Below are 112,849 nucleotides of genomic sequence, written 5' to 3' on the forward strand. Positions count from 1 at the left end.
AACGTATAAGCCCGCAATCGTAAGATTGCGGGCTTTTTACATTGTGCTGTGAGGTGCCAATATCCATGAGCAAAGCCTTTACACGCGAAAGCGATGCGGAAGACGAAGACGTTGACGTCTCTCCTACGGCAGCCTTGCCCTCCGGCAGCAAGAACTACATGACGCCCGAGGGTTGCGCCCGTTTGCGCGCCGAATTCAATACCTTGATGGAGGTTGAGCGCCCGAAGATCGTGGATGTGGTCTATTGGGCTGCCAGCAACGGCGACCGCTCGGAAAACGGTGACTACCTGTACGGCAAAAAGCGCCTGCGGGAAATTGACCGACGCATTCGTTTCTTGACCAAGCGCCTGGAAATTGCGGAAGTGGTGGACCCATCGGTTCATTTCGGTAGTGACCAGGTATTTTTTGGTGCCACGGTGGCGTACGAAGACGCCTCGGGCCAGCAACGCACGGTGACCATACGTGGCATAGATGAGGCCGATACCTCCCTGGGCCAAGTCAGCTGGGTGTCGCCGATCGCGCGGGCGCTGTTGAAAGCCCGGGTGGGCGATGTTGTGCGTTTGCAGTCGCCCGTAGGTATGCAGGACATCGAGGTACTGCGTGTGGACTACCCTGCGCCAGGAGCGGCGGCCTAGCAGCAGGTTAGCCTTAGGATGCCGGTGTAATGCGCTGAGCCCGGATCACCGAGGGTGTGCGCTGTACGTGGCGCAGCGCTACCTCCAGATGGGCCTGGTCGCGCACAGAGATCACGAAGCGCAGGTCGTTTGCGCCATGCGCTTCTTCCTGGCCCATGTCGACCTGGGTGATGTCCACCTCGGCAACGGCCAGCGCGGCCGCGACCTTGGCCAGCACGCCTTTTCCGCTGGTGACGGTGACAACGATGCCGGTTTCGAACTGCCGCATCGGCTCATCCGCCCAGTCCACGGCAATAAACCGTTCACTATCTTTGTACTGCAGGCGTTTGGCAACAGCGCAATTGGCGGTATGCACCGCCAAACCTTCTCCGCGCCCCAGGTAGCCGACGATGGCGTCTCCTGGAATGGGGCGGCAGCAGCGTGCAAACTGCACCGAGGTGTTCTCGCTACCGTCCAGTATGACCGCGCCCTGTGAGACAGTCTCATGCGCCATATAGCGCTCACGTGACAGCAGCAACGCGTCAGGTTTCTCTCCCTTTTCCGCCAGCAAGTGCACCAGTCGTTTGGCGACGATGCTGGCAACCCGTTTGCCCAGGCTGATGTCGGTCAGCAGTTCAATCCGGCTACGGTTGCCGGTGAAGCGCAGCAGCTTGTCCCAGATGGGTTGCTGTTCTGGGGTGGACTCGGGTAATCGTTCCAGACCTTCGGCGCGCAGGGCCTGTGTGAGCAGTTTTTCGCCCATGCTTTCAGACTCGGTCTGCGCCATGCTTTTCAGGTGGTGGCGGATCTTGGAGCGGGCCCTGCCAGTCCGCACAAAGCCTAGCCATGCCGGATTCGGGGCGGAGACCGAGGCGGTGATGATTTCGATGATGTCGCCGTTGCGCAGCTCGGTGCGCAACGGTACCTGCTCCCCATTGATTTTGGCGGCAACCGTGCGGTCACCCACATTACTGTGGATGGCGTAGGCAAAGTCCACCACGGTCGCGCCGCGCGGCATGGCCATGATCTGGCTTTTAGGCGTGAAGACATACACGGCGTCGGGGAACAGGTCCACCTTGACGTGGTCCCAGAACTCCGCCGCATCGCGGGTTTCATCCTGGATGTCGAGCAGGGATTGCAGCCATTTGGTGCCAAGGCGCTCGGCTGTGGCGCTGTCGGCATCGTTGGTTTTGTAGAGCCAGTGGGCGGCCACGCCGGATTCCGCAACCAGGTGCATGGCCTCTGTGCGCATTTGGAATTCCACGTTTACACCCGACGGCCCTACTAGCGTGGTATGCAGGGATTGATAGCCGTTGAGCTTGGCAATCGCGATATGGTCCTTGAATTTGCCTGGCACCGGCTTATACAGTTGGTGTAGCACGCCCAGTGCGGTGTAGCAGTCGGTGACGCTGGAGACGATGACCCGGAATCCGTAAATGTCCGTTACCTGGGCAAAGGTGAGGTGCTTGTCGGCCATCTTTTGGTAGATGGAATACAGGGTTTTTTCGCGTCCAGCGATGCGCACCTGCATGCCTGTTTGCGCAAAGGTGTTTTCGACCTCTTGCTGTACTTTTTGCACCAAGTCGCGTCGGCGGTTGCGTGCCTTGGTCACGGCCTTGGCCAAAATGGCATAGCGCCAGGGGCGCAGGTGGCGAAACGACAGGTCTTGCAGTTCGCGGTAGGTCTGGTTGAGCCCCAGGCGGTGGGCGATAGGGGCGTAGATTTCCAGGGTTTCGGAGGCGATGCGTCCCCATTTCGACCGGGGCATGTCGCCCATGGTGCGCATATTGTGGGTTCGATCGGCTAGCTTGATCAGTATCACCCGGACGTCGCGGGCCATGGCCAGCAGCATCTTTCGGAATGATTCGGCCTGGTTTTCTTCGCGTGTGTTGAATTGCAGTTTGTCCAGCTTGGTCAAGCCATCGACCAGCTCGGCAACCGGTGCGCCAAAACGTTCGATCAGTTCCGATTTGGTCGTGCCGCAGTCTTCCATGGCGTCATGCAGCAATGCCGCCATCAGCGCCTGCGCGTCGAGCTTCCAGGCCGCGCACTGGGCCGCAACTGCAATCGGGTGCGTGATATAGGGCTCACCGCTGTTACGCAATTGGCCCAGATGGGCTTCGTCGGCAAAGCGGTAGGCTTGCCGTACCTGCTCCACACTGGCGCTATCCAGGTAGTCTAGACTGGCCGTCAGGGCTGCGAAGCTGGCCGCCGCTGCGTTGGCTGCAGCTGGGCTGGCGCCGCGTCCGCCTTTATGGGGGGGCTGGGGCGGGGCTGTGCTGCTGGCAGGTAAAGGCGTGTCACTCATGTTGCAAATATAGCGTGGCTGTCACATGTCGCAGCCGGGCAATAAAAAAGGCACCGAATTTCGGTGCCTTTTAAAGTGTGCAGGCCTGCAAAGATCAGCTTGGGACCTTTTTCAGCATTTCCAGGCCGATTTTGCCGTCGGCAATCTCGCGCAATGCGGTGACCAGGGGCTTGTTCTTGCTCTCGATTTTCGGAGCATGGCCCTGGCTCAGCATGCGTGCGCGGTAGGTAGCTGCCAAAACCAGTTGAAAACGGTTAGGGATTTGCACCAGGCAATCTTCGACGGTGATACGGGCCATGAATTTCTCCAGAAAACTATGCGATGTTCAGGGATTTGAAGGTGTCGGCTCGGGCGCGGCGTTGGGCCGCAAACTTGAGCCGCTGGGCATGAACAATGGTTTTCATGTCGAAAACTGCCCGGTCAAATAGCTCGTTGATTATAACGAAGTCGAATTTATGCGCTTGCGCCATCTCTACGGCGGCATTGGCTAGGCGCAATTCGATAACGTCCGGAGCATCTTCGCCACGCCGCTCCAGGCGTGAGCGCAGCTCTTCCCAGCTGGGAGGCAGGATGAAGATCAGCACGGCATTGGCAAAAATCTGCTTGATCTGGATGGCGCCCTGGAAGTCGATTTCCAGAATCACATCTGCGCCCTGGGCCATGCGTTCTTCAATGGCTTTTTTGGACGTGCCGTAGCGGTTTCCGTGGACCTCGGCCCACTCCACAAAGGCGTCTGCCTGCACCATGGCATCGAATTCGGATTGCGATGTGAAAAAATATTCGCGACCGTGCTTTTCCTGGCCGCGCGGGGCTCGGGTGGTGTGCGATACCGAGGGTTGCACCTTGGAGTCGAGCTCCATCAGGGCCTTGACCAGGCTGGATTTCCCTGCGCCGCTGGGAGCGGCAACCACAATTAAATTTCCAGGATAGTCCATGGTGCTGGGGCGTCGGTGACGGCTGAAAAATGGCACATTCTATATTTGCCCTTGCCGTCGATGGACCAAAGCGGCTGTGCGTGTCCGTGGCGCCACGTACCGGCAATCGCTGACAATACAGCCTATGAATTGGTTAAACGAAGTGAAATGGGACGCCCAAGGGCTGGTTCCCGTGATTGCACAAGAAGCCTCCAGTGGAGATGTGTTGATGTTCGCCTGGATGAACCGCGAGGCGCTAGAAAAGACCGCCGCCCTGGGCAGGGCCGTGTACTTCAGCCGCTCGCGCAACCGCCTGTGGTTCAAGGGCGAAGAGTCGGGTCATGTCCAGACGGTGCATGAAATCCGCCTGGACTGTGACAATGATGTGATCCTGCTTAAGGTGACGCAGCAGGGCCATACCCCCGGTATTGCCTGCCACACTGGGCGTCACAGCTGCTTTTTCAGCGTGCTGGACATTGGAGCCGAGGGTGGAGCCACCTGGACAGCCATTGACCCGGTCTTGAAAGACCCGGCATCCATCTATAAATAACTGCTATGCAACTCCAAGACCCATTGGCCCGACTGGCCGCCGTGATTGATAGCCGCAAGCCAGCCCTTGGCGGTGACCCCAGCGCCAGCTATGTGGCGCGCTTGCTGCACAAGGGGCCGGATGCCTTTTTGAAGAAGATCGGGGAGGAAGCTACCGAGGCCGTGATGGCCGCAAAAGACGCCGAGCATGGCGGTGCGACCCCCGCTCTGAAGGCCAAATTTGTCAACGAAGTGGCAGACCTGTGGTTCCATTCCATGGTGGCTTTGGCCCATTTCGACCTGAGCCCGGCCGACGTGATTGCCGAACTGGAGCGCCGTGAAGGCACCAGCGGCATCGAGGAGAAAGCCCTGCGCAAGGTGTTGGCACGTGAGGCCCAGGCTCCAGGAGCGGCCCATGAGTGACGTGATCGATGTACATGCCGTGGACAGCGAGAAAGCGCAGGAGCTGAAAACCGTGGGCTGGGTCAGCTACATACTGCACCTGATCGTGGCTATTGGTGCCGTCATTCCTGGTGCACAGCCCGGTGCTGCTTTGCTGATCGTGGCCCTGGTGATCGATCTTGTGAAGAAGGGCGAGGCCGAAGGAACCTGGCAGGCCAGCCATTTTTCCTGGCGTATCCGCACCGTGTTGTGGGCCGGTGTGCTGTATGTGGTGACGGCACCGCTGTGGTTTCTCTTCATCTTGCCTGGCTGGATCGCCTGGGGCTTGATTTCATTGTGGTTTTTGTACCGTATCGTGCGCGGCATGGTGGCTATGAATGCCAGCCAAGCAGTAGGAGATAGCCTGTGACAACCCACCAGCACGATGCAAATTGCCTGTTTTGCAAGATTATTGCGGGGCAGATTCCGTCCAAGAAAGTCTATGAAGACGAAGAACTTTTCGTGTTCCACGACATCCATCCGTGGGCGCCAGTACATTTCCTGATGGTGCCGAAGCCGCATATTCCGTCCATGGCGCAGTTGCAGCCGGAACATGCGGCGCTGGTTGGGCGCATGATGGTATTGGCCCCGCAACTGGCTGCGCAGGAGGGCTGCAGGCCCTACCCGCAAGGCGGGTTTAGGGTGATTGCAAATACCGGCGATGATGGCGGGCAGGAGGTGCACCATTTGCATTTGCACGTGATCGGCGGTCCGCGACCCTGGCTGAAGGGCTAGGCTTTTACCTGGCGGTTGGCCTCTGCTGTCATGCCTGCCGACTAGAATCAAACATACATTGTTAGGAGCATTCCATGGGTTCTTTTTCTATCTGGCATTGGTTGATCGTCCTGTTGATCGTGGTCATGGTGTTCGGCACCAAGAAGCTGAAGAACATGGGCAGCGACCTGGGTGGCGCGGTGAAGGGCTTCAAGGACGGCATGCGCGACGGCGCGGCGACCGAAGAAGACAAGCCTGCAGCCCAAGTGGGCAGCACCACGGGCGCACAAAAAACCACGATCGACGTGGAAGCCAAGACCAAGTCTTGAGCACTGAGCAGATTTCACAGCTGTGATCGATCTCGGCATCTCGAAAATGGCGCTGATCGGCGCGGTGGCGTTGATCGTCATCGGGCCGGAAAAGCTGCCGCGCGTCGCGCGCACCGTGGGGACCTTGCTGGGCAAGGCGCAGCGTTATGTGGCCGACGTCAAGGCCGAAGTCAACCGGTCCATGGACCTGGATGAGCTGAAGAAAATGAAGGAAACGATGGAAGGTGCAGCGCGCGATGTGCACCAGTCCATCCAGACCAACGTCAGCGACTTTGAAAAGCAGGTGACAGACGACGGCTCCAGCGCCCTGGCAGCGCCTGACTACGACTATGCGCAGTACCCTGAATACAAGCGCCCCCAAAAGCGCTGGCGGCTCAAGCAGGGCGCAACGCCGCAGTGGTTCAAGGCGCGTACCGGCGTGCGTACCAAGGCGCTCTCGGGTGCGGCCCGCGTGGCGCGCTACCGTCCCCAGAAAATCAATTAACAGAGGCCAGCCGGCCTCTGTGTCTGTTTGGGCATGCCCCAATGAATGTCCACGATGTCTGATCCACACAACAAGCAAGACGACGAACTAGCCGGAACCGAGCAGCCCTTTGTGCAGCACCTGATGGAGCTGCGTGACCGCCTGGTGAAGGCTTTGCTGGCCGTGCTGGTGGCTGCCGGTGGTTTGGCGCTGTACCCCGGCCCGGCGCGTCTATACGACATGCTGGCCTCGCCCTTGGTGGCGGCCATGCCAGAAGGCAGTTCGCTGATCGCCACTTCGGTGATCTCGCCGTTCATGGTGCCCATCCAGGTGATGTTCATGGCGGCGTTGATGATTGCGCTGCCGGTGGTGCTGTGGCAGGTCTGGGCATTTGTAGCGCCAGGCCTGTATTCGCACGAGAAAAAACTGGTGCTACCCCTGGTGGTATCGAGCACGCTGCTGTTCTTCGTGGGCGTGGCGTTCTGTTACTTCTTCGTGTTTGGGCAGGTGTTCAAGTTCATCCAGAACTTCGCGCCGCACAGCATCAAGGCGACGCCGGATGTTGAAGCCTATCTGAGCTTTGTGCTCACCATGTTCCTGGCCTTCGGCCTGGCCTTTGAGGTGCCTATCGTGGTGGTGGTGTTGGCCCGTATGGGTCTGGTCAGCATCGACAAGCTGAAGAGCTTTCGCGGCTACTTCGTGGTGTTGGCCTTCATCGTGGCTGCTGTGGTGACCCCGCCCGATGTGGTGTCGCAGCTGGCGCTGGCCATTCCCATGTGCCTGCTGTACGAGATGGGCATCTGGGCCGCGCAGGTTTTCATCAAGCACACCCAGTCGCCAGACGACGCCAAACCCGCAGAATCTTGATCAAATATGCCTCTGGCGCATGATTTATCTACGCCAGTAGCTATTGAAACTGTAGCGGATTAGCGCTCTTGCCGCGCGGGCTTGGGGCGGAGGCCCGGGGTCACGTCCAAGCTCAGTTCCTTGTCCTGGCGCAGCACGCTGAATTTGCTGGCGGTGCCAGGCTTGAGCATGGCCACGCTGGTCAGCAGCTCCGACACGGTGCTCACCGGCTTATCCCCCACCATCTTGATCACATCGCCCGGCCGGATGCCAGCATGGGCTGCCGGGCCGTTTTGCAGCACTCCGGTGATGATTACGCCCTGCAGCGTCTTCACGCCGAAGGTCTCGGCCAGTTCGGGGGATAGGTCGTTGGGCTCCACGCCTATCCAGCCGCGGCGCACCTGGCCTTCGGTGACGATGCCTTCCAGCACCAGCTTGGCGGTCGATACGGGTATGGCGAAGCCAATGCCCATGCTGCCGCCGGAGCGCGAGTAGATGGCGGTGTTGATGCCCATCAGATTGCCATTCACGTCTACCAGCGCACCGCCGGAGTTGCCCGGGTTGATGGCTGCGTCGGTCTGGATGAAGTTCTCAAAGGTGTTGATGCCCAACTGGTTGCGGCCCAGCGCGCTGACGATGCCGCTGGTGACTGTCTGGCCCACGCCAAACGGGTTGCCGATCGCCAGCACCTGGTCGCCCACCTGCAGTGCGTCCGAGCTGCCCAGCACCATCACCGGCAGCTTGTCCAGCGTGATCTTCAGGATGGCCAGGTCGGTGTCCGGGTCGGTGCCTATCACCTGGGCCTGCACGTGGCGGCTGTCGGTGAGCGTGACTTCGATGGAGTCCGCGCCTTCCACCACGTGGTTATTGGTCAGGATATAGCCGCTGTCGCTGACGATTACGCCGCTGCCCAGGCCGACCTGGGCCTGGCTGCCGCGATCGCCAAAGAAGAATTTGAACCAGGGATCGTCGCTGCGCGGGTCGCGCTCAGCCATTTTGCTGGTGTTGATGCTGACCACCGCCGGCGAGGCTTTTTTTGCGGCGGCACTGAAGCTACCCGAAGCCGGGGCGCTGGACGCGCTGGCGGGGGCTTCGATCAAGGAGATGGTGCTGCCGGAAAACGGCCGCTTGCCCAGCCACTCGGGCTTGAGCGTGGTGACGACGAAATAGGCGGCCAGCAGAATGGTGGCGGTTTGGGCAAACAGGAGCCAGAGGCGCTTCATGGTGGGAAATATGGTGGAGTGGCGTGGCGGGTAGAGCGGCCGCAAACACAGACAAATAAGCCATTGTCTCCCAAGCCGCAGGGACGCCACAACCCAAGCGGGTTTGCGCCGTTCCGTCGTGACCAGAGCTAGCCCGATGCAGCGCGGGGTGTGCCGTAGCTGCGAAAATGCTGCCATGAGTACCTCTCGCACCGCACTGCTGCAGGCTTTTGATGCCTTGCTACAACCCGTACGCTTCAAGGACTACGGGCCGAACGGCCTGCAGGTCGAAGGCAAGCCCCAGATCACACGTATTGTCTCGGGCGTCACCGCCAGTCTGGCATTGATTGAAGCAGCCGTGGCCCAGCAGGCCGACGCCATCTTTGTACACCATGGCTTGTTCTGGCGGGGGCAGAGCGGCACGGTGACCGGTTGGATGAAGCAGCGCCTGGCCTTGCTGCTGGCCCATGACATCAACCTCTATGCCTACCATCTGCCACTTGATGCCCACCCCACGCTGGGCAACAACGCCCAGCTGGGCGCGCGCTTGGGTTTGCTGGGGGCAGGGCAGTTTGGCGACAATGAGCTGGGCTTTCTGGGCGAGCGCGCCGATGGCGGTGTTTTCGACTCCGTGCAAGCCTTGGCTCAGCATGTAGAAAAAGTACTGGATAGGCCGGTAGTGCAGATTCCTGGTGCGCAGGGAGCTATTAAAAAGATAGCTTGGTGCACGGGCGGTGCGCAAGGCTATTTCGAGGCTGCCATCGCCGCCGGGGCCGATGCTTTCATCACCGGCGAGATTTCCGAACCCCAGGCCCACTACGCGCGTGAATGCGGCGTGGCTTTCATCGCTTGCGGCCACCATGCCAGCGAACGCTACGGAGCGCCTGCGGTGGCGGCCCATGTGGCGGAGCAACTGGGTGTGGCCCACACCTTCATCGACATACCCAATCCCGCATGATGCCAGCCCTGCAAGCTCCTATTGCCATTACCTTGGGCGACCCGGCCGGTATCGGTCCGGAAACCATTGCCAAGGCCTTCCGTGACGCGCCCGATGCCACCCAGGGCTGTTTTGTGGCCGGTGATCTGGCCACTGTGCGCCGCGCCTCTCAACTGGTCAGCGGTCCCGGCCAGCCCGGCCTGCCAGTGGCGCTGATTGCGGCACCGCAGGAGGTCTGGTCCGTACCGCCCCGCTGCATCCCGGTGCTACAAATAACGGAGCATTTCCCGCAGATACCATATGCGCAAGTGAGCGCTTTGGCGGGTAAGGTTGCGGCCGATTGCGTGGTTTGGGCCAGCCGTGCGGCTCTGCGCGGTGAGCTGGCGGCGGTGGTGACCGCCCCCTTGCACAAAGAGGCGCTGGCGGCTGCCGGCGTGCCGTTTCCAGGCCACACCGAGCTGCTGCAGGCCGAGGCTGCGGCCTTTCTCGGTAAGCCGGTGCAGGACGTGCCGGTGCGCATGATGCTGGCCAACGACGAGCTGCGCACGGTGCTGGTCAGCATCCATCTGTCATTGCGCCATGCGATTGACGCGGTGACCTTGGGCGGCGTGCTGCAAACCCTGCGCATCACCCACCAGTCTGTGGGTACGGCATTGGGCCGCGCGCCACGCATCGGCGTGGCCGGGTTGAATCCGCACGCGGGTGAAGGGGGCTTGTTTGGCCGGGAAGAGATGGACACCATCATTCCCGCTATCCAGACTGCGCGGGCGGAGGGTATGGATGTCCATGGGCCTTATGCGCCCGACACCGTCTTCATGCGTGCCCGCGCCAAGAATGGCCAGCCGGGCGAGTTCGATGTAGTGGTCGCCATGTACCACGACCAGGGCCTGATCCCCGTGAAATACCTGGGTGTGGAGCAGGGCGTGAACGTGACGTTGGGCCTGCCGCTGGTGCGCACCAGCCCGGACCACGGTACGGCGTTTGATATTGCAGGCACGGGCGTTGCCGATGCGTCCAGCCTGGTGGCCGCCATCCGCATGGCGCGCCGGCTGTGCCGCTTTCCGTGACATTGGGCTGATAAAAAACCCCGCCAGCACAAGATTGGCGGGTGTTTTTTGCTATGGAAAATAGAGTGCTGTTATGGGGCGGGTCTATTTGTTCAGGCTATCGCGGATTTGGCGCAGCAGCAAGATGTCTTCGGGTGTTACCGGTTCTGCGGCAACGGGCGCCGGTGCATCTTTCTTGAAGCGGTTGATCTGCTTCACCATCATGAAAATGATGAAAGCCAGAATTGCGAAGTTCACCGCTACGGTGATGAAGTTGCCATAGGCAAACACCGGCACGCCAGCTTTCTTGAGCTCAGCCACAGTCATCGCCGTGCCTGCTGGTGGTGTGCCGAGTACGACGAACATGCTGGAAAAATCGAGCTTGCCGAAAATCGTGCCCACCACCGGCATGATCAGGTCGCCCACTACAGAATCCACAATCTTGCCAAAAGCGCCACCGATGATGACACCGACGGCGAGGTCGATCACGTTGCCTTTTACGGCGAATTCCTTGAATTCCTGCAGCATGCCCATGTCTTTTCCTGGTAGTTTGACGAGGGTCATTATTCTCCACAATATCGGCCACATGGACCAGTTGTAGCGGGTTTGCCGGGATGGGGTGAACGATATCGCTCGGATACAATCAGTAGTTGATCCCAAACGGCAATGAATTTGAGGACCCCCATGAGTGATGCTTCAGTGGACAACAGTAAGCGAACGTGGTTGATTGCATCCGGTTGTGCCGGTGCTGTGGGTGGCGTAGCAACCGCCATCCCTTTCGTAAGTACCTTTCAGCCTTCAGAGCGCGCCAAAGCCGCCGGTGCTGCGGTAGAAGCCGATATCTCGGGCCTCAAGCCGGGTGAAAAAATGACGGTGGAATGGCGCGGCAAGCCCGTATGGATTTTGCGCCGTACGCCGGAGCAGGTCGCCGAGCTGCCCAAGCTGGATGCTGAGTTGGCTGACCCCAAATCGTTGCGCAATCCTTCCGAATTCACACCGGAATACGCCCGCAACGAAGGGCGTTCCATCAAGCCGGAATTTCTGGTGGTCGTAGGTATATGTACCCACTTAGGGTGCTCACCTTCGGATAAGTTCACACCGGGGCCCCAACCATCTTTGCCCAGTGACTGGGCAGGTGGCTTTCTCTGCCCATGCCATGGCTCGACTTTCGACATGGCAGGTCGCGTCTACAAGAATAAACCCGCCCCAGACAACTTGCCAGTTCCGCCGCACATGTATCTCTCGGATACGCGGCTGCTGATTGGTGAAGATAAGAAGGCTTGAGGGAACCCCACATGGCTGTATATAAAGAAATCTCCCCCAATGCCAGCGGCCCAGAAAAGCTGTTGAATTGGGTAGACAATCGCTTCCCGGCAAGCAAGCTCTTCAAAGAGCATATGTCGGAGTACTACGCACCCAAGAACTTCAACTTCTGGTACATCTTTGGTTCCTTGTCCCTGTTGGTGCTGGTGCTGCAAATCGTCACCGGCATCTTTCTGGTGATGCACTACAAGCCAGATTCCAACCTGGCGTTTGCCTCGGTGGAATACATCATGCGCGATGTGCCCTGGGGCTGGTTGATACGCTATATGCATTCCACTGGCGCATCGGCGTTCTTCGTGGTCGTGTACCTGCATATGTTTCGTGGCTTGCTGTACGGTTCGTATCGCAAGCCGCGTGAATTGGTGTGGATATTCGGTTGCGCGATCTTTCTATGTCTGATGGCCGAAGCTTTTATGGGCTATTTGCTGCCCTGGGGGCAAATGAGCTATTGGGGTGCGCAGGTGATCGTGAATCTGTTCTCTGCCATTCCTTTCGTAGGCCCGGATCTGGCCCTGCTGATCCGTGGCGATTACGTGGTGGGTGATGCGACTCTGAACCGCTTCTTCAGCTTTCATGTGATTGCTGTGCCCTTGGTCTTGCTGGGCCTGGTGGCGGCACACATCATTGCGCTGCATGAAGTCGGCTCCAACAACCCTGACGGTGTAGAAATCAAGGGTCCGAATGCTCCCAAGGATGCGAATGGCCATCCTCTGGACGGAATTCCGTTTCACCCCTATTACTCGGTGCACGACATCTTCGGTGTCAGCGTGTTCTTGATGGTATTTACGGCCATCATCTTTTTTGCGCCAGAGTTTGGTGGCTACTTTCTGGAATACAACAACTTCATTCCGGCTGATTCGCTAAAGACGCCTTTGCACATTGCTCCGGTGTGGTACTTCACCCCGTTCTATTCCATGCTGCGAGCGATTACCAGTGAGATGATGTACGCACTGATCGCTTGTGTGGTGGGTGGTGCGGCCCTTGGCGTGTTCAAGTTCAAGTTGCCGAGCTTTGTCAAGGCGGCCATCGTGGTGGTGGCTGCGGGCGTGGTGGCCATGATGATGTCGATTGACGCCAAGTTCTGGGGTGTGGTTGCCATGGGAGGCGCGGTCATCATATTGTTCTTCCTGCCTTGGCTGGATCACAGCCCCGTGAAGTCCATCCGTTATCGTCCCAGCTGGCACAAATATGTGTATGCGGTGTTTGTCGTGAATTTCCTGGTTCTTGGTTATTTGGGTGTGCAGCCACCATCGGATATCGGTGGCCGCGTTTCGCAGATTGGCACGCTGTTCTATTTCGGTTTCTTTCTGCTGATGCCGTGGTGGAGTCGCTTGGGAACGCCCAAGCCCGTGCCCAGTCGCATAACCTTTACTGCGCACTAAGCCGGAGATTCTGAATATGAAAAAACTGATTCTCGGCATGCTCGCAGCGCTGACACTGTCTTTCGGTGCACAGGCTTCTGAAGGCAATGAGGTTCATTGGGACAAGGCGCCCAATAAGACCAATGACCTGGCCGCCTTGCAAAACGGCGCCAAGTTATTCGTCAATTACTGCCTGAGCTGCCACTCCGCGGCGTTCATGCGTTTCAACCGTTTACGGGATATCGGGCTGACCGATCAGCAGATCAAGGATAATCTGCTGTTCACTACCGAAAAGGTTGGCGAAACCATGAAGGCGGCCATCGACCCTCGACAGGCCAAAGACTGGTTCGGTGCCAACCCGCCCGATCTGACGTTGATTACCCGTTCGCGCTCCGGTCACGGTGGTACTGGTGCAGATTACTTGTATACCTATTTGCGTAGTTACTATCCAGACGATACCAAGCCGACGGGCTGGAATAATCTGGTGTTCCCGAATGTGGGCATGCCCCATGTTTTGTGGGAACTGCAAGGAAGCCGCAAGCCTGTTTATGCGGAAGTCGAAGAGCATGGGCATGAGGTGAAGGTGTTCAAGGGATGGGAGCAAGTGACTCCCGGTACCATGACTCCTTTGCAGTACGAACAGGCTGTGGGTGATTTGGTGAGCTATCTCCAGTGGATGGGCGAGCCGGCGCAGAACAGCCGCGTGCGGGTGGGTGTCTGGGTGCTATTGTTTTTGGGGGTGTTGACTCTCTTCACGTGGCGGCTCAATGCGGCGTTCTGGAAAGACGTCAAGTAGACCTGTTGCAGTATTTGGTGTCCCGGGCCTTATACCCGGGATTTGTAGAGTGGGCATGCATTGCGCACCCCACTCTTTTTGATTTTTAGGAGCCCTTTGCCATGATGGTCTTGTATTCAGGAACGACCTGCCCGTTTTCCCACCGCTGCCGTTTCGTATTGTTTGAAAAGGGCATGGACTTCGAAATCCGCGATGTGGACCTCTACAACAAACCCGAAGACATCAGCGTCATGAATCCTTACGGGCAAGTGCCGATTCTGGTGGAGCGGGATCTGATCTTGTATGAGTCGAACATCATCAATGAATACATTGATGAGCGTTTCCCCCATCCCCAGCTGATGCCCGGTGATCCGGTGGATCGTGCACGCGTACGTCTGTTCTTGCTCAATTTCGAAAAGGAATTGTTCGTGCACGTTGCGCTGCTGGAGTCGCGCGCTTCCAAAGGTAATGAAAAAGCACTGGAAAAGGCCCGTGCCCACATCCGTGATCGCCTGACCCAATTGGCCCCCGTGTTCTTGAAGAACAAGTACATGTTGGGTGACAACTTCTCCATGCTGGATGTGGCGATTGCTCCTTTGCTGTGGCGCCTGGATTTCTATGGCATCGACCTGAGCAAGAATGCGGCTCCGTTGCTGAAGTATGCTGAACGGATTTTCTCCCGTCCTGCCTATATCGAGGCATTGACGCCGTCTGAAAAAGTGATGCGCAAGTAAGCAGGAGTATCGGTTGTCCATCATGCAAGCCTTGGATTCGACTTCCACGCGCCCCTACTTGATCAGGGCGCTGTACGAGTGGTGTACCGACAATGGATTTACGCCTTACGTAGCTGTGCTGGTCGATGATTCGGTGCAGGTTCCGCGGGAGTATGTGAAGGATGGTGAGATTGTTCTCAACATCAGCTTTGATGCGACCAGCTCGCTCAAGCTGGGGAATGATTTCATCGAGTTCAAAGCCCGCTTCGCGGGGACTCCACGTGAGATCTTGGTGCCGATTGGCCGCGTGATTGCTATTTATGCGCGTGAAAACGGCCAGGGTATGGCATTCCCTTCACCGGTGGCGGGGCCAGCGCCCACTGCCGATGCCGTGGTGAAGAGCTCTCCAAGTGCGGTGGTTACGGATGCTTCTCTCAAGGGAGTGGCGTTGGATGCTGATGAGGGCGGTGAGCCTCCTGAGCCCCCGCGGCCATCGAGCGGAGCGCGACCGGCATTGAAGCGCGTGAAGTAAAAAGATGGGTGACTGAAAAAGTCCTCATCGATTGGTTAAAATAGAAAAGTTGCCGATTTAGCTCAGTTGGTAGAGCAACCGCCTTGTAAGCGGTAGGTCGTCAGTTCGATTCCGACAATCGGCACCATATCTCAAACATCCGTCTTCATTTTTACCTTGAGGCGGATGGTAGTCACATCCCACCCCTTGGTTCGTAAATGCGCCAGCAGAGCGGGGGATAGCTGCCTCAGCTTTGCCGAAACGGCATTGTTGTTCACTAGCAGGCACCAACTACTGCCATCAATCGGCCCGGCTTGGATGGTTGACCACAGGGCCTCTGGCATGAGCCCCTTGATGGCTTTTAAACGCTCGTTCGAATCTTTTGCCAGCGCGGTCAAACGGGCCAGTGTGGGAGAAGCTGAGGCTGCCTGCTGCAGCGTGACGTAGTGGTTACTTTTACGCATGGAAGCTCCGATTATCTGCGGCGATGCAAATGCCGGGCTGCAATAGCCGGCTTTTATCTGGCTACCGGCAGATGGTTAAAATCCGTCGGTTGTGGATCGCAAGTTCTGCAAACCATGGGTTGACTTCTTTCTCCAAAGCCTCAACTGACTCCAAGATACTTTAGGGATTTCGATCGCCACACCGCGGCTACCGTGGTTGTGTCGGTCTCGCATTCATGACCACCAATTTCCTGACAAAAATTTTCGGCAGCCGTAATCAACGCCTGCTGAAACAGTACCGCAAGACGCTTGAGGGCATCAATGCGTTGGAGTCCCAGTTTGAAAAACTGTCAGATGATGCATTGCGGGAGAAAACGCTAGCGTTCAAGCAGCGGGTCGCGGGCGGTGAGTCGCTGGATGCCATTCTGCCGGAGGCGTTTGCGGTGGTCCGGGAAGGCTCCAAGCGGGTCATGAAGATGCGCCATTTTGATGTGCAGATGCTGGGCGGAATGTCGTTGCACAACGGCAAGATCTCAGAAATGCGTACCGGTGAAGGCAAGACCTTGACCGCCACGTTGCCGGTGTATCTGAATGCGCTTTCGGGTAAGGGTGTGCACGTGGTCACGGTCAATGACTACCTGGCGAACCGTGATGCGCGCTGGATGGAGCGCCTGTACAACTTTCTGGGCCTTACAGTCGGCGTCAATCTGCCGAACATGCCGCGCGAAGAAAAGCAGGCTGCCTACGCCGCTGACATTACTTACGGTACCAATAACGAGTACGGCTTCGATTACCTGCGTGACAACATGGTGTACGAAGTGCGCGACCGTGTGCAGCGCGGCTTGAACTACGCCATCGTCGATGAGGTGGACTCGATCCTGATCGATGAAGCACGTACCCCGCTGATCATTAGTGGCCAAGCAGAAGACCACACGGCAACCTACATTGCCATCAATAAGGTGATTCCCTTCCTTACGCGCCAAGAGGGTGAGGCGGATCCGCGTACCGGTGAAGGTGTTACCAAGCCGGGCGATTTCACGATCGACGAAAAATCCCACCAGGTATTTCTGACCGAAGACGGCCATGAAAATGCCGAACGCATCCTGGCGGAGCAAGGTCTGTTGGCGCCGGGTGCCTCCTTGTATGACCCAGCCAATATCACCCTGATGCACCATGTCTATGCGGCGTTGCGGGCCAACCACCTGTACCACCGTGATCAGCACTATGTGGTGCAAGATGGCGAAATCGTCATCGTGGACGAGTTCACCGGGCGTTTGATGTCGGGTCGCCGCTGGAGTGAAGGCCTGCACCAGGCTGTGGAAGCCAAAGAGGGCGTATCCATCCAGGCAGAAAACCAAACCCTGGCGTCCATCACCTTCCAGAACTATTTCCGCCTGTACGGCAAGCTGTCCGGCATGACTGGCACGGCGGATACCGAGGCGTACGAGTTCCAGGAAATCTACGGTCTGGAAACCGTGGTGATTCCGCCCAATCGAGTGAGTCGCCGCGAAGACCAACTGGACCGTGTCTACAAGACGACGCGCGAAAAATACGAAGCTGCCATCAAGGATATCCGCGAGTGCCATGAGCGTGGCCAGCCCGTGCTGGTCGGTACGACCTCGATCGAAAACTCGGAAATCATCGACCGCTTGTTGAACGAGGCCGGTTTGCCGCACCAGGTGCTAAACGCCAAGCAGCATGCCCGCGAGGCCGATATCGTGGCCCAGGCTGGACGTGCCAAGATGATCACCATCGCCACCAATATGGCAGGACGCGGTACGGACATTGTGCTGGGCGGCAACCTGGAGAAGGCGTTGGAACCTATCCATGCCAACCCGGACCTGGACGAAGCTACCAGGCAGGCGGAAATTGAACGCGTGCGTGCCCAGTGGGTGCAGGACCACGAAGCCGTCAAGGCTCTCGGTGGTCTGCGCATCATTGCCACAGAACGCCATGAATCGCGCCGAATCGATAACCAGTTGCGTGGTCGCTCGGGTCGCCAGGGTGACCCAGGTTCGTCTCGTTTTTACCTGAGCCTGGACGATCCGCTGATGCGGATCTTCGCGGGCGACCGAGTCAAGTCCATCATGGACCGGCTCAAGATGCCTGATGGCGAAGCCATTGAAGCCGGCATTGTGACCCGCAGCATTGAAAGCGCCCAGCGCAAGGTGGAAGCGCGCAACTTTGATGTGCGTAAGCAACTGCTGGAGTACGACGACGTTTCCAACGACCAACGCAAGGTCATCTACCAACAGCGCAACGAGATTCTGGACGCTGCGGATTTGACGGCGCAGATCGAATCTTTGCGCGAGGGCAGCGTAATGGATTTGGTGCGCCAATTCGTTCCTGCCGAATCGGTGGAAGAGCAATGGGATATCCCTGGCCTGGAAAAAGCCTTGCTGGATGAATGGCAGCTGGACTTGCCTTTGGCCGCTTATGTGCAGGCTGCCAGTGCCATCACAGACGAAGATATTGTGCAGAAGGTGCTGGACGTAGCGAACGCCTCCTTCCAGGCCAAGGTGGAGCAGGTGGGCGGTGATAACTTCACCCAGTTTGAACGCATGGTGCTGCTGCAAAGCATAGATACTCATTGGCGTGAGCACCTGAGCTCGCTGGATTACCTGCGCCAAGGCATCCATTTGCGCGGCTACGCGCAAAAGCAGCCCAAGCAGGAATACAAGCGCGAAGCCTTCGAGCTGTTTGGCCAGTTGCTGGACACCGTGAAAAACGATGTGACCAAGGTTCTGATGACGGTCAAGGTCCAGTCCAGCGAGCAACTTGGCGAAGCGGCCGAGGCCATGGAAAACCGGGCCGAAAGCATTGCCAACGTGACTTACACCGCACCGACCGAGACCGGCGAGGTGGAAACCCGCGTGGATGCCAATACCCAAGCTGCTGCCGAGGTGCCCCGTGTGGGGCGCAACGACCCCTGCCCCTGCGGTAGCGGCAAGCGCTACAAGCTGTGCCACGGCAAGTTGGTATAACTGCCAACCAGTTGGATGACGGGCTGCGGCCCGTTTTTTCATGACCTGTCCCCGCGTGCAACTCTATTTTTTGAAAGACTGTTATGCCCGTGAATCTGTCTGCTCCCAATCCCGCTGATCTACATCCTGTGCCGGGCGTGTTGCTGGGCATTGCCGAGGCTGGTGTGCGTAAACCCAACCGGAAAGACGTTCTGGTGGTGCAGTTGGGCGAAGGCGCTTCAGTGTCTGGTGTGTTCACGCAAAACCGCTTCTGTGCAGCACCGGTTCAGATTTGCCGCGAGCATCTGGCTGCTGGCCTGGGTATCCGTGCGATTCTGGTGAATACCGGCAATGCCAATGCAGGCACTGGCGAGGATGGTTTGATGCGTGCCAAGTCCACTTGCATTGCGCTTGCCCAGTATTTGGACCTGGCGCCTGAGCAGATCCTTCCGTTCTCCACCGGCGTGATCATGGAGTCGCTGCCACATGACCGTATCAAGGCCGGTTTGCCAACTGCTTTGGCCGATGCCCGTGCGGACAACTGGGGCCGCGCTGCAGAGGCCATCATGACCACCGACACGCTACCCAAGGCCTTCAGCGCCCAGATACAGCTGGGTGGCGCCACCGTGACGGTGACGGGTATCAGCAAGGGTGCGGGCATGATCCGTCCAAACATGGCCACCATGCTCGGCTTCATGGCCACGGATGCGAATGTGCACCCGTCGTTGCTGGCGCAACTTGCCAAAGACTTGGCGGATGCCTCGTTCAACCGCATCACCATCGATGGCGATACCTCTACTAACGACTCGTTTGTCGTCATCGCCACCCACAAGGCGGCCCATGCGCAAATCACTGCGCTGGACAGTGCGGACGGCCAGGCTTTGAAAGCCGCGATGCTGTCGGTGGCCCAGAAGCTGGCCCAGGCCATTGTCCGTGACGGCGAGGGTGCGACCAAGTTCATCACGGTGCGTGTTGAAGGCGGCAAGACGTCCGAAGAATGCCGCCTGGCAGCGTATTCGATCGCCCATTCGCCCTTGGTCAAGACCGCATTTTTTGCCAGCGATCCCAATCTGGGCCGTATCTTGGCGGCAGTAGGCTACGCAGGCATCACCGATCTGGACCAGACCGGTATCGACCTGTTTTTGGACGATGTACACGTGGTGGTTAATGGTGGGCGCAACCCCACGTACCGCGAAGAAGACGGCCAGCGCGTGATGAAGCAGAGCGAAATTACTGTGCGCGTAGGGCTGGGCCGCGGTACGGCCGCCGACACCGTGTGGACCTGCGATTTCAGCCACGAATATGTGTCCATCAACGCCGACTACCGTTCATGAACGAGAAATTTGAGCGCCTGATCGAGCGTGCCGAGCAGCTGCTGCAGCGCGTAGAGTCCATCCTGCCCCAGCCGGTGCAGGCACCGGATTGGAATGCGGCTATTGCCTTCCGCTACCGCCGCCGGGGCTCGGGCCACGGCGTGCTGGAGCCGGTGCGTCATATCGGCAGCATGGCGCTGGCCGACCTGAAGGAAATCGACGTCCAGAAGGAAAAAATCCAGCGCAACACCCTGCAGTTTGTAGACGGCAAGCCCGCCAACAATGTGCTGTTGACAGGTGCGCGCGGAACAGGCAAGTCTTCGTTGATCAAGGCCTGCCTGAATACTTACGCGCCACGCGGTCTGCGCTTGATTGAGGTCGACAAGGCTGATCTGGTGGATTTGCCGGACATCGTCGATGTGGTGGCCGACAGGCCTGAGAAATTCATTGTGTTCTGCGACGACTTGAGCTTTGAAGAGGGTGAAGCCGGTTACAAGGCCTTGAAGTCGATTCTGGATGGCTCGGTGGCCGCGGCCAGTCCCAATGTGCTGATCTATGCCACCAGCAACCGTCGCCATCTGCTGCCGGAGTACATGAAGGAAAACCTTAGCTACACGCACACCGAAGATGGCGAGGTGCATCCGGGTGAAGTGGTGGAGGAAAAGATTTCCTTGTCCGAGCGCTTTGGACTGTGGGTTAGCTTTTATCCGTTCTCGCAAGACGAGTATCTGGCCATTGTGGCCCAGTGGCTGCAGTCTTTCGGCGTGGATGCCGAGGCGATTGCCGCAGCACGCCCAGCCTCCTTGGTGTGGGCGTTGGAGCGTGGCTCCCGCAGCGGGCGTGTGGCCTACCAGTTCGCGCGTGACTACGCGGGCCAGCACATGCGTGCGGCATGAGCGGGCAGCCGTTGGTAGCCGATGCAGACCGCCCGCGTGAAGGCGGTCCTGAGCGTGCCATCGTAGAGGTGGCCGTGGGTGTGTTGTTGCAGCCGGACGGCCACTTTCTGGTGACATCCCGGCCGGTGGGCAAGGTGTACGCCGGTTACTGGGAGTTTCCGGGTGGCAAGCTGGAGCAGGGCGAGACCGTGGAGCAGGCACTGCGTCGGGAGCTGCAGGAAGAGCTGGGCATCACCATAGGCGCTGCGCAGCCCTGGAAGGTGGAGCTGGTGGACTACCCGCACGCCTTGGTGCGTTTGCACTTTTGCAAGGTGTTTGACTGGACGGGGGGGCTGGAAATGCGCGAAGGCCAAAGTCATGCCTGGCAGCTGCTGCCTTTGCAGGTGATGCCGGTATTACCAGGTACCGTGCCGGTGCTGGCTTGGTTGGCGCAGGAGCGGGATTTCCTTGGTGCTACACATTCTGTAGCTTAGTGCGCAGGCAACATTTGCGCTAGAGCCGTATTTTTTATAAATTTATTGCAGGCGGGCGTCACCAAAGACGAGGTCGTCCGGTGGTGCTTCGGCAGGCAGGCTGAAGCTGGCACTGGCCCAGGCACCAAAGTCAACGTTTTTGCAGCGCTCGCTACAAAACGGACGGTAGGCATTGCTGGCGGCGTACAGGCTTTTACCCTTGCAGGTAGGGCAGACAACCCATTTTTTCGACAGTGGAGGAGCGGTATCAGTCATGCTCAGGCGCAGAGGGTGAGTTCAAACGAGGCATCATCGCTGCAGGGGTGCAGATGGTCGTCAGCCTCGTGGCGCATCAAGCGTACCGAAACCATCAGTCGGTTGCCGCTGATTTCGGGAATCAAGCCCAGCGCGGGGTCTATGCGCAGACGTAGCAGCTGGTAGGTGCGGCCCTGGGGCAGGTTTTGCTGAAATTGTCCGCCGATTGCGATGACTTTTTGCGGCGCACCGGAGTCACGCAGCATTTTTAGCAAATGGTGGATGGACTCGGCTAGTGGTGCCAGGGTTTGTGCCCATTTCTCAATCGCTTGACGGCGCACATCGGCAGGCTGGTGCTGCCACGCGTAATACGCCGGCAGATCGAAGCCACAGGTACCGCCTGGGATGCTGACCCGGCTGCGCAAGCCCATCAGCCAGTCGTTTTCCGTTAGGCTGTGGCCGGCTTTACCGGGTTGCTCATGCAGTGCGGTGTAGCAGGTGTCGAGCTGGCCTATGACTTCGTCCAATACATCTTCTGCGATGGATGGGTTGCCCCGGTAGCCATTCAGTATGTTTTTTTGTTTTTCCAGATCCCGCATCACATCCGATTTGAGGTCGGCGCGTGCGGCTACGTCCATGATCTCGAAAATCGTGGTCAGCGCGTAATGGTGGTCTAGCGCGTGGGCGCGGGGCACCAGTTCCCCCAGCCGCCGGAAAAGATGTTCCAGCCGCAGATAGGTGCGTATACGTTCGTTAAAGGGATATTCGTAAAGAATCACGCAGATTTTCCTGTGGCGGCATCATAGCCCGAAGTATGGGGCGATTTGTTCAACCTGCTGGCGTAACTGGTCTAACGATAGACCTTCGTTGTAGATCACGGTGTCGGCCAACGCCAGGCGCTGTTCACGGCTGGCCTGGGTTCGGATGATCTGCCGCACGGCTTCTTCGGACAATTGACTGCGGGCTACGGTGCGGGCGATTTGGGTGCTGACCAGGCAGTCGATGACGAGAATGTGGTCCAGCTTGCCTCGCCAGTGGCCAGATTCCACCAGCAAGGGGATATCGAATACCACGCAGCTTATACCAGCAGCCTGTGCGGCTTGGAATTGACTTTCAATTTCCTTGGCTACGAGGGGATGGATGATGGCTTCCAGTGCGTGTTTGGCGCTCGCATCGGAGAAGGCCAGGGTGCGCATCTTGTTGCGGTCCAGTGCGCCGGTGGGGGTCAGAAATTCCGCGCCAAAACGCGTGCGTATGGCTGGGATGGCTGCGCCTTCAGGTGCTGTGCTGGTGCGGGCGATGGCATCGGCATCGATCAGCGCGGCTCCACGTGCTTGCAGCATGTGCGCCACCGTACTTTTACCGCTGCCTATGCCTCCTGTGAGGCCTAGTCGAAGGCCACTTCGCACAGTTCTACAAGCCGACAAAATGCAAAATGGCTTCGGGCCCGAAGACCATGGCGGTCAAGCCGGCGCCGGCCAGAAATGGTCCGAAAGGTATGTAGCCACCTTCGCGCAGACCGGTACTGAATTTCATGGCAATGCCAATCACTGCACCGATTACCGAGGCCATCAGAACCATGGGCACCAGTGCCTCCCAGCCAAACCAGGCGCCTAGCGCAGCGAACAGCTTGAAGTCCCCATAGCCCATACCTTCCTTGCCTGTCAGTAGCTTGAAGATCCAGTAGATGCTCCAGAGGGACAGGTAGCCGGCGACGGCTCCCCATAGCGAAGCGAACATGGGCACGGACGTCCAATGCAGAGACGACGCAATCAAGCCGGCCCAGACCAGGGGCAGGGTGATGCTGTCGGGCAAAAGCGTGGTGTCCCAGTCGATCAGTGCCAGCGTCAACAAAGCTGCGGCAAAACCGCTCCATGCTAGCCCCGTGACGGAGGCCCCCCAATGCCAGAAGCAGAAAAAGAAAAGACCGCTGCTAGCCATTTCCACCAGGGGGTAGCGAGGGCTGATCGGCGCTTTGCAGGCGGAGCAGCGGCCGCGCAGGCATGCATAGCTGAGTACCGGCACATTTTCAAACCAGCGGATCTGGTGCGCGCAGTGCGGGCAGCGCGAACGGGGAACCAGTAAGTTCAGAGGTTCTGCCGCGGGCGGCTCCTGTCCCTGCATGTCGGCGTATTCTTGCGCCCAGCTCTGCTCCATCATCTTGGGCAGGCGGTGCACCACCACATTCAGAAAACTACCCAGTAACAAGCCCAGAATGCCACCGATCAAGGCGACCATAGTTTGAAATTCCGGCATCAAACGACTTGGCCCAGCTTGAAGATAGGCAGGTACATGGACACCACAATGCCGCCAATCAAGGTACCCAGGAACACGATGATGATGGGCTCCATCAGGCTGGAAAGACCGGCGACCATGTCGTCCACCTCGGCTTCATAAAAGTCTGCAGCCTTGCCCAGCATATGGTCGATGGAGCCGGACTCTTCGCCAATTGAGCACATTTGCAGCACCATGGACGGGAAGATGTGTGCATTCGTCATGGCTACCGTCAGACTGGTGCCAGTAGAGACTTCCTGCTGGATTTTGCCGGTGGCGATTTCAAATACCGAGTTGCCGGATGCGCCACCCACAGAGTCCAGCGCCTCCACCAAAGGTACGCCTGCTGCGAACATGGTGGATAGGGTGCGTGTCCAGCGCGCAATGCAGGACTTCTCAATCAGAGCGCCGAACACTGGAACCCGTAACAAAACGCGGTCCATGAAATGTTGCATTTTTTCGTTGCGACGCCACGCCTGCATGAAAAAGTAACCGCCGCCGCCAATGCCACCGAATATCAGCCACCAATACTTGACGAAAAATTCGCTCATGGCGATCACGAACAAGGTCGGCGCAGGCAGATTGGCGCCAAAGCTGCTGAAGACCTCCTTGAATGCGGGGATCACAAATATCATGATCACCGCCACCACCACAAATGCCACCACCACCACCGATGCCGGATACATCAGGGCGGATTTGATCTTGGACTTGATGGCCTCGGTCTTTTCCATGTAGACCGCCAGCCGGTCCAGCAAGGATTCCAAAATACCAGCGGCTTCACCTGCTTCCACCAGGTTGCAGTACAGGCTGTCAAAGTACATGGGAAACTTGCGAAACGCGGCGCTCAGAGAGCTACCGGTTTCCACGTCCATGCGCACATCGTTCAGCAGCTTGGTGACGCTGGCGTTCGCGTTGCCACGGCCTACGATGTCGAAGGCCTGTAGCAGCGGCACGCCGGCCTTCATCATGGTCGCCAGCTGCCGCGTGAAGATTGCAATATCTTTGGGCTTGATGGACTTGCCCGAGCGCATCTTGCGCTTTTTGATCTTGGTCGGGAAAACACCTTGGCGCCGTAAGGATGCCTGCACCTGGTTTTCACCCGAGGCGCGTGTTTCGCCACGGACTTGTTTTCCGTTGCGGTCTTTGCCTTCCCATTCGAAGACAAACTCCTTTACGTCTCTGGGCGATGCAGTTGCCATGGAATGTCTTGGGCCTCTAGGTGGGTCTTATGGGTCTACTCATTGCTCACGGCGAGCACTTCTTCCAAGGAAGTCAGTCCGAGCTTAACTTTATACAGTCCTGCCTGGCGCAGCGAGCGTACGCCTTCTGCCTTGGCTTGCTCGGCAATATCCATGGCACTGCCGTCACGAAGAATAATGCGCTGAATTTCGTCTGAAATCGGCATGACCTGGTAGATGCCAACGCGGCCCTTGTAGCCGTTGTTACAGGCATTGCAGCCTACAGGTCCGTAAGGTTTCCAGGAACCATCGAGTTCATGTTCCTCAAAACCCGATTCCAGCATAGTCTTGCGTGGAATGTCGATCACTGCCTTGCAGTTTACACACAGGCGGCGGGCCAGGCGTTGCGCTGTGATCAGAATCACGCTGGACGCAATATTGAACGGCGCAATGCCCATGTTACGCATACGCGTCAGGGTGGTGGGGGCGTCGTTGGTGTGCAAGGTGGACAGCACCAAGTGGCCGGTTTGTGCGGCCTTGATGGAGATGTCGGCCGTTTCCAAGTCCCGGATTTCGCCGACCATGATGATGTCTGGATCCTGGCGCAGAAAGGACTTCAGTGCCACTGCGAAGGTGAGGCCTGCCTTGTCATTCACGTTGACCTGGTTCACTCCGGGCAGGTTGATTTCCGAAGGGTCTTCCGCGGTGGCGATATTTACGCCCGGCTTGTTGAGCAGATTCAAAAATGTATAGAGCGACACGGTCTTGCCCGAGCCTGTAGGCCCGGTCACCAGCACCATGCCATAAGGGCGGCCGATTGCAGTCAGCACACGCTCTTTTTCTTCCGGCTCATAGCCCAAGGCATCAATGCCCAGTTTGGCGCTGCTTGGGTCCAGAATCCGGATCACGATCTTTTCGCCGAACAGCGTAGGCAGTGTGCTGACCCGGAAGTCAATCACGCGGTCGGGGCCGACCTTGAGTTTCATCTTGCCGTCTTGTGGCACCCGTTTTTCAGAGATGTCCAACCGGGAGATCACCTTGATGCGGGAGGCCAGCTTGTCCTTGATGGCGACTGGCGGCGACGCAATTTCACGCAGTTCACCGTCGATGCGGAAGCGGACGCGGTAGTTGTGCTCATAGGGCTCGAAGTGCAGGTCGGATGCGCGCATGCCAAATGCATCCAGCAGCATCTTGTGCAAAAATTTCACCACCGGCGCATCTTCCACATCCGACGTGTTGATTTCGGCTGCTTCGACTGCCGGTCCCATGGCAGTATCGTCAAAGTCGAAATCGTTGCCGATGATGGAGTCCATCGCCTCGCCGGCGGTCATGGAGTTGGCTTCTACCAGGCGCGACAGCTTGTCGTACTCGGCAATGATCCAGTCCACCCCGAGCTGGGTGGAGAATTTGATTTTTTCTGCGGCCTCCTGGTCGGATGGGTCGGCCGTGGCCACGATCAGGCGGTTGTTGCGCTTGCTCAGTACCACCACACGGTAGGCTTGGCAGATCTTGGCGTCTAGCAGGTCCTTGGGCAGTCTGTCACGGTCTACTGCATCCATGTCCAGCAAGGGTGCAGCAAACGCGGTGGACATGGTGTGGGCCAGGTCCGAGGGTGATACTGCGCCTGCCGCCATTAACTCGGCGATAAAGCTGTTGCGGTTGGCTTGGGCTTTGCGGAATATGTCTTCTGCCGCCTTTTGTGCCAACTTTCCGGCGGAGATCAAAACCCTCCCCAAGCCAGGGAGTGCTACGGTAGATGCTTCTTTATTGAACGGTTCGACAGCGGCCATAAGACCAAAATGTAGCAGGTAGCGGAAGATGGATGCATCATCGGTGAATTGCCGACCGATGTAAACGCCGTAGCCGACGGGTTCAGCTACCGCTGTGCGCGGCTGGTGAGGGCAAGAATTGCAGCAATTCTTCAGGCAGTGCCGCCGTCAGGGCCAGGTTTTCCGTCTTGGCAGGATGCTTTAGTTGCAGACGCCATGCATGCAGGAACATGCGCTTGAGACCTTTCTTGGCCAAATTCTTATTGGCGTCGAAATCACCGTATTTGTCGTCTCCAGCAATCGGGAACCCCTCGCTGGCCAGGTGTACACGGATCTGGTGGGTGCGGCCGGTTTTGATGGTGACCTCCAGCAGGCTGAATCCGTCGAAGTGTTGGGCCACTCTGACCAAGGTCAGTGAGCGCATGCCGTCCGGGGCATCTTTGGCCACCACCTTGACTCGCCGTTCACCGTTGGGCAGTAGATACTTGTGTAAAGATTTGTCCAGTACCTTTTTGTTGCTCGGCCAGTGTCCGATCACCAGGGCCAAATAGGTTTTGCCTGTTTCTCGCTCCCGGAACTGGTCCTGCACGTTTTTCAGGGCGCTGCGCTTTTTTGCCAGCAGCAGAATGCCGGACGTTTCTCGGTCTAGCCTGTGCACTAGCTCCAGAAAGGCGGCTTGGGGTCGGGCTTTGCGCAGTTGTTCGATGACTCCGAAACTGACGCCGCTGCCACCGTGCACGGCCACGCCGGCAGGTTTATCTATAGCTAGCAGATGTTCGTCTTCCCACAGGATGGGAAATTCGCGAGCTGGAGCATGGGTTTCCATGGCCAGGGCTTTTTCGGCGGCACGTTCGGATACGCGGGTTGGGGGCAGTCGCACAACGTCGCCGTCGGCAATCCGCGTATCTGCTGCGGCCCGGCCCTTGTTGATCCGCACTTCACCGCTGCGGATGATGCGATAAATATGGGTTTTGGGTACGCCTTTGAGATGGCGTACAAGGAAATTGTCGAGTCTTTGGCCCGCGTCTTCTGCGTCCACTGTAATGAATTTGACTTCGAGCATGGGGGGGGCTGTGTTAGCACCTATAATATTTTTCACCAGCGTTGTGTCGTAAGTGCTTGATTCACCACAGTTTAGAGCACAACACCGACAGCGCTGCGAGGTCGATGCCACCCGAGGCGATCTGCCGCCAGCCCGTGCGAGTCTTGCGCCGGTGGCGGCAAGCGGTCTTGGGAGGGGCTGACGCAATGGAAATACGGATACGGAATACCCCAACTTGTCGACCTGTGCCCATGCTTTATGCCTGGGGCGCAGGTTGCTCAACGGATCGAAACGAGAATTCTTGTGTTGATGGTGATGGTTCAAACCCTCTGGCGGTGGCTCATAGCCCCGGCCTTTGGCGTGGAATCGCCTGTAGCGCACGCACAATATGCGCAACCAGCTATAAATTTAATAGCTTCTCAGCCCATCTTCCCCCTCGCTTTCGTTCACCAGCCCCCTCTGTCACCCTGTAAGTCAACGCTTACCTAGTGCAGTCATGTCGGTAATTCCGCTTGTTTCCATGCGTCTGTTCAGGCATCAAAGGCTCGGTTTGAGCCATATTGAATTGAACAACAGTTCTGGACCCTCTGTGGTCCAGTCAAAGGAAACGCACCATGAAACGGATGCTGATTAATGCAACGCAGTCGGAAGAACGTCGGCTAGCGATTGTGGACGGGCAGAAACTGCTCGACTACGAAATTGAAATCGAAGGGCGCGAGCAGCGCAAGGGCAATATCTACAAGGCAGTCGTCACCCGCGTCGAGCCTTCGCTGGAAGCCTGCTTTGTGGACTACGGTGAAGACCGCCACGGTTTTCTGCCTTTCAAGGAAATCTCCAAGCAATATTTCACGCAAGGCGTGCCGGTCAACCAAGCGCGCATCAGTGATGTGATCCGCGAAGGCCAGGAGCTGCTGGTCCAGGTCGAAAAAGAAGAGCGCGGCAACAAGGGCGCGGCCCTGACCACCTTTGTGTCGTTGGCCGGCCGCTATGTGGTGCTGATGCCCAACAACCCGCGTGGCGGTGGCGTTAGCCGCCGTATCGAGGGCGAAGACCGCGCAGAGCTCAAAGAAAACATGGACCAGTTGGAATACCCCAACGGCATGTCCATCATCGCGCGTACCGCCGGTATCGGCCGCAGCGCCCCAGAGTTGCAATGGGACTTGAACTACCTGCTCAAGCTGTGGACCGCGATCGACGGCGCAGGCAAGGGTGGCAAGGGCGCTTTCCTGATTTACCAGGAATCCAGCCTGGTGATTCGCGCCATCCGCGACTATTTCAACCACGACATCGGCGACATTCTGATCGATACCGACGACGTGTACGAGCAGGCCCAGCAGTTCATGGCCCACGTCATGCCCGAGCACGCAGCGCGTGTGAAGCGCTACCGTGACGACGCGCCGCTGTTCAGCCGCTTCCAGATCGAACACCAGATCGAATCGGCCTACGCCCGCACCGTGCAACTGCCAAGCGGTGGCGCCATCGTGATCGACCACACCGAGGCTTTGGTATCGGTGGACGTGAACTCGGCCCGCTCCATCCGTGGCGGCGACATCGAGGAAACCGCAACCCGCACCAACCTGGAAGCTGCCGAAGAAGTGGCGCGCCAGATGCGTTTGCGCGATTTGGGCGGTCTGATCGTGATCGACTTTATCGACATGGAAGAAAGCCGCAATCGCCGCGACGTGGAAAATCGCCTGCGTGATGCGCTGCGCCAGGACCGCGCGCGTGTGCAGTTCGGCACCATCAGCAAATTCGGCCTGATGGAAATGAGCCGCCAGCGCCTGCGCCCGGCGCTGAGCGAAGGTGCTTCGATTCCTTGCCCGCGCTGTGGCGGTTCCGGCCATATCCGCGACACCGAAAGCTCGGCGTTGCAGATTTTGCGCATCATCCAGGAAGAGTCGCTGAAGGACAACACCGCTTCGGTGATGTGCCAGGTGCCCGTCGACGTGGCCTCGTTCCTACTGAATGAAAAGCGTACCGAAATCGCCAAGATTGAGCTCAAGCAGCGCATCAACGTGCTGATGGTGCCCAACAAGACGTTGGAAACACCGAACTACAGGCTGGAACGCCTGAAGCACGACGACCCACGTCTGGACCACATCGAAGCCAGCTACAAGATGGCCGACGAAATCGACGACGCCACCTCGGTGACGCGCCGCTCGCAGGAACCCACCAACAAGCAAACGCCGGTAATCAAAGGCGTGTTGCCAGATGCACCCGCGCCAGTGGCCGTGCCCAAGGCGGTTACGCCCCAGCCGGCCCCTGTGGTTCCAGTAGCTGCACCCGTGGCAGCGCCTGTGGAAAAGGGTTTCTTTGGTTGGCTGAAGGGCTTGTTTGGTGCCGCTCCCGCGCCGGTGGTAGCACCTGTGGTCGTCGCTCCAGCCCCTGCACCAGTGGTGGCCAAGACGGAAGAGCGCCGTGAAGGCCGTGGCCCACGTGGCGAAGGCGCAAATCGCGGTGGCCGTGGCGGCCGCCGTGATGAGTCTCCTGAAGGTCGTAGCGAAGGCCAGGGCCGTAATGGCCGTGGCCCGCGCAATAGCGAAGGCCGTGATGGCCAGGAAGCCCGCCCTGAGCGCGCTCCGCGCAACGGCACCGAGCGTGCTGAACGCAGCGATGCAGCCCCGCGTACCGAAGGTGCTGCGGACGACGCAGCCCGCGGTGGTCGTGGCGGCCGTGGTCGTGGTGAGCGCCAAGGCCCGCGTGAGCGCGTCGAGGCGGATGTGCAGGCACTCCAGGCACCGGCGGCAGAAGGCGTGAGCCTGGACGCAGCCGCAGTTACCGAGCAGCCCGGCCAGGAGCCCCGTGCTCCCCGCCAGTCGGGCGAGCGTGGTGAGCGTGGCCCACGTGGCCGTGGTGGTCGCGGCAACCGGGAAGAGACTGGCCGTGAACGCCAGGAACCGCGTGCTGAAGCGGGTGAAGCACCTGTGGCAGAAGCTGCAGCCGATGCAGGCCGTCCTGGCCGGGCGCCGCGTGAGTCGTCGCGTATGGACCGTGAGCCGGTCGAGCGCCCAGAGCGTCCGTCCTACTTCGCTGCCGCCAAGCCGGCGGCAGAAGAAGGCGATGCCACGGTTGCACCCGTATCTGCATCCGCGCAGGCGGAAGAGCCCCGTCCAGAGGGCGAGGAGCCACAGCGCCGCGAGAAGCGTTCCCGCGACCGTTACGGCCGTGACCGCAAGGACCGCGCGCCGCGTGATCCGTCCGCAGAGCCCACCGCTTTTGTGCCCAACCCGGTAGAGCCACAGGCCCAATCCCTGGTCGAGCGTGCAGTGGCCCCGGCTGCCAGCCTAGTGGCTGCACCTGTCGTAGCAGAAGCTGCTTCCGTTGAAGTTGCGGCGGTGGTATCTGTGGCTGTGGAGCAGCAGCAAGCGGTTGTTGCGCCAGTGGCTGCGGCCCCGGCTACGGTGGGCAAAAAGGCCCTGCCCGCAATGCCAGTGTTCTCCTTGCCGACCGCTGATTTGGTGGCGCTGGCGCAGAACTCTGGCCTGGAATGGGTTGGTAGCAACCCAGACCGTGTGGCTGCCGTGCAGGCGGCGATTGCCGCTGAGCCTGTACAGGTTCATGTGCCACGTGAACGTCCGCCTGTGGTCGAGCTCTCTAACGAGCCCTTGGTGTTGGTGGAAACCAAGCGCGATCTGCGCAATATGGATCTGCCTTTCTAAGCGTAGGCTTTATGCCCTCTAAAAATGGACCTTCGGGTCCATTTTTTTGCCTCTGTTTCGGCGGTGCATGGTGCCACGGCCGGGGAAGGTTGGCGCGCGGCCGTGCCAGTACAAGGTGGCTAGTTGTCGGTCGGATATGTGTGAAAGGGGTGAGAGGCCGGGTCTGCCCTCACCAGGCGGCTGTTACAGCGTAGCCGCCTGCCGGTAGGCGTCTTGTGCGGCGCTGCTGTCGCCGCGTTGTTCGGCGAGTACGGCCATGGCGCGCCAGGCACTGCGGCGCAGGCCGGCATCGTCCAGCTTGTGGATGGACTGGTTCAACAGTTGCTGGGCCTTGCCCCAAAGCTGGTGGCGCAGGCAGGCCATGCCTGCCAGGTACTGTAGATTCGGGTCGCGTGGGTTGTGCTGCTGCGCGGCTTCCACGCGATTCAGCCAGCCTAGATCCAGCGCGCTGTCCACTTGCGAGAATCCGCTTTCGATGGCGCGTATCAATTTGATCGCGTGGCTGTGCGTCTGCTCGGGCTGGGCGATGAACTGCTCCCAGATGGGCAGCAACCACTGTCGGGCCAGGCCTACGTCGCCTTGCAGTTGCACCAGGCGCTGGGCGGCATGCACGGCAACGTCGGGTATCAGCTGCTCTGTGGTTTCCAACTGGGCCCAGGCGCGCTGCAACTGGGCTGGGTCGTGGGCGGCATTCACCAGCTCCAGTGCCAGGCCACGCAGAATGCTTTGCGCCGCTGATGCCGAGAAGGCGCGGTGCTTGGCCAGCAAGCGGGCGGTTTCCAGCGCCGGCAGGGTTTGGCGGGCCAGGCGCGCGGCCTTGAGCCGGATGCGCAGGGCCAGGGTGCGACGCGCGGCGCCCAGTGACAGGGCATCCAGCCATTGCAGCGCGGCATCGGCGTCACGGTCTTCCAGTGCCCAGCGGGCTGCGCGCAGTTGCACGCCTTCGCGGGTTTCTTGGGCGTCGCGGTGGGCTGTGTTCTCCAGTGCCAGTTGCAGATGCTTGTCGCGGGTGGAAGCGTCTTGCAGCGCCTGAGCGCTTTCGGCGGTGACCAGGTGGGACAGGGCGCGCAGTTTTTCGGCATGGGCCAGGGCGTGGCCACTGTCCAGCAGGGCTTTTTCCTGGCGCAGCGCGGCTTCGGCGGCTTTGCGGGCGCGCAGAAAGCGGCCGGCGAGCATGTGCGAGAAGGCGTCCAGCAGGGCGGTATGGGTGGCACGTTCGCGTTGTTGCAAACGCCAGCGTTGGGCCTGTTGGGGCATGGCGAACAGCGCGGACAGTGCCTTCAGGGCCAGATGCAGTACGGTAAAGCTGGCCGCGATCAACAGCAACAGTAGGTTCAGTGAGATGTCTACCCGGTACGGCGGCCAGTACACGGTCACCGTGCCCAGGTTATTGCCCGCCAGTAGGGCGATGGCCACGGCCACCGCAAACAGGGTCAGCAGCCAGATGATTGCGCGCATGCTCAGTGCCCTGCCGCTGCGGTGGCCAGGGCCGCCAAGGTTTCATTGACCTGGGGCAGTTCGGCGGTTTTCATCTGAGCTTGCACCTGTTGCAGCAGGCCGGCCATGGACTGGGTCTTGCGCGACGCCGGGTCGAAATATTTGTTCAGTGCCATATTGGCGGCGGCCAGATCGGCGCGGGCCGACTCCATCTGCCGGGCCAGCAGGCCCAAGCGGGCATTCAGCAGCTTGAGCTTGAGGTTCTCGCGCAGGAAAAAGGTTTGCTCGGGCGATAGCAGGGCGGCTTCTGGCTGCTCGATTCGGCTGACGCGCACCAGCTTGCGGGCTTCCTGGTAGACCACATTCAGCCAGCGCTGCCACCACTGCGTAGCGGCAGGATCTGCGGCTTGGGCGGTACTGCTGACCGGACTGCTGGTGGCGACGGCGTTGATGGCGGGCAGCTCATCTACCTGGCGTACCAGTTCGTCCAGCTTCACCAGCAGGCCGGGTGTGTCGGTGGTGTTGGCGGATTTGATGCGTTCCGTGTCATGGGCGATGGCGCGCTGCAAGGGGGCCAGGCGTGGATGGGCGGCACGCGAGACGCGGTCGTCGGCGGTTTTCAGGGCGGCTAGCAAGGGTTCGGTGCTGCCGGTCAGTTGGGCTTGCTGCTGGGCCAAGCGCACGGCGGATTCAATGTCCACTACCAGGTTTTCGTCGCGTGAACGCGACAGGCTCTGCATCAGGTCTTCCAGCTGGCTGCGCTGCAGACTGGTTTCGCTGACGCGGGCGTCGGTGACAGCCTGGTGGGCGGCGGTTTCACGGGCCAGATCCTGGGCCTGGCGGGCAATGGTACGGGCCTCTAGGGACTGGGTGCCAGCATCCGCGCTTTGGCGGGCCAGGTGTTCCTGGATGTTGACCAGCTTCTGCCATAGCAGGCCGCTGCTCAGCAAGGCCCCGAGGGCTACGCCACCCACGATCAGTACGAGGGCGCGCGAACCTTTGGCGGGGGCCGGCGCGGTGGGAGCGGCGGTTACAGGGATGGGTTCTGAGGGCAGCTCGGCATTCATGCCTGCGATTCTATCGAGGCCACTATGGCATTCAATGTTGGACTAGTTTCCTCTACCGTGGCAAAGCCCGCCTGGCGCGCTGCCTGGGCGATACGGGGGTGGGTGGCCAGTGCGCGCGCCGTACCAAAACAGGCGGGCGGCAGCAGGGCTTGCAGATGGGTTACGGCCTCGGAGCTGCTGAACAGCCATACCGAGCCATCGCCGCAGGCCTGCTGTGCCAGTGCGATCTGTGCGGGGCTGAAGTTTGGTGCCCGCCGCTCATAGGCCACCACGGTATCGACCTGCGCGCCAGCGGCTGCCAATTGCTCGCTGAGCCAGCTGCGGCCCGCACTTTCCCCGGTATGGTCGCTGCCGCGCACGACCAGCACCCGGCTGCCCGCATGCACACTGGGCGCCACGACCTGCCACAGGGCTTCGGAGTCGAACTGGCTGGCCGACGCGTCCGGTGCATCGATCTGTTGGGAGGCCAGGCCCGCCTGGCGCAAGGCGTTGACGGTTCCCGGGCCCGTGGCCCATGCTCTTGTTTTAATAGCTTGTTGCGCAGGTTCTATCTGCGCTAGAGTCTTGTTGGATGCATAAAAATGGCGCACTGCATTGGCGCTCACAAACATGGCGGCCTGGTAGCTGGCCAACTCTTTCCAGGCCGTGTGTACCGGCTGCAGCTGGGTGGCGGCGGCGATCTCGATCAGTGGCAGTGCGTCGGCCTGCAGGCCGTGGGCTTGTAGATCGCGCACCCAGCGCTGCGCGTCCTGCGCGGGCCGGGTGACGATGACGCGGGGCAGTGGTGCCGTAGGCCGCCTCAATGTGCGCCGCCGGCGCGTAGCTGGGCCGCGACCTGTTCACCCAGGGCGGTGGCACTGGCCAGATCGCTCACGGGGGCTTGTAACTCGCTGGTAACCAGCGGTGCAGGCCGTTCGGCGTCGCCCCAGGCGGCGGCAATGTGCAGCTCAGTGCCCTGCCAGGTGGCAAATGCTGCCAGCGGCATGGAGCAGCTGCCACCCAGGCTGCGGCTGACGGCGCGCTCTGCCGCTACGGCCTGCCAGGTGGGCATATGGGCCAGCGGCGCCAAGGCGGCCAGTAGGTCGTTGCGGTCGGCCCGAATCTCGATGCCCAGGGCGCCTTGGCCGGCGGCGGGAAGCATGGTGCCGGGCGCAAAGCGTTGGCGTATGCGTTCGGCCAGGCCCAGGCGTACCAGGCCGGCACTGGCCAGCACAATGGCGTCGAACTGGCCTTCGTCGAGCTTGCGCAGTCGGGTGTCCAGGTTGCCACGCAGGGGCTCGATCCGCAGATCGGGGCGCAGCGCGCGCAGCAGTACGGTGCGGCGCAGGCTGGAAGTGCCCACCACGCCGCCCTGCGGTACTTCGTCCAGGCTGGTGTAGCGGGGGGATACCAGGGCGTCGCTGGGGTCTTCGCGTTCCAGCACGCAAGCCAGGCAGAAGCCGGTGGGCAGCTCCATGGGCACGTCTTTGAGTGAATGCACGGCGATGTCGGCGCGGCCTTCTTCCAGGGCGATCTCCAGCTCCTTGACGAACAGGCCTTTGCCGCCGACCTTGCTCAGCGAACGGTCCAGGATCTGGTCGCCCCGGGTGGTCATACCCAGCAGGCTGACCTGGTGGCCGCGTTGTTCCAGCAGGGCTTTGACGTGTTCCGCCTGCCACAAAGCCAGGCGGCTTTCACGTGTAGCGATGACGATGTGCAGGGGGGAAGTAGGGGAGTGGCTCAAACCGGTAACCTGTTGGTAATTTTTGAAGGCGATTGACGTCGTTTCCGGGGGAGGTCGATGCTAGCATGGGGCCTGCCCGCGTATCCCCCTCGTTCTTTTACTGCACCACTCGAAAGTCCACGCATGACCTCGGCAGATTCCTCCCCCGCCAGCGCCGCCAAGCGCACCCCGCCCAGCCCCACGCCAGTGACGCGTTCGGCCAGCCGGGACAAAGACAATGAACGCCCCTTGGTGGAGGATATTCGGCTGTTGGGCCGCATTCTGGGCGATGTGATCCGCGAGCAGGAAGGCGTTGCCGCCTACGAATTGATCGAGCAGGTGCGTAAGCTGTCGGTGGCTTTTCGCCGCGATGCCGATACCGAGGCCGACAAGGCCCTGAAGAAGCTGCTCAAAGGCCTGACTGGCGACCAGACGGTCAGCGTGATCCGCGCCTTCACCTATTTCAGCCACCTGGCGAATCTGGCCGAAGACCGCCACCATATCCGCCGCCGTGCCGTGCACGAGCGTGCGGGCGACACCCAGGAAGGCAGCATAGAAGTGGCTCTGGCGCGCTTGCGCTGGGCAGGTATAGCTCCTAAAACAATAGCGCAAACCCTGGCCAACAGCTATGTGGCCCCGGTGCTGACCGCCCACCCCACCGAAGTCCAGCGCAAAAGCATTCTGGATGCCGAGCGCGACATTGCCAAGTTGCTGACGGTGCGCGATGAAACCCGCGAACGCATGGTCGCCAATGCCAAGGATGCCCTGGCGCCACGCGAGCTGGCCCTGAATGAAGTCCAGCTGCGTGCCCGTGTCACGCAGCTGTGGCAGACCCGCTTGCTGCGCATGTCCAAGCTGACCGTGGCCGACGAGGTGGAAAACGCCCTCAGCTACTACGAGTCCACCTTTTTGCGCGAAATTCCCAAGCTGTATGCCGAGCTGGAAGCGGCCCTGGGTAGCCACCCGGTGCACAGCTTTCTGCGCATGGGCCAATGGATTGGTGGCGACCGCGATGGCAACCCCAATGTCAGCGCACAAACCCTGGACTACGCGCTGCGCCGCCAGTCCGAGGTCGCACTGCGCCATTACCTGACCGAGGTGCATTACCTGGGCGGCGAGCTGTCCCAGTCCGGCAGCCTGGTCACCATGTCGCCCGAGCTGCGGGCCCTGGCCAAAAGTTCGCCCGACACCAATGTGCATCGCCAGGACGAGCCCTACCGCCTGGCCCTGACCGGCATGTATGCCCGTTTAGCGGCCACCTTGAAGGACTTGACTGGCGGCGAGGCGGCCCGCCACGCCGTGGCACCGCAAAACGCTTATCTGTTGGCCGAAGACTTTTTGGCCGACCTGCGCACCATCGAAGCCTCTTTGCTGGCCAACCATGGCGCACCCTTGGCGGCGCAGCGCCTGCACCCGCTGATCCGTGCGGTGGAGGTGTTTGGCTTCCATCTGGCTACCGTGGACTTGCGCCAGAGCTCCGACAAGCACGAGGAAGTGGTGGCCGAGCTGCTGTCGGTGGCGCGTATCGAGTCGGGTTATTCGGCCCTGGACGAGTCGGCCAAGCGCACGCTGTTGCTGGGTCTGTTGAACGACGCGCGGCCACTGCGTGTGGTCGGAGCCCAGTACTCCGAGCATGCCTGCAAGGAAATCGCGATTTTCGAAATGGCCCGCGCCAGCCGCGCCCGCTTTGGCGTGCAGGCCATACGCCACTACATCATCAGCCACACCGAAACGGTCAGCGACCTGCTGGAAGTGCTGTTGCTGCAAAAGGAAGTTGGCTTGATGCACGGCACGCTGGATGCCAAGGCCACGGTGGACCTGATCGTCGTGCCGCTGTTCGAGACCATTGAAGACCTGCGCAATGCCGCGCCCATCATGCGCGAGTTCTATGCCTTGCCCGGTGTGGCCGAGTTGGTGCAGCGCAGCGGTGCCGAGCAGGACATCATGCTGGGCTACTCGGACAGTAACAAGGACGGAGGCATCTTCACCAGCAATTGGGAGCTGTACCGCGCCGAGATCGCCCTGGTGGAGCTGTTCGACCAATTGGCCAATAGCCACAACATTACTCTGCGCATGTTCCACGGCCGTGGTGGCACGGTGGGGCGTGGCGGTGGTCCGAGCTACCAGGCCATCTTGGCCCAGCCACCCGGTACGGTGCGCGGCCAGATCCGCCTGACCGAGCAGGGCGAAGTCATAGGCTCCAAATACGCAAACCCCGAAATCGGTCGGCGTAATCTGGAAACCCTGGTGGCCGCCACTTTGGAAGCGACCCTGCTGCAGCCTACCAAGTCGGCCACTCCGGCCTTTCTGAAGGCAGCCGCCAAGTTGTCTGAAACCAGCATGGCGGCCTACCGCAATCTGGTCTATGAAACCCCTGGTTTCACCTCTTACTTTTTTGATTCAACTCCGATCCGCGAGATCGCCGAGCTCAATATTGGCTCTCGCCCGGCCTCGCGCAAGGCCAGCCAGAAGATCGAGGATTTGCGGGCGATTCCCTGGGGCTTCAGCTGGGGCCAATGCCGCCTGACGCTGCCGGGCTGGTACGGTTTTGGTTCTGCCGTGGAAGCGTTTTTGAATGAAAACGGCGCGGCAGGCAAGAAGGATGCGCTGGGCGTGCTACAAAAAATGTACCGCCAATGGCCTTTCTTCCGTACGCTGCTGAGCAATATGGACATGGTTCTGGCCAAGAGCGACCTGGCCCTGGCTTCGCGCTATGCAGAGATGGTCAGCGATGCGCGCATGCGCAAGCGCATCTTCGCCAGCATCGAGTCCGAATGGCACCGCACGGCCGGTGCGCTGGCACAGATCACCGGTGAAAAGCAACGCCTGTCGGGCAATGCAGCCCTGCAGCGCTCGATACGCCACCGCTTCCCCTACATCGATCCGCTGCACCATTTGCAGGTCGAGCTGGTGCGCCGTTATCGCGCGGGCCAGGGTGACGAGCGGGTGCAAACCGGTATCCATATTTCCATCAACGGGATTGCCGCCGCCTTACGCAATACGGGCTAAACGGCCTCGGTGGCATGCAGGTTGCTCTGCAATAATCAAATCAAGGCGCCATTGCGGCGCCATGGTTTGTTTATTTCCAGGGAGTTTTTAAATGTTGATCCAACCCGTCGTTCTGTCCGGTGGCTCAGGTACGCGTCTGTGGCCGCTGTCCCGTGAAAAATATCCCAAGCAGTTGCTGTCGCTGGTAGGGGAGGATTCGCTGCTGCAGGCCACGGTCCGCCGTGTTGAAGGCCTGGGCACCGGCACGCTTGCTGCGCCCATGGTGGTGTGTAACGAGGAATACCGTTTCGTGATCGCCGAGCAGCTGCGCCTGATGGGCCAGCCCGGCAGCATCGTGCTCGAACCCACCGGGCGCAACACTGCACCCGCGCTGACACTGGCGGCCCTGGCTGCCCAGCGCGACGGTGCCGATCCAGTGCTGTTGGTCATGCCGGCCGACCATGTGATTGTGAACAAGCCCGCTTTTCAGGCTGTGGTGCGCCAAGGTGCGGCGCTGGCGGCCGATGGCGCCATCGTCACCTTCGGCATCACGCCGGACAGCCCTGAAACCGGCTATGGCTATATCCAGGCCGGTGCGCCTTTTGGTGCTGGCGGCGCTGCGGTGATTTCGCGCTTCGTAGAGAAGCCCGATCTGGCCACTGCGCAGAGTTATCTGGATGCCGGTACCTATTCCTGGAACAGCGGTTTGTTCATGGTCAAGGCATCCGTCTGGCTGGCGGCCATGGCGGTTTGCCGCGTTGACATTCTGGCCGCCTGCCAGAGTGCCTGGGATGCGGGCAAGACCGACGGCGAATTTGTGCGCGTGGGCAAGGACTTGTTCAGTGCCTGCCCCAGCGACTCCATCGACTACGCGGTGATGGAGCGCATTGCTTCGGGCCAGGCCGGCTTGCCCCCAGGTGTGGTGATCCCGCTGGCTGCCGGCTGGTCGGATGTGGGCGCATGGGATGCCTTGTGGCAGGTTCTGCCCAAGGACGACCAGGGCAATGTGGCCCAGGGCGATGTGCTGCTGCAGGATTGCCGCAATACCCTGGCCCTGTCCGAAGGCCGGCTGATTGCCTGCGTGGGCATTGAGAACGTAGTGGTGGTGGAAACCGCCGACGCCATTTTGGTGGCCCACAAGGACAAAACCCAGGACGTGAAGAAGATTGTTGAGAGCCTGAAGAAAACAGGCCGCTCCGAAGGCCAGCTGCACCGCAAGGTCTACCGCCCCTGGGGTTGGTACGACAGCGTGGACATGGGCAAGCGTTTCCAGGTCAAGCGTATCGTGGTCAAGCCGGGCGGCATCTTGTCGTTGCAGATGCACCACCACCGCGCCGAGCATTGGATCGTGGTGTCCGGGACCGCCAAAGTCACGCGCGGCGAAGACAGCTTCCTGGTGACCGAAAACGAATCCACCTACATCCCGTTGGGCACCACCCACCGCCTGGAAAACCCGGGCCGGGTCGAGCTGGAAATGATCGAAGTGCAGTCCGGCAGCTATCTGGGCGAGGACGACATCGTGCGCTTCGAAGACATGTATGGCCGTTAGACGCTTTGATTTGATAGCGTTTGACTGGGATGGAACACTGTTCGATTCCACCGCCATCATCACGCGCAGCATCCAGGAAGCGGTGAGGGATGTGGGCGGCACCGTGCCCAGTGATACCGCTGCCGCCTATGTGATCGGCATGGCCTTGATGCCCGCCCTGGCCCATGCTGCGCCCGATGTACCGGCTTCCAAGCACGCCGAGCTGGGTGCGCGCTACCGCCACCACTACCTGCAGCACCAGCACGACATCACGCTGTTTGCCGGTGTGTTGCCTATGCTGACCGAGCTCAAGGCGCGCCAGCACACCCTGGCCGTGGCCACCGGCAAATCGCGCCGGGGGCTGGACGAGGCTTTGCAATCGGTGGAGCTGGTGGGTATGTTCGATGGTTCACGTACCGCCGATGAAACCCAGGGCAAGCCGCATCCCCGCATGCTGCATGAGCTGATGCGCGAGTTTGGTGTGGCGCCGGAGCGCACGCTGATGATCGGTGACACCACGCACGATTTGCAGCTGGCGCTGAATGCTGGCTGCGCCAGTGTGGCCGTCAGCTATGGCGCCCATGCGGTGGACGGGTTTTCAGCCCTCAGCCCCTTGGTCATTGCCCATTCCGTGGCCGAGCTGCACGACTGGTTGCGCGCCAACGGCTGATTTCCACGGGCGGATTTCCATGCAAGCCATTCTCTTGTGCGATAGCACCGACTTGGTCGGGGGCGGCGATGCCGTACCTTTTGATGTTGTTTACCTGGGGCAAGCTTGCCGTGCTTTTGCCGTGCGTTTTGAGGGCGAAGTCCATGCCTATCTGAACCGCTGTACCCACGTGCCCATGGAGCTGGATTATCAGCCCAACCGGATCTTCGACGACTCCGGCCGGTGGTTGCTGTGTGCCACCCATGGCGCGGCTTACCAGCCTGCCACAGGTGACTGCATGGGCGGTCCGTGTCGAGGTGGTCTGGTGAAGATTGCCCTTTCGGAAGCCGATGGCAAGGTGCACTGGCATACTGCCCCCCAATTACAAACTGTTGAATTTTGAATATGACCGACCCGAATCTCCCTGGTGGACCCGATACACCGCCCACGCCGCGTGAACGCTCTGCGGACGCGTCTGGATGGGAGCGCGCCACCCTGGAGAAGCTGGCATTTGCTTCCCTGGCCGAGCAAAAAACCGCCCGCCGTTGGCGCAATTTCGTGCGTCTGGCCTGGCTGGTGTTTCTGATTGCTATGGTGTGGATTGGCTTGGACCGTGCTGCGCCTACCCCGGATAAGACCACCGCTCACACCGCGGTGGTAGAGATCAAGGGTGAGATTGCCGCCGGGGCCGATGCCAGTGCCGAGTTCGTGGTGGCCGCCATGCGCAGCGCCTTTGAAGACGAAGGCGCGCAGGCCGTGGTGCTATTGATCAATTCGCCCGGCGGTAGCCCAGTGCAGGCAGGCATCATCAACGATGAAATCCGCCGCCTGAAAGAAAAGTACAAGAAGCCGGTGTACGCCGTGGTGGAAGAAACCTGTGCCTCGGCCGCTTATTACATCGCCGTGGCTGCCGATGATATTTATGTGGACAAGGCCAGCATCGTCGGCAGCATTGGCGTGCTGATGGATGGTTTCGGCTTCACCGGCCTGATGGACAAGCTGGGTGTGGAGCGCCGCTTGATGACCGCCGGTGAAAACAAGGGCTTCATGGACCCGTTCAGCCCGCAAACCGAAAAGCAGCGCGCATTTGCCCAGGGCATGCTGGACCAGATCCACGCCCAGTTCATTGGCGCGGTGAAAGCCGGCCGTGGCAACCGCCTGAAAGAAACTCCCGAAACCTTCAGTGGCCTGTTCTGGACCGGCCAGCAGGCGGTGGAAATGGGGCTGGCCGACCACCTCGGCAACCTGGACTATGTGGCGCGCGAAGTGGTCAAGGCCGAAGAGCTGGTGGACTACACCCGCCGCGACAACGTGGCCGAGCGCTTGGCCAAGCGTTTTGGCGCCGCCGTGGGCGAGGGCTCAGTGAGAGCCTTAAAGGGCCTGCCAGCTCTGCGCTGAACGGCTTCAGCGTCCGATGGCAAATACGGCGGGCTGGTCTGGTACCAAGCCCGCCGTGTTTTTTTGGCGCCAGCCTTTGACCGTATCGCTCAGCGTGCGGCCCTGTTCCAGGGTCAGGCCGCTGCTGACCGCTAGTCGCGTGTTGTGCTGCAAAGTTTGTAGCAACCCTTGCAGCAATTGCGTGTTGCGATACGGTGTTTCTATGAAAATCTGGGTTTGCCCGGTTTTCAGCGCCAAAGCCTCCAACTCACGTATCCGCTGGCTACGCTCCGGCTCTGCCTGGGGCACATAGCCGACAAATGCAAAGTTCTGTCCGTTCAAGCCGCTGGCAGCCAGGGCCAGCAGCAGCGATACCGGCCCTACCAGCGGTACTACCTCCATGCCGAGCTCGTGGGCGGCGCGGACCACAGACGAACCCGGGTCGGCCACCGCGGGCATGCCTGCTTCGCTGACCAGTCCGATGTCAAATCCTTGCGATGCCGCAGCCAGCAAGGGCTTGGCATCAAAACCGGCCTGGTGGTCGCCTTTCTTATGGACTTCGCGCGGCAATTCTTGGATCTGCAGCGCCTGGATGGGCTGGGCCAGAGGGTAGATTGCATCCACTCGTTTCAAATAGGCACGGGTGGTCTTGGCGTTTTCGCAGACCCAGTGCTGCAGGCCTGCGGCCACACGCAACGTGCCGGCGGGCATGACCTCGTCCAGCGGCGTTTGCGTTTTGCAGCCAAAGTCCAGCGGCGCTGGCACCAGATAGAGCTTGCCTGGCGTCATAGCAGGCGAACTCCGGCTGCGCGCAGCAAGCGGCAGGTGCGGATCAGCGGCAAGCCAATCAGCGCGGTCGGATCGTCGCTGTCGATGGCGTCCAGCAAACTGATGCCCAGGCCCTCGCTTTTGGCGCTGCCGGCGCAGTCGTAGGGCTGTTCGGCCAGAAGGTAGGCTTCGATTTCTGCATCGTCCAGCAGGCGGAACTGCACTCGCACCGGAGCGAGGGCGGTTTGCTCAAAGCCGGTTTCCAGGCAAACCACCGACACGGCGGTCTGGAACACCACGGTCTGGCCGCGCATTTGTCGCAATTGCGCCACGGCCCGCATATGGTTGCCCGGTTTGCCCAGGGGCTGGCCGTCAAGGTCGGCGACCTGGTCGGAGCCTATGACCACTGCCTGCGGAAAGCGCGCGGCCACGGCCCGCGCCTTGTCCAGTGACAGGCGCAGCGCCAAGTCGCGCGGGGCTTCGCCCGGGCGGGGGGTTTCATCGACATCGGGTGCCGATACCTCAAAGGGAATGCGCAGGCGCTGCAGCAGCTCCTGCCGATAGCGCGAGGTCGAGCCCAGCACCAAGCTGCGCGAGGAGGAGGAGGGTGAAGAAGAATGCATGGCGGGATTCTCTTACACTGCACACCATGAAAACCGAGAACCCCGCCACTCCCTTTGATGTACGCGCGTTTGCGCAAGCTGCGGGATCGCGCACAGCCCAGGATTCGCTACAAAAATACGAGCGTCTTGCGCAGGAAGTATCTGCGCTAGAGTCTGATTTAATGGTGAACTGGAGCATACAGGGCGAAGCCCGCCCGGTACCCGGTGAGGCGCCTGAAATCTGGCTGCATGTGCAAGCCGACACCTGTCTGCCCCTGACCTGCCAGCGCTGCCTGACGCCGGTGGAAGTGCCATTGGCGGTGGACCGCTCGTTTCGTTTCGTGGCCGACGAGGAAACCGCCGCAGCTCTGGATGACGAGTCCGAAGAAGACGTGCTGGCGCTGGACCAGGAGTTCGATCTGGCCAATCTGATCGAGGACGAGCTGCTGATGGAGATCCCCCTGGTGCCGCGCCACGAGGTGTGTCCGGTGGCGGTGAAGCTGGAGGTGGTGGACCCAGAATTTGAGGCCGCGCTGGCTGAAAAGCCCAAGCCGTTTGCCGCCTTGGCCCAGTTGCGCAAGGGCGGCTCCGATTGATCGCTGGTGTCTATATGCTGGCTTGGGCTATAATCTAAGGCTTCGCGCGAAAAAGCCTATGTGCTTTGGTGGTTCGGATGGGTCTCGTATGGGCCATTTTGATCCATCTTTATGGACGGCCGAGGGTGTCTCGGTTTTGACTGTTTCGCGCCTCCTTCCGTTTTCGTGTTTGTAATCTTATTTAAGCGTTTAGATTTAAACGCATTTACCAGGAGCCGACCATGGCCGTCCAACAAAACAAAAAGTCCCCTTCCAAGCGCGGTATGCACCGTTCGCACAATGCACTGAACGTGCCTGGTATCGCTGTGGAACCCACCACTGGTGAAACCCATCTGCGTCACCACATCAGCCCCAATGGTTTCTACCGTGGTCGCCAGGTGCTGAAGAACAAATCCGAAGCCTGATCTGCGCTTTAAATACAAGGCCCGGCGCTACGTAACCCGTAGCTTCGGGCCTTTGTCTTGATGTTTGTCTCTTTTGATTTCACCGCTGCAGGCGGCACGGGTTCGGCATGATCACTCTGGCTGTTGATTGCATGGGTGGCGACCACGGACCAGGCGTGACATTGCCTGCGTGTCGCCAATTTCTGGATAAACATCCCGAAGCCAAGCTGTTGTTGGTCGGTCTACCCGACCGGCTGGCGGGTTTCAGCCATCCGCGGGCAAGCCTGGTGGCGGCCAGTGAGGTGGTGGGCATGGACGATCCCATCGAAATCGCGCTGCGTAAGAAAAAAGACTCGTCCATGCGGGTGGCGATTGCCCAGGTTAAGCAGGGTGATGCCCAGGCTGCCGTGTCTGCGGGCAATACCGGCGCGCTGATGGCGATTGCACGCTACCTGTTGAAGACTCTGGACGGCATTGACCGTCCGGCGATTGCCGGGCAAATCCCCAATGCCAAGGGCGGCGCCACCACGGTGCTGGACCTGGGCGCCAACGTGGACTGCCAGGCCGAGCATCTGCTGCAGTTTGCTGTCATGGGCTCGGCCCTGGTCTCGGTCCTCAGTGACAATCCCAACCCGTCGGTAGGTCTGCTGAACATTGGTGAAGAAGCCATCAAGGGCAATGAAACCATTAAGCGGACCGGTGAACTGCTGCGCGCGGCTGCCAGTTCGGGTGATCTGAACTTCTACGGCAACGTGGAAGGTAACGATATCTTTGTGGGTACCACCGATATCGTGGTCTGCGACGGCTTTGTCGGCAATGTGGCGCTGAAAACCAGCGAGGGTCTGGCTGCAATGATTGTCGGTTTTTTGCGTGCCGAGTTCTCCCGCGGTATCTTTACTAAATTCACGGCAATTTTGGCGAATCCGGTTCTATCGGCGCTTAAAAAACGTATGGATCACCGGCGCTACAACGGTGCGGCCTTGCTGGGCTTGCGTGGATTGGTGTTCAAGAGCCATGGTTCGGCGGATGCGTTTGCTTTCGAACAGGCCTTGAACCGGGCGTATGATGCAGCCCGAAACAACCTGTTGGACCGGGTCCAGGCACGTATCGCGCACGCAGCACCGCTTTTGGTGGTGGCTGTAGCGCCTGTGCTGGAAGCCGCCGCACCCATGAGCGCATGACGAGAACCTATTCCCGTATTACCGGCACCGGTAGCTACCTGCCCCCCCGCCGTTTGACCAATGCCGACCTCGTCACCGAGTTGGCAAGCCAAGGCGTAGAAACTTCAGACGATTGGATTGTGGAACGCACCGGCATCCGGGCGCGCCACTTTGCGGATGCCGATGTCTCTACCAGTGATCTCGCCCTGCATGCAGCCCGTCGGGCACTCGAAGCCGCTGGCCTGGAGGCTAAGGATATCGATCTGATCGTTGTGGCTACCTCCACGCCCGACATGGTCTTCCCATCGGCTGCCTGCATTCTGCAAAACAAATTGGGTATTGCCGGCTGCCCGGCATTTGACGTGCAGGCGGTGTGCAGCGGATTTGTTTATGCGCTGACCGTGGCCGACGCCATGATCCGAACCGGCACAGCCCGCAAGGCCCTGGTAGTGGGCGCCGAGGTGTTCTCCCGTATTCTGGATTTCTCGGACCGCACGACCTGCGTGCTGTTTGGCGACGGCGCGGGGGCCGTGGTGCTGGAGGCCTCTGAAACGCCGGGCATCCTGGCTAGTGATCTGCACGCCGATGGCAAGCATGTGGGTATTTTGTGCGTGCCCGGCCAGGTGTCTGGTGGCGTAGTGGCCGGCCATGCCATGCTCAAGATGGATGGCCCTGCTGTGTTCAAGCTGGCCGTGGGTGTTCTGGAGGAAGCCGCACGTGCCACCCTGGCCAAGGCCGGCAAGACCGAAGCTGATATCGATTGGCTGATTCCGCACCAGGCGAATATCCGCATCATGCAAGGCACCGCCAAGCGCCTGAAGCTGTCCATGGACAAGGTGATCGTCACCGTGGACCAGCATGGCAATACCTCGGCTGCGTCGATTCCGTTGGCTTTGGATGACGGCGTGCGCGGCGGCAAGATCAAAAAGGGTGACACCCTCATGCTGGAAGGCGTGGGTGGCGGTTTCACCTGGGGTGCGGTGCTCTTAAATCTATAGCTGCTTGCGCTGGTGCTATTTGCACTACAGGCAGTTTTGATAGGTAACTCTATGAACAATTTTGCATTTGTATTTCCGGGCCAGGGCTCCCAGTCCGTGGGCATGCTGGACGCCTGGGGTGTCCACCCCGTAGTGGTGCAAACCCTGCAAGAAGCATCCGATGCTTTGGGTGAAGACATCGCCCAGCTGATCCAGCAAGGCCCGAAAGAAGCGCTGGCCCTGACCACCAATACCCAACCCGTCATGCTGGTGGCTGGCGTGGCCGCCTACCGGGTATGGATGGCCGAGACCGGTGCTGCACCATCCGTGGTGGCCGGCCATTCCCTGGGTGAATATTCCGCCTTGGTTGCCTCTGGTGTGCTGACCTTGGCCCAGGCTGCACCTCTGGTGCGTTTTCGTGCCCAGGCCATGCAGGATGCCGTGCCCGTGGGCATGGGGGCCATGGCGGCAATTTTGGGTATGGATGCTGCGAAAGTAATAGCTGGCTGCGCAGAAGCTACAAGCGCTACACGTGCTTTGGGCTCGGAATTTGCTGCCGAAGTGGTGGAGGCTGTGAACTTCAATGATCCCGGTCAGACCGTGATCGCGGGTAGCAAGGCTGCGGTTGAAAAAGCCTGTGAAATGCTCAAGGCCAATGGTGCCAAGCGCGCTCTGCCTTTGCCGGTGTCGGCGCCGTTCCATTCCAGCCTGATGCGGCCTGCCGCCGACAGGCTGCGTGAGAAGCTGGCGACCACGGCGTTTGCTGCGCCCCAGATTCCGGTGGTCAACAATATTGATGTGTCGGTTGAAACCGATGCAGACCGTATTCGCGACGCCCTGGTGCGCCAGGCCTTTGGTCCGGTGCGCTGGGTCGAGTGCGTCGCCGCCATCAAGGCGCGCGGCGTCTCCACCCTGGTGGAGTGCGGGCCGGGCAAGGTGCTGGCCGGCATGGTCAAACGTATCGATGGCAGCCTGACGGGTCTGCCCCTGTTCGACCCGGCCAGCCTGGCCGAGGTCCAATCCACTGTTTTGGGAGCTGCTGCATGAGCGCTGTGGAATTTGCGGGCCAGGTGGCCCTGGTGACCGGCGCTACGCGCGGTATTGGCGCGTCCATCGCCCTGGAGTTGGCCCAACGCGGCCTGAAGGTCATTGGTACAGCCACCAGCGAAGCCGGTGCTGCTGCCATCGGCCAGGCGTTGGCAGCCTTTCCCGGCAGCGCCGGCAAGAAGCTGGACGTCAACGACGCGGATGAAGTGGCTGCCGTGGTGGATGCCATTGCCAAGGAGCATGGCGGTTTGCAGGTATTGGTGAACAATGCTGGTATCACCCGCGACACCCTGGCGATGCGCATGAAAGATGACGACTGGGATGCGGTGCTGGACACCAATCTCAAGGCTGTATTTCGCTTGAGCCGCGCCGTGATGCGGACCATGATGAAACAGCGCTACGGACGCATCATCAGTATCACCTCGGTGGTGGGTGCTTCGGGCAACCCTGGCCAGGCCAACTACGCGGCCGCCAAGGCAGGTGTGGCCGGCATGACCCGTGCCCTGGCCCGTGAGCTGGGCTCGCGTGGCATCACCGTGAATTGCGTGGCGCCCGGTTTCATCCAGACCGATATGACCGCCAGCCTGCCGCCCGAACAACAAGCCGCCCTGCTGGGCCAGATTCCGCTGGGCCATCTGGGTGCGCCTGCGGACGTAGCGCACGCTGTGGCCTATCTGGCATCGCCGCAGGCCAGCTATGTGACGGGGCAGGAGCTGCACGTCAACGGCGGCATGTACATGTAAGCGGCCTCTGCCGCATACGACCAAATCCAACCGTTCTATCCGTACGGTAGCCCGGGCAGGGGATCTTCAGCAGCCCGGCTAAAATCACGGATTCTTTTACAACACTCAGAGGGAACTATGAGCGATATCGAAGCACGCGTTAAAAAAATTATTGCCGAACAACTTGGCGTTGAAGAAGCACAAGTGACCAGCGAAAAGTCTTTTGTGGCTGACCTGGGCGCGGACTCCCTGGACACCGTGGAACTGGTGATGGCACTGGAAGACGAGTTCGGCATCGAGATCCCGGACGAAGACGCGGAAAAAATCACCACGGTGCAAAACGCGATCGACTACGCAACCAGCCACCAAAAAGCCTAAATCAGGCTGCACATGGCCCGTGTGTTGCACACAGACCGGGAATGCGCGGTGTACACCCCCGTTTCTCGCTGTCTGCCCAGTTCGCGATAGCGCACTGTGCAACTCTTTTGCTGTTAACCAGACCTCTTTAATTTATGTCCCGTCGTCGCGTCGTTGTCACAGGTTTAGGGTGCATAAGTCCCGTGGGTAACACGGTGGCTGATTCGTGGTCAGCCTTGCTGGCCGGCCAGTCAGGCATCGACATGATCCGCGCATTTGATGCCAGCCCCTTCTCCTGCAAATTTGCCGGAGAGGTCAAGGGTTTTGATATTACTAGCCTGATTCCCGAGAAGGAAGCGCGCCATATGGACCGCTTTATCCATCTCGGCATTGCTGCGGCTATGGAAGCCGTGGCCGACGCGGGGTTGAGCACGGGTGACGCGTTGACGGAAGAGCAGGCGGCCCGCATAGGCTGCAATATCGGCTCAGGCATTGGCGGTCTGCCCATGATTGAGCAGACGCATACCGAATTGACCAACCGAGGTGCTCGCCGCATCTCGCCGTTTTTCATTCCGGCTTCTATCGTCAACATGATTTCGGGCCATGTTTCTATCAAATTTGGTTTCAAAGGCCCCAATATCGCTGTTGCAACGGCCTGTACCACCGGTCTGCATGCCATAGGGCAGTCAGCGCGGATGATTGAGTACGGTGATTGCGACGTGATGGTTGCAGGCGGCTCTGAAGCAGCTATATCGCCTTTGGGCCTGGGTGGCTTTGCCGCAGCGCGTGCCCTGAGTACGCGCAACGATGACCCCGCCACCGCTTCCCGTCCCTGGGACAAAGACCGTGATGGCTTTGTGCTGGGTGAGGGTGCCGGCGTGATGGTGCTCGAAGAGTACGAGTACGCCAAGGCCCGCGGCGCCAAGATCTACGCCGAAATCGTCGGCTTCGGCATGAGTGGCGATGGGTTCCATATGACCGCTCCGAACGTGGACGGTCCACGCCGCTCCATGCAGATGGCTTTGAAGAACGCGGGTGTGAATGTGGACCAGGTGCACTATTTGAATGCCCATGGCACCTCTACGCCCTTGGGCGATGCGAACGAAACCAATGCCATCAAGCTGGCCTTTGGTGAGCATGCCAAGAAGTTGGTGGTGAATTCCACCAAGTCCATGACCGGACACTTGCTCGGTGGCGCTGGCGGTATTGAAAGCGTGTTTACCGTGCTGGCCTTGCACAACCAGAAGAGCCCGCCGACCATCAATATTTTCAACCAGGATCCAGAGTGTGATCTGGACTACTGCGCCAACACTGCACGCGATATGCAGATTGACGTGGCGGTGAAGAATAATTTCGGGTTTGGCGGCACCAACGGCAGCTTGGTTTTCAAGCGCGTCTAAGCCCGTCAATCCTGACGCGATAGCCGATCTGACTTCCGCTGCTTCATGCACAACGCCCCATCGGTGAGCTATCCGGTGGGGCGTTCTGCTATCCAGGGCTGGTTAACACTCAGTTTGTGGCTGTTGGGCTTGGCCACGGTATTGGGCTGGTGCTGGCAGGCAGATGCTGTGGGCTGGCGGCAGTATCTTGCTTTGGCGGCTGTTCTCGGCGTCGGGGCGGCGGCTGTGCGGGGCTGGCGCCAGATGCCGCTAGGAGTCCTTCGCTGGGATGGGCAGCAGTGGTTCTGGGCCGCTACCGGTGAGCCAATGGCTGTCGCGGTGGCTTGTAGATTGGACTTGCAGCGGCATTTGCTGTTGCAGCTGCGCCCCCAGTCGGGTCGATCTTTGTGGTGTTGGGTGGCACATGCCCAGCATCCAGAACGCTGGCATGGCCTGCGCCGTGCTGTATATTCGCCCGCCAGACCAAAAGCCGATGTGTCGGCTGTGTTCGGGTCTGAACCATGACTTCACTTCCACCGCCTATTTTGACGACACCCCCCACGGCTACCGATAGCGACCTGATGCTGGTGGAGCGCACTGTAGCGGGCGACCAGAAGGCTTATGGCCTGTTGGTCATGAAATACCAGCGTCGCATCCAGCGCCTGATAGGCCGGATGGTGCGGGATGTGGACTTGGTGGAAGACATTGCCCAGGAAACATTCATCCGCGCCTACCGTGCGCTGCCCAAATTCCGCGGCGATGCGCAGTTCTATACCTGGCTGTACCGCATTGCTATCAATACCGCCAAGAAGACCTTGATGGACTTCAAGCGCGATCCCACGGTGTCCGAAGCGGCCATGCGTCCTTCTGACAACGACGATGAAACTTACTACCGGGAAAACGAACCAACCAGTCCAGACACCCCGGATACGGTGCTGGCCGCCAAGCAGATTTCCTCGGCGGTGAACGAGGCCATGGATGCCTTGCCGGCGGATTTGCGGCAAGCCGTGACTTTGCGCGAGATTGAAGGCATGAGCTATGAGGACATTGCCGAAATGATGCAGTGCCCGATAGGCACGGTGCGTTCGCGCATATTCCGGGCCCGTGAGGCGATTTCGGCACGGGTCAAACCCTTGCTGGAAAACCAGTCCGGCAAGCGTTGGTAAGTGAAGCACGATTTTGAAGATGCGCTAACAGGAAACAAGGTGATGCAAATGGGCACGGAACACGCGAACAATCCCCAGGACGCACTGTCGGCACTGGCCGATGGTCAGCTGCGCGGCGCGGCTTTTGCGCAGGCTGTCGAACGGGTGGAGCAAGACGCAAATGCGCAAGCAACCTGGCATGCCTACCATGTGGTGGGCGATGTGCTGCGCTCGGGCGACTTGGCGTTCTGTTCCGATGACCAGGCGTTTCTGGCCCGGTTCCAAAGTCGTCTGGCCCTGGAGCCTGCACTGACGTCCACTGTGAGTGCTGCGAATTTGATAGCTATCGACGCATATAAAGCGGGCGCAGAGGCCCATTTATATGCTGAGGCTACAACTCCCAAAGAGGCCAGCAACGAGCGTTTCTTTGGCTGGAAGCTGGTGGCCGGCCTGGCATCCGTGGTGGCGGTTGTGGCGGTCAGTTGGGGTGTGCTCAGTGGTTCTGGTGCTGCGCCCGCGGGACCCCAGTTGGCGCAGGCGGATGCCCAGAGCCAGACCTCTACCCAGGTGCAGCAAGCTGTGACCTTGGCGGATGGCGCTCCCCAGGTCATGCTGCGCGATGCCCGTCTGGACGAGTTGATGGCTGAACACAAGCAATTTGGCGGAACCTCGGCGTTGCAGATGCCGGCCGGTTTTTTACGCAATGCGACCTTTGAAAGTCCGGCCCGTTAAGGGCTGTTGACGGGAAACCAGGGACATGCAAGTGAGGATCTGCAGGAAAGTAGTGTTGGCGGCGGCCTGTGCCTTGGGCGGCCTGTCGTGGGCGGGCGGCGGGCAGACTCCCAACGTAGCGGCGGCGCCGGCAGAGACGGCCGGCAGTGAGCGCACGGTCAACGAATGGCTGATGCGTATGCACGAGGCGTCACGCAAGCGCGCCTATGCGGGGACATTCGTGGTGTCCTCTGGCACGGGCAGCCTGTCCAGTGCACGCATCTGGCATGTGTGCGATGGCGAGCAGCAAATGGAACGCGTGGAATCCTTGACCGGGCCTCCGCGCACCACCTTTCGCCGCAATGACCAGGTGTTGACGCTGTTACCCGAGAGCAAACTTGCTTACGCGGAAAAGCGCGAGTCCTTGGGACTATTTCCGCATCTGCTGCAAACCGGCGATTCTGCGATAGCGGAGTTTTACGGCGCCAAGCAGGATGGCAGCGAGCGTGTGGCCGGTTTTGATGCCGATATGGTGTTGCTGAGTCCTAAAGACACGCTGCGCTATGGTTACCGGATCTGGAGCGAGAAGAAGACAGGCCTGGTCGTCAAGCTGCAGACACTGGACGCGGACGGCAAGGTGCTGGAGCAGGCTGCGTTCTCCGAGTTGCAGCTGGATGCACCAGTAAAGATGGAAAAGCTGGGCCAGATGATGGCCAATACAGCAGGCTACCGTGTGGAGACCAGTTCCATGCTCAAAACCACAGCCTTGTCAGAGGGTTGGGTCTTGAAAAATACGGTGCCGGGCTTTAAATCCATGAGCTGCTTCCGCCGCTCCGTGGCGGGCGCACCGGCCAGTGCTGCTGAAAGTACTTTGCAATGGGTCTTTTCGGACGGATTGGCATCGGTGTCCCTGTTCGTGGAGCCATTTGATGCACAACGCCACGTCAAGGAGGGTGTGTTGGCCATGGGGGCCACCCAGTCTCTGACGCGTCGCATAGGCGCGTGGTGGTTGACCGTTGTGGGCGAGGTGCCTTTGCAAACCTTGAAGGCTTTTGCCCAAGGGCTGGAACGCAAGAAGTAGCAGTAGTGCCGGTCCTATCGGCTGGCCCTTTGAATTTTGAAAGAAAGCATGACGATGTTGCCGCTCAGTTTGAAAAAAGTACGTTTGCTTGCCCTGACGTGGACCGTGGCAGTGGCATCCACCGTTGCTCTGCTGCCCACCACCCCGGTGTTGGCCCAGACCCGTACCTTGCCCGATTTCACCGATCTGGTGGAGCAGGTTGGGCCCTCTGTAGTGAATATTCGTACCTTGGAAAAGGTGTCCTCCCGTGCCACGGCAAACAACAGTATGGACGAGGAGATGCAGGAGTTTTTCCGGCGCTTTGGTGTGCCGATTCCGAACACGCCACGTCAGACTCCGCGCCAGCAAAAGCCGCAGCAAGATCCGGATGAAGAAACGCCGCGCGGAGTGGGCTCCGGCTTCATTCTCAGTTCGGATGGTTTCATCATGACCAATGCCCATGTGGTTGAGGGCGCCGATGAGGTGATGGTTACTCTGACCGACAAACGGGAGTTCAAGGCCAAGATCATCGGTTATGACAAGCGCAGCGATGTGGCTTTGGTCAAGATCGATGCATCGGGCTTGCCTGCGGTGAAGGTCGGAGATGTGAACCGCCTCAAGGTTGGCGAATGGGTCATGGCGATCGGCTCGCCATTCGGTCTGGAAAACACCGTGACCGCCGGCATTGTCAGTGCCAAGCAACGCGATACCGGCGATTACCTGTCTTTCATCCAGACCGACGTGGCTATCAACCCTGGCAATTCGGGTGGGCCGTTGATCAATATGCGTGGTGAGGTGGTAGGTATCAACAGCCAGATCTACTCGCGCTCTGGCGGTTTTATGGGCATTTCGTTCGCAATACCGATCGATGAAGCGGCCCGCGTGGGCGATCAGCTGCGGGCTTCCGGGCGAGTCTCGCGTGGCCGTATCGGTGTGCAGATTGAACAGGTTTCCAAGGATGTCGCTGAGTCGGTTGGACTGGGTAAAGCGCAAGGTGCGTTTGTGCGGGGTGTGGAGGCGGGCGCTCCGGCGGAAAAGGCCGGCGTGGAGGCGGGCGACATCATTACCAAGTTCGACGGTAAGGCGATTGACAAGTCTTCTGACCTGCCGCGTCTGGTGGGTAATACCAAGCCCGGCACAAAGAGCAGCCTGACAGTATTTCGGCGGGGCGCGTACAAGGACTTGTCCGTGGTGATTGCTGAGATCGAAGACGATAAACCCGCTAAAAAACCCACCGCCAAGGAGGAAAAGCCCAAGGCATCTTCGGCTGGCCAATTGCTCGGCCTGGCCGTGAGTGAATTGAGTGACGCACAGAAGAAGGAGCTGAAGCTCAAAGGCGGCGTCAAAGTAGATAGCGCCACTGATGGTGCAGCCAGGGCCGGGGTGCGTGAGGGAGATGTGATTGTGGCAATCGCAAATGTCGAGGTTAATACGGTCAAGGACTTTGAGGCTGCAGTGACCAAAATGGACAAATCCAAGCCCGTAAATCTGTTGTTCCGGCGTGGTGAGTGGGCGCAGTACGCACTGATACGTCCTGGTAAATAAGCTTGTAAACCCCTAAAAGGCCCCCTTCCCAACTAGGGATTGGGGCTTTTTTTGTCGCTGAAAACCTGTAAATGGGCTGTCACAAAAAATTCTTGTGTGCCTTTCGGGTTCTTTGGATGTTTGTAATTACTAACTTCAAAAAGTGCTAACAACGATTTTGGATAGAATCAGCGACTCGCTCTATGGGTTTTGGACATATCAAAAATGGTGAAAACCACGATGCGGGACGAAGCCTTGTGGAACGCAGGCGATCCACAGATCGCCCACAAGTTGTCCAGAAAACTATCCACCGACCCTGTTGATAAGCTGTGAATAAGTTGTCTGTTGTGACCTTGCAACGCTTGCATGGTGCTGGTGTGTGGGCTGTGCTGATTCGCCTTTTTACCTACAATGAAGCTCCAGCTATCGCAGTTGCCAAAGATTGTTGGTTCAGGGCGCGTTCGTCATCGACGCGCCCTTTTTTCATTTCTGCGCCTTTTAATTCAATCACTTAAAGCTTCCCGTTGATGAACCACATCAGAAATTTTTCCATCATCGCGCATATTGACCACGGTAAATCAACGTTGGCAGACCGTCTGATTCAACGCTGCGGCGGACTGGCTGAACGCGAAATGGAGGCCCAGGTGCTCGATTCGATGGACATCGAAAAAGAGCGTGGGATAACTATCAAGGCACAGACGGCAGCGCTGCACTACAAGGCCAAGGATGGTCAGATTTACAACCTGAATCTGATCGACACGCCCGGCCATGTGGACTTCTCGTACGAAGTGAGTCGCTCGCTGTCTGCGTGTGAAGGCGCGTTGCTGGTGGTCGATGCCAGCCAGGGCGTGGAAGCACAAACCGTGGCCAATTGCTACACCGCGCTCGACCTCGGCGTGGAGGTCATGCCGGTGCTGAACAAGATCGATTTGCCGAATGCAGACCCCGACAATGCACGGGCTGAAATTGAAGACGTGATCGGTATCGATGCGACCGACGCCATCCCTTGCTCGGCGAAAACGGGTTTGGGTATTGATGAGATTCTGGAGGCTATCGTGGCCCGGGTGCCAGCACCCAAGGGCAACCCGGACGCACCCTTGCGCGCCATGATCATCGACAGCTGGTTCGATTCCTATGTGGGCGTGGTGATGCTGGTGCGCGTGGTTGATGGCCGTTTGGGCAAGGGCGAGCGCATCCGCATGATGGCTTCGGGCGCGGTCTATAACGCCGATAACCTGGGCGTGTTCACGCCGGCCACCGAAGTGCGTCAGTCCCTTGAGGCGGGCGAGGTGGGATTCATCATTGCCGGCATCAAGGAGCTGCAAGCTGCGAAGGTGGGCGACACGGTAACCTTGGAGAAGAAGCTGCCGAACAACGCCGGCCCAGCGGCCGAGGCCTTGCCGGGTTTCAAGGAAATCCAGCCCCAGGTGTTTGCCGGTCTGTATCCGACCGAGGCCAGTGAGTACGACTCACTGCGCGACGCGCTGGAAAAGCTCAAGCTCAACGATGCATCACTGCACTACGAGCCCGAGGTGTCGCAGGCCTTGGGCTTTGGTTTCCGCTGCGGTTTCCTCGGCCTGCTGCACATGGAAATTGTGCAAGAGCGCCTGGAGCGCGAGTTCGACCAAGATCTGATCACTACCGCACCTAGCGTGGTGTACCAGGTGGCGCGTTCTGACGGCACCGTCACCATGGTGGAGAACCCATCTAAGATGCCCGACTCCAGCCGCATGGAGGAAATCCGCGAACCCATCGTGACCGTGCACCTGTACATGCCGCAAGAGTACGTGGGTGTGGTGATGACGCTGGCGAACCAGAAGCGCGGCGTGCAAATGAACATGGCCTACAAGGGCCGCCAGGTCGTGTTAACTTATGAGATGCCGCTGGCCGAGATCGTGCTCGATTTCTTTGACAAGCTCAAATCAGTGAGCCGCGGCTACGCCTCTATGGACTACGAGTTCAAGGAGTACCGCGCTGCGGATGTGGTGAAGGTGGACATTTTGCTGAACAGCGAAAAGGTCGATGCCTTGTCGATCATCGTGCACCGCAGCCAGTCGCAGTACCGTGGCCGCGCGGTGGTGGCCAAAATGCGCGAGATCATTTCCCGCCAGCAGTTCGACGTGGCGATCCAGGCTGCTATTGGTTCCGGCATTATTGCGCGTGAGACAATCAAAGCGCTGCGCAAGAACGTGATCGCCAAGTGTTACGGCGGCGATATTTCGCGCAAGAAGAAACTCCTCGAAAAACAAAAGGCCGGTAAAAAACGTATGAAGCAAATCGGCTCGGTAGAAGTCCCGCAAGAGGCTTTTCTGGCAATTCTGCAGGTGGAAGATTGATGCAAGCTCTGACTTCGGTAATTTTGGCGGCCTTTGTGGGCTACTGCGGCGCCTGGTATATGGGCGTGGTGGAAGGCAACTTTGCGTTGCTCTTGTTTTTGGCGACCTTGGTCACCGGTTTGTACTGGTTGGCCGAACGGTTTTATTTTCTACCGCAACGCAAGTTGGCCGTGGTGCGCCTGGAAGAGGCTTCCACCCAGCGATTGGCTGAATTGAACAAGATGGGCATCACCCAGGTAGACCAGGTGGTGCCTGATGCCAAGGCCCGTCTGTTGATGCAACCCTGGTGGCTGGACTGGACCGCCGGCTTGTTCCCGGTGATCATTGCTGTCTTTTTGCTGCGTTCCTTCTTGTTCGAACCCTTCAAGATCCCGTCTGGCTCCATGATTCCGACGCTGTTGGTGGGCGACCTGATTCTGGTGAACAAATTCCACTACGGCATTCGCTTGCCGGTACTGAACACCAAGATCACAGCCGGCACGCCACCCCAGCGTGGCGATGTCATGGTGTTCCGTTACCCACCCAAGCCCAGCATGGATTACATCAAGCGTGTGGTGGGCGTGCCCGGTGATGAGGTGGCCTATATCAATAAGCGCCTGACTATCAACGGCAAGGAAATTGCGACCAAACCCACCGCAGACTTCTTTGACGAAGACCAGATGCGCTACTTCAAGCAATTCGAAGAAAACCTGGGTGATCGGCCCCACCGTTTGCTGAATGACGACAGCCGACCTGCTTTTGTACAGGGTACGGATGATTTCCCCTTCAAGGAAAACTGCAAATACAGTGTCGAAGGCGTGGTGTGCAAAGTCCCCGAAGGCCAGTATTTCATGATGGGCGACAACCGCGACAACTCGGCAGATTCCCGCTATTGGGGCTTTGTGCCGGACAAGAATATCGTCGGCAAGGCCTTCTTCGTATGGATGAATTTCAGTAGTCCCAAGCGCATTGGCTCGTTCCACTAACCGTAATCGATGCAAAGTTACCGTATGAACACATCTGCATTCAAATCCAAGCAACGTGGCCTGTCCTTCATCGGGCTAGTTCTCATGATGGCACTGGTGATTTCGGTATTCATCGTAGGCGCCAAGGTGGTGCCGACCGTGATCGAATACCAGACCATCCTGAAGGCCCTGAACAAGGCCAAAGAGGGCAATACCGTGTCGGAAGTGCGCGTTATTTTTGACAAGGCCGCCAGCATTGATTTGATCTCCTCGGTTACGGCCAAGGACTTGGAAATCAGCAAAAACGGCGACAAGGTTGTCGTCTCGGTGGCCTACAACAAAGAGATCGAACTCTTTGGTCCGGCATATCTATTGATCAAGTACTCTGGCTCCAGCAAATAGCGTGAACGATGGTCTTCTTGCGTTGCAGCAACGTCTGCAACATGTGTTTTCTGATGAAAAACTGCTGGTCCGTGCCACCACGCACCGCAGCTTTTCGGCAGACCACAACGAACGCCTGGAATTCCTGGGCGACTCGGTATTGAATCTGGCCGTTGCCGGCCTGCTCTACACCCGTTTGAGTTCCTTGCCCGAAGGCGATTTGTCCCGCGTGCGCGCCAATATGGTCAAGCAGGACACGCTGTACCAGCTGGCGGTGGTGCTGGACCTGCCAGGCGTGCTGCGCCTGGGCGAGGGCGAGGCCCGCTCGGGTGGGCAAAAACGCCCGTCCATTCTGGCCGATGCGCTGGAAGCGGTGATTGGCGCGGTGTTCCTCGATGCCGGCTACGGCGCTGCCGAGGCCTTGGTGCACCGCCTGTTCAAGACGGTGGAAATCAACCCGCAGATGCAGGCGATCGGCAAGGACCCCAAGACCGAGTTGCAGGAGTGGCTGCAAGGCCGCAAAATGAAGTTACCCGCTTACCGCGTGGTCAGCACCTTGGGGGCGGCCCACCGGCAGACCTTTGATGTGGAATGTGAAATTGTTGAGCTTGGCCTGGCCGAGCGCGGCATCGGCGGCTCGCGCCGTGCTGGCGAACAGGCGGCGGCCGCTGCCATGCTGGTCAAACTTGAATCCAAAGCCGTCGCCGTGAAAGCCTCCAAATGACAGCAAGCTCTACCCCCCCCAATACCCCAGATTCCTCCACCGAGCCCACAAATGCACCAGACGATGCCATGGCGTCCCTGGAAGGCATGCTGGCCGATTTGAAAAAAGCGTCTCCTGATGCGCCTGTAACCGGCCAGCGCTGCGGCTTGGTGGCAATCGTCGGCAAGCCCAATGTGGGCAAGTCCACTTTGCTCAACGCGGTGGTGGGCCAGAAGATCAGCATCACCTCGCGCAAGGCCCAGACCACGCGGCACCGCATTACCGGTATCCGTACCCGCGACAACACGCAGTTCGTGTTTGTCGATACGCCCGGTTTCCAGACGCTGCACAACAACGCGCTGAACCGCTCTTTGAACAAGACGGTGCAGGGCGCGGTGAGCGACGTGGACCTGGTGCTGTTCGTGGTCGAAGCCGGCAGCTTTACCCTGGCCGATGCCAAGGTGCTGTCCCTGCTCAAGCCGAATATTCCGGTGCTGCTGATTGCCAACAAGCTGGACAACGTACACCGCCGAGCCGAGATCGCGCCCTGGCTGCAGAGTATGCAGGAGCGCCATCCGTTTGCCGAGTTCGTGCCCATGTCGGCCAAGAACGCCAAGGATATCGAGCGCCTGTTCGGCATCTGCGCCAAATACCTGCCCGAGCAGGCCTGGTGGTATGACGAAGACGAGTTGACCGACCGCAGCGAGAAATTCCAGGCCGCTGAAACCGTGCGCGAGAAGCTGTTCCGCTTGACCGGCGACGAGTTGCCCTATACCTCCACCGTCATCATCGACAAGTTCGAGGAAGAGCCGCCTGCGCGCAAGGGCCAGAAGCGCCTGCTGAAGATAGCCGCCACCATCGTGGTCGAACGCGATGGCCACAAGGCCATGGTGATCGGCGACAAGGGCGAGCGCATCAAGCGCATCGGCATGGAAACCCGTGTCGAACTCGAAAAATTGATGGATGCCAAGGTGTTCATCGAGGTCTGGGTGAAAGTGCGCTCCGGCTGGGCCGACGACGAGGCAAGAGTCCGCTCCTTTGGCTACGAGTGATTCGTGGCTCCAAAACGGTTCCATGACGAGCCTGCATATGTTTTGCACCGCTACGACTGGAGCGAGTCCAGCCTGATCCTGGAGGTCTTCACCCGCCACCACGGCCGCATGGCGATTGTGGCCAAGGGGGTGAAGAAGCCGACTTCCAACTTCCGTCCCATCCTGCTGCCGTTGCAGCCTTTGCGCCTGTCGTTTGGCGGTGATGCGGAAATCCGCAACCTCAAGGCGGCCGAATGGGTGGGCGGCCACGTGATGCCGACCGGCGATGCGCTGCTGTCCGGCTACTACCTGAACGAGTTACTGATGCGCCTGCTGGCGCGCGACGACCCGCACACGGCTTTATTCGACGCCTACGGCGTTGCGGTGCAGGTGCTGGCCTCTGAACATGGCGAAGCGTTGCAACCGGCGCTGCGGGCGTTTGAGCTGCTGTTGCTGCGCGAGATTGGCCTGCTGCCCTTGCTGGACGTGCAGACCATGACCTTCGAGCCCCTGGAGCCCGAGGGCCGCTACAGTCTGGTCGCCGAAGGTGGCCTGCGCCAGAGCCAGGCGGACGACCGGGCCAGCCTGAGCGGCGCGCAGTGGCTGTCGCTGCAGCAATCGCTGCAGCCTGGCGCACCGTTCACAGCCACTTTGCGTGCCTGCGCCGAGGTATTGAACGGACTGAAGCCCCAGTTGCGCGCCGTGCTGCACTACCATTGCGGCATGGCAACGCTGCATACGCGGCAATTGATGATGGATCTGCAAGCCCTATGACTTCTCCCCACGCTGCGGTGCGAACCGCCCTCTCGGTCAACGTCAACAAGGTGGCGCTGGTGCGCAACACCCGGCATCTGGGCATCCCCAGCGTAGCCCGTGCCGCCACCCTGTGCCTGGAGGCCGGTGCCCAGGGCATTACCGTACACCCGCGGCCCGACGCGCGGCATATCCGCACCGAAGACGTGTACGAGCTGTCTGACCTGCTGACCGCTTGGCCCGACCGTGAGTTCAACATTGAAGGCAACCCGTTCCAGAACCTGATGGACTTTGTGCGCCGCTGCCGCCCCCACCAGTGCACTTTTGTGCCCGACGGCGAAGACCAGTTCACCAGCGACCATGGCTGGAATCTGGCCCAGGACGGCGACCGCTTGCGGCCACTGATCGCCGAGGCGCAGAGCCTGGGCGTGCGGGTCAGCCTGTTCATGGACCCGGTGCCCGAGGCTATGGCCCTGGCCAAGGCCGTGGGGGCGGACCGCGTCGAGCTCTATACCGAGAGCTATGCCAGCGCCTACGGCAAGCCCCAGTTTCAAGAGGTTTTAAGCCAGTTCGCGCAGGCAACACAAGCGGCAACAGCTATCGATTTAGGAGTGAATGCCGGCCACGACCTGAGCCGCGACAACCTCACCGCTTTTCTGCGTGCCTGCCCGCAGGTGCAAGAAGTGTCCATAGGCCACGCGCTGGTGGCCGACGCGCTGGAGCTGGGCTATGCCGCCACGGTGCGTGACTACCTGCGCTGTATCGCCGATGCCGCCCGGCCATGATTTACGGCATAGGTACCGATATTTGCGACGTGCGCCGCATCCGCGCCAGCCTGGAGCGCCATGGTGACCGCTTTGCCGAGAAGGTGCTGAGCGATGCCGAGCTGGAGACCTGGCGTAAGCGCGGCGCGCGCTGGCCCGAGCGGGGCGTGCGCTACCTGGCCACACGCTTCAGCGCCAAGGAGGCGTTCAGCAAAGCCATAGGCATGGGCATGCGCATGCCCATGACCTGGCGCTCCTGCGAGATCGTTAACCTGCCCAGCGGCCAGCCCAGCATTGTTTTGCATGCGGCACTGAAAACCTGGTTTGAAGCGCAGGGGCTGAGCGCCCACGTCACCGTGACCGACGAAACCGACTACGCCGCCAGTTTTGTCGTCGTGGAGCGTTTGCCAGCGTGATTCTTGATTGCTATAGTATTCATAGCTTCTTGCGCAGGTATTGCCTGCGCTAGAAGCATTTATTTGATAAATCCTTCCTATGTCCCAACACGCCCCCCTGATCATTGACATTGCCGGCACCACGCTGACCCGCACCGACCGCCAGCGCCTCAAGCATCCGCTGACCGGCGGCATCATCCTGTTTGCGCGCAATTGGCAAGACCGGGCCCAGCTCACCGCCCTGTGCCGGGACATCAAAAAGGTCCGCAAAGACCTGCTGATCTGCGTGGACCATGAAGGCGGCCGGGTCCAGCGTTTCAAGACCGATGGCTTCACCCACCTGCCGCCCATGCGCGTGTTGGGAGAGATGTGGATGCGCGACGCGCTGCAGGCCACCAATGTCGCCACCGCCTGCGGCTATGTACTGGCCAGCGAGCTGCGCGCTTGCGGCGTGGATTTCAGCTTCACCCCGGTGCTGGATCTGGATTTCGGCGAAAGCAGCGTCATCGGCGACCGCGCCTTCCACAGCGATGCGCGGGTCGCCAGCCTGCTGGCCAAGAGCCTGATGCACGGCCTGCTGCAAGCCGGCATGGCGAACTGCGGCAAGCACTTCCCCGGCCATGGCTTCGTGAAGGCCGATTCGCATACCGAGATCCCGGTGGACAAGCGCAGCCTGAAAGCCATCCTGGCCGAAGACGCCTTGCCCTACGCCAGCCTGAACACCAGCTTGTCCAGCGTCATGCCGGCCCATGTGATCTACCCCAAGGTGGACAGCCGGCCCGCGGGCTTCTCCAGCAAGTGGCTGCAATATGTGTTGCGTGGCCAGCTGGACTTCCATGGCGCGATCTTCAGCGACGATTTGAGCATGGCCGGCGCGCGTCGCATCGACGGTAAGGACGTGAGCTATACCGCAGCCGCCGTGGCTGCGCTGGAGGCTGGTTGCGATATGGTGCTGCTGTGCAATCAAAGCCCGGTCGACAAGGGCCTGGCCGTGGATGCCCTGCTGCAAGGCCTGACCGAGGCCCAGCTCAAGGGTCAGTGGGAACCCAACGAAGCCAGCGAAGACCGCCGCCAAAGCCTGCTACCCACCACGCCAGCGCTGGACTGGGACAAGCTGATGACCCATCCGGCCTATATGCAGGCGCTCTGGCTGGTGCCTTGAGGTGCTATTTATTTGGTAGCTACTAGCGCAGCTAGTACATGCGCTAGGGGGCTATTGGATATTGGAATTTGCAGATGGGCAGCTAACGCAGGGAAAAGTGAAGCTCTAGTTTTGGAGTTGGGGTAAGACTGAATGCTGGAATTTTTCGACGGCTGCCACGATCGCCTGCACGATGGCATCTTGCTTGGCGTTGTCGGCCACATACTTTTCATCCCCCGCGTCCACGATCACACCCACCTCCAGCAGCACTGCGGGAACCGTGGTTTTTCGCAAAACCAGTAGCTCGTCAAATTTGTAAATGCCCAATTTGGCATCGAGCAGTTCGCGGTTTTCGCCTGCAATGGGTTCGGCGTGGTGCAGCGCGGGATGGCGACCCAGTGCGAGCAATTCCTGCCCCAGTAGTTTGGCAAACTGCTGACTTTGCGCAAACTTGGGATTGCGTTGGGAGACAAAGATCGAGTAACCGGCAATAGGCTGAACGGTTTGGTAGGCGGGGGTGCCGTTGACCTCAGTTTTGGCCAGGTATTTCAGCTGCGCCGAATCGTGGTGCAACGCTAAAAATAAATCTGCCTGTCGGGCGTTTGCCAGCTCGACACGTCCGTCCAGGCTGATTTCTTCTGAGGGTGTGCGTGTGAGCACCACCTGCACGCCCGTGGCTTCCAAGGCTTTGGCCAGTTTTGCACTCAGTGCATCGTTGTAGCTGACTTCGTAGATGCCCTTGACGCCCAAAGCACCGGGTTGCTTGGGCGTGTGGCCGGGGTCTAGCACGATGACGAATGGTTGGCCCGCGGTGCGCGGTGCGTCAGCCGCATTCGAAGCGGCGGCGCACGTAAAAAAAGCGCACAAACACAAAAGTGCCTGTGCGCTGCGCGTTTTCAAATAGCGCGGCAACATGTGCTTGCGCCTATCCGTTCAAGCTGCTTATTCCCAAGATTTTTTGGCGATGGCGGCGTCGTTGCAAGTGCCGGTTTTGCACTCGCGGGCACGGTCGCGCAGGTACTCGGCGCGCTCACGGTTGAGTTTGTAGTTGCAGCTCACGTCGATGGAGCCAGAGCGCTCGCAAGACGCATCCCGGTATTTAATCCAGTCGCGCTGTGTTTCGGTCAGCTGCTGCTTGACGTTATCTTTGAGCGGTTTGCGCAGCTCTGTGTACACAGAATTCAGCTCTTTGTCGGATTCTAAAAACAACTTGGCGACGCAATAAGTTTTGTCGTAGCTGGTCTTGAACTTGTCGCAGCTGTCAGTGTTATCTGCGTGGGCAAATTGCGCCGAAAAAAACAAACCTGCAGCCAACGAAGCCAAAGTCAAAAATTTCATAAATTCTCCGAATATGGGATTGGAAATTATGGGCGATTTGCACACTGTAGAAACCAGTCGCTATTGCCCATCCGCCGTATTTTCATGCGGTGGCTAGCACCCACATTTTTACTTCTTTTTTGATAGCTGCTAGCGCAGGTGCTATCTGCGCTGGCGCTCTATCGGATGATGAAAATTAAGCCTCGCGACGCAGCGCCGGGAACAGGATCACGTCACGGATGCTGGCGCTGTCTGTCAGCAGCATCATCAGGCGGTCAATGCCGATGCCGCAGCCGCCGGTGGGGGGCATGCCGTATTCCAGGGCGCGCACGAAGTCTGCGTCGTAGTACATGGCTTCGTCGTCGCCGCTGTCCTTGGCGGTGACCTGGGCGTTGAAGCGGGCGGCCTGGTCTTCGGCGTCGTTCAGCTCGCTGAAGCCATTGCCGAACTCGCGGCCGGTGATGTACAGCTCGAAGCGCTCGGTGACTTCCGGGCGGTCGTCGTTTGCGCGGGCCAGTGGCGAGATCTCGGTGGGGTGTTCCATGATGAAGGTCGGCTGCCAGAGCTTTTCTTCCACGGTTTCCTCGAAGTACAGCACCTGAAGGCTGGCCAGACTGCGGCCGGCGAGCTTGTTCTTGGCCTCGGTCAGGCCCAGCTTCTTCACTGCATTCGTCAGCCAGGTGGCGTCGAACACGTTGTCGCCGGCTTCGGTGTACTTCTGGATGGCTTCGACGATGGTCAGACGCTCAAACGGCTGGCTCAGATCGACAGGCTTGCCCGCGTACGTCAGCTGCAGTGAGCCGGTGGCGCGCTGGGCCGCATCGCGGATCAGCTTCTCGGTGTAGTCCATCAGGTCCTGGTAGTTCCAGTAGGCCGCGTAGAACTCCATCATGGTGAACTCGGGGTTGTGGCGCACCGAGATGCCTTCGTTGCGGTAGCTGCGGTTGATTTCGAACACGCGCTCGAAGCCGCCGACGATCAGGCGCTTGAGGTAGAGCTCGGGCGCGATGCGCAAAAACATTTCCTGGTCCAGCGCGTTGTGGTGGGTCTTGAACGGCTTGGCATTGGCGCCACCGGGAATGGGGTGCAGCATGGGTGTTTCGACTTCCAGGAAGTCATTGGCCACCATGAATTCGCGCAGTGCGCTGACGGCCTTGCTGCGCGCCATGAAGCGCTGGCGGGCTTCCACATCGGTCATCAGATCGACGTAGCGCTGGCGGTACTTGGTTTCCTGGTCGGCCATGCCGTGGAACTTGTCGGGCATGGGGCGCAGGCTCTTGGTCAGCAGGCGCACGCTGGTGGCGTGGATAGACAGTTCACCGGTCTTGGTCTTGAACACCGTGCCCTCGGCGGCGACGATGTCGCCCAGATCCCAATGCTTGAAGCTGGCGTACAGCTCAGCGCCCACGTCTTCGCCTTTGACGTAGATCTGGATACGGCCGCCGGTGCCGCCCAGCGACGCATCTTGCAGCGTGCAGAAGCTGGCCTTGCCCATCACGCGCTTGAGCATCATGCGGCCGGCAACCTTGGCGGTGGCACCCAGGGGCAGCAACTCTTCTGCGGTCTTGTCGCCGTAACTGGCAAACAGGTCGGCCGCGCGGTGGCTGGGCTTGTAGTCGTTGGGGAACGCCACGCCCTTGCCTTCGGCTTGCTGTTGGCGGATGGCTTTGAGCTTTTCGCGCCGCTCCAGGATCAGCTGGTTTTCGTCTTGGGCCGGAACGGGAGGCAGGGCGGAGGTGTTTTCAGACATGCTGTTATAGAAAGAGGAGGGCGAAGTTCGCCAAACCTTTGATTTTAAGTCCGGCTCGGCAGGTTCAGTGCGTGATGCCGTCGCGGCGCAAGACTTTGAGGAACGTCAGGACTAGTATCTTGCAGTCCAGCCCCAGCGAGTGGTGCTGCAGGTAATGTGTGTCCAGCGCCACCTTGGCAGGAATAGGCAGCTCGTCGCGCCCGTTAATCTGCGCCCAGCCGGTCAAGCCGGGCAGCAGCTCGTGCACGCCTTCCGCGGTGCGCAGCGCAATCAGGTCTTGCTGGTTGAACAGCGCGGGCCGCGGGCCGACAAAGCTCATGTCGCCACACAAAATGCTCCATAGCTGGGGTAACTCGTCCAGGCTGCTTTTGCGCAGAAAGCTGCCAATCGGCGTGAGGTGGGCGCTGGGGTTGCCCAGCAGGTGTGTGGCAACGGCCGGGGTATTGATTTTCATGCTGCGGAATTTGGGCATCTTGAAGATGTGGTTGCCTCGGCCCACGCGGTCCGACCAGTACAGCACCGGGCCGGGCGAGGTGAGTCGTATGGCAACCGCTACCAGCAGCATGGCGGGCGCGAGTATGGTCGTGGCAACCAAGGCCAGCAGCAGATCAAATAGCCGCTTCACGACCGGTACTCCTCCAACGCGCGACGCAATCCTTCGTCCAAGCTGACCGGCGGCACCCAGCCAAGCAGGGTCCGCGCCTTGCTGCTGTCTATTTGCAAGTTGCTGCATAAGCGCTGAACTGCAGCGCGCTGGCCCAACAGGGTGGCAGCTGCAGATAGCATCCATGGAGGGATGGCTAGCAAACGGGGAGGACGGCCGATAGCCAGAGCCATGCGCTGCACCAGTGCGGTGGTGGATACGTCCTCTCCATCGCTGACCATAAAGGTCTGGTTGGCTGCTGCGGGGTGGGTCAAACAGAGGGTGATCAAATCGGTCAAATTGTCCAAAGCAACGAGGCTGCGTTGGTTATGGATATCGCCCAGGGGTAAAAGTTTTCCCCTGGCTATGGCACGGGCCAGACTTGCGAAATTGGCTTTCACGCCAGGGCCGTAGATCAATGGTGGCCGCAGGATGGTGATCTCCATTCCGCTGGTCTGCCCCAGTTGCCGCAAAGCATTTTCGGCTTCGAATTTACTGATGGCATAGGGCTCGTGAGGCGAGGGAGGGCTGGTTTCGTTGAAGGGGTGCCCGGTGGGCGTAGTTTCACCGTTGACCTTGACCGAGCTGATGAAAATCAAACGCTTGACGCCGGCTTGGGCCGCCATTTGCGCCAAGTGCAAGGTCGTATGTACATTGCTGTCCCGAAATGCCTGCAAGGGGTTGGGGTCTTGTTCCTGCATGACGTGCACTCGGGCCGCCAAGTGGACTACGGTATCTATGTCCGATAGCGCGGCCCGCCAGTCCGTATTGGCATGCATATTGCCCACCAAAATCGAGTTGACGGGGTCGCTTTCGCGTGCTGGTGTAGCCTGACGGAGCGAGGTGCGGAGATGGAAATCCGGGCGCGCTTGCAACTGGGTCAGCAGAGCGCGACCGACAAAGCCCGTGCTTCCTGTGATAAGGACTTTCACAGGCGTACATACTCCAATAGTTTGCGGGGATATTTGGACAGGATCTTGAACCAATTGGTGGAAATGCCATTGTCCCTGCAAGCGCGCAGCACCTCTTGGTTAAGTAGCAAAGTATTGCGCCATCCACGGGTGCTGACGCCGCCCATTTGCATGCGTACCAGAATTTCATTTTTGTGCTGGTATCGCACCTGTCCATTTTTGAACGCTCTGGCGATCCAGTCATAGTCTCCCGCAATCTTGAAATCCGTGCGAAAGGGCCCGACCCGCTCATAAATTTCTCTGCGTACGAAGAGCGCAGGGTGAGATGGCATCCAACCCCAGGCCAAACGGTCTGGCTTGAAGTGAGATGAGCTATACCGCCGCACTAGTTGTTCAGGCGCTTCTGCGCGAAAGAAGGCCACATCACCCATGAGTGCATCCAGATTTTCGTTCTGCATTTGCGCAGCGATACCTGCTAAAACATGGGTGTTCGCATAGCGGTCATCGGCATTGAGGAATGCAACCACATCCCCGGTTACCCTTTCCAAGCCCTTGTTCATAGCGTCGTATATGCCGCTGTCCGGCTCCGATACCAGAGTGCTGACGTGCTGGCCATGCTTCCGTATCTGTTGCAGCGTGGCGTCTGCAGAACCACCGTCGATCACGATATGTTCGATGCTGGGATGCGTTTGGGTGGCAACGGAGGCTAGTGTTGCTGCAATGGTGTCGGCGCTGTTATAGCAAACGGTGATGATGCTCAGTTTCACGGATGTCAGATTGGTTGCGTTGGGTCCAGCTCGTGCATCACCATGGCACGTGCAACTTCGCGCATCGACATGCTAGCCTTCCAACCCAGGTGCTGGAAGGCCTTGGACGCATCGCCGCAGCTATGGCGAATTTCTGTGGGGCGGAACAATTTTCGGTCTTGAATGACGTGGTCTTGCCAGTCCAGGCCCACCTGCTCGAAAGCGGTTTGCACGAATTCCTGCAGTGAGCTGGATATGCCGGTTGCGATCACAAAGTCCTGGGGGCTGTTTTGCTGCAGCATCCGCCACATGGCGTCCACATATTCAGGGCTCCACCCCCAGTCGCGGCGTATGCCCAAATCACCTAAAACCAGTTTGTCGGTAGCGCCACGTGCAATTGCAGCCACTCCTTGCGTGATCTTCCGGGTCACAAAGCGCGGGGGCCGTAGCGCCGACTCATGGTTAAACAAGATGCCATTGCAGGCAAACAGGCCATACGCATCCCTGTAGTTGGTTACCAGCCAATGGGCTGTGGATTTGGCCACCGCGTAGGGGCTGCGGGGTTCAAATCGGGTTTGCTCGGTCGCAGGCATTTCGCCCACATCGCCGAAGCATTCGCTGGAGCCCGCCTGGTAAAACCGAATGGGCAGATTCGTAAACCGGATGACTTCCAGTAAATTGATGGTGGCCGTCGCAATACTTTCTAGCGCCTCTGCGGGTTGCTCAAAAGACAGTCCTACCGACGTTTGGCCCGCCAGGTTGTAGATTTCTGTGGGCTGGCTCCGCACGATAGCTTGCAATACGCTGCGAAAGTCATTGGTGGCCATGGAGATGGTGGTGACCTTGTCCCTTATGCCCAGGCGTTGCAGGTTGGAAAAAGTCGATAGTTGAGCATCGCGGGAGGTACCCCAGACCTCATAACCTTTGGAGAGCAGCAGACGGGCTAAATAAGCCCCGTCTTGGCCGCCTATGCCACATATCAGCGCTCGCATTGGATTCGCGTTCCCTTATGGATTGCAATAACCTCTTTAACATATTTTTCCTGAAGATGCATTATTTTGAAATCCTTATAATCTGATGGGGATGCAAATGCTGCGCTGCAGGTTTTTTGAGTGTGAGAGTTTTTAAGAAAGAATAAATTTCATTATATGGTTTGTTGGGTTGTGGTGTGTAGCCAATTGAAAAATATTTTTTGATTATCAAAGCAAGCCCAAGCCGCATCGTGAAAGGCCTGAGGGGGGAGCCAGTATTCATTGGGAACTGGCGTGAATACAAAAGTTTTCTTTTTGTAAAATTCGCCTAGGTGGGCTGCTAGGCTATCTGCACTCACAATCAAGTCTGTTTCTGATATTTCATTTGTTAGATATTTAAAATTTCGAGGAACTCTTTTTGTCTTGAGGGGTTGAGGGACGTCGATGGACTCGCCTTCTAGTAGTAAAATATTGGTTGAAATTCCTTGCTTTATCAGGTTGTGATATGCACTCTCAATGACGTTTGTTGGTATCGTTTTTTGTGATATGCGACTGGACGGTATTATTAATGCTTTTTTGATTATTTTATTTTCTTTTTGAGTGGGTGGGTGTTTGAAGCTTTGATTTAATTCCTTGAAGATATTTTCGTATCCGGTGTATATGTTGCTTGATTTGGGCAGATCAATGTGCGGTATTCGCCCTGCAATTATTTTTTCCCTCCATTGTATTTTATCAAATATTAAATTGTTATTTTTGCATTTCTCGGCTAGAAGTTTGCGTAACTCGATTATGCTTTTTATTGCGGCTAATTTTCCTTTTTTTTTTATATCAAACGCTGCAGGTGTATCTGTATAGGAGCTGTTGCCTATGTAGTCAATATTTTTGAGAGGGTAAGTGGATTGTGCTAGTGCGCGCAGATGTTCTCCGGCAATTATTTTTATTTCATTGTCGGGCAATAGTTTTTCGCGTGCATGTACGGCGATAATAAAATCTCCGTAAGATTTGAGGGAAATCAAGGTGTTTAGCATGACTAATATCGTAACTCTTACCTAATGCTGCTAAGCGCTTGAAATGCGGCTTTGTATGATAATGATGTATAGCCTCGTGCCAGCCCAACGGAAATGGTTTGAGCGTGGGTGAGAGATGCATCGTCGAAAGAAGATACCCGATGCAATGCATTGGCTAAATTTTCGGCGGTCAAATGATGGATAATCCACCCATTGATTCCAGTTCTTACTAAATCATCTGTGGCACCTACCCAGCGGGAAGTGATTAAAAGGCATCCACTGGCAGCTGCTTCACAAACTACAGTGCCCCAGTGATCTTCTCGACTAGGTAATACTAGGCAGCGTGCTTCCTGCATTTTTTGCGCTGTTACCGTAGCTTGAGAGAAGCCTTCGAAAATAATACCGTCACCTTTGCATTTTTGATGCAATGGCCCATTACCCAGAATTCTTAAATTCCAGGATCCCCCATTTTTTCGATAAATCTGATAGGCTTCAAGTAAAACATCTATGCCTTTTCGTGGTATTAGCTGTCCTACAAAAAGAAATTCTTTTTGCCTATGGGTAATGGTCGTTCCTGCAGAATAAATTCCTTCATATGCTCCATAGTATCCTGTGAAAATCTTATCCGCAGGCATGCCTAAAAAACGCATTAATTTATTGGCAGAATGCCCAGGAACGAACGCTGCGTCGAAGTGCTGTTTCAGCCATATGCGAAACCAAACTGCGCCTAGCAGTTGCCGCATATTGCCTTTAAAACAATTGTCTACTGCGACCACAATTTTAGCACCCCGTTTTTTCATCCATCGATCAAAACGAAGCCATCCTTTGTGCGCCCAGCCTGTGTGGATAATGAAATTGCGGTCGGCAAATTCATGTCGTCGCTCCCAAATGTCGTCTGGTTTTTCAAGCCATTGAATTGGATGACCAAGTAGTTCCTCTAGTCCTTCAAAAGGAACTGCCGCCCTGGTTCCCAATAAAACCAGTTGATCCCCAAAAGTATCGGCTACTTTTTTTGTAAGTAAACCGCAGGGTGGAAAGCCTTCCCAGAAAATAAGCGGACGAAGGTCAGATGGCATTGTCAAATTATCACAAATTGTCACTTTGGTTTATTTAAAATTTATTTTGCTTTAAAATGATAAATTACGTAATCGCATGGGCCAAAAGGCCAGTAATTGCATTTTTAAAATTCGGGGTGCAAAAAATACATTTGATGCTACGACTGCAACGAATTGAGCTAATACAGAAACTATCGCTGAACCCTGTGCGCCCATGCGAGGTATCAGGAAAATATTTCCAAAAATACTTATTATTACTCCTAATGTCGTTCTGTACAGGTTTAGCTTTCCTAATCCCTCGTTGATCAACCACAGACTTTGCCCAACTCCCAAGAAGATAAAGATGTTGGAATAAATGTGAATGGAAAGAATGGACGTCGATTCGGAGTAATTTTGCCCATATAGAAGTTGAATGATTTGCTTTGAAAAAAATGTCATAAAAATAACAATCGTTACGGACATTGTAGCAAATATGCGAAATATTAAAAAAATGGCTTGCATATATGCCTGTTGATTTTCAAGTTTTTTTCGAGCAACATATGGGGCCAGTGCGGTGGCTAATGTGACAGGGATTACGTTCCATAGTTGTGATAGCGTGAGTGCAGCTGAATATAAGCCAAGTTGAGCTTCGCCTAGCATTTCACGAATCATGATTTGGTCAATTCGCATGTATATAAGGGCAGCCAATCCACTTAGCATAAATGGCCAAGACTGGCTCAATAATTCTTTTCTGCGCTGTTTGCTGATCGACCAAGCTAGAGTAGTCGGGAATTGTCGATAGGTGTTTGTTAGAGCCACTGCTAAAAATGCAGCATCAAGCAAAGCTGCCAATGCATATGTCCATAACGGGGCGTTCAGCGCAACAAATGCAATACGCATCGAGTTTGCAAGCGTGTAGGAAATTAGCTTGGAGATAACTGTTTTATGGTTTTTACCTTGGCACTGAAACCATAGATCAATGGTGTCTGTACTTTGAAATACGAGACTAGCGCCAATGATGGTAATCAGCATGAGTGCTTGACCATCTCCGGGGCGGAGAATCCAGATCAGGGCGATAGCAACGAGCCAGCACAGCAAGCCGGCTAACAGTCGTAAACAAAAAGTCGTGCCCAGAATTTCCGCTGCTTCGCTGGGATTACGCGCCAAGTCCCTTACAACAATACCGTCTAAGCCCAAATTGGCTATTCCTTGGAATAGCGCAATGAATGTAATTGCGTAAGCCAATTCGCCAAAAGCATGCGGACCTAAATGACGGGCAACCCATGCTCCGACTGTTAGAGCGAGTACAAATCGGATAAGCTTATCTAAGAGTAACCAGAGCGAGTTGCTTGCAAACTTGGATGCGGCAGGACGTTCTTTTAGATATTTTTTCAGAAAAGTTGGAAGTCGATCAAACCACTCCACTGGAGGCTTCAAGTAAGACATTGGGGCTTATGGTTTACAGCTGATTTCTTCAGTACCGCCACAAGGTTAGATGAAAACGACACGTTCACCCCACCCATGAAAAGGTGTTTAATGGCTGTGCCGATAACCCAACGGAAAGGAAGGCCTATCAGGATGGATATGCGTCGTTTGAGGCTGGCACTTTGTAGTGCTTGCACAGGGGATCTCAGTGAAATCACTTCGAAGCCAGCAAGTTGAGCGATTTGGCGCAGCATCATTTGGCCGATAGCGGTTCTGTGGGTAATGTCTCCATTTTGCAATGGTAAGGAAAAAGGATTGTCACCGTTAGGGAATCTAAATAAGAATAAGGTGTGACTGGTCGATATATTTGCCAATATCGTCAAAAAAGAAACCAGTGAGTCTCGGTCTATATGTTCTAGAACATCAAAAGCAGTAATGAGGTCATATGTTTTTTGCGAATCACCGGTAGGCAGGTTATGTATGCTTTCTGCTGCAGCATAGCCATGGGCATTCGCTCGCGCAACTAGCCGTGAGTTGACTTCAATGCCGTCGCATTGCCAACCGCGGCTACGACACCATCCTAAAAAGGATCCATTGCCAAAACCAATATCTAGAACGCGCAATTGCTGCTGCGATATTAGTCCCAATTGCTGGAGCTCAACTGTGTAATAGTTGCTTTGCTCTTGCGTGAAGGATGCAAAATTTGACGCCTCCCACCCTTGTGCAATTTCGTAATTCTCGTAATTCATGGATGCTCACAGAGGGCGGCGTTAATTGAGGTTGAATGGACACTGTGCGTTGCGTGCATCAACATGTTTGAGCTACGTTATGCTCAAAAATATCAGTTGACACAGGTTGGTAGTCGTTGACCAAAGATTGAAGAAGCATCTTGATTTGATTTGCTTGGTTGTTTTGTGATGCGAGCTTCAATTCATGGAGTTGGGGCTCCAATGCCTGCCAAGGAATGAATTCCTCCTGAGCCTTCATGATGCGTAGATGTTCCGTCGGCCTTGGGTTGTTTCCAATCAACAGTTCCTCATAAAGCTTCTCTCCGGGGCGCATTCCAGTGATGGTGATTTCTATATCACCATCAGGGTGGTCTTTATCTCGGACTTTTAATCCCGAGAGCGCGACCATGCGATGAGCCAAGTCCAAAATTTTTACAGGCTCTCCCATTTCCAGTACAAATACATCGCCGCCGTGGGCCATGGCGCTGGCTTGAAGTACCAATTGTGCGGCTTCGGGGATGGTCATGAAGTAGCGGGTAACCTCGGCGTGTGTGACCGTCAGTGGGCCTCCGAGCGCAAGTTGCTGTCTAAACAGCGGTACTACGCTACCACTAGATCCCAGTACATTGCCAAATCGCACCATCGCAAAGATAGTTTTGTTGATGGCAGAGACCGGGGAATTCGTGCATTGGGTGAAATGAACGGTAGGACATGCTGCGATGGCCTGCAAAACAAGCTCCGCAATGCGTTTGGTTGCCCCCATGACATTGGTCGGGCGTACGGCCTTGTCGGTTGAAACTAGTACGAAATGGCCTACCTCCAGTTCAACGGCTACACGGGCCATATTCAGCGTTCCAAACACATTGTTTAAAACGCCTTCTGTGGGGTTGCTCTCTACCAGCGGCACATGTTTGTACGCAGCCGCATGGTAGATGGTTGATGGACGATACTGAGCGCATATGTCCAACATGCGAGGGTAGCTGGTTACGCTACCGAGCGTCGGAATGATGTCAATGGTCTGGCCCAGAGTGGCAGAAAGAGCCTGTAGTTCTGAATGTATGGAATAAAGCCCGAATTCATTGTGGTCTACCAACACCAAGCGCGTGGGGCGTTGTACCAAAATCTGTCTACATAGTTCGCTGCCAATGCTACCCCCAGCCCCCGTTACCAACACCGTTTTATTTGTCAAGTTGCGGGCCAGAAGCGCGGGGTTGGGCGGTATGGGCTCTCTGCCCAAAAGATCTTCAATATCCAATTCACGAATATCTTGCACGGTGACGCGGCCGCTTGCCAGATCCGACATACCAGGCAGTGTGCGCACGTGCACAGGCAACTTTTGTAATGTTTGAAGAATTGCGTTGCGGCGCTCGCGTGTGGTGCTAGGAAGCGCTAGCAAGATGTCGGTGACGTCTTTTTGTTCTACCAGCTTCGGTATCTGTTCAGGCCTGTAGACGTGCACCCCGTTGATGCTGCGTTCTGTTTTGCCAGGATCATCGTCTACAAATCCCAGCAGGGTATACGTGCGTGTGCTTGCAAGAGCTGCGGCTGTTTGAACCCCGGCTTCTCCGGCTCCATAAATCAAAAGGCGTGCATTGCCACGGGCATCTGCGGGGCCTAATCCAGATAACCAGAACCGCGCCATGGCGCGACTGGTGCCTACTAACAACAAAAATATCAATGGTTGCAAGATGCCGATGCTGCGTGGAATTACTTCCCAGTGCATCCATTGCATCCATTGCAATGTGGTGAACAAGAAGAGTGCATATATCACCACTGCCGTTGCTGTCGCAGTTAATGCCGCCATGCCGGTATAACGAAAGATGGCGCGGTATAGCCCGAATCGTACAAAAATGGGTACCGCAAGAATAGGCGCCACCAAGTAGACAGCCCATTGAGCGCCCATGGGCCTGTGCAGGCTATCCAGTCTGAGCGTGAAGGCGATCCACATCGCCAGCAGACTCAAGACAATGTCCAGCGAGACGACGACTAGGCGCTTGGTTGAGCGTGGCCAGTTCAGGATGGACGGATGGTTTAGGAAGCGTGCAGGCATCAATGTGGTGGGGTATCTGAAAAACGCGTTTGTGCCAATACGTCAGTGACCAGCTCCAGGCGAAGCAAAGGACTATCGAGGGACATCAGATTGTGCTTGTCCAAGATTGGCAAAGGTAGTAGTTCACACCAGCGGTTGGCTACCCAACCGCAATCGTCCAACTGGTATGTGCCAGGTTGTGGTAACCAGCCACTGCCGGCGTTTCGGGTGTGCAACGTCTGTATCAATTGGTCCAGGCTCTTGGCGCTGTGCTGCAGATCGGGTGGAATGGGACTGGCGGTATCTTCAGCTATCAAGGTCACATCGGCCATCCAGAGGCCAAGATGCGATTGGTGCTGTGAGTCTATGCGAAAGCGTTGGCCTCCCTTGCAATCCAGCATGAGCAGTCCTGGCTGCAGCATTTGCAGTTGGGTGATGTGCGCCAGTACACCTACTGGATGGAAACGTTCAGCCGGTGCGGTGGGAGTACGCACTTCCGCGCCTTGCGCCAGCGAAACAACGCCAAAAGGCGTCCCCGTGCGATAGCACTCTCCAACCATATGAAGATAGCGGACCTCGAAAATGCGCAGCGGTAGTACACCTCCGGGAAAGAGCACGGTCTGTAGAGGGAAGAGCGGAATGTTTAACAAGACAGGCTATGCCAGCGTATGGTGACAGGCGCTATCATCCCACGAGCTCATATAGGCCCATCGCATGCTGTACCAAATCATCTCGTTTCTGCTGGAGGTCATTACTGGACTTTTTGGAGGAGCTTGCCTGTTGCGTTTGTATATGCAATACCAGCGCATCCCTTTTCGTAATCCTGTGGGCAGCATGGTTTTTTCTTTGTCCGATTGGATTGTGCTGCCGTTGCGGCGTGTTATCCCTGCATTGGGTCGGTGGGATTTGGCCAGTCTGGTCGCAGCGTTTTTGTTGAAGTTGCTGCAATTCGCGCTGTTGTGGCTGGTGTCAGGCAGTTTCGCGGGTTGGGCGGTTTTACCCTTGCTCGCCTTATTTGGCTTGGTGTCACTGTCGATCTCGGGACTGACGGGATTGCTGTTGGTGTACACCGTCATGTCATGGATGCAGACCCGAACACCCTTGTCTGAAGTGATTGAGCGCTTGTGCGTGCCGCTGCTTGCGCCTATACGGCGTGTTCTTCCGACCATGGGGGGCCTGGATTTGTCTGCACTGGTGCTGTTGGTGCTGCTGCAGGTGGCATCGATTGTCGTGGGCTACGCTTTGCCCGTGGTACTGGCCTATTTCTAGGCCAGTCTTGGATCAGACCACGGCGTCTGCAGGCTGCTTGAGCAGCATCGCCAAGGTGTGGGCGACGGTCTTGCGTAGGTCTTTGCGGTTGCAGATCAGGTCAATAGCACCTTTTTGTTGCAGAAATTCAGCCCGTTGAAAGCCCTCTGGCAGGGTCACTCGCACCGTGGATTCAATCACGCGGGGGCCGGCAAAACCGATCAAAGCCTTCGGTTCTGCTATCACCACGTCACCAACAAAGGCAAATCCGGCGCTGACACCGCCCATGGTCGGGTCGGTCAGCACACTGATATACGGCAGTCCTTTTTTGGCTAGACGTGTTAATGCTGCATTGGTCTTTGCCATTTGCATCAGGCTGAGCAGGCCTTCTTGCATGCGCGCACCGCCGGTTGCGGTGAAGCAAATGAATGGTACTTTTTGTTCAATGGCCGCGTGTACGGCACGCACAAAGCGCTCACCTACAACGCTGCCCATACTGCCGCCCATGAACTCGAATTCAAAACAAGCGACGACGGCGTTGATGCCGTGGATGGAGCCACCCATGACCACCAGTGCATCGGTTTCGCCGGTGTTTTCCATGGCCTCTTTGATGCGTTCCGTGTATTTGCGGCTGTCCTTGAACTTGAGTGGGTCGACGGGAACAACTTCTTGACCCAGTTCATAGCGGCCTTCGGCATCCAGAAATACGTTGAGCCGGGCGCGGGCGCCGATACGGTGGTGGTGACCGCAGCTGGGACAAACGTTTTGGTTCTGTTCCAGATCATTCTTGTACAGCACCGTTTCGCAGCTCGGGCATTTGATCCACAGCCCTTCGGGCACGCTGCGGCGGTCGGCCGGGTCAGAGCGCTGGATTTTGGTGGGAAGAAGTTTTTCGAGCCAAGACATAGGTGCAATCCTCAGGGAGGGGCGCCTCGCAACGCCCCTGGTTCACGGGGGGTGAATTATGCGTCCAACGCAGTGCGGATGTCCCGCAGGAAGTTTTCGGCCACGGGTACGACTTGATCGTGCGGCTGGTTTTCGATCAACTGGATGATCTTGCTGCCAATCACCACTGCATCGGCCACCTGGCCAATGGCGCGGGCGGTATTCGCATCGCGGATACCAAAGCCCACGCCGACCGGGATATGCACATGCTCGCGGATCCGCGGCAGCATGGCTTCAACAGCCGCCGTGTCCAGCGTGCCGGCACCGGTGACGCCTTTGAGCGACACGTAATACACATAGCCGCTGGCGACATGGGCTACCTGCTGCATGCGTTTCTCGGTGGAGGTGGGCGCCAGCAAGAAGATCAGGTCCATGTCGTGGGCTTTTAGCTTGGCCGCGAAGTCCACGCACTCCTCGGGTGGATAGTCCACCACCAGCACGCCATCCACACCGGCTTGTGATGCATGCGCAATGAATGCATCGTGGCCGTGTGCCTGGTCATAGCGCTCAACCGGGTTGGCGTAGCCCATCAGCACCACCGGCGTGTGGGCGTTTTGCTTGCGGAATTTCCGCACCATGTCCAGCACCTGTGCCATGCCAATGCCGAAGGACAAAGCGACATCGCCGGCCTTTTGGATCACCGGCCCATCGGCCATCGGGTCGCTGAAGGGCACCCCCAGCTCGATAACGTCGGCCCCAGCAGCGACCATGCCATGCATCAGCGCGGGTGTGATGTCAGCAAACGGGAAGCCCGCGGTAACGTAAGGGATCAGTGCTTTGCGCCCGTCTTTCTTGAGCTGGGCAAAGGTCGTGGTGATACGGCTCATACGGCCTCCTTCAGCGTGGTGCCTGCACCTTTGACGGTGAGGCCGCGCATCGATGGTCGGTCGTAAAAATCAGAACCCGACAGATCGGCTACCGTGCCAATATCCTTGTCGCCCCGGCCGGACAGATTCACCAGAATCGACTGGTCGGGTCGCATGGACTTGGCCAATTTCATCGCATAGGCAAAGGCATGGCTGGACTCCAGTGCCGGGATGATGCCTTCGGTGCGGCACAGGTAGTGAAAGGCTTCCAGCGCTTCCGCATCGGTGATACCGACGTATTCGGCACGGCCAATGTCTTTCAGGAAAGCATGCTCCGGGCCGACGCCGGGGTAGTCCAGGCCGGCACTGATGCTATGGGTTTCGGTCACCTGGCCGTTCGCGTCCTGCAGCAAATAGGTACGGTTGCCGTGCAGCACGCCAGGGCTGCCTTTTTGTAGCGATGCCGAATGCTTGCCCGACTCCAGACCTTCGCCAGCGGCTTCCACGCCTATCAAACGGGTTGCCGCATGGTCGATGTAAGGGTAGAAAATTCCCATGGCATTGCTGCCGCCACCCACGCAGGCGATGACTGCATCGGGCTGCTTGCCCGTGCAACCGGCCGCCGCCAGCATCTCAGGCATCTGCACTAGGCATTCGTTGCCAATGACGCTCTGGAAGTCGCGCACCATCATCGGATAGGGGTGTGGACCGGCCACGGTACCGATGATGTAGAAAGTGTTGTCCACATTCGCGACCCAGTCGCGCATGGCTTCGTTCAGTGCATCTTTCAGGGTTTTGCTGCCGCTTTCCACCGGGACGACGGTGGCGCCCAGCAGCTTCATGCGGTAGACGTTGGGGCTCTGGCGCTTCACGTCTTCGCTGCCCATATAGACCACGCATTCCAGGCCGTAGCGGGCGCAGATGGTGGCCGTGGCCACGCCGTGCTGGCCGGCGCCGGTTTCGGCGATGATGCGCGGCTTGCCCATGCGCTTGGCCAGCATGGCCTGGCCGATGGTGTTGTTGACTTTGTGGGCGCCAGTGTGGTTCAGGTCTTCACGTTTCAGGAAGATCTGCGCGCCGCCCATTTCCCGGCTGGTGCGGGCTGCGTGGTAGACCGGCGAGGGGCGACCGACGAAGTGCGCCAGTTCCGAGGCGAACTCGGCCAGGAAGGCCGGGTCGTGCTGGTATTGGGCGTAGGCGTCTTTCAGTTCTTCGATGGCATGGGTCAGCGTTTCAGAGACGAAACTGCCGCCGTAAATGCCGAAATGGCCTGAAGCATCAGGCTGCTGGTAAGTGGACATGGTGTGACTTTGCAAGTTGGGCGTCTGCCGCGCGCACAGCGGCGACAAACTGGTGGATTTTTTCAGCGTCCTTGATTCCCTTGGAAATCTCGACGCCGGAACTCACATCAACGGACAGCGACAGAGCGCGTGGCCGGACCTGCAAAATACCATCGGTCACGTTTGCAGGCGTGAGTCCACCACTTAAGACGAGGTGAGAGTTGACGCTTGGAGGAAGACGTGACCAATTGAATGTTTTTCCGCCGCCGCCGTATCCATCGACATGGGCGTCGAGCAGGATGGCTTGGGCTTTTGCGTAATCGGACGCGAATTTTACCAAGTCGAAGCTGCCACTGTCACCTAGGGGGATACGCGCTGCGCGCAGGAACGGGCGTCGGCCTTGTGCGCTGGCTTCCCAGCACTGCTCTGGTGTTTCTTCACCATGAAATTGGACTGTGGCGCAGGGTATATCTGCGCAGGCAGCTATCACATCTGTAGCAAGTGCATTCACGAATAACAACACAGGGGTGACGAAGGGCGGCATGCGTTTGGCCAGTTCCGCTGCGCGCTGGGGTGTTACATAGCGGGGGCTGGGTGGATACAGCACAAAACCGACAGCGTCGGCACCGGCGGCCACGACGGCATCCACGTCTTGTTCACGGGTCAGGCCGCAGATTTTGATGCGCGTGCGCGTTTGGAGGTTTGTCATGGCAGCCAATCAAAGGCAGGGGTACGGTCTGGCAAACCCCAGTGGGCAGGATACACCGGACCCATGAAGTACAGGCCATCAGGGGAAAACGTGGGTGCGGCGGCATTGCGGTTGCGTGCCGCCAGCACCTCTTGTATCCATTCCGGTGGCTGCTCCCCTTTGCCGATGACCAGCAGGCAACCCATCAGGTTGCGGATCATATGGTGCAGAAAAGCATTGGCTTCGAATTCGAATCGCCAGTACGCTCCGCGCCGAGAAATATCCAGGCGCATGAGTGTCTTGACCGGCGATAAGGCCTGGCAGCGTGCGGCACGGAAGGATGAAAAATCGTGTTCGCCCAGCAAGTATTGGGCAGCTTGCTGCATGGCGGTCAAATCCAGAGGCCGGAATACCCAGCCCACACGACCACCTTCCACACTGGGGCGCACCGGCGACTCCAGCAGGGCATAGACATATCTGCGGGCAATGGCACTGGCGCGGCAGTGGAAGCTATCGGGAACCTCTTGCGCCCATTGCACAGCGATGTCTCGGGGCAGCAAGGCGTTCACGCCACGCACCCAGGAGGCCGTGGGCCGTTGCAAGCGGGTGTCGAAGTGCACTACCTGCATCATGCCGTGCACGCCCGCATCGGTGCGACCCGCGCACAGAGTGGATACACGTTGCTGGGTGAAGCAGGCCAACGCCGCTTCCAGCTTGTCCTGTACCGTGTTGCCTGAGGGCTGGCTCTGCCAGCCGTTGTAAGGTTGACCGTTGTAACTGACGGCTAATGCCAGGCGCATGACCGGATCAACCCTGCATCACCGACCATGGCATCAAGACAGGCTGGCTAGGAATTGTTGTGCCTTGGCGCGCAGCGCGCCAGTAGCTTCTGCCAGCACTTCTTCGGCCAAGGCCCGGGCGCCATCTTCATCGCCGATGGAGTTGAACTCTTCGGCCAGCGACAGCTTGGTTGCTAATGGATCCCCGGCATCGGGCTCTTCTTCCGGCTCGGCAGGACTGGCAGGGGCAGGGGTTTCTTCCAGGTCCAGCGACAGCGATCCCATGTCGAATGGGATTTCGTTGCCATGGCTGGCCGGAGGGGCTGCTTCTAGTTCTGCCGTGGGCACCAGTTCGATGTCGAAGTCCAGGGCGTCCATGTCGGCCGGTGCATCAGGTAGGTCGAGCGCGGCAGGGACTGTCAGTGACGACACGGGGTCAAAGTGGTCCGCACTGCTATTGATTTCCGGGAAGGATGCAGCCGGAGGCTGTACCGTATCGGGCGGCAGCGTGCTGGGCGCATCCGTAGCCGCAGGACCGTTCTGCAGAAAGTCCAGATCGAGATCCAGGTTAGAGAACGCGTCCGGCGTGGATGGGGTCTGTGGGGTCTCCATGCGCGGCTCTACCAGACCAGCGGTGGCTGCGAGTGCGGCTACTGCAGCGGCCCCGTGGTACAGGGCGTTGTTCGGATCCAGATTGCGCCCCAGTTCGGCGATATGGTCCCATTCAGGACCCACTCCGCCGGTCAAGCCGTGCGCCTGGGTAGCCAGGGCAGTGAAGCTGCTCAAGTCCCGACGCTTGGCGTAGATGTCTTGCAGCTTGGCGTGGATGGCGACACGGCCCGGGTTGCTGCGCAAAGCTTCTTTGAGGATTTCTTCAGCTTGCAGGTCCCGGCCATAGGCCAGATAGACATCTGCTTCGGCGACCGGGTCCACGTCGCCCGCGGCGTCCAACTGGCTGGGCGAATAGGACATGGACGACGCAGGCGCATCCGCCGCGTTGGTGTCAATCCGTTGGCCGCCGCTGGCACCGAAGAAGGAGTCGGGCTGCAGCCGGCTTTCCAGAAAGGAGCTGTCAGCACTGGAGGCATTTTTACGTTTGCGTGAAAAGTACAGGCCAGCACCAGCAAGCAAGACGACTATGCCGGCCCCTAGGGGGGCTAGCGGGTTGTCCAGAAGGGCATTGAACCAGCCGTCCTCTTCTACAACGGCTGGGGCGGGCGGCGCACTAGCGGTTACGGCAGGCGCGGGTGCAGAGGCGGCAGGTGCAGTCGGAGCGGGTGCTGGTGCTGGCGTAGACACCGGCGTGCCTGGCTCAGAGGCTGCTGGTGCGGCCGACGCGGCGGGTGGAGCCGCTACCGGCACGGGCACGGTTACCGCGGGCATTTCTGCTGCTGCCTTGGCGGCACTGGCTGGCGGGGCTGCCGGTGTGGCTGGCGCAGGTGCGCTGGCGGAAGAAGCGCCCAGCTTGTTCAGGTCGGTGATGTTTTTGGACAGTTCGGCAACCCGTGCTGCGGCTTCTTTGGCAGCCTTTTCCTGGGCGATGGCGTCTTCCGTGCCTTTGCTATTTTTCAGTGCGCCTTTGGATAGCGTCAGCTTGTCGGGGACGGCGACGGAGGGTTTTTTCTCGCTGACTTCCGCCTGTACACGGCCACTGGCTTTGCGGTCGGCTTCTGCCGTCTGCACGGCGGGCACACCGCCGGCCAGCTTGCTGCGGAACTCGTTGAAGTCCCGGCTTTGTGCGTTGATGATTTGAGTGGCTTCCGGCGCGGGAGTCGCGGCGGCCTGGTCGCTGTCTGGCAGCTTGATGACTGCACCGGCCTTGACGCGGTTGACGTTGCCGTTGATGAATGCGCTCGGGTTGGCGCGCAACATGGCCACCAGCATCTGGTCCAGCGACACATTGGCGGGTTTGGTACTACCTGCAATCTTGCTGGCGGTGTCGCCCGCCTTGACCACTACCTGCTTTGCCTCGCTGGGGGCCGGCGCGGGCTTGGGGGCTGCGGCTACGGGTGGACGCGGCGTGACCGGGCGTACAGCTTCTGAATTGGCTGAAGGCGCCACTGCGGGTGCGCTGGGTGCAGCAACAGGCGCTGGTGTGGTGACTTGTGGAGCGGTCGCGGCAGTCGCGGGTGCTTGGCGCTGCGAAGGCGGGTCCAACAAAATGGTGTAGTCGCGCACGATCCGGCCCGAGGCCCAGTTCACCTGCAGGATCAGGTCCACAAACGGGTCGTTAACAGCGCGGTTGCTGTTCAGGCGTAACACCGAGCGGCCATCGGGGCGGCGCTGCAGTTGTATTTTCAGGTCGGTTAGCGCCGGGCTGTATTCCAGACCTGCCGCACGAAAGGCTTCTGGGGGGGCGATTTCGGGCCGCAGGCTGCTGGCTTCGTCGGTGGAGATATCCGGTAGCTCGATTTCCGCGCGTAGCGGCTCACCCAGGCCTGACAAGACGGTCATGCGTCCCAGTGACAAGGCGGCGGCATGATTGGCAAAACCCAGCAAAGTGGCTGCAACTGCAGCTGCAATTGCAGAGGTTCTCCAGCCACGCAAAGGCAGATTTTGGCCAGAGGGGCTAGAAGCGCGTTCAACCGACATATTCTTGTTCATCATTCGGGCATGTACTACGATACAAAAAAAGAAAAAGTACCATAGCATCAATGTCTTACGCAGACAAGTTGATGTGGGCTTTTACGGTTGAAGCATCGCGCGGCAGCGATGTTGCAATACCTTACATGTTACCAAACACGCGTGGCCTGCCCTAGACGAGCAGGCTATGTGTTGTGTTTACGCTTCCAGCAGGATACGCAGCATGCGGCGCAGGGGCTCGGCAGCACCCCATAACAGCTGGTCGCCGATGGTGAAGGCGCCCAGGTATTCGGGGCCCATGGCCAGCTTGCGCAGGCGGCCGACCGGGATACCCATGGTGCCGGTGACAGACACCGGCGTCAGGTCTTTCACCGTGGCCTCGCGGGTATTTGGCACCACGCGCACCCACTCGTTGTCCTGGGCGATCATGGCTTCGATGTCGGCCAGCGGCACGTCTTTTTTCAGCTTGAAGGTCAGTGCCTGGCTGTGGCAGCGCATCGCGCCCACGCGCACGCAGAAGCCGTCGACTGGCGTGATGGCGGTGCCGAAGCCCGGGCCTTGGCCCAGGATCTTGTTGGTTTCGGCGCCGCCCTTCCATTCTTCCTTGCTGGAGCCGTCGCCCAGGTCCTTGTCGATCCAGGGGATCAGCGAGCCGCCCAGCGGTGCGCCGAAGTTGGCGATCTCGGCAGCGCTCAGGTTCTGCTGCTTGGCCAGTACCTTGCGGTCGATTTCCAGGATGGCCGACTTGGGGTCGTCCAGCAGGGTACGGACTTCGGCGTTCAGCGTGCCGAACTGCGTCAACAGCTCGCGCATGTGCTGGGCGCCACCGCCGGATGCGGCCTGGTAGGTCATGCTGGTCATCCATTCGACCAGGCCGGCCTTGTACAGCGCGCCCACACCCATCAGCATGCAGCTGACGGTGCAGTTGCCGCCGATCCAGTTCTTGCCACCCTTGGCCAAGGCGTTCTTGATCACCGGCAGGTTCACCGGGTCCAGCACGATGATGGCGTCGTCGTTCATGCGCAGGGTGGAGGCCGCGTCGATCCAGTGGCCGTTCCAGCCGGCAGCGCGCAGCTTGGGGTAGACCTCGGAGGTGTAGTCGCCGCCCTGGGCGGTCAGAATGATGTCGCAGCGTTTGAGCGCGTCGAGGTTGTACGCGTCTTGCAGCGTGGTTTCGTTCTTGGCCTGCGCGGGGGCTTTGCCACCGGCGTTGGATGTCGAGAAGAACATCGGCTCGATCAGACCGAAATCGCCCTCGGCCTGCATGCGGTCCATCAGCACCGAGCCGACCATGCCGCGCCAGCCCACCAAACCTACGAGATTACCTACCTTCATCACATTGCCCTTTCAGAAAAATTGATTTTTCTTTTCCCGGCTCGTCGGGCCGGGAGGGGCGTGACGAACCGGGCTAAGTCTTAGCCTTTAATGGTCGTCTTGGTAATGGCAGCCACGACGGCATCGCCCATTTGCTGGGTGCCGACCTTGGTCGTGCCTGCCGAGTAGATGTCCGGTGTTCTCAGGCCTGCAGCCAGCACGGATTGCACTGCGGACTCGATACGGTCGGCAGCGTCGGCTTGTTGGAGGGAGAAACGTAACATCATGGCGGCGGACAGTATTGTAGCCAATGGATTGGCCACGCCCTTGCCGGCGATATCCGGCGCGCTGCCGTGGCTGGGTTCGTACAGGCCCCGGTTCTGCGCATTCAGGCTGGCGGAAGGCAGCATGCCGATGGAGCCGGTGAGCATGGACGCCTCGTCGGACAGGATGTCGCCGAACATATTGCCGGTGACGATCACGTCGAAGCTCTTAGGCGCCTTGACCAGCTGCATGGCGGCGTTGTCGACCAGCATGTGGTCCAGCGCCACGTCCGGGTACTGGGTGCCGATCTCGACCATCACGTCTTTCCACAGCTGCGAGGTTTCCAGCACATTGTTTTTGTCCACGCTGGTCACGCGCTTGTTGCGCTTGCGGGCGGCCTGGAAGGCGACGTGGGCGATGCGCTCGATCTCCGGGCGGCTATAGCGCATGGTGTCGAAGGCTTCTTCCGCACCGGGGAAATGTCCGTCCACGGCGATGCGGCGGCCGCGTGGCTGGCCGAAGTAGATGTCGCCGGTGAGTTCGCGGATGATCAGAATGTCCAGGCCGGACACCAGCTCGGGCTTCAGGCTGGAGGCGCTGACCAGCTGCTCGTAGCAGATGGCGGGACGGAAGTTGGCGAACAGGCCTAGGTTCTTGCGCAGGCCCAGGATGGCTTGCTCGGGGCGGAATTGGCGCTCCAGCTTGTCGTACTTCCAGTCGCCGACGGCGCCGAACAGCACGGCATCGGCTTCTTTGGCCAGTTTCAGCGTGGCCTCGGGCAGCGGGTGCCCGTGGGCATCAAAAGCGGTACCGCCGACCAGGGCGGATTCCATCTCGAAGGGCAGGTCGAGTACGTTCAGTACCTTGATGGCCTCGGCGACGATTTCGGTGCCGATGCCATCACCGGGGAGTACTGCGATTTTCATAGAGCTCATTGGAATTTATAAAAAATAGGCTGCCAGCGCAGATATCTCCTGCGCTGGCAGCTATGGATTTGATAGTGGACGGGCTTAGGCGCCAGCTACCGTGGTGTGGGCCAACCAGGGTTTGGTGGCTAGGCGTTCAGCCTCAAATGCCTTGATCTTGTCGGATTGCCGCAGGGTCAGGCCGATGTCGTCAAAGCCGTTCAGCAGGCAGTATTTGCGGAAGGCCTGTACCTCGAAAGGCAACTCTTCGCCCTGCGGCTTGACGATGACTTGGCGCTCCAGGTCCACCGTCAGCTGGTAGCCGGGGAAGGCCTGGCAGGCGTCGAACAGTTCGGCCACTTGCGCTTCGGGCAGCACGATGGGCAGCAGGCCGTTCTTGAAGCAGTTGTTGAAGAAGATGTCGGCATAGCTGGGCGCGATGATGGCGCGGAAGCCGTATTGGTCGATGGCCCAGGGCGCATGTTCGCGCGACGAGCCACAGCCGAAGTTCTTGCGCGCCAGCAGGATGGAAGCGCCTGCATAGCGTGGCTGGTTCAGCACAAAGTCGGGATTCGGCTTGCGGCTGGCCGGGTCTTGGCCGGGGAAGCCCGGGTCCAGGTAGCGCCATTCGTCGAACAGGTTCTGGCCGAAGCCGGTCTTGCGGATGGACTTCAAAAACTGCTTGGGGATGATTGCGTCGGTATCGACGTTCTCGCGGTCCATGGGGGCCACCAGGCCCTTGAGTACGGTAAATTTCTGCATGGTGAGGTGCGCCTTATTTGGAGATGTCTCGAATTTTTTCGCCAGCTTTCTCGACACCTTTGCCAGCGGCCGTACCGACCTCCTTAGCGTCTTGCTTGACGCCGGACCAAGTGTTGCAGCCAGACAGGAGCAGCAGGGCAGAAGTAGCAATCAGGGCGATGAATGTTTTCATGATGAAAAGCTCCAGAGAAGGGGTCAGCTGAATTTGCGGATATCGACGAAATGGCCGTGCACGGCGGCGGCGGCGGCCATGGCCGGGCTGACCAGATGCGTGCGGCCACCAGCGCCCTGGCGGCCTTCGAAGTTGCGGTTGCTGGTGGAGGCGCAGCGTTCGCCGGGCTCCAGCTTGTCTGCATTCATGGCCAGGCACATGGAGCAGCCGGGTTCGCGCCATTCGAAGCCGGCGGCCTTGAAGATCAGGTCCAGGCCTTCATGCTCGGCCTGCTCTTTCACCAGGCCGGAGCCGGGTACGACCATGGCCAGCTTGATGTTCTTGGCGACCTTCTGACCCAGCTTCTTCACCACGGCGGCGGCTTCGCGCATGTCTTCGATGCGGCTATTGGTGCAGGAGCCGATGAACACCTTGTCGACGAAGATGTCGTTCAGGGCCTTGCCGGGTTGCAGGTTCATGTAGGTCAGCGCGCGCTCGATGGCGCCGCGCTTGTTGCTGTCTTTTTCCTTTTCAGGATCGGGCACGCGGCCGTCGATGCCCAGCACCATCTCGGGCGAGGTGCCCCAGGTGACCTGCGGAATGATCTGGCTGGCGTCCAGCTCGACCACGGCGTCGAAATGCGCGCCGGGGTCGCTGTGCAGGGTGCGCCAGTAGGCGGCAGCGGCATCGAATTCGACGCCCGTGGGGGCCAGCAAACGGCCTTTGACGTAATTGACCGTCTTCTCGTCCACCGCCACCAGGCCGGCGCGGGCGCCGGCTTCGATGGCCATATTGCAGACGGTCATGCGACCTTCCATGCTGAGTGCGCGGATGGCCGAGCCGGCGAATTCGATGGTGTAGCCGGTGCCGCCTGCCGTGCCGATCTTGCCGATGATGGCCAGCACGATGTCCTTGCCACCGCAGCCCTTGGGCAGCGTGCCTTCTACCTTGACCAGCATGTTCTTGGCCTTCTTGGCCAACAGAGTTTGCGTGGCCATCACGTGCTCGACTTCGCTGGTGCCGATGCCGTGGGCCAGTGCGCCAAAGGCGCCGTGGGTGGAGGTGTGCGAGTCGCCGCAGACCACGGTCATGCCGGGCAGGGTAGCGCCGTTTTCAGGGCCGATGACGTGCACGATGCCCTGGCGTTTGGACATGAACGGGAAGTAGGCCGCCGAGCCGGATTCGGCGATATTGGCGTCTAGCGTGGTGATCTGCTCTTTGCTGATCGGGTCGGTGATGCCGTCGTAGCCCAGCTCCCAGCCGGTGGTTGGGGTGTTGTGGTCGGCGGTGGCGACGATGGAGCTGATGCGCCAGACCTTGCGGCCGGCCTGGCGCAGGCCTTCGAAGGCCTGCGGGCTGGTCACTTCATGGACCAGATGGCGGTCGATGTAGAGGATGGTCGTGCCATCGTCTTCGGTGTGGACGACGTGTTCGTCCCAGATCTTGTCGTACAGAGTGCGTGCCATTTGTGCTTCTTTCGTGGAACTTAATTTTATGCTTCTGGCCGGGGGCTGAGGTGGTCCAGCAGCAGGCGGGCGGTGACGGGCAGGGTGGAGAAATCGCGCGCCACCAGCTCGATCTGGCGCGTAGCCCAGCTGTCGTTCAGGGGCACTGCGACCAGCTGGCCGGTGCCGCGCATCAGCTCGAACGCGCGCTGCGGCATCACGCCAATGCCGAGACCATTGGCGATCATGCGGCACATGGCGTCTAGTCCGGCGACGTGGATGCGCAGCTTGATGCTGCGGCCCTGGGCGGCGGCGGCGCGGTGCATGGCCAGGTAGATCGAGCTGGTGGCATGCAGGCCGACGTGGTCGAAATCCAGGGTGTCTTCAAAATTGATAGCGGCCTGTGCAGATAAAACGTGCGCTGCAGGCACTATCAAGGCCAAATTGTCTTGCCGGTAGGCGCGGGTTTGCAATGTACCCACGCCGTCGGCGGTGTTGCAGATGCCCAGGTCGGCCGCGCCTTCCTGCACCGCGCGAATCACTTCGGAGCTGAGGTGTTCCTCCAGGTCGATTTTTACCTGGGCATGCTCGCGCACAAAAGTGCCCAAATCTTCGGGCAGGAACTGCACCACGGCGGAGATGCTGGCGTGGATACGCACATGGCCGCGCACGCCGAACGCGTACTCGCTGAGCTCACCCTGCATCTTCTCTAGGCTGTAGAGCATGGAGCGCGCGTGGTGCAGCAGGCTTTCGCCGGCCGGGGTCAGGTCCACGCCGCGCGCGTGGCGTACCAGCAAAGGTGTGCCCAGCGTGGCTTCCAGGTCGCTCAGGCGCTTGCTGACGGCGGAGGCGGCAATGAATTCCCGTTCCGCCGCGCGGCCTATGCTGCCGAGCTCACACACCGCTACAAACAGCTGTAGCGAGGTGAGGTCCATGCGGCGGGCAAAGTTGCGTTCGGTGGGTTGCATCGGGGTTGGGCATCGCTGTAGGCGATGGCTAGCTATTTTCCTGCTTTTGAATTGGCTTTGCCTTCTGTATTGGCGATGGCTGCCATCGCGTGCATGCGACACGGAATTTATATGTTTTATGGCTCTAGCGCACGTATTACATGCGCTGGCAGCTATCTAAAGTGTAGCAATCTCGGCAGGCATGAAAAAACCCGCCGGCATTGCTGCAAGGCGGGTTTCTGAGGGGCTGCGTGGATTAACGCGAAGCGATGGGCTTGACGTTGCGAGCTACCGAGCCGGTGAACAGCTGGCGTGGGCGGCCGATCTTGTACTCGGGGTCGCCGATCATTTCATTCAGCTGGGCGATCCAGCCGGAGGTGCGGGCCAGGGCGAACACGGCGGTGAACAGCGGCGTGGGGATGCCGATGGCGCGTTGCACGATGCCGGAGTAGAAGTCGACATTCGGGTAGAGCTTGCGCTGCACGAAATAGTCGTCTTCCAGGGCGATCTTTTCCAGGGCCATGGCCAGCTTGAACAGCGGGTCGTTTTCCAGGCCCAGCTCGGCCAGCACTTCCTTGCAGGTCTCTTGCATCAGCTTGGCGCGCGGGTCGTAGTTTTTGTACACGCGGTGGCCAAAGCCCATCAGCTTGACGCCGGAGCTCTTGTCCTTGACCTTTTCCATGAACTCGCCGACCTTGGCCACGCCGCCCATTTTCTGGATGTCTTCCAGCATGTTCAGGCATGCTTCGTTGGCGCCGCCGTGGGCGGGGCCCCACAGGCAGGCCACACCGGCCGCAATGGCTGCGAACGGGTTGGTGCCGGAGGAGCCGCACAGGCGTACGGTGGAGGTGGAGGCGTTTTGTTCGTGGTCGGCGTGCAGCGTGAAGATACGGTCCAGGGCGCGTTCCAGCACGGGGCTGACCTTGTATTCTTCGCAGGGCGTAGCGAACATCATGTGCAGGAAGTTGCCGGCGTAGCTCAGCTCGTTCTTGGGGTACATGTAAGGTTGGCCAATGGTGTACTTATAGGCCATGGCGACCAGCGTTGGCATCTTGGCGATCAGGCGGATCGCGGCGATTTCGCGGTGCTGCGGATTCGTGATGTCGGTGCTGTCGTGGTAGAAGGCCGACAGGGCGCCGACCAAGCCGGTCATGATGGCCATGGGGTGGGCATCACGGCGGAAGCCGCGCAGGAAGAACTGCATCTGCTCGTTGACCATGGTGTGGTTGGTCACGAGCTTGGTGAAGTCGGCTTTTTGGGTGGGGTTGGGCAGCTCACCGTACAGCAGCAGGTGGCAGGTTTCCAGGAAGTCGCAGTTGGTGGCGAGTTGCTCGATGGGGTAGCCGCGGTATAGCAGCTCGCCCTTGTCGCCGTCGATGTAGGTGATGGCCGACTGACAGGATGCGGTAGACAGGAAGCCCGGGTCGTAAGTGAACATGCCGGTTTGGGCATACAGCTTACGGATATCGATCACGTCGGGACCCACGTTGCCGTGGTACACCGGGAGGTCCACACTCGGGCTGCCGTTACTGAACGACAGGGTGGCTTTATTGTCAGCTAGTTTCATTTTTACCCTTTCAGCGGTTTCTCAACATACTCAAAACTTCGTGCACGTCGCTGCGGTCCAGCGCGGGCTCTACCTGGTCAAGTGGCTTACGCGCCAAATGCAGATCCAGCAGATCGTTGTCACTCAGCTCCATTAGATCGCTCAAGGCTTTCCCTTGACTGACGGTCAGGCTATCGGCGTATTTCTGGAAAAACTGGTCGATATAGAGATCGTTCTCCAGCAGACCACGCCGGCAGCGCCAGCGTAGTTTGCTCAAGGCACGCTCGTCGAGCAACTCCGAGCCGGCGGCCAGGGCCGCAGGCGGGGTGGAGTGGGAAAGTGGTTGCACCAATAAGCCTTAGACGGCGCGGCGGACCATCAGTTCCTTGATCTTGCCAATCGCTTTGGTAGGGTTCAAGCCTTTGGGGCAGACGTCCACGCAGTTCATGATGGTGTGGCAGCGGAACAGGCGGTATGGGTCTTCCAGGTTGTCCAGGCGGGCAGCGGTGCTGTCGTCGCGGCTGTCGGCGATGAAGCGGTAGGCTTGCAGTAGGCCGGCGGGGCCGACGAACTTGTCTGGATTCCACCAGAAGCTGGGGCAGCTGGTTGAGCAGCTGGCGCATAAGATGCACTCGTACAGGCCGTTCAACTCTTCGCGTTCTTCCGGGCTTTGTAGGCGCTCGCGCTCGGGCGCCAGGCTTTCGTTCACCAGGTAAGGCTTGATCGAGTTGTACTGCTTGAAGAAGTCAGTCATGTCCACGATCAGGTCGCGGATGACAGGCAAGCCGGGCAGCGGCTTGAGCACGATAGTGCCCGGCAGCGTCAGCATATTGGTCAGGCAGGCCAGACCGTTCTTGCCGTTGATGTTCATGGCGTCGGAGCCACACACGCCTTCACGGCAGGAGCGGCGGAACGACAGCGTGGGGTCTTGTTGCTTCAGCTTGACCAGTGCGTCCAGCAGCATGCGTTCATGGCCGTCGAGTTCGATCTCGATGGTCTGCATGTAGGGCTTGGCATCGGTGTCCGGGTCGTAGCGGTAGATTTGGAATGTACGTTTTGTCATTTTTCTATCCTTAGAAGGTACGGACCTTGGGTGGCACGCTGTCCACGGTCAAAGGCTTGAGGTTCACCGGCTTGTAGTCCAGGCGACTGCCTTCGCTGTACCACAGGGTGTGTTTCATCCATTCCTTGTCGTTGCGGCCGAGTGGGAATTCGGCGTGGTCGGCCGGGTGTTCGTAGTCGTACACCGTATGGGCGCCACGGCATTCACGACGGGCGGCGGCGGAGACGATGGTGGCTTGCGCGACTTCGATCAGGTTGTCCACTTCCAGCGCTTCGATGCGCGCCGTGTTGAAGATCTTGGACTTGTCTTTCAGCGTGATGCTGGCGACTTGCTTACGGATTTCGGCAATCTTTGCCACGCCTTCGTCCATGCTGGCCTGGGTGCGGAACACGCCGGCGTGCAGCTGCATCGCTGCGCGGATGTTGCCTGCCACGTCTTGCGAGTAGGTGCCGTCGGTCGAGGCTTCGAGCTGGTTCAGGCGCTCCAGAGTGCGGTCGGCCGCGTTTTCCGGCAGGGGCTTGTGCTCCTTGCTGTTCTTGGCGAATTCCACGATGTGGCGGCCAGCGGCCTTGCCGAAGACCAGCAGATCAAGCAGCGAGTTCGTGCCCAAGCGGTTGGCGCCGTGTACGCTGACGCAGGCGCATTCGCCCACGGCGTAGAGGCCATTGACCACGGAGTTGTTGATGCCGTCTTTTTGCTCCACGACCTGGCCGTGGATATTGGTTGGCACGCCACCCATTTGGTAATGGATGGTGGGCACCACGGGAATCGGTTCCTTGGTGATATCCACGTTAGCGAAGTTGACACCGATCTCGTACACCGAGGGCAGGCGCTTGTGGATGGTGTCGGCACCCAGGTGGTCCAGCTTGAGCAGGATGTAGTCTTTGTTCGGACCGCAGCCACGGCCTTCCTTGATTTCCTGGTCCATGCAGCGCGATACGAAGTCGCGCGGTGCCAGGTCCTTCAGTGTGGGCGCGTAGCGCTCCATGAAGCGTTCGCCATTGCTGTTCAGCAAGATCGCGCCTTCGCCGCGGCAGCCTTCGGTCAGCAGCACGCCGGCACCGGCCACGCCGGTGGGGTGGAACTGCCAGAACTCCATGTCTTGCAAGGCAATGCCGGCACGTGCCGCCATGCCCAGGCCGTCGCCGGTGTTGATGAAGGCATTGGTGGAGGCACCGAAGATGCGGCCAGCACCACCGGTGGCCAGCAGCACGGTTTTGGCTTGCAGGATGTGCAGGTCGCCGGTTTCCATTTCCAGGGCAGTTACGCCAACCACATCGCCCGCGGCATCGCGGATGATGTCCAGGGCCATCCATTCGACGAAGAAATTGGTCTTGGCCTTGACGTTTTGTTGGTACAGCGTATGCAGCATGGCGTGGCCGGTGCGGTCGGCCGCGGCGCAGGCGCGTTGCACGGGCTTTTCACCGTAGTTGGCGGTGTGGCCGCCGAACGGACGCTGGTAAATCGTGCCATCGGGATTGCGGTCGAACGGCATGCCGAAGTGTTCCAGCTCGTACACCACCTTGGGGGCTTCGCGGCACATGAACTCGATCGCATCTTGGTCGCCGAGCCAGTCGGAACCCTTGATGGTGTCGTAGAAATGGTAGTGCCAGTTATCTTCCGACATATTGCCCAGCGAGGCGCTAACGCCGCCTTGGGCGGCCACGGTGTGGCTGCGGGTGGGGAAAACTTTGGACAGCGAGGCCACGTTCAGGCCGGCCTTGGACAATTCGAGGGCTGCGCGCATACCGGAACCGCCGGCACCGACGATCACGACATCAAATTTGCGCTTGGAAATGTGGGCTTTGGTATAGGTCATTTTTATTTCTGCGTGGGTCAAACGGGTATCACAGACGCCAGAGCACTTGAATGGCCCAGCCAGCGCAGCCAACCAGCCAGACGATGGTGAAAATTTGCAGCAATAGGCGCAGGCCGACATGGGCGGTCACATAGTCCATCAAGACGTCACGCATACCGACCCATACGTGGTACAGCAAGGCAATGATGACCGAGAAGGTGACGATCTTCATCCATTGCGCTGCAAAGATGCCGGCCCACAGGTCGTAACCGATAGGGCCTTTGGCGATCAACAGCTGGGCCAACACGGCCACGGTGAACAGGGCCATGATGCCCGCAGTGACGCGCTGTGCCAGCCAGTCGCGCAAGCCATAGTGCGCGCCGACGACAACGCGTTTAGATCCGTATTTAACCGACATGGTGGAGTGCTCCGGGGTGAATTAATACAGGCCGAACAGCTTGGCTGCCAGCACGACGGTTAGCCCCAGGCTGATGGCGAGGGTGAACTTGGCGGACTTGGCGCCAAACTCCTTGGTGACCGCGTCATGGTGGGTGTCCATCCACAGATGGCGCAGACCGGCAGTGAAATGGTGCAGGTAGGCCCAGATCAGCGCCAATGCCACCAGTTTGAAGATGAAGCCTGGTACGAATCCTGCTCCGATATTGAACACGGCTTTGAATTTTGCAAACGAGATTTCGCTGGAAACCGAGGTGTCAAACATCCAAATGATGAAGGGCATCAACAGGAACATGATGACGCCGCTGACGCGGTGCAGGATGGATACCCAGGCTGCCGGTGCCATGCGATAGGTCGGCAGGTCCGTGAGGGCGTTGATGTTGCGAAATTCAGGTCGTTTTGTTTTCAGGGGGGAGGCAAGCTCGGACATAAATGCGCTTTCGTGGAGGTAACAGGCTGTAATTATTCGAACAAGTGCAACCTAAAATTCTATTGCAATGCAGCATAAGAACCTTTGCTGTATCGGAATAGGCTTCAACTTGCTTCAACTTAACTCATTGCGGTAGTGGTGCGATTCCGTGTTGTAGAGGCCGCGCCGTAACTCCATGGGAACATCGTTGTAGGTGTAAGCGACCCGCTCCACGCACAGCAAGGGGGCGGCAGGCCCCACTTTGAGCAGGCGGGCCTGGTCGATCTCCGGGTTGACCGCGCGTATTTTTTCCTCGGCCCGTACCATGCGCACGCCAAATTCGGTTTCAAACAATGCGTACATCGGGCCACGGTAGCCGGCCAGGCGCTCCATGGTCAAGCCCTTGAACGGTACACCCGGCAGCCACAAGTCGTCCAGGATGGTCGGTATAAATTCCCCATTGCGTTTGAAGGACAGCATGCGGCGCACATGCAGCACCGCGTCGCCGCTGCGCAGACCCAGTGCCTTGGCTACGTCGGCGGAGGCACGCTGGCGCTTGCAGTCGATGATGTCGCGCTGGGCCGGGCCTTCGCTCTGGATGTCACCCTGGTCGGGCATCAGCTTCAAGAAGCGGTACTGCACATGCTGTTCGGCATGGGTTGCGACAAAAGTGCCTTTGCCCTGGCGGCGCACCAGCAGGTTATCGGCCGCCAATTCGTCAATGGCTTTGCGCACCGTACCTTGGCTGACGCGATAGCGTGCCGCCAATTCCATTTCGCTGGGGATGGCTTCGCCCGGTTTCCACTCGCCGGCCTGCAGACTTTGCAGAATGAGTCCCTTGATCTGCTGGTAGAGCGGGCTGAATGCCGGTGTCAGCGTTGGTGCAATGCTGGCACTGGCGTCACTGGCCGCCGGTGCTGGATCGACGGCGATGGCGGGTGTGTGGGTCATTGGCAAACTGGGGTGGTGTGAGCAAATGCGTAGGGATGAAACAATCCGAATCATATCTTATATAAGACATAAGACAAATTGACGTTTGCGGGTTTTCGAGAGTAAACTCCATGGCTGTTTGTGTCGCACCCGGCGACTGGCATGGGTGTGCGGTCCAACCTCGTTTTTCAACACTTCCTGGAGTCTTCCCCATGAGCAAAAAGCCTGTTCGCGTTGCCGTCACCGGTGCCGCCGGTCAAATCGGTTACGCCATTCTGTTCCGCATCGCCTCCGGCGAAATGCTGGGTAAAGACCAGCCTGTGGTGTTGAGTCTGCTGGAAGTGCCTGTTGAGAAGGCCCAGCAAGCGCTGCAAGGCGTGATCATGGAATTGCAAGACTGCGCCTTCCCCTTGCTGGTGGGCATCGAAGCGCACAGCGACCCCCTGGCTGCATTCAAGGACGTGGACTACGCATTGCTGATCGGTTCGCGCCCCCGCGGCCCAGGCATGGAGCGTGCCGAACTGCTGGCCGTGAACGCCGAAATCTTCACCGCCCAAGGCAAGGCCTTGAACGCTGTAGCCAGCCGCAACGTCAAGGTGCTGGTGGTCGGCAATCCTGCCAACACCAATGCCTACATCGCCATGAAGAGCGCGCCGGATCTGCCACGCAAGAACTTCACCGCCATGCTGCGCCTGGACCACAACCGTGCTTTGAGCCAGATTGCCGCCAAAACCGGCAAGGCCGTGGCCGATATTGAAAAGCTCACTGTCTGGGGCAACCATTCGCCCACGATGTACGCCGACTACCGTTTCGCCACCATCAACGGCGAAAGCGTCAAGACCATGATCAACGACGAAGTCTGGAACAAAGACACCTTCCTGCCCACCGTGGGCAAGCGCGGCGCGGCCATCATCGCCGCCCGCGGCGTGTCTTCCGCTGCCTCGGCCGCCAATGCAGCCATCGACCATATGCGCGACTGGGCGCTGGGTACGAATGGCAAGTGGGTCACCATGGGCATCCCGTCGGACGGCCAGTACGGCATCCCCCAGGACACCATGTTCGGCTTCGCCGTGACCTGCGAAGGTGGCGAATACAAGGTTGTGGAAGGTCTGGAAGTCGACGCGTTCTCGCAAGAGCGTATCAACGTCACGCTCAAAGAGCTGCAAGACGAGCAAGCCGGCGTCGCCCACCTGCTCTAAGCCAGCATGCTGCATCCGCGTCAAGTTCTGCTGGGTGCCCAGGCTGCGGAGGCTTTCCTCCCGGTCTGTGACCACTACAGCGGTGTTGAAGCGCGGATGCGCAAAAGCCTGCAGTTGCAGGCCGAAATGACGGAAGAGTTCGGCGCCTGCGTTTTCGACGTGACGCTGGACTGCGAAGATGGCGCGCCCGCTGGTGGCGAGGCCGAGCATGCTGCCATGGTGGTGGAGCTGGCTTTGGCTGCACCGGCGTCTGCCCGGGTGGCGGTGCGGGTGCATGCGGTGGACCATCCGTCGTTTGCCCAGGACATGGCCCTGATTGCCGGCCAGGCCGGCCACCGCTTGTGCCACGTGATGGTGCCCAAGATCGAATCCGTGCACGATATTGACGTGGTCGAAAAGGCACTCCAGCGCACATCTTCTGTGCATGTGCCGCTACAAGTTTTGATTGAGTCTCCGGCGGCGGTACAACGCGCCTTCGAGATTGCAGCGCATCCGCGGGTGCAGTCCCTGAGTTTTGGCCTGATGGATTTTGTGTCCAGCCATGGCGGAGCCATTCCTGCGGATGCGATGGGGGTCGAGGGGCAATTTACCCATCCGCTGGTGGTGCGGGCCAAGCTGGAAATTGCATCCGCCTGCCATGCGTATGGCAAAGTGCCGTCGCATTGTGTGGTGACCGAATTCAATGACACCTGGGCGCTGCAGGCTGCAGCCCGGCGCGCGGCACAAACACTGGGTTTCACCCGAATGTGGAGCATCCATCCTGGCCAGATTCGCCCCATTCTGGAGGCGTTTTCGCCATCGGAGTCTGAAGTGGACAAAGCCGCTCGCATCATCGAGGCGGCCGTGCGTGCCGAATGGGCGCCTATTTCCTTTGCCGGGCAACTGCACGACCGCGCAAGTTATCGATATTTTTGGCAGGTACTAGAGCGCGCCCATAGAACCGGGCGCCACCTGCCTTCCGAAATGGCCGGATATTTCCAGCCATCCCACTCTCCTGTTCAATTGGAAAACGTATGAAATTAGTTCTGTCTGCGGCTGCGTGCCTGCTCTCCGTCAGTTTGGTCTGGGCGCAAGACGTGCCCAAATCCACCAAGGCTGCACCCAAGCCCACCAGCAGCCGCCAGCAGCTCAAGTCGGCGGCCAAGAATGTTGCTGCCGGTATTGAAGCCGCTGAAGCTGCCCTGACGCCTGCGGAAATGGCGATTGCCGAACGTGTGCAAGTCGGGGCTGTGCCTTGTGAGTTGGGCACCGTCGTGAACCTGGTTGCCGATCCCAAATACCCGGGTTACTTCAATGTCCAGGTCAAGTCGCTGAAGTACCGGATGTTCCCGGTGGAAACCAGCACCGGCGCGATCCGTCTGGAAGACAAGAAGGCTGGTGCCGTGTGGCTGCAGTTGGCCAACAAATCCATGCTGATGAATCAGAAACTGGGCCAGCGCCTGGCTGACGAATGCATGAGCCCCGAACAGGTGGCTGTGGCCGAGGCCTTGAAGAAGCTGCCGGCGCAAAGCATGTTTGCGCCAGCGGCACCCGTAGAGACGGCCACCAAATAAATCGAAATTTCTAGTTTTACCCCACGATTTTTGAACCAGGAGAAAACCATGTTGCAAGCCTATGCCGCCCATGTAGCTGAGCGCGCCGCCCTCGGCATTCCCCCGCTCCCCCTGTCTGCCAAGCAGACCGGCGAGTTGATCGAACTGCTGAAGAACCCACCCGCAGGCGAAGAAGCCAATCTGCTGAATCTGATCACACACCGCGTTCCAGCTGGCGTGGACGATGCCGCCAAAGTGAAGGCCAGCTACCTGGCAGCCGTGGCCCATGGCACTGAAAAATGCCCGCTGATCTCGCGTGAAAAAGCTACTGAACTGCTGGGCACCATGCTGGGCGGCTACAACATCAGCCCGATGATCGACCTGCTGGACGACTCCGCCGCCTCGGTGGCCGCGGCCGCCGCCGATGGTCTGAAGAAAACCCTGCTGATGTTCGACCAGTTTCATGACGTGCAGGAAAAGGCCGAGAAGGGCAATGCCCACGCCAAGGCTGTGCTGCAAAGCTGGGCCGATGCCGAATGGTTCACCAGCCGCCCCGAAGTGCCCAAGAGCATCACCGTCAGCATCTTCAAGGTGGCCGGCGAAATCAACACCGACGACCTGTCGCCCGCGCCCGATGCCTGGAGCCGCCCCGACATTCCGCTGCACGCTTTGGCGATGCACAAGAATGCCCGCCCCGGCATCACCCCCGAAGAGGATGGCAAGCGCGGCCCCGTGAAGTTCCTCGAAGACCTGCGCGCCAAGGGCAACCTGGTCGCCTATGTGGGCGACGTGGTGGGTACCGGCTCCAGCCGCAAGTCCGCCACCAACTCGGTGCTGTGGTTTACCGGTGAAGACATTCCATTCGTGCCGAACAAGCGTTTCGGCGGCGTCTGCCTGGGCGCCAAGATTGCCCCGATTTTCTACAACACCATGGAAGACTCCGGCGCGCTGCCGATCGAGCTGGACGTGAGCCAAATGGCCATGGGCGACGTGGTCGAACTGCTGCCCTATGAAGGCAAGGCCCTGAAAGACGGCAAGGTGATTGCCGAGTTCAAGTTGAAGAGCGAAGTGCTGTTCGACGAAGTGCGCGCCGGTGGCCGTATTCCGCTGATCATCGGCCGTGGCCTGACCGCCAAGGCGCGCGAAGCGCTGGGTCTGCCCGTCAGCACCCTGTTCCGCCTGCCGCAAAATCCGGCCGATACCAAGAAGGGTTTCACGCTGGCCCAGAAGATGGTTGGCCGCGCCTGCGGCCTGCCTGCCGGCCAGGGCGTGCGTCCGGGTACCTACTGCGAACCCAAGATGACCTCGGTCGGCTCGCAAGACACCACCGGCCCGATGACCCGCGACGAGCTGAAAGACCTGGCCTGCCTGGGCTTTAGCGCCGACCTGGTGATGCAATCCTTCTGCCACACCGCCGCTTACCCCAAGCCGGTGGACGTGAAGATGCACCACGAACTGCCCGACTTCATGAGCACCCGTGGCGGCGTGCCCCTGCGTCCCGGTGACGGCATCATCCACAGCTGGTTGAACCGCATGCTGTTGCCCGACACCGTCGGCACCGGCGGCGACAGCCACACCCGTTTCCCCATCGGCATCAGCTTCCCCGCCGGCTCCGGCCTGGTGGCGTTCGGCGCGGCCACCGGCGTGATGCCTTTGGACATGCCTGAGTCGGTGCTGGTGCGTTTCAAGGGCGAAATGCAGCCTGGCATCACCCTGCGTGACCTGGTGAACGCGATTCCGCTGTACGCCATCAAGGCCGGTCTGCTGACCGTGGCCAAGCAAGGCAAGAAGAACATCTTCTCTGGCCGCATCTTGGAAATCGAAGGTCTCCCGAACCTGAAGGTTGAGCAAGCGTTTGAATTGAGCGATGCCTCGGCCGAGCGTTCCGCTGGCGGCTGCACCGTGCACTTGAACAAAGAGCCGATCATCGAGTACATCAACAGCAACATCACCATGCTGAAGTGGATGATTGCCACCGGTTACTCCGACGTGCGCACCATCAACCGCCGCATCAAGGCGATGGAAGCCTGGCTGGCGAACCCTGAGTTGATGCACGGCGATGCCGATGCCGAATACGCTGCCGTGATCGAGATCGACCTGGCCGACATCCACGAGCCTATCGTGGCCTGCCCGAACGATCCGGACGACGTGAAGACCCTGGCCGAAGTCGAAGGCAGCAAGATCGATGAAGTCTTCATCGGCTCCTGCATGACCAACATCGGCCACTTCCGCGCAGCCTCCAAGCTGCTGGAAAACAAGCGCGACATCCCCGTCAAGCTCTGGATGGCACCGCCCACCAAGATGGACGCCAAGCAGTTGTCCGAAGAAGGCCATTACGGCGTGCTCGGCTCGGCCGGCGCGCGCATGGAAATGCCAGGCTGCAGCCTCTGCATGGGCAACCAGGCGCAGGTGAAAGAGGGCGCAACCGTGTTCTCTACCTCGACCCGCAACTTCCCGAACCGCCTGGGCAAGAACAGCAATGTCTACCTGGGTTCGGCCGAGTTGGCTGCCATCTGCTCCAAGCTGGGCCGCATCCCCACCAAGGCCGAATACATGGCCGACATGGGCGTGCTGACCAAAGACAGCGCCAAGATCTACCAGTACCTGAATTTCGACCAGGTGAAGGACTACACGGATCTGGCCGACACGGTGAAAGACACCGCCGCCGCTTAAACGGTTTGGCGAGGGAGGGTTGGTAACAGCTCTCCTGCTGATTTCGTACAAGGGCCTGCAGCTATTGTTTAGATAGCTGTAGGCCCTTGTTGTATCTGCGCTAGAGGCGTGTTTGGCTATGTAAGCTCAGACAGGCGCCGCGCCTGGGGTGGCAAGGCCACCACGTCGTTGATGTTCACCGGCAGATTGGACTGCATGGACTGCACACCGGCAATGCCCACGGCGATGGAGGCTGCACCCTGTTCGTGCCCTGCGGTGCGGCCCCAGGCGTCCGGGGCTTGCGGTGGGCCGTAAAAGTGGGCGTTCAGAATTTCGTCGGCACCGCCGTGGGCCGCGCGGATCTTCGGCATGGGCAAGATGTAGCTGCTCTGGAAGTGCGGGAATACGCGTATCCATTCGCCTTCAGCTTCGGCGCCGGGCTTCTCTTCGATCTTCCAGTTCTTCGGGCTGACGGCGCGGTTCATGTGGGTGCCGATGAACTCGTGGTATTCGATGCGGCCACGGTCGCCGTTGAAGGTCACGCGCATGCCTTCGCGCGGGCTGTAGCAGACCAGGGAGTAGGTGAGTACCTGGCCGGTGCGGTAGCGCACGTTCAGCGACATCTGGTCGGGGATGGTGATGCCGTCGCGGAACACGTTCTGGTCGCGCAGATAGCCCGAATCCGCCTCGCCCGCCAGGTACAGGCCGCGGAAGGATTCGCTTTCGTTCAGGTCCAGGTAGAAAGGGTCGTCCTTGGCTTCGGGCACGCCGGTGTAGCGCGCGTAGCGGGTCAGCTTCTCGTCGCCGCGGGCGATGGCGTTTTGCTTGCCGTAGAACACCAGGTCGCCATAGGCAAACACCTGCTGCGGAATCGCGTCCAGCCACCAGTTCACCAGGTCGAAGTGGTGCGTGCTCTTGTGCACCAGCAGGCTGCCAGAGTTTTCGATGTGCGCATGCCAGCGGCGGAAGTAATCGGCGCCGTGGTTGGTGTCCAGCAGGTACTCCAGATTCACCGAGTGGATCTTGCCGACCACGCCGCTGGCAATCAACTCCTTGACCTTGGTGCGGAACGGTGCCCAGCGGTAGTTGAAGGCCACCCGCACCCGGCGCCCGCTGGCTTTCACGGCCTCCAGAATCGCCTGGCATTTGGCAGCGTCGGTGGCCATGGGCTTTTCGGTGATCACATCACAGCCTGCACACAGAGCCCGCACGATGTATTCATGGTGGGCCGAATCCTGGGTGCAGACGAATACTTCGTCCGGCTTTTGCTCGCGCAGCATGGTGTCGAAGCGGTTGGCGGTGTAAGCCGGTACCGCGTGGTAGCCGATGTCGCCCTCCAGCAGCTTGTTGTAGTAGGCCATGCGGGCCGGACTGGTGTCGCAAATGGCCACCAGTTCATTCTGCCCGGCATAGGTGGTGACAAGGGGTTCGATAAAACTCAGGGCGCGTCCGCCGGTGCCGACAAACGCATGACGCTTTTTGCTCATGGTGCAAATGGAATGGGTTCTGAAACCACGCGGCTTCAGCGGGGTTGGTAAACCTGGGGCGTCCAGCAGCGGTCGCCTGAGGGACAAATTCGTCTGTAAATCATAGTCTTATTTAACTAAATAGTGAATAGAATCCACAGAAAGTCCTGTCTTGACACCCTGCATGCGCAGATTTTTGGCTGCTGTATTTCTTTGCACTGGAGCGCTATGACTAGCACGCAGACCCCTATAGTGGAGCCCCGTTCGCGCGACGCAGACCGCTCGCAACTGGCCATTCTGGCGGCCGCCCGAGATGAGTTTTCGCGCCATGGTTTTGCCGGTGCGCGCGTAGACCGGATCGCCGAAAACGCCCAGCTCAACAAGCGGTTGATCTACTACTACTTCACCAGCAAGGACGAGTTGTTTTTAGCGGTATTGGAGCGCACCTATGCCGATATCCGCGATGCCGAGCGCGAGCTGCATCTGCGTGATCTGGAGCCCGCCAAGGCCATCCGGCGTTTGACTGAATTCACTTGGGAATACTACATCGCCCACCCGGAATTCATCACTTTGCTGAACAGCGAGAACCTGCACCAAGCTCGGCACTTGACGCAGTCCACCCGTATCCGTGAGTTGAATTCACCCTTGGTCCAGGACCTGGGCGATATTCTGGAAAGAGGGCGGGCTGAGGGGGTCTTTCGGGGCGGTATTGATCCGGTGCAGCTCTATATTTCGATTGCCAGCTTGTCGTACTTTTACCTGTCCAACCATTACACCTTGTCGGCCATTTTTGGACGGGATCTGATGGCCACCAAGGCGCACAGTGAACGGCTGTCCCACATCTGTGATGTGGTCCTAGGGTATGTCCTGAGAGATTGACTCGCCGCAGCCATTTACAGCGGAAATGGGCGATTTCATAATTCACCAGTGAGTTAACTATTCGCGCATTCCCTGTCTTATAGGAGCTAGCGGTTATGGCACTTTTCACCCGTCGTCAATTTGGAGTCTCTGCCGCTGCGGCAACGGCCGCACTTGGTTTGAATCCTTTATTGGCGCAGGCCCAGGCGACCCGCCTGCGCTGCTTCTGGTGGGGTAACCCGGATCGCGACAAGCGCACCAAATTGCTGTTGGATACCTACAGCAAGAAGAGCGGCACCCAGATCGCGGCCGAGTCCCTGGGCTGGGGTGATTACTGGACCAAGCTGGGTACCCAGACCGCCGGCGGCAATGCGCCCGACCTGATCCAGATGGACTACCGCTATTTGTTCGAGTACGCGCGCCGCGAAACCCTGCTGCCGCTCGACAAGCTGCTGCCCCTGGCCGATTTCAGCCCGCAGGAAAAAGATGGCGGCAAGGTGGACGGCAAGCTGTATGGCGTGAACCTGGGTTCCAACTCCAAGGCCATGGTGTATGACACCGGCATGCTGGAGAAGGTCGGTGTGAAAGCCATCGACATCAACTGGACCTGGGACGACTTCGCCAAGATCAGTGGCGAGATTTCCAAGATCAACCCCGGCAAGTACTGGGGTGCCAGCGACAACAGCCGTTGGGAGCAGGGCTTCGAGCAGTGGCTGAACCAGCGCGGCAAGATGCTCTACACCGCCGAGGGCAAGGCCGCTTTCACCCGCGACGACGTAGCGGCCTGGTTCGACCTGTGGGACAAGCTGCGCAAGGCCGGGGCGATTCCACCGGCCGATGTGGGCGCCACCAACAACGGCAAGGTCGAGGAATACGAGCTGACCCGCGGCCTGGCGGCCATGAGCTTCGTCAACTCCAACCAGGTGGTGGCCTTCCAGGGCATCAACAAGAACAAGCTGGCCATCAGCGTGTTCCCGCGCTCCAAGACCGGCTCGTCCGGCCACTACATCAAGCCCTCCCAGATGATGAGCGTGTCGGCCCGCTGCAAGGCGCCGGAAGAGGCGGCCAAAGTGATCAACTTCATGGTCAACGACCCCGAGGGCGTGAAGATTCTGGGCATCGAGCGCGGCGTGCCGTGCTCTGCTGCCGCACGCGCTGCACTGGCGCCCGATCTGGATGCCCTGGGCAAGATGCAGCTCGACTATGTGGCCGCCGTCACCAAGGTCGCCGTGCCCTTGCCGCCGCCACCACCCAAAGGCGCGGGCGAGGTGGAGAACCTGCTGCGCCGGGTTGCCGATGCCGTGGCCTTCGGCCGCACCAGCATCAAGGACGGTGCCCAGCAGTTCCACACCGAAGTCGAAGGCATCCTCGCCAGGGCCTGAGGGCCACTGCATGCGGCCTAAGGGACCGCGTTACTTCCGCTTTTTTGCTGTCTAGCCTGGAAGGCAAACTACGTGTCAACCGTTGATGAAAAAACCTCCCGTGCGCGGCGAGGGCAGTCGCGTGCAGCTTGGCGCAGGGATTTGGTGGGCTATGCCTTCCTGATGCCCTGGCTGGTTGGCTTCGTCTGCTTCTCGCTCGGGCCAGTGCTGGCGTCGCTGTATCTGTCGTTCACCAAATTTGATTTGTTGCGTCCGGCCCAGTGGATAGGCGCGGACAACTATGTGCGCATGTTTACGGCGGACGCCCGGTTCTGGCAGTCGCTCAAGATCACTTTCAGCTACATGCTGATGGAGGTACCGCTCAAGCTCGCCTTCGCGCTGCTGGTGGCGGTGGTGCTGGACAAGGCGATACGCGGCGGTGCCCTGTACCGGGCGCTGTTCTACATCCCTTCGCTGCTGGGCGGCTCGGTGGCAATAGCCGTGTTGTGGCGGCAATTGTTCGAAGGCAATGGCACGCTGAACCAGATTCTGCTGTGGCTCTTCAACTACAAGGGTCCGAGCTGGATCGCCAACCCGGACACGGCCATCTACACCCTGGTGCTGCTGGCCGTGTGGCAGTTCGGCTCGCCGATGATCATCTTCCTGGCCGGCCTGCGGCAGATTCCACAGGACCTGTACGAAGCCGCCTCCATGGACGGCGCCGGCACCTGGCGCAAGTTCCGCAAGATCACCTTGCCGCTGCTGGCGCCGGTGATCTTCTTCAACATGGTGCTGCAGATCATCGAAGGCTTCAAAGCCTTCACCCCGGCTTATGTGGTGTCGGGCGGCACTGGCGGCCCTATCGACTCCACGCTGTTTTATACGCTGTACCTGTACCAGGAAGCCTTCTCCTACTTCCGCATGGGCTATGCCTCGGCGCTGGCCTGGGTGCTGCTGCTGATCATCGGCGCCTTCACCGGCATCAGTTTCCTTACCTCCAAATACTGGGTCTACTATGAAGACGATCCGCGCTAACCAAGCTCGGGGGCCGGGCGTGTTGCGCCTGCTGGCCGGGGGCTTGGCCCGCCATGCCGTGCTGATCGGCGCGACCTTTCTGATGCTGTACCCGCTGCTGTGGATGGTGGCCTCGTCGTTCAAGCCCGAATCCATCATCTTCACCGACCTGTCGATCTGGCCACACGCATTCGACTTCGGCAACTATGTGCAGGGCTGGACGGCGCTGCAGGAGAGCTTCACCGTGTTCTTCAAGAACTCGGTGCTGGTGGCGGTGCTGGTGGTGATAGGCAACACCATCTCCTGCTCGATCACCGCCTATGCGTTTGCGCGGCTGGAGTTCCGTGGTCGGCGCATCTGGTTCGTGGTGATGCTCGGCACCCTGATGTTGCCCTACCACGTGACCCTGATTCCGCAGTACGTACTGTTCCTGAAGCTGGGCTGGATCGACACCTTTCTGCCGCTGATCGTGCCCAAGTTTTTGGCCGCCGATGCGTTCTTCATCTTCCTGATGGTGCAGTTCTTCCGCGGCATTCCGCGTGAGCTGGACGAGGCCGCGGTGCTGGATGGCTGCGGCCCCTGGCGCATCTACTGGAAGATCATCATGCCGCTGTCCATGCCGGTATTGGCCACCACCGCCATCTTCTCCTTCCTCTGGACCTGGAACGACTTTCTGGGCCCGCTGGTCTACCTCAACGAGGCCAGCAACTACACCGTGCCACTGGCGTTGCGCTCGTTTGTGGACTCCACCGGCCAATCGGCCTGGGGCCAGCTGTTCGCCATGTCCGTGCTGGCCATCCTGCCGATCTTTCTGTTTTTTCTCTGCTTCCAACGCCTGATCATTGAAGGCGTTGCCCAATCTGGAATGAAACGATGACAACTAAACCATCCATACGCTTTGCCGCCATCGGCCTGAACCACAACCACATCTACGGTCAGACCCGCGCCGTGCTGGACGCCGGGGGCGAACTGGTGAGCTTCTACGCCGTCGAGGACGACCTGGCCGCCGACTATGCCAAGGCTTTTCCGCAGGCCCGCCGCGTGGCCGACCAGCGCGAAATCCTGGAAGACGCCAGCATCCAGTTGGTGGTCAGCGCCACCATTCCCGATGTGCGTGCCGCCACTGCCATCACTGTCATGCGCCATGGCAAGGATGTGATGGTCGACAAGCCCGGTGTCATCACCCTGGACGAACTGGCCGCCGTGCGCAAGGTGCAGGCCGAGACTGGCCGGATTTTCTCGGTGTGTTTTTCCGAGCGCTTCGAGAACCGTGCTACCGAGAAGGCCAGCCAGCTGGTGGCCGCTGGCGCCATCGGCCGGGTCGTGCAGACCATGGGCATGGGCCCGCATGCGCTGCGCAACAACCCTCGCCCCGACTGGTTCTTCGAGCGCAAGCGTTACGGCGGCATTCTGTGCGACATCGCGGCCCACCAATGCGACCAGTTCCTGCACTTCACCGGCTCGACGCGGGCCGAAGTCGTAGCCTCGCATATCGGCAATTTCGGCAACCCGGAGACTCCGGAGCTGGAAGACTTCGGCGAAGTGCTGCTGCGCGGCAATGGCGGCACCGGCTTCATCCGCGTGGACTGGTTCACGCCCAAAGGCTTGGGTGTCTGGGGCGACGGTCGGCTGACCATTCTGGGCACCGAGGGCTATATCGAGCTGCGCAAATACGTGGACATTGCCGGCCGCCCGGGCGGCGACCACCTGTTCCTGGTCGATGGTAAGGGCACGCAGCACATGGACTGCAAGGCCGAGGTTCTGCCCTATGGCGCGCGGCTGATCCAGGATGTGCTGAACCGTACCGAAACCGCCATGTCCCAAGCCCATTGTTTCTTGGCTACCGAGCTGGCCCTGAAGGCCGAAGCCCTGGCCACCCGTGTAGGAGGAGTTGCGTGATGGTGCAGACGCTACAAAAATTACGTGTGGCTGTGGTCGGTCTGGGTGTGGGCAAGGGCCATCTGGAGGCCTATGCCCAGATTCCCGATTTGTACGAAGTGGTGGTGGTGTGTGACCTGGATGCCGCCAAGGCCAGCGCCGCTGCCGCCGAGTTCGGCGTGCCCTGGCATACCACCCAGTTCAGCGAGCTGCTGGAAAGCGGCAAGCTGGATATCGTCGACATCTGCACGCCACCCTATACCCACCGCGCGCTGATCGAGCAGGCGCTGGCTGCCGGCCTGCATGTGGTCTGCGAGAAGCCCTTGGTGGGCTCGCTGGCCGAGGCCGATGCGATTGCTGCTGCACAAAAGGCCGCCAAGGGCACGCTGTTTCCCATCTTCCAGTACCGCTTTGGCCACGGTCTGCAAAAGCTCAAGCATCTGCAGTCCAAGGGCTTTGCGCATACGCCATTCCTGAGCACCATCGAGACCTCCTGGCGCCGCGATGCCGACTACTACGAAGTGCAGTGGCGCGGCAAATGGGCCACCGAGATGGGGGGCTGCTGCCTGACCCAGGCCCTGCATGCGCACGACATGCTGTCGTATGTGAATGGCCCGGTGAAAACTGTGTTCGCGCACCTGGCGACCCGCGTGAACCCTATCGAGGTGGAAGACTGCGCCGCCATTTCCATAGGCATGGAAAACGGCTCGGTGGCCACGCTGTCGGTCACCCTGGGTGCGGCCGAAGAGCTGTCGCGCCTGCGCTTCATGTTCTCCGACCTGACGGTGGAAAGCCGCAGTACCGAGCCGTACCGGCCGGGCAAGGACCCCTGGCATTTCCAGGGCAAGACGCCTGCGATCGATGCCGCCATCAGCGTCGCCCTGGCCGACTTTGTGCCGGCGCTGGAATCCTTCGAGGGCGAGTTCGCGCTGATCCACGCCACCGTGACCGGCGGCGCCCCCACGCCGGTGAGCTTGCATGATGCGCGCCAGTCGCTGGAGCTGATCACGGCGATCTACCACTCAGCCGAAACCGGCACCCAGGTGAGCCTGCCCATCCCGCAAGGCCACGCCAAATACAACAGCTGGGCACCCACCAGTGGCAGCTTCAACAAGGCGGCACACCATGGCTGAGCTGTCACTGCGGGGCATCATCAAACGCTATGGCAATGTGGAGATCATCCACGGTGTGGACCTCGACATCCGCGACGGCGAGTTCGTGGTCTTTGTCGGCCCCTCGGGATGTGGCAAGTCCACCTTGCTGCGCATGATCGCCGGGCTGGAAGAAATCTCCGATGGCGAGTTCTGCATCGACGGCGACCGCGTCAACGAGGTGCCAGCGGCCCAGCGCAAGATCGCCATGGTGTTCCAGTCGTATGCGCTGTACCCGCATATGAGCGTTTACGACAACCTGGCTTTCGGCCTGCAAACTGCGGGTGAGAAAAAGGACGTGATCGACCGGCGCGTGCAGCACGCTGCCAAGATGCTGAAGATCGACAGCTATCTGCAGCGCAAGCCCAAGGCCTTGTCCGGCGGCCAGCGCCAGCGGGTGGCCATAGGCCGTGCCATCGTGCGCGAACCCAAGCTGTTTCTGTTCGATGAACCCCTGTCCAATCTGGACGCCGAGTTGCGCGTGCAGATGCGCGTCGAGCTGTCCAAGCTGCATGCCGAGCTGCGCACCACCATGGTCTACGTCACCCATGACCAGGTGGAGGCCATGACCATGGCCGACCGCATCGTGGTGCTGCACGACGGCATCATCGAGCAGGCCGGCTCCCCGCTGGAGCTGTACAACCATCCGGTGAACCGTTTCGTGGCCGGCTTCATCGGCAGCCCGAAGATGAACTTCCTGGAGGGCACGGTGGCTGCACACAACGCCAACGGATTGGATGTGCGTCTGCAAGGCGGTGAGACCGTGCACCTGCCCGTGCTGGCCGCGCAGATTGCCGTTGGTGCGCCGGTCTGCGTGGGCATACGCCCCGAGCATGTGGAGCTGGCAGAGCAGGGCGGCCAGAGCACGGGCCTGGCCATGCAGGTGGTGCTGGCTGAGCAGTTGGGCGGCAACACCGTGCTGTACGGCACCCTGGGCGCTCAGCAGCCGCTGGTGGTGCAGGTGGTGGGCCAAAGCCATTACAAGCGTGGCGACACCGTGCAGGTGCATCTGCCGCCCGCGCGCTGCCACGGCTTTGCGGAAGACGGTGTGACGCTGGCCCAGCGCTAGCCCATCTATTTACCTCCTTGCCCATTGGAAGCAATAGCCATGACGACACACACCCTCGGTCTCATCATGCACGGCGTCACCGGACGCATGGGCATGAACCAGCATCTGATCCGCTCCATCGTCGCCATCCGCAAGCAGGGCGGCGTGATTCTGAGCAACGGCGACAAGGTCATGCCCGACCCCATTCTCATAGGCCGCAACGCTGAGAAGATGCAGGCCCTGGCCCAGGCCCACGGCATTGCCCGCTGGGGCACGGATCTGGACGCGGCCTTGGCGAATCCGGCCGATACCGTGTTCTTCGACGCCGGTACCACCCAGATGCGCCCAACCCTGCTGGCCAAGGCGATCCGCGCAGGCAAGCATGTGTATTGCGAGAAGCCGATTGCCACCAATTTGAATGAGGCGGTGGAGATCGCCCGCCTGGCCGAGGCCTCCGGTCTGAAGCACGGTGCGGTGCAGGACAAATTGTTTTTGCCCGGCCTGCGCAAGCTCGACATGCTGCGCCGCGCTGGCTTCTTCGGCCGTATGCTGTCGGTGCGCCTGGAGTTCGGCTACTGGGTGTTCGAGGGCGATCTACAGCCCATCCAACGCCCGAGCTGGAACTACCGTGCCGAGGACGGCGGCGGCATGATCCTGGACATGATGTGCCACTGGCGCTATGTGCTGGACAACCTGTTCGGCGAGGTCAAGTCCGTGTCGTGCATAGGCGCCACGCACATCCCCGAGCGCTGGGACGAGGCCGGCAAGCCCTATAAGGCCACGGCCGACGACGCCGCCTACGCCACGGCCGAGCTGATCGGCCACAACGGCGAGCCGGTGATCGCCCAGCTCAATATGTCGTGGGCCACGCGGGTGCGCCGCGACGACCTGGTCACCTTCCATGTCGACGGCACGCACGGCTCGGCCGTTGCCGGCCTGACCGATTGCCGCGCACAAAGCCGCGTGACCACGCCGCGCCCGGTGTGGAACCCGGACCAGAAGCAGACCATGGACTTCTTCGACCAGTGGCAGGAAGTGCCGGACTCACAGGTTTTTGATAACGGCTTCAAGATCCAGTGGGAGCACTTCATCCGCCACGTGGTGGACAACGAGCCCTACCGCTGGACCCTGCCCGAAGGCGCCAAGGGTGTGCAACTGGTCGAAGTGGCCCTGCAGTCCTGGAAGGAACGGCGCTGGGTGGATGTGCCCGCACTACACATTTGATAGCTGCTAGCGCAGGTACTACCTGCGCTAGAGCCCGATTTTCTTTAAAAGTGGTGAGATGACCATGGCCCAAACCCTTTTGCTGCCCACCGCCGGGGCGCTGCAACCCTATACCTTGCGCGGCACGGCGCCGCTGGCGTCCAGCACCCGCGTGCCGTTCAACCGCATCGCCTACTCCGCCGCCCATGTGGTGGCCGACCCGCGCGCCGCCATCGACCCCTGGCTGCAATGCGCGGTGGACTGGGACGCCACCATCGCCTACCGCCAGCGCCTGTGGTCGCTGGGCCTGGGCGTGGCCGAGGCCATGGACACGGCGCAGCGCGGCATGGGCCTGGACTGGCCGACCTCGCTGGAGTTGATCCGCCGCTCGCTGGACGCCGCCAAGGACGTGCCCGGTGCGCTGGTGGCATCCGGCTGCGGCACCGACCACCTGGTGCTGGAGGAGGTGCGCAACGTCGACCAGGTGATCGCCGCCTACGAGGAGCAGATGGCGGCCATCGAAAAGCTCGGCGGCAAGCTGATCGTCATGGCCAGCCGTGCGCTGGCCCGCGTGGCGCAAAGCCCGGCCGACTATGAGCGCGTCTACGACCGCATCCTGCGCCAGGCGCAGCAGTCGGTGGTGCTGCACTGGCTGGGCGATATGTTCGACCCGGCGCTCAAAGGCTACTGGGGTTCGCTCGATGTGGAGGTGGCCATGGATACGGCGCTGGCCGTGATCGCCGCGCACCCGGACAAGGTCGATGGCATCAAGATTTCGCTGCTCGACAAGGACAAGGAAATCGCCATGCGCAGGCGCCTGCCCGCCGGAGTCCGCATGTACACAGGCGACGATTTCAACTACGCCGAGCTGATCGCCGGCGACGGCTTCGGCAGCGAAGTGACGCACGGCCAGAGCGATGCGCTGCTGGGCATCTTCGATGCCATCGCGCCCGCAGCCAGCACCGCGCTCAGCGCCTTGGCGCAGGGCGACAGCGCGCAGTTCCACGCCATCCTGGGCCCGACGGTGCCGCTGTCGCGCCACATCTTTGCCGCGCCCACACGCTACTACAAGACCGGCGTGGTCTTCATGGCCTGGCTGAACGGACATCAGAGCCACTTCACCATGGTCGGCGGCCAGCAGAGCACGCGTTCGCTGGCGCATTTCGCCGAGCTGTTCCGCTTGGCCGATGCGGCGAATCTGCTGGAGCAGCCGGACCTGGCGGTGCACCGCATGCGCACCTTGCTGGCATTGCATGGAGTCGAATAAGCCATGCGCGACTTCTCCCAAGACCACCGCTGGCTGTCCCTCAACACGGCCACCGTGCGCAAGCAGTGGAAGCTGGACCGCATCATCGAAGAATGCGCGCGCCGCGACATCCGCGCCATCAGCCCCTGGCGCGACCAGGTGGCGGCCGTGGGGCTGGAGAAAGTGGCGCGGCAGCTGCGCGACACCGGCATCGTGCTTTCCGGCTACTGCCGCGGCGGCTTCTTCCCGGCCGCCGACGCTGCCGGCCACCAGGCTGCGCTGCTGGACAACCGCCAAGCCATCGACGAGGCCAAAACCCTGGGCGCGCCCTGCGTGGTGTTGGTGGTCGGCAGCCTGCCCGGCGCGCTGACCGGCAAGCCGGCCTATACCGACATTGCCCGCGCCCGCACCGAGGTGTTTGACGGCATCGCCGCTGCGCTGGAATACGCGCGCCAGGTCGGCATG

Annotated in this window: 113 protein-coding genes and 1 tRNA gene (1 of these 114 running past the window's edge); 62 read left to right on the forward strand and 52 right to left on the reverse strand. The window is 59.4% G+C overall.

Annotated features, from left to right (window positions below; genetic code table 11):
- Nucleotides 1–65: 65 nt before the first annotated feature.
- Entirely contained in the window at nt 66–635 is a 570-nt protein-coding gene (gene greB, locus AC07O2_RS08760) for a transcription elongation factor GreB (RefSeq protein WP_495075347.1), read from the forward strand.
- A 13-nt stretch (nt 636–648) separates the two neighbouring features.
- Here the strand turns inward: greB and AC07O2_RS08765 are convergent, their stop codons facing one another.
- The 3 genes from AC07O2_RS08765 to gmk form a co-directional block, all read right to left on the reverse strand.
- The gene (locus AC07O2_RS08765) at nt 649–2,922 is read right to left on the reverse strand and encodes a RelA/SpoT family protein (RefSeq protein ID WP_495075348.1); all 2,274 of its coding nucleotides are present in this window, start codon (nt 2,920–2,922) and stop codon (nt 649–651) included.
- A 94-nt stretch (nt 2,923–3,016) separates the two neighbouring features.
- Nucleotides 3,017–3,220, reverse strand: coding sequence for a DNA-directed RNA polymerase subunit omega (rpoZ, locus tag AC07O2_RS08770; RefSeq protein ID WP_495075349.1), 204 nt, complete (start codon nt 3,218–3,220; stop codon nt 3,017–3,019).
- Nucleotides 3,221–3,236: 16 nt separating this feature from the next.
- The gene (gene gmk / locus AC07O2_RS08775; RefSeq protein ID WP_495075350.1) at nt 3,237–3,857 is read right to left on the reverse strand and encodes a guanylate kinase; all 621 of its coding nucleotides are present in this window, start codon (nt 3,855–3,857) and stop codon (nt 3,237–3,239) included.
- A gap of 115 nt (nt 3,858–3,972) precedes the next feature.
- Here gmk and hisI point away from each other — a divergent pair, with 115 nt between their 5' ends.
- The 7 genes from hisI to tatC all read left to right on the forward strand — a co-directional run bounded on the left by hisI (nt 3,973) and on the right by tatC (nt 7,178).
- On the forward strand, nt 3,973–4,386 hold the full coding sequence (gene hisI, locus AC07O2_RS08780; protein ID WP_495075486.1) for a phosphoribosyl-AMP cyclohydrolase: 414 nt from the start codon (nt 3,973–3,975) through the stop codon (nt 4,384–4,386).
- Between the two features lie 5 nt (nt 4,387–4,391).
- Nucleotides 4,392–4,787, forward strand: coding sequence for a phosphoribosyl-ATP diphosphatase (locus AC07O2_RS08785; RefSeq protein WP_495075351.1), 396 nt, complete (start codon nt 4,392–4,394; stop codon nt 4,785–4,787).
- The gene (locus AC07O2_RS08790; RefSeq protein ID WP_495075352.1) at nt 4,780–5,175 is read left to right on the forward strand and encodes a DUF4870 family protein; all 396 of its coding nucleotides are present in this window, start codon (nt 4,780–4,782) and stop codon (nt 5,173–5,175) included. The genes AC07O2_RS08785 and AC07O2_RS08790 overlap by 8 nt, the downstream gene beginning before the upstream one ends.
- Nucleotides 5,172–5,540, forward strand: a complete 369-nt coding sequence (locus AC07O2_RS08795) for a histidine triad nucleotide-binding protein (RefSeq protein WP_495075353.1) — start codon at nt 5,172–5,174, stop codon at nt 5,538–5,540. Before AC07O2_RS08790 ends, AC07O2_RS08795 begins: the two co-directional genes overlap by 4 nt.
- Before the next feature lie 74 nt (nt 5,541–5,614).
- Complete coding sequence (gene tatA, locus AC07O2_RS08800) at nt 5,615–5,848, forward strand: Sec-independent protein translocase subunit TatA (protein ID WP_495075354.1); 234 nt, start codon at nt 5,615–5,617, stop codon at nt 5,846–5,848.
- A 22-nt stretch (nt 5,849–5,870) separates the two neighbouring features.
- Nucleotides 5,871–6,332, forward strand: coding sequence for a Sec-independent protein translocase protein TatB (gene tatB, locus AC07O2_RS08805; RefSeq protein WP_495075355.1), 462 nt, complete (start codon nt 5,871–5,873; stop codon nt 6,330–6,332).
- A 54-nt stretch (nt 6,333–6,386) separates the two neighbouring features.
- On the forward strand, nt 6,387–7,178 hold the full coding sequence (tatC, locus tag AC07O2_RS08810) for a twin-arginine translocase subunit TatC (RefSeq protein WP_495075356.1): 792 nt from the start codon (nt 6,387–6,389) through the stop codon (nt 7,176–7,178).
- A 59-nt stretch (nt 7,179–7,237) separates the two neighbouring features.
- Here tatC and AC07O2_RS08815 read toward each other — a convergent pair whose 3' ends face one another.
- A complete protein-coding gene (locus AC07O2_RS08815) occupies nt 7,238–8,380 on the reverse strand; it encodes a S1C family serine protease (RefSeq protein WP_495075357.1) in 1,143 nt (380 codons plus the stop codon).
- A gap of 175 nt (nt 8,381–8,555) precedes the next feature.
- Between AC07O2_RS08815 and AC07O2_RS08820 the strand changes: the two genes are divergently transcribed.
- Nucleotides 8,556–9,317 (forward strand): Nif3-like dinuclear metal center hexameric protein, encoded by a 762-nt coding sequence (locus AC07O2_RS08820; protein WP_495075358.1) that lies wholly within the window; start codon nt 8,556–8,558, stop codon nt 9,315–9,317.
- Nucleotides 9,317–10,363, forward strand: coding sequence for a 4-hydroxythreonine-4-phosphate dehydrogenase PdxA (gene pdxA, locus AC07O2_RS08825; protein WP_495075359.1), 1,047 nt, complete (start codon nt 9,317–9,319; stop codon nt 10,361–10,363). The genes AC07O2_RS08820 and pdxA overlap by 1 nt, the downstream gene beginning before the upstream one ends.
- 84 nt (nt 10,364–10,447) lie before the next feature.
- Here the strand turns inward: pdxA and mscL are convergent, their stop codons facing one another.
- On the reverse strand, nt 10,448–10,876 hold the full coding sequence (mscL, locus tag AC07O2_RS08830) for a large conductance mechanosensitive channel protein MscL (RefSeq protein WP_495075487.1): 429 nt from the start codon (nt 10,874–10,876) through the stop codon (nt 10,448–10,450).
- Nucleotides 10,877–11,026: 150 nt separating this feature from the next.
- On the opposite strand from mscL, the gene petA reads away from it, so the two are divergent.
- The 6 genes from petA to AC07O2_RS08860 all read left to right on the forward strand — a co-directional run bounded on the left by petA (nt 11,027) and on the right by AC07O2_RS08860 (nt 15,173).
- Nucleotides 11,027–11,626, forward strand: coding sequence for a ubiquinol-cytochrome c reductase iron-sulfur subunit (gene petA, locus AC07O2_RS08835; protein WP_495075360.1), 600 nt, complete (start codon nt 11,027–11,029; stop codon nt 11,624–11,626).
- Between the two features lie 11 nt (nt 11,627–11,637).
- Nucleotides 11,638–13,047 (forward strand): cytochrome b, encoded by a 1,410-nt coding sequence (locus tag AC07O2_RS08840; protein WP_495075361.1) that lies wholly within the window; start codon nt 11,638–11,640, stop codon nt 13,045–13,047.
- A 16-nt stretch (nt 13,048–13,063) separates the two neighbouring features.
- The gene (locus tag AC07O2_RS08845) at nt 13,064–13,822 is read left to right on the forward strand and encodes a cytochrome c1 (protein WP_495075362.1); all 759 of its coding nucleotides are present in this window, start codon (nt 13,064–13,066) and stop codon (nt 13,820–13,822) included.
- 101 nt (nt 13,823–13,923) lie between these two features.
- The gene (locus AC07O2_RS08850) at nt 13,924–14,535 is read left to right on the forward strand and encodes a glutathione S-transferase N-terminal domain-containing protein (RefSeq protein WP_490592425.1); all 612 of its coding nucleotides are present in this window, start codon (nt 13,924–13,926) and stop codon (nt 14,533–14,535) included.
- 22 nt (nt 14,536–14,557) lie between these two features.
- Nucleotides 14,558–15,046 carry a ClpXP protease specificity-enhancing factor gene (locus AC07O2_RS08855; RefSeq protein ID WP_495075488.1) on the forward strand — a complete coding sequence of 163 codons (489 nt, stop codon included), beginning with the start codon at nt 14,558–14,560 and terminating at the stop codon, nt 15,044–15,046.
- Nucleotides 15,047–15,097: 51 nt separating this feature from the next.
- Nucleotides 15,098–15,173: transfer RNA gene (locus AC07O2_RS08860), tRNA-Thr, on the forward strand.
- 4 nt (nt 15,174–15,177) lie between these two features.
- On the opposite strand, the gene AC07O2_RS08865 is transcribed toward AC07O2_RS08860, so the two are convergent.
- Complete coding sequence (locus AC07O2_RS08865; RefSeq protein ID WP_495075363.1) at nt 15,178–15,489, reverse strand: hypothetical protein; 312 nt, start codon at nt 15,487–15,489, stop codon at nt 15,178–15,180.
- Between the two features lie 215 nt (nt 15,490–15,704).
- Here AC07O2_RS08865 and secA point away from each other — a divergent pair, with 215 nt between their 5' ends.
- From secA to AC07O2_RS08885, 4 genes are all read left to right on the forward strand, one after another.
- Nucleotides 15,705–18,452 carry a preprotein translocase subunit SecA gene (gene secA / locus AC07O2_RS08870; RefSeq protein WP_495075364.1) on the forward strand — a complete coding sequence of 916 codons (2,748 nt, stop codon included), beginning with the start codon at nt 15,705–15,707 and terminating at the stop codon, nt 18,450–18,452.
- An 83-nt stretch (nt 18,453–18,535) separates the two neighbouring features.
- Nucleotides 18,536–19,765, forward strand: coding sequence for a bifunctional glutamate N-acetyltransferase/amino-acid acetyltransferase ArgJ (gene argJ / locus AC07O2_RS08875; RefSeq protein WP_495075365.1), 1,230 nt, complete (start codon nt 18,536–18,538; stop codon nt 19,763–19,765).
- The gene (locus tag AC07O2_RS08880; RefSeq protein WP_495075366.1) at nt 19,762–20,640 is read left to right on the forward strand and encodes an ATP-binding protein; all 879 of its coding nucleotides are present in this window, start codon (nt 19,762–19,764) and stop codon (nt 20,638–20,640) included. The genes argJ and AC07O2_RS08880 overlap by 4 nt, the downstream gene beginning before the upstream one ends.
- A complete protein-coding gene (locus AC07O2_RS08885; protein WP_495075367.1) occupies nt 20,637–21,113 on the forward strand; it encodes an NUDIX domain-containing protein in 477 nt (158 codons plus the stop codon). Before AC07O2_RS08880 ends, AC07O2_RS08885 begins: the two co-directional genes overlap by 4 nt.
- 42 nt (nt 21,114–21,155) lie before the next feature.
- Here the strand turns inward: AC07O2_RS08885 and AC07O2_RS08890 are convergent, their stop codons facing one another.
- The 7 genes from AC07O2_RS08890 to AC07O2_RS08920 all read right to left on the reverse strand — a co-directional run bounded on the left by AC07O2_RS08890 (nt 21,156) and on the right by AC07O2_RS08920 (nt 27,667).
- Nucleotides 21,156–21,368, reverse strand: a complete 213-nt coding sequence (locus tag AC07O2_RS08890; protein WP_495075368.1) for a DNA gyrase inhibitor YacG — start codon at nt 21,366–21,368, stop codon at nt 21,156–21,158.
- 2 nt (nt 21,369–21,370) lie between these two features.
- A complete protein-coding gene (gene zapD, locus AC07O2_RS08895) occupies nt 21,371–22,126 on the reverse strand; it encodes a cell division protein ZapD (protein WP_495075369.1) in 756 nt (251 codons plus the stop codon).
- Nucleotides 22,127–22,147: 21 nt separating this feature from the next.
- Complete coding sequence (gene coaE, locus AC07O2_RS08900) at nt 22,148–22,756, reverse strand: dephospho-CoA kinase (protein WP_495075370.1); 609 nt, start codon at nt 22,754–22,756, stop codon at nt 22,148–22,150.
- Nucleotides 22,757–22,760: 4 nt separating this feature from the next.
- A complete protein-coding gene (locus AC07O2_RS08905) occupies nt 22,761–23,585 on the reverse strand; it encodes a prepilin peptidase (RefSeq protein WP_495075371.1) in 825 nt (274 codons plus the stop codon).
- Between the two features lie 17 nt (nt 23,586–23,602).
- The gene (locus tag AC07O2_RS08910; RefSeq protein WP_495075372.1) at nt 23,603–24,820 is read right to left on the reverse strand and encodes a type II secretion system F family protein; all 1,218 of its coding nucleotides are present in this window, start codon (nt 24,818–24,820) and stop codon (nt 23,603–23,605) included.
- Between the two features lie 35 nt (nt 24,821–24,855).
- Complete coding sequence (gene pilB / locus AC07O2_RS08915) at nt 24,856–26,589, reverse strand: type IV-A pilus assembly ATPase PilB (RefSeq protein WP_495075373.1); 1,734 nt, start codon at nt 26,587–26,589, stop codon at nt 24,856–24,858.
- Nucleotides 26,590–26,671: 82 nt separating this feature from the next.
- Complete coding sequence (locus AC07O2_RS08920) at nt 26,672–27,667, reverse strand: RluA family pseudouridine synthase (RefSeq protein WP_495075489.1); 996 nt, start codon at nt 27,665–27,667, stop codon at nt 26,672–26,674.
- A gap of 557 nt (nt 27,668–28,224) precedes the next feature.
- Here AC07O2_RS08920 and AC07O2_RS08925 point away from each other — a divergent pair.
- A complete protein-coding gene (locus AC07O2_RS08925) occupies nt 28,225–31,269 on the forward strand; it encodes an Rne/Rng family ribonuclease (protein ID WP_495075374.1) in 3,045 nt (1,014 codons plus the stop codon).
- A gap of 183 nt (nt 31,270–31,452) precedes the next feature.
- Here AC07O2_RS08925 and AC07O2_RS08930 read toward each other — a convergent pair whose 3' ends face one another.
- The 4 genes from AC07O2_RS08930 to hemC are packed head-to-tail and all read right to left on the reverse strand — an operon-like array spanning nt 31,453 to nt 35,496.
- A complete protein-coding gene (locus tag AC07O2_RS08930; protein ID WP_495075375.1) occupies nt 31,453–32,727 on the reverse strand; it encodes a heme biosynthesis HemY N-terminal domain-containing protein in 1,275 nt (424 codons plus the stop codon).
- A gap of 2 nt (nt 32,728–32,729) precedes the next feature.
- Entirely contained in the window at nt 32,730–33,773 is a 1,044-nt protein-coding gene (locus tag AC07O2_RS08935; protein ID WP_495075376.1) for a uroporphyrinogen-III C-methyltransferase, read from the reverse strand.
- A complete protein-coding gene (locus tag AC07O2_RS08940; RefSeq protein WP_495075377.1) occupies nt 33,770–34,576 on the reverse strand; it encodes a uroporphyrinogen-III synthase in 807 nt (268 codons plus the stop codon). Before AC07O2_RS08940 ends, AC07O2_RS08935 begins: the two co-directional genes overlap by 4 nt.
- Nucleotides 34,573–35,496, reverse strand: a complete 924-nt coding sequence (hemC, locus tag AC07O2_RS08945; RefSeq protein WP_495075378.1) for a hydroxymethylbilane synthase — start codon at nt 35,494–35,496, stop codon at nt 34,573–34,575. Before hemC ends, AC07O2_RS08940 begins: the two co-directional genes overlap by 4 nt.
- Nucleotides 35,497–35,619: 123 nt before the next feature.
- Here hemC and ppc point away from each other — a divergent pair, with 123 nt between their 5' ends.
- From ppc to AC07O2_RS08970, 5 genes are all read left to right on the forward strand, one after another.
- Nucleotides 35,620–38,484 carry a phosphoenolpyruvate carboxylase gene (gene ppc / locus AC07O2_RS08950; RefSeq protein WP_495075379.1) on the forward strand — a complete coding sequence of 955 codons (2,865 nt, stop codon included), beginning with the start codon at nt 35,620–35,622 and terminating at the stop codon, nt 38,482–38,484.
- Between the two features lie 91 nt (nt 38,485–38,575).
- Complete coding sequence (locus AC07O2_RS08955) at nt 38,576–40,012, forward strand: mannose-1-phosphate guanylyltransferase/mannose-6-phosphate isomerase (RefSeq protein ID WP_495075380.1); 1,437 nt, start codon at nt 38,576–38,578, stop codon at nt 40,010–40,012.
- Nucleotides 40,002–40,661 carry an HAD family hydrolase gene (locus tag AC07O2_RS08960; protein WP_495075381.1) on the forward strand — a complete coding sequence of 220 codons (660 nt, stop codon included), beginning with the start codon at nt 40,002–40,004 and terminating at the stop codon, nt 40,659–40,661. Before AC07O2_RS08955 ends, AC07O2_RS08960 begins: the two co-directional genes overlap by 11 nt.
- 19 nt (nt 40,662–40,680) lie before the next feature.
- Nucleotides 40,681–41,043 carry a Rieske (2Fe-2S) protein gene (locus AC07O2_RS08965; protein ID WP_495075382.1) on the forward strand — a complete coding sequence of 121 codons (363 nt, stop codon included), beginning with the start codon at nt 40,681–40,683 and terminating at the stop codon, nt 41,041–41,043.
- A gap of 2 nt (nt 41,044–41,045) precedes the next feature.
- Nucleotides 41,046–42,038 carry a S49 family peptidase gene (locus AC07O2_RS08970; RefSeq protein WP_495075383.1) on the forward strand — a complete coding sequence of 331 codons (993 nt, stop codon included), beginning with the start codon at nt 41,046–41,048 and terminating at the stop codon, nt 42,036–42,038.
- A 6-nt stretch (nt 42,039–42,044) separates the two neighbouring features.
- On the opposite strand, the gene AC07O2_RS08975 is transcribed toward AC07O2_RS08970, so the two are convergent.
- Both AC07O2_RS08975 and AC07O2_RS08980 read right to left on the reverse strand, forming a co-directional pair.
- Nucleotides 42,045–42,806: an SAM-dependent methyltransferase gene (locus AC07O2_RS08975; protein WP_495075384.1), complete on the reverse strand. Its 762-nt coding sequence runs from the start codon at nt 42,804–42,806 to the stop codon at nt 42,045–42,047.
- The gene (locus AC07O2_RS08980; protein ID WP_495075385.1) at nt 42,803–43,408 is read right to left on the reverse strand and encodes a Maf family nucleotide pyrophosphatase; all 606 of its coding nucleotides are present in this window, start codon (nt 43,406–43,408) and stop codon (nt 42,803–42,805) included. The genes AC07O2_RS08975 and AC07O2_RS08980 overlap by 4 nt, the downstream gene beginning before the upstream one ends.
- Before the next feature lie 26 nt (nt 43,409–43,434).
- Here AC07O2_RS08980 and AC07O2_RS08985 point away from each other — a divergent pair, with 26 nt between their 5' ends.
- From AC07O2_RS08985 to nagZ, 21 genes are all read left to right on the forward strand, one after another.
- Nucleotides 43,435–43,983 (forward strand): YceD family protein, encoded by a 549-nt coding sequence (locus tag AC07O2_RS08985; RefSeq protein ID WP_495075386.1) that lies wholly within the window; start codon nt 43,435–43,437, stop codon nt 43,981–43,983.
- A 221-nt stretch (nt 43,984–44,204) separates the two neighbouring features.
- Nucleotides 44,205–44,387, forward strand: coding sequence for a 50S ribosomal protein L32 (gene rpmF, locus AC07O2_RS08990; RefSeq protein ID WP_005794249.1), 183 nt, complete (start codon nt 44,205–44,207; stop codon nt 44,385–44,387).
- 107 nt (nt 44,388–44,494) lie between these two features.
- On the forward strand, nt 44,495–45,547 hold the full coding sequence (gene plsX / locus AC07O2_RS08995) for a phosphate acyltransferase PlsX (protein ID WP_495075387.1): 1,053 nt from the start codon (nt 44,495–44,497) through the stop codon (nt 45,545–45,547).
- Nucleotides 45,544–46,524: a beta-ketoacyl-ACP synthase III gene (locus tag AC07O2_RS09000; protein WP_495075388.1), complete on the forward strand. Its 981-nt coding sequence runs from the start codon at nt 45,544–45,546 to the stop codon at nt 46,522–46,524. The genes plsX and AC07O2_RS09000 overlap by 4 nt, the downstream gene beginning before the upstream one ends.
- Nucleotides 46,525–46,575: 51 nt before the next feature.
- Nucleotides 46,576–47,550, forward strand: a complete 975-nt coding sequence (gene fabD, locus AC07O2_RS09005) for an ACP S-malonyltransferase (RefSeq protein ID WP_495075389.1) — start codon at nt 46,576–46,578, stop codon at nt 47,548–47,550.
- The gene (fabG, locus tag AC07O2_RS09010; protein ID WP_495075390.1) at nt 47,547–48,293 is read left to right on the forward strand and encodes a 3-oxoacyl-ACP reductase FabG; all 747 of its coding nucleotides are present in this window, start codon (nt 47,547–47,549) and stop codon (nt 48,291–48,293) included. The genes fabD and fabG overlap by 4 nt, the downstream gene beginning before the upstream one ends.
- A gap of 117 nt (nt 48,294–48,410) precedes the next feature.
- Nucleotides 48,411–48,650: an acyl carrier protein gene (gene acpP, locus AC07O2_RS09015; RefSeq protein ID WP_490592454.1), complete on the forward strand. Its 240-nt coding sequence runs from the start codon at nt 48,411–48,413 to the stop codon at nt 48,648–48,650.
- 134 nt (nt 48,651–48,784) lie between these two features.
- Nucleotides 48,785–50,029 carry a beta-ketoacyl-ACP synthase II gene (gene fabF / locus AC07O2_RS09020; protein WP_495075391.1) on the forward strand — a complete coding sequence of 415 codons (1,245 nt, stop codon included), beginning with the start codon at nt 48,785–48,787 and terminating at the stop codon, nt 50,027–50,029.
- Between the two features lie 500 nt (nt 50,030–50,529).
- Nucleotides 50,530–51,174, forward strand: a complete 645-nt coding sequence (gene rpoE / locus AC07O2_RS09025) for an RNA polymerase sigma factor RpoE (protein ID WP_495075392.1) — start codon at nt 50,530–50,532, stop codon at nt 51,172–51,174.
- Between the two features lie 42 nt (nt 51,175–51,216).
- Nucleotides 51,217–51,885, forward strand: a complete 669-nt coding sequence (locus tag AC07O2_RS09030) for a sigma-E factor negative regulatory protein (RefSeq protein ID WP_495075393.1) — start codon at nt 51,217–51,219, stop codon at nt 51,883–51,885.
- Between the two features lie 25 nt (nt 51,886–51,910).
- Nucleotides 51,911–52,945 (forward strand): MucB/RseB C-terminal domain-containing protein, encoded by a 1,035-nt coding sequence (locus AC07O2_RS09035; RefSeq protein WP_495075394.1) that lies wholly within the window; start codon nt 51,911–51,913, stop codon nt 52,943–52,945.
- 54 nt (nt 52,946–52,999) lie between these two features.
- Entirely contained in the window at nt 53,000–54,469 is a 1,470-nt protein-coding gene (locus AC07O2_RS09040; RefSeq protein WP_495075395.1) for a DegQ family serine endoprotease, read from the forward strand.
- 506 nt (nt 54,470–54,975) lie between these two features.
- Nucleotides 54,976–56,784 carry a translation elongation factor 4 gene (gene lepA, locus AC07O2_RS09045; RefSeq protein ID WP_495075396.1) on the forward strand — a complete coding sequence of 603 codons (1,809 nt, stop codon included), beginning with the start codon at nt 54,976–54,978 and terminating at the stop codon, nt 56,782–56,784.
- A complete protein-coding gene (gene lepB, locus AC07O2_RS09050) occupies nt 56,784–57,749 on the forward strand; it encodes a signal peptidase I (protein ID WP_495075397.1) in 966 nt (321 codons plus the stop codon). The genes lepA and lepB overlap by 1 nt, the downstream gene beginning before the upstream one ends.
- 24 nt (nt 57,750–57,773) lie before the next feature.
- Nucleotides 57,774–58,130, forward strand: a complete 357-nt coding sequence (locus AC07O2_RS09055) for a DUF4845 domain-containing protein (RefSeq protein ID WP_495075398.1) — start codon at nt 57,774–57,776, stop codon at nt 58,128–58,130.
- 1 nt (nt 58,131) lies between these two features.
- Complete coding sequence (gene rnc / locus AC07O2_RS09060) at nt 58,132–58,833, forward strand: ribonuclease III (protein ID WP_495075399.1); 702 nt, start codon at nt 58,132–58,134, stop codon at nt 58,831–58,833.
- 86 nt (nt 58,834–58,919) lie between these two features.
- A complete protein-coding gene (era, locus tag AC07O2_RS09065) occupies nt 58,920–59,864 on the forward strand; it encodes a GTPase Era (protein ID WP_495075490.1) in 945 nt (314 codons plus the stop codon).
- A 3-nt stretch (nt 59,865–59,867) separates the two neighbouring features.
- Nucleotides 59,868–60,617, forward strand: a complete 750-nt coding sequence (gene recO, locus AC07O2_RS09070; RefSeq protein ID WP_495075400.1) for a DNA repair protein RecO — start codon at nt 59,868–59,870, stop codon at nt 60,615–60,617.
- Nucleotides 60,614–61,381 (forward strand): pyridoxine 5'-phosphate synthase, encoded by a 768-nt coding sequence (locus tag AC07O2_RS09075; protein ID WP_495075401.1) that lies wholly within the window; start codon nt 60,614–60,616, stop codon nt 61,379–61,381. Before recO ends, AC07O2_RS09075 begins: the two co-directional genes overlap by 4 nt.
- A complete protein-coding gene (acpS, locus tag AC07O2_RS09080) occupies nt 61,378–61,776 on the forward strand; it encodes a holo-ACP synthase (protein WP_495075402.1) in 399 nt (132 codons plus the stop codon). The genes AC07O2_RS09075 and acpS overlap by 4 nt, the downstream gene beginning before the upstream one ends.
- Nucleotides 61,777–61,855: 79 nt before the next feature.
- Nucleotides 61,856–62,917 (forward strand): beta-N-acetylhexosaminidase, encoded by a 1,062-nt coding sequence (gene nagZ / locus AC07O2_RS09085; protein ID WP_495075403.1) that lies wholly within the window; start codon nt 61,856–61,858, stop codon nt 62,915–62,917.
- A 105-nt stretch (nt 62,918–63,022) separates the two neighbouring features.
- On the opposite strand, the gene AC07O2_RS09090 is transcribed toward nagZ, so the two are convergent.
- The 13 genes from AC07O2_RS09090 to AC07O2_RS09150 form a co-directional block, all read right to left on the reverse strand.
- Nucleotides 63,023–63,685: an N-acetylmuramoyl-L-alanine amidase family protein gene (locus AC07O2_RS09090; protein ID WP_495075404.1), complete on the reverse strand. Its 663-nt coding sequence runs from the start codon at nt 63,683–63,685 to the stop codon at nt 63,023–63,025.
- A gap of 153 nt (nt 63,686–63,838) precedes the next feature.
- Nucleotides 63,839–64,234: a lysozyme inhibitor LprI family protein gene (locus tag AC07O2_RS09095; RefSeq protein WP_495075405.1), complete on the reverse strand. Its 396-nt coding sequence runs from the start codon at nt 64,232–64,234 to the stop codon at nt 63,839–63,841.
- Nucleotides 64,235–64,409: 175 nt separating this feature from the next.
- Complete coding sequence (lysS, locus tag AC07O2_RS09100) at nt 64,410–65,963, reverse strand: lysine--tRNA ligase (protein ID WP_495075406.1); 1,554 nt, start codon at nt 65,961–65,963, stop codon at nt 64,410–64,412.
- A gap of 64 nt (nt 65,964–66,027) precedes the next feature.
- On the reverse strand, nt 66,028–66,588 hold the full coding sequence (locus AC07O2_RS09105; protein WP_495075407.1) for a sugar transferase: 561 nt from the start codon (nt 66,586–66,588) through the stop codon (nt 66,028–66,030).
- Entirely contained in the window at nt 66,585–67,538 is a 954-nt protein-coding gene (locus AC07O2_RS09110; protein WP_495075408.1) for a UDP-glucose 4-epimerase family protein, read from the reverse strand. The genes AC07O2_RS09105 and AC07O2_RS09110 overlap by 4 nt, the downstream gene beginning before the upstream one ends.
- Nucleotides 67,535–68,284 (reverse strand): glycosyltransferase family 2 protein, encoded by a 750-nt coding sequence (locus AC07O2_RS09115; RefSeq protein ID WP_495075409.1) that lies wholly within the window; start codon nt 68,282–68,284, stop codon nt 67,535–67,537. The genes AC07O2_RS09110 and AC07O2_RS09115 overlap by 4 nt, the downstream gene beginning before the upstream one ends.
- Before the next feature lie 5 nt (nt 68,285–68,289).
- Nucleotides 68,290–69,255, reverse strand: a complete 966-nt coding sequence (locus AC07O2_RS09120; RefSeq protein WP_495075410.1) for a GDP-mannose 4,6-dehydratase — start codon at nt 69,253–69,255, stop codon at nt 68,290–68,292.
- Nucleotides 69,256–69,407: 152 nt separating this feature from the next.
- Complete coding sequence (locus tag AC07O2_RS09125) at nt 69,408–70,262, reverse strand: hypothetical protein (RefSeq protein ID WP_495075411.1); 855 nt, start codon at nt 70,260–70,262, stop codon at nt 69,408–69,410.
- A 17-nt stretch (nt 70,263–70,279) separates the two neighbouring features.
- Nucleotides 70,280–71,317: a glycosyltransferase family 4 protein gene (locus AC07O2_RS09130; RefSeq protein ID WP_495075412.1), complete on the reverse strand. Its 1,038-nt coding sequence runs from the start codon at nt 71,315–71,317 to the stop codon at nt 70,280–70,282.
- 51 nt (nt 71,318–71,368) lie between these two features.
- The gene (locus AC07O2_RS09135; protein ID WP_495075413.1) at nt 71,369–72,721 is read right to left on the reverse strand and encodes a flippase; all 1,353 of its coding nucleotides are present in this window, start codon (nt 72,719–72,721) and stop codon (nt 71,369–71,371) included.
- A complete protein-coding gene (locus AC07O2_RS09140) occupies nt 72,709–73,449 on the reverse strand; it encodes a class I SAM-dependent methyltransferase (protein ID WP_495075414.1) in 741 nt (246 codons plus the stop codon). Before AC07O2_RS09140 ends, AC07O2_RS09135 begins: the two co-directional genes overlap by 13 nt.
- A gap of 58 nt (nt 73,450–73,507) precedes the next feature.
- Nucleotides 73,508–75,478 carry a polysaccharide biosynthesis protein gene (locus tag AC07O2_RS09145; RefSeq protein ID WP_495075415.1) on the reverse strand — a complete coding sequence of 657 codons (1,971 nt, stop codon included), beginning with the start codon at nt 75,476–75,478 and terminating at the stop codon, nt 73,508–73,510.
- Nucleotides 75,478–76,107 carry an LON peptidase substrate-binding domain-containing protein gene (locus AC07O2_RS09150; protein WP_495075416.1) on the reverse strand — a complete coding sequence of 210 codons (630 nt, stop codon included), beginning with the start codon at nt 76,105–76,107 and terminating at the stop codon, nt 75,478–75,480. The genes AC07O2_RS09145 and AC07O2_RS09150 overlap by 1 nt, the downstream gene beginning before the upstream one ends.
- Nucleotides 76,108–76,171: 64 nt before the next feature.
- Between AC07O2_RS09150 and AC07O2_RS09155 the strand changes: the two genes are divergently transcribed.
- Nucleotides 76,172–76,726: a YggT family protein gene (locus tag AC07O2_RS09155; RefSeq protein ID WP_495075417.1), complete on the forward strand. Its 555-nt coding sequence runs from the start codon at nt 76,172–76,174 to the stop codon at nt 76,724–76,726.
- A 12-nt stretch (nt 76,727–76,738) separates the two neighbouring features.
- Here the strand turns inward: AC07O2_RS09155 and accD are convergent, their stop codons facing one another.
- The 19 genes from accD to AC07O2_RS09250 form a co-directional block, all read right to left on the reverse strand.
- Nucleotides 76,739–77,611, reverse strand: coding sequence for an acetyl-CoA carboxylase, carboxyltransferase subunit beta (accD, locus tag AC07O2_RS09160; RefSeq protein ID WP_495075418.1), 873 nt, complete (start codon nt 77,609–77,611; stop codon nt 76,739–76,741).
- A 56-nt stretch (nt 77,612–77,667) separates the two neighbouring features.
- A complete protein-coding gene (gene trpA / locus AC07O2_RS09165) occupies nt 77,668–78,477 on the reverse strand; it encodes a tryptophan synthase subunit alpha (protein WP_495075419.1) in 810 nt (269 codons plus the stop codon).
- Complete coding sequence (gene trpB / locus AC07O2_RS09170; protein ID WP_495075420.1) at nt 78,474–79,757, reverse strand: tryptophan synthase subunit beta; 1,284 nt, start codon at nt 79,755–79,757, stop codon at nt 78,474–78,476. The genes trpA and trpB overlap by 4 nt, the downstream gene beginning before the upstream one ends.
- On the reverse strand, nt 79,735–80,445 hold the full coding sequence (locus tag AC07O2_RS09175; RefSeq protein WP_495075421.1) for a phosphoribosylanthranilate isomerase: 711 nt from the start codon (nt 80,443–80,445) through the stop codon (nt 79,735–79,737). Before AC07O2_RS09175 ends, trpB begins: the two co-directional genes overlap by 23 nt.
- Nucleotides 80,442–81,224, reverse strand: a complete 783-nt coding sequence (gene truA, locus AC07O2_RS09180) for a tRNA pseudouridine(38-40) synthase TruA (RefSeq protein WP_495075422.1) — start codon at nt 81,222–81,224, stop codon at nt 80,442–80,444. The genes AC07O2_RS09175 and truA overlap by 4 nt, the downstream gene beginning before the upstream one ends.
- Nucleotides 81,225–81,257: 33 nt before the next feature.
- A complete protein-coding gene (locus tag AC07O2_RS09185) occupies nt 81,258–83,795 on the reverse strand; it encodes a motility hub landmark protein FimV (protein ID WP_495075423.1) in 2,538 nt (845 codons plus the stop codon).
- 189 nt (nt 83,796–83,984) lie between these two features.
- Nucleotides 83,985–85,121, reverse strand: a complete 1,137-nt coding sequence (gene asd / locus AC07O2_RS09190) for an aspartate-semialdehyde dehydrogenase (protein WP_495075424.1) — start codon at nt 85,119–85,121, stop codon at nt 83,985–83,987.
- Between the two features lie 80 nt (nt 85,122–85,201).
- Nucleotides 85,202–86,290, reverse strand: coding sequence for a 3-isopropylmalate dehydrogenase (leuB, locus tag AC07O2_RS09195; protein WP_495075425.1), 1,089 nt, complete (start codon nt 86,288–86,290; stop codon nt 85,202–85,204).
- Nucleotides 86,291–86,374: 84 nt separating this feature from the next.
- Complete coding sequence (gene leuD / locus AC07O2_RS09200; RefSeq protein WP_495075426.1) at nt 86,375–87,031, reverse strand: 3-isopropylmalate dehydratase small subunit; 657 nt, start codon at nt 87,029–87,031, stop codon at nt 86,375–86,377.
- 13 nt (nt 87,032–87,044) lie between these two features.
- Nucleotides 87,045–87,203 (reverse strand): entericidin EcnAB, encoded by a 159-nt coding sequence (locus AC07O2_RS09205; protein WP_495075427.1) that lies wholly within the window; start codon nt 87,201–87,203, stop codon nt 87,045–87,047.
- A 23-nt stretch (nt 87,204–87,226) separates the two neighbouring features.
- Nucleotides 87,227–88,648, reverse strand: a complete 1,422-nt coding sequence (leuC, locus tag AC07O2_RS09210; RefSeq protein WP_495075428.1) for a 3-isopropylmalate dehydratase large subunit — start codon at nt 88,646–88,648, stop codon at nt 87,227–87,229.
- A 26-nt stretch (nt 88,649–88,674) separates the two neighbouring features.
- Entirely contained in the window at nt 88,675–89,595 is a 921-nt protein-coding gene (locus tag AC07O2_RS09215; RefSeq protein ID WP_495075429.1) for a LysR family transcriptional regulator, read from the reverse strand.
- A gap of 235 nt (nt 89,596–89,830) precedes the next feature.
- Nucleotides 89,831–91,141: a citrate synthase gene (locus AC07O2_RS09220; RefSeq protein ID WP_495075430.1), complete on the reverse strand. Its 1,311-nt coding sequence runs from the start codon at nt 91,139–91,141 to the stop codon at nt 89,831–89,833.
- 10 nt (nt 91,142–91,151) lie between these two features.
- Complete coding sequence (locus AC07O2_RS09225; protein WP_495075431.1) at nt 91,152–91,469, reverse strand: FAD assembly factor SdhE; 318 nt, start codon at nt 91,467–91,469, stop codon at nt 91,152–91,154.
- 9 nt (nt 91,470–91,478) lie between these two features.
- Nucleotides 91,479–92,183, reverse strand: coding sequence for a succinate dehydrogenase iron-sulfur subunit (locus AC07O2_RS09230; RefSeq protein WP_495075432.1), 705 nt, complete (start codon nt 92,181–92,183; stop codon nt 91,479–91,481).
- Between the two features lie 10 nt (nt 92,184–92,193).
- Nucleotides 92,194–94,002 (reverse strand): succinate dehydrogenase flavoprotein subunit, encoded by a 1,809-nt coding sequence (gene sdhA, locus AC07O2_RS09235; RefSeq protein ID WP_490592493.1) that lies wholly within the window; start codon nt 94,000–94,002, stop codon nt 92,194–92,196.
- Between the two features lie 28 nt (nt 94,003–94,030).
- Nucleotides 94,031–94,399, reverse strand: coding sequence for a succinate dehydrogenase, hydrophobic membrane anchor protein (sdhD, locus tag AC07O2_RS09240; RefSeq protein ID WP_495075433.1), 369 nt, complete (start codon nt 94,397–94,399; stop codon nt 94,031–94,033).
- A 21-nt stretch (nt 94,400–94,420) separates the two neighbouring features.
- Nucleotides 94,421–94,867 carry a succinate dehydrogenase, cytochrome b556 subunit gene (gene sdhC / locus AC07O2_RS09245; protein ID WP_490592495.1) on the reverse strand — a complete coding sequence of 149 codons (447 nt, stop codon included), beginning with the start codon at nt 94,865–94,867 and terminating at the stop codon, nt 94,421–94,423.
- A 114-nt stretch (nt 94,868–94,981) separates the two neighbouring features.
- Entirely contained in the window at nt 94,982–95,797 is an 816-nt protein-coding gene (locus AC07O2_RS09250; RefSeq protein WP_495075434.1) for a GntR family transcriptional regulator, read from the reverse strand.
- 191 nt (nt 95,798–95,988) lie between these two features.
- On the opposite strand from AC07O2_RS09250, the gene AC07O2_RS09255 reads away from it, so the two are divergent.
- Genes AC07O2_RS09255 through acnB form a run of 4 tightly spaced genes read left to right on the forward strand, consistent with a single transcriptional unit; the run spans nt 95,989 to nt 101,180 of the window.
- Nucleotides 95,989–96,975, forward strand: coding sequence for a malate dehydrogenase (locus tag AC07O2_RS09255; RefSeq protein WP_495075435.1), 987 nt, complete (start codon nt 95,989–95,991; stop codon nt 96,973–96,975).
- A gap of 6 nt (nt 96,976–96,981) precedes the next feature.
- A complete protein-coding gene (locus tag AC07O2_RS09260) occupies nt 96,982–97,992 on the forward strand; it encodes an HpcH/HpaI aldolase/citrate lyase family protein (RefSeq protein WP_495075436.1) in 1,011 nt (336 codons plus the stop codon).
- Nucleotides 97,989–98,528 (forward strand): hypothetical protein, encoded by a 540-nt coding sequence (locus AC07O2_RS09265; RefSeq protein ID WP_495075437.1) that lies wholly within the window; start codon nt 97,989–97,991, stop codon nt 98,526–98,528. Before AC07O2_RS09260 ends, AC07O2_RS09265 begins: the two co-directional genes overlap by 4 nt.
- A 48-nt stretch (nt 98,529–98,576) precedes the next feature.
- Nucleotides 98,577–101,180 (forward strand): bifunctional aconitate hydratase 2/2-methylisocitrate dehydratase, encoded by a 2,604-nt coding sequence (gene acnB, locus AC07O2_RS09270; RefSeq protein ID WP_495075438.1) that lies wholly within the window; start codon nt 98,577–98,579, stop codon nt 101,178–101,180.
- Between the two features lie 116 nt (nt 101,181–101,296).
- Here the strand turns inward: acnB and AC07O2_RS09275 are convergent, their stop codons facing one another.
- Nucleotides 101,297–102,646: a Gfo/Idh/MocA family oxidoreductase gene (locus AC07O2_RS09275; protein ID WP_495075439.1), complete on the reverse strand. Its 1,350-nt coding sequence runs from the start codon at nt 102,644–102,646 to the stop codon at nt 101,297–101,299.
- A gap of 207 nt (nt 102,647–102,853) precedes the next feature.
- Between AC07O2_RS09275 and AC07O2_RS09280 the strand changes: the two genes are divergently transcribed.
- From AC07O2_RS09280 to AC07O2_RS09325, 10 genes are all read left to right on the forward strand, one after another.
- Nucleotides 102,854–103,504 carry a TetR/AcrR family transcriptional regulator gene (locus AC07O2_RS09280; protein WP_495075440.1) on the forward strand — a complete coding sequence of 217 codons (651 nt, stop codon included), beginning with the start codon at nt 102,854–102,856 and terminating at the stop codon, nt 103,502–103,504.
- 95 nt (nt 103,505–103,599) lie between these two features.
- Entirely contained in the window at nt 103,600–104,865 is a 1,266-nt protein-coding gene (locus tag AC07O2_RS09285; RefSeq protein WP_495075441.1) for an ABC transporter substrate-binding protein, read from the forward strand.
- Nucleotides 104,866–104,937: 72 nt separating this feature from the next.
- Nucleotides 104,938–105,879 (forward strand): carbohydrate ABC transporter permease, encoded by a 942-nt coding sequence (locus AC07O2_RS09290; RefSeq protein WP_495075442.1) that lies wholly within the window; start codon nt 104,938–104,940, stop codon nt 105,877–105,879.
- The gene (locus tag AC07O2_RS09295; protein WP_495075443.1) at nt 105,860–106,735 is read left to right on the forward strand and encodes a carbohydrate ABC transporter permease; all 876 of its coding nucleotides are present in this window, start codon (nt 105,860–105,862) and stop codon (nt 106,733–106,735) included. Before AC07O2_RS09290 ends, AC07O2_RS09295 begins: the two co-directional genes overlap by 20 nt.
- Complete coding sequence (locus AC07O2_RS09300) at nt 106,732–107,757, forward strand: Gfo/Idh/MocA family protein (RefSeq protein ID WP_495075444.1); 1,026 nt, start codon at nt 106,732–106,734, stop codon at nt 107,755–107,757. Before AC07O2_RS09295 ends, AC07O2_RS09300 begins: the two co-directional genes overlap by 4 nt.
- Nucleotides 107,757–108,869 carry a Gfo/Idh/MocA family protein gene (locus AC07O2_RS09305; RefSeq protein ID WP_495075445.1) on the forward strand — a complete coding sequence of 371 codons (1,113 nt, stop codon included), beginning with the start codon at nt 107,757–107,759 and terminating at the stop codon, nt 108,867–108,869. The genes AC07O2_RS09300 and AC07O2_RS09305 overlap by 1 nt, the downstream gene beginning before the upstream one ends.
- Nucleotides 108,862–109,956, forward strand: coding sequence for an ABC transporter ATP-binding protein (locus tag AC07O2_RS09310; protein ID WP_495075446.1), 1,095 nt, complete (start codon nt 108,862–108,864; stop codon nt 109,954–109,956). Before AC07O2_RS09305 ends, AC07O2_RS09310 begins: the two co-directional genes overlap by 8 nt.
- A gap of 39 nt (nt 109,957–109,995) precedes the next feature.
- The gene (locus AC07O2_RS09315; protein WP_495075447.1) at nt 109,996–111,159 is read left to right on the forward strand and encodes a Gfo/Idh/MocA family protein; all 1,164 of its coding nucleotides are present in this window, start codon (nt 109,996–109,998) and stop codon (nt 111,157–111,159) included.
- 64 nt (nt 111,160–111,223) lie between these two features.
- Nucleotides 111,224–112,405 carry a dihydrodipicolinate synthase family protein gene (locus tag AC07O2_RS09320; protein ID WP_495075448.1) on the forward strand — a complete coding sequence of 394 codons (1,182 nt, stop codon included), beginning with the start codon at nt 111,224–111,226 and terminating at the stop codon, nt 112,403–112,405.
- A gap of 3 nt (nt 112,406–112,408) precedes the next feature.
- Nucleotides 112,409–112,849 carry the 5' portion of a sugar phosphate isomerase/epimerase family protein gene (locus AC07O2_RS09325; protein WP_495075449.1) on the forward strand. Its footprint extends 426 nt past the window's final position, so 441 of the gene's 867 nt are visible here — the first part of the coding sequence; the start codon lies at nt 112,409–112,411; the stop codon falls past the right edge of the window.

The sequence above is a fragment of the Rhodoferax sp. GW821-FHT10B06 genome (genome assembly GCF_059415605.1).

Bases quoted from the DNA above. Each gene is read 5' to 3' on its own strand.
- lepB (WP_495075397.1), top strand. From the start codon at position 56,784: ATGCAAGCTCTGACTTCGGTAATTTTGGCGGCCTTTGTGGGCTACTGC.
- AC07O2_RS09035 (WP_495075394.1), top strand. From the start codon at position 51,911: ATGCAAGTGAGGATCTGCAGGAAAGTAGTGTTGGCGGCGGCCTGTGCC.
- AC07O2_RS08955 (WP_495075380.1), top strand. From the start codon at position 38,576: ATGTTGATCCAACCCGTCGTTCTGTCCGGTGGCTCAGGTACGCGTCTG.
- AC07O2_RS09135 (WP_495075413.1), bottom strand. From the start codon at position 72,721: ATGTCTTACTTGAAGCCTCCAGTGGAGTGGTTTGATCGACTTCCAACT.
- AC07O2_RS09250 (WP_495075434.1), bottom strand. From the start codon at position 95,797: ATGACCCACACACCCGCCATCGCCGTCGATCCAGCACCGGCGGCCAGT.
- AC07O2_RS09095 (WP_495075405.1), bottom strand. From the start codon at position 64,234: ATGAAATTTTTGACTTTGGCTTCGTTGGCTGCAGGTTTGTTTTTTTCG.
- tatA (WP_495075354.1), top strand. From the start codon at position 5,615: ATGGGTTCTTTTTCTATCTGGCATTGGTTGATCGTCCTGTTGATCGTG.
- AC07O2_RS09145 (WP_495075415.1), bottom strand. From the start codon at position 75,478: ATGCCTGCACGCTTCCTAAACCATCCGTCCATCCTGAACTGGCCACGC.
- AC07O2_RS09305 (WP_495075445.1), top strand. From the start codon at position 107,757: ATGGTGCAGACGCTACAAAAATTACGTGTGGCTGTGGTCGGTCTGGGT.
- AC07O2_RS08965 (WP_495075382.1), top strand. From the start codon at position 40,681: ATGCAAGCCATTCTCTTGTGCGATAGCACCGACTTGGTCGGGGGCGGC.
- AC07O2_RS08765 (WP_495075348.1), bottom strand. From the start codon at position 2,922: ATGAGTGACACGCCTTTACCTGCCAGCAGCACAGCCCCGCCCCAGCCC.
- AC07O2_RS08790 (WP_495075352.1), top strand. From the start codon at position 4,780: ATGAGTGACGTGATCGATGTACATGCCGTGGACAGCGAGAAAGCGCAG.
- lysS (WP_495075406.1), bottom strand. From the start codon at position 65,963: ATGTCTGAAAACACCTCCGCCCTGCCTCCCGTTCCGGCCCAAGACGAA.
- AC07O2_RS08785 (WP_495075351.1), top strand. From the start codon at position 4,392: ATGCAACTCCAAGACCCATTGGCCCGACTGGCCGCCGTGATTGATAGC.
- pdxA (WP_495075359.1), top strand. From the start codon at position 9,317: ATGCCAGCCCTGCAAGCTCCTATTGCCATTACCTTGGGCGACCCGGCC.
- greB (WP_495075347.1), top strand. From the start codon at position 66: ATGAGCAAAGCCTTTACACGCGAAAGCGATGCGGAAGACGAAGACGTT.
- AC07O2_RS08930 (WP_495075375.1), bottom strand. From the start codon at position 32,727: ATGCGCGCAATCATCTGGCTGCTGACCCTGTTTGCGGTGGCCGTGGCC.
- AC07O2_RS09215 (WP_495075429.1), bottom strand. From the start codon at position 89,595: ATGCAACCCACCGAACGCAACTTTGCCCGCCGCATGGACCTCACCTCG.
- AC07O2_RS09310 (WP_495075446.1), top strand. From the start codon at position 108,862: ATGGCTGAGCTGTCACTGCGGGGCATCATCAAACGCTATGGCAATGTG.
- AC07O2_RS09055 (WP_495075398.1), top strand. From the start codon at position 57,774: ATGAACACATCTGCATTCAAATCCAAGCAACGTGGCCTGTCCTTCATC.
- AC07O2_RS09140 (WP_495075414.1), bottom strand. From the start codon at position 73,449: ATGAATTACGAGAATTACGAAATTGCACAAGGGTGGGAGGCGTCAAAT.
- AC07O2_RS09320 (WP_495075448.1), top strand. From the start codon at position 111,224: ATGGCCCAAACCCTTTTGCTGCCCACCGCCGGGGCGCTGCAACCCTAT.
- AC07O2_RS09155 (WP_495075417.1), top strand. From the start codon at position 76,172: ATGCTGTACCAAATCATCTCGTTTCTGCTGGAGGTCATTACTGGACTT.
- AC07O2_RS08850 (WP_490592425.1), top strand. From the start codon at position 13,924: ATGATGGTCTTGTATTCAGGAACGACCTGCCCGTTTTCCCACCGCTGC.
- AC07O2_RS09285 (WP_495075441.1), top strand. From the start codon at position 103,600: ATGGCACTTTTCACCCGTCGTCAATTTGGAGTCTCTGCCGCTGCGGCA.
- AC07O2_RS09120 (WP_495075410.1), bottom strand. From the start codon at position 69,255: ATGCGAGCGCTGATATGTGGCATAGGCGGCCAAGACGGGGCTTATTTA.
- accD (WP_495075418.1), bottom strand. From the start codon at position 77,611: ATGTCTTGGCTCGAAAAACTTCTTCCCACCAAAATCCAGCGCTCTGAC.
- AC07O2_RS09275 (WP_495075439.1), bottom strand. From the start codon at position 102,646: ATGAGCAAAAAGCGTCATGCGTTTGTCGGCACCGGCGGACGCGCCCTG.
- AC07O2_RS09030 (WP_495075393.1), top strand. From the start codon at position 51,217: ATGCAAATGGGCACGGAACACGCGAACAATCCCCAGGACGCACTGTCG.
- AC07O2_RS08885 (WP_495075367.1), top strand. From the start codon at position 20,637: ATGAGCGGGCAGCCGTTGGTAGCCGATGCAGACCGCCCGCGTGAAGGC.
- AC07O2_RS09125 (WP_495075411.1), bottom strand. From the start codon at position 70,262: ATGCTAAACACCTTGATTTCCCTCAAATCTTACGGAGATTTTATTATC.
- AC07O2_RS08815 (WP_495075357.1), bottom strand. From the start codon at position 8,380: ATGAAGCGCCTCTGGCTCCTGTTTGCCCAAACCGCCACCATTCTGCTG.
- AC07O2_RS09300 (WP_495075444.1), top strand. From the start codon at position 106,732: ATGACAACTAAACCATCCATACGCTTTGCCGCCATCGGCCTGAACCAC.
- leuD (WP_495075426.1), bottom strand. From the start codon at position 87,031: ATGCAGAAATTTACCGTACTCAAGGGCCTGGTGGCCCCCATGGACCGC.
- leuB (WP_495075425.1), bottom strand. From the start codon at position 86,290: ATGAAAATCGCAGTACTCCCCGGTGATGGCATCGGCACCGAAATCGTC.
- AC07O2_RS08975 (WP_495075384.1), bottom strand. From the start codon at position 42,806: ATGACGCCAGGCAAGCTCTATCTGGTGCCAGCGCCGCTGGACTTTGGC.
- AC07O2_RS08890 (WP_495075368.1), bottom strand. From the start codon at position 21,368: ATGACTGATACCGCTCCTCCACTGTCGAAAAAATGGGTTGTCTGCCCT.
- trpB (WP_495075420.1), bottom strand. From the start codon at position 79,757: ATGTCCACTTACCAGCAGCCTGATGCTTCAGGCCATTTCGGCATTTAC.
- AC07O2_RS09265 (WP_495075437.1), top strand. From the start codon at position 97,989: ATGAAATTAGTTCTGTCTGCGGCTGCGTGCCTGCTCTCCGTCAGTTTG.
- acpS (WP_495075402.1), top strand. From the start codon at position 61,378: ATGATTTACGGCATAGGTACCGATATTTGCGACGTGCGCCGCATCCGC.
- AC07O2_RS09230 (WP_495075432.1), bottom strand. From the start codon at position 92,183: ATGACAAAACGTACATTCCAAATCTACCGCTACGACCCGGACACCGAT.
- AC07O2_RS09175 (WP_495075421.1), bottom strand. From the start codon at position 80,445: ATGACAAACCTCCAAACGCGCACGCGCATCAAAATCTGCGGCCTGACC.
- ppc (WP_495075379.1), top strand. From the start codon at position 35,620: ATGACCTCGGCAGATTCCTCCCCCGCCAGCGCCGCCAAGCGCACCCCG.
- AC07O2_RS09280 (WP_495075440.1), top strand. From the start codon at position 102,854: ATGACTAGCACGCAGACCCCTATAGTGGAGCCCCGTTCGCGCGACGCA.
- AC07O2_RS08865 (WP_495075363.1), bottom strand. From the start codon at position 15,489: ATGCGTAAAAGTAACCACTACGTCACGCTGCAGCAGGCAGCCTCAGCT.
- truA (WP_495075422.1), bottom strand. From the start codon at position 81,224: ATGCGCCTGGCATTAGCCGTCAGTTACAACGGTCAACCTTACAACGGC.
- era (WP_495075490.1), top strand. From the start codon at position 58,920: ATGCTGGCCGATTTGAAAAAAGCGTCTCCTGATGCGCCTGTAACCGGC.
- sdhD (WP_495075433.1), bottom strand. From the start codon at position 94,399: ATGTCGGTTAAATACGGATCTAAACGCGTTGTCGTCGGCGCGCACTAT.
- nagZ (WP_495075403.1), top strand. From the start codon at position 61,856: ATGTCCCAACACGCCCCCCTGATCATTGACATTGCCGGCACCACGCTG.
- secA (WP_495075364.1), top strand. From the start codon at position 15,705: ATGACCACCAATTTCCTGACAAAAATTTTCGGCAGCCGTAATCAACGC.
- tatC (WP_495075356.1), top strand. From the start codon at position 6,387: ATGTCTGATCCACACAACAAGCAAGACGACGAACTAGCCGGAACCGAG.
- AC07O2_RS08855 (WP_495075488.1), top strand. From the start codon at position 14,558: ATGCAAGCCTTGGATTCGACTTCCACGCGCCCCTACTTGATCAGGGCG.
- AC07O2_RS09185 (WP_495075423.1), bottom strand. From the start codon at position 83,795: ATGTCGGTTGAACGCGCTTCTAGCCCCTCTGGCCAAAATCTGCCTTTG.
- lepA (WP_495075396.1), top strand. From the start codon at position 54,976: ATGAACCACATCAGAAATTTTTCCATCATCGCGCATATTGACCACGGT.
- acpP (WP_490592454.1), top strand. From the start codon at position 48,411: ATGAGCGATATCGAAGCACGCGTTAAAAAAATTATTGCCGAACAACTT.
- AC07O2_RS09295 (WP_495075443.1), top strand. From the start codon at position 105,860: ATGAAGACGATCCGCGCTAACCAAGCTCGGGGGCCGGGCGTGTTGCGC.
- AC07O2_RS09260 (WP_495075436.1), top strand. From the start codon at position 96,982: ATGCTGCATCCGCGTCAAGTTCTGCTGGGTGCCCAGGCTGCGGAGGCT.
- sdhC (WP_490592495.1), bottom strand. From the start codon at position 94,867: ATGTCCGAGCTTGCCTCCCCCCTGAAAACAAAACGACCTGAATTTCGC.
- acnB (WP_495075438.1), top strand. From the start codon at position 98,577: ATGTTGCAAGCCTATGCCGCCCATGTAGCTGAGCGCGCCGCCCTCGGC.
- rpoZ (WP_495075349.1), bottom strand. From the start codon at position 3,220: ATGGCCCGTATCACCGTCGAAGATTGCCTGGTGCAAATCCCTAACCGT.
- AC07O2_RS09000 (WP_495075388.1), top strand. From the start codon at position 45,544: ATGACGAGAACCTATTCCCGTATTACCGGCACCGGTAGCTACCTGCCC.
- AC07O2_RS08905 (WP_495075371.1), bottom strand. From the start codon at position 23,585: ATGGTCGCCTTGATCGGTGGCATTCTGGGCTTGTTACTGGGTAGTTTT.
- leuC (WP_495075428.1), bottom strand. From the start codon at position 88,648: ATGGCACGCACTCTGTACGACAAGATCTGGGACGAACACGTCGTCCAC.
- AC07O2_RS09075 (WP_495075401.1), top strand. From the start codon at position 60,614: ATGACTTCTCCCCACGCTGCGGTGCGAACCGCCCTCTCGGTCAACGTC.
- AC07O2_RS08820 (WP_495075358.1), top strand. From the start codon at position 8,556: ATGAGTACCTCTCGCACCGCACTGCTGCAGGCTTTTGATGCCTTGCTA.
- AC07O2_RS08845 (WP_495075362.1), top strand. From the start codon at position 13,064: ATGAAAAAACTGATTCTCGGCATGCTCGCAGCGCTGACACTGTCTTTC.
- AC07O2_RS08960 (WP_495075381.1), top strand. From the start codon at position 40,002: ATGGCCGTTAGACGCTTTGATTTGATAGCGTTTGACTGGGATGGAACA.
- AC07O2_RS09255 (WP_495075435.1), top strand. From the start codon at position 95,989: ATGAGCAAAAAGCCTGTTCGCGTTGCCGTCACCGGTGCCGCCGGTCAA.
- argJ (WP_495075365.1), top strand. From the start codon at position 18,536: ATGCCCGTGAATCTGTCTGCTCCCAATCCCGCTGATCTACATCCTGTG.
- plsX (WP_495075387.1), top strand. From the start codon at position 44,495: ATGATCACTCTGGCTGTTGATTGCATGGGTGGCGACCACGGACCAGGC.
- fabD (WP_495075389.1), top strand. From the start codon at position 46,576: ATGAACAATTTTGCATTTGTATTTCCGGGCCAGGGCTCCCAGTCCGTG.
- AC07O2_RS09220 (WP_495075430.1), bottom strand. From the start codon at position 91,141: ATGAAACTAGCTGACAATAAAGCCACCCTGTCGTTCAGTAACGGCAGC.
- AC07O2_RS08910 (WP_495075372.1), bottom strand. From the start codon at position 24,820: ATGGCAACTGCATCGCCCAGAGACGTAAAGGAGTTTGTCTTCGAATGG.
- pilB (WP_495075373.1), bottom strand. From the start codon at position 26,589: ATGGCCGCTGTCGAACCGTTCAATAAAGAAGCATCTACCGTAGCACTC.
- rpoE (WP_495075392.1), top strand. From the start codon at position 50,530: ATGACTTCACTTCCACCGCCTATTTTGACGACACCCCCCACGGCTACC.
- AC07O2_RS09205 (WP_495075427.1), bottom strand. From the start codon at position 87,203: ATGAAAACATTCATCGCCCTGATTGCTACTTCTGCCCTGCTGCTCCTG.
- asd (WP_495075424.1), bottom strand. From the start codon at position 85,121: ATGAAGGTAGGTAATCTCGTAGGTTTGGTGGGCTGGCGCGGCATGGTC.
- trpA (WP_495075419.1), bottom strand. From the start codon at position 78,477: ATGAGCCGTATCACCACGACCTTTGCCCAGCTCAAGAAAGACGGGCGC.
- AC07O2_RS08935 (WP_495075376.1), bottom strand. From the start codon at position 33,773: ATGAATGCCGAGCTGCCCTCAGAACCCATCCCTGTAACCGCCGCTCCC.
- fabG (WP_495075390.1), top strand. From the start codon at position 47,547: ATGAGCGCTGTGGAATTTGCGGGCCAGGTGGCCCTGGTGACCGGCGCT.
- sdhA (WP_490592493.1), bottom strand. From the start codon at position 94,002: ATGACCTATACCAAAGCCCACATTTCCAAGCGCAAATTTGATGTCGTG.
- rpmF (WP_005794249.1), top strand. From the start codon at position 44,205: ATGGCCGTCCAACAAAACAAAAAGTCCCCTTCCAAGCGCGGTATGCAC.
- petA (WP_495075360.1), top strand. From the start codon at position 11,027: ATGAGTGATGCTTCAGTGGACAACAGTAAGCGAACGTGGTTGATTGCA.
- gmk (WP_495075350.1), bottom strand. From the start codon at position 3,857: ATGGACTATCCTGGAAATTTAATTGTGGTTGCCGCTCCCAGCGGCGCA.
- mscL (WP_495075487.1), bottom strand. From the start codon at position 10,876: ATGGGCATGCTGCAGGAATTCAAGGAATTCGCCGTAAAAGGCAACGTG.
- AC07O2_RS09315 (WP_495075447.1), top strand. From the start codon at position 109,996: ATGACGACACACACCCTCGGTCTCATCATGCACGGCGTCACCGGACGC.
- AC07O2_RS08985 (WP_495075386.1), top strand. From the start codon at position 43,435: ATGAAAACCGAGAACCCCGCCACTCCCTTTGATGTACGCGCGTTTGCG.
- AC07O2_RS08925 (WP_495075374.1), top strand. From the start codon at position 28,225: ATGAAACGGATGCTGATTAATGCAACGCAGTCGGAAGAACGTCGGCTA.
- AC07O2_RS08970 (WP_495075383.1), top strand. From the start codon at position 41,046: ATGACCGACCCGAATCTCCCTGGTGGACCCGATACACCGCCCACGCCG.
- AC07O2_RS08880 (WP_495075366.1), top strand. From the start codon at position 19,762: ATGAACGAGAAATTTGAGCGCCTGATCGAGCGTGCCGAGCAGCTGCTG.
- fabF (WP_495075391.1), top strand. From the start codon at position 48,785: ATGTCCCGTCGTCGCGTCGTTGTCACAGGTTTAGGGTGCATAAGTCCC.
- AC07O2_RS09040 (WP_495075395.1), top strand. From the start codon at position 53,000: ATGTTGCCGCTCAGTTTGAAAAAAGTACGTTTGCTTGCCCTGACGTGG.
- AC07O2_RS08980 (WP_495075385.1), bottom strand. From the start codon at position 43,408: ATGCATTCTTCTTCACCCTCCTCCTCCTCGCGCAGCTTGGTGCTGGGC.
- AC07O2_RS09130 (WP_495075412.1), bottom strand. From the start codon at position 71,317: ATGCCATCTGACCTTCGTCCGCTTATTTTCTGGGAAGGCTTTCCACCC.
- AC07O2_RS08840 (WP_495075361.1), top strand. From the start codon at position 11,638: ATGGCTGTATATAAAGAAATCTCCCCCAATGCCAGCGGCCCAGAAAAG.